Annotated in this window: 102 protein-coding genes, 2 tRNA genes and 9 pseudogenes (2 of these 113 running past the window's edge); 38 read left to right on the forward strand and 75 right to left on the reverse strand. The window is 51.7% G+C overall.

The genetic code is table 11. The features are described from left to right. From H9L05_RS02355 to H9L05_RS02405, 11 genes and pseudogenes are all read right to left on the reverse strand, one after another. Nucleotides 1–3, reverse strand: the start of a protein-coding gene (locus H9L05_RS02355) for a glycosyltransferase family 61 protein (RefSeq protein ID WP_187732875.1). 1,152 nt of this gene lie to the left of the window's left edge; only the first 3 of its 1,155 coding nucleotides appear in the window; its start codon is at nt 1–3; its stop codon lies off the left edge, out of view. Between the two features lie 89 nt (nt 4–92). Beyond that, a pseudogene (gene gmd, locus H9L05_RS02360) lies at nt 93–1,204 on the reverse strand (GDP-mannose 4,6-dehydratase). A gap of 202 nt (nt 1,205–1,406) precedes the next feature. Next, on the reverse strand, nt 1,407–2,411 hold the full coding sequence (locus H9L05_RS02365) for a glycosyltransferase family A protein (RefSeq protein ID WP_187732876.1): 1,005 nt from the start codon (nt 2,409–2,411) through the stop codon (nt 1,407–1,409). A 71-nt stretch (nt 2,412–2,482) separates the two neighbouring features. Then, a complete protein-coding gene (locus H9L05_RS02370; RefSeq protein WP_187732877.1) occupies nt 2,483–3,055 on the reverse strand; it encodes an acyltransferase in 573 nt (190 codons plus the stop codon). Nucleotides 3,056–3,075: 20 nt separating this feature from the next. Then, entirely contained in the window at nt 3,076–4,008 is a 933-nt protein-coding gene (locus tag H9L05_RS02375; protein ID WP_187732878.1) for an NAD-dependent epimerase/dehydratase family protein, read from the reverse strand. 2 nt (nt 4,009–4,010) lie between these two features. Further along, nucleotides 4,011–5,132 carry a DegT/DnrJ/EryC1/StrS family aminotransferase gene (locus tag H9L05_RS02380; RefSeq protein ID WP_187732879.1) on the reverse strand — a complete coding sequence of 374 codons (1,122 nt, stop codon included), beginning with the start codon at nt 5,130–5,132 and terminating at the stop codon, nt 4,011–4,013. Between the two features lie 56 nt (nt 5,133–5,188). Continuing rightward, nucleotides 5,189–6,262, reverse strand: coding sequence for a glycosyltransferase family 10 domain-containing protein (locus tag H9L05_RS02385; RefSeq protein ID WP_187732880.1), 1,074 nt, complete (start codon nt 6,260–6,262; stop codon nt 5,189–5,191). A 364-nt stretch (nt 6,263–6,626) separates the two neighbouring features. Further along, entirely contained in the window at nt 6,627–7,697 is a 1,071-nt protein-coding gene (locus H9L05_RS02390) for a glycosyltransferase family 61 protein (RefSeq protein WP_187732881.1), read from the reverse strand. 148 nt (nt 7,698–7,845) lie between these two features. After that, the gene (locus H9L05_RS02395; RefSeq protein ID WP_187732882.1) at nt 7,846–8,934 is read right to left on the reverse strand and encodes a glycosyltransferase; all 1,089 of its coding nucleotides are present in this window, start codon (nt 8,932–8,934) and stop codon (nt 7,846–7,848) included. Between the two features lie 181 nt (nt 8,935–9,115). Beyond that, nucleotides 9,116–10,024: an alpha-1,2-fucosyltransferase gene (locus H9L05_RS02400; RefSeq protein WP_187732883.1), complete on the reverse strand. Its 909-nt coding sequence runs from the start codon at nt 10,022–10,024 to the stop codon at nt 9,116–9,118. Nucleotides 10,025–10,098: 74 nt separating this feature from the next. Beyond that, complete coding sequence (locus H9L05_RS02405) at nt 10,099–11,178, reverse strand: acyltransferase family protein (protein ID WP_187732884.1); 1,080 nt, start codon at nt 11,176–11,178, stop codon at nt 10,099–10,101. A gap of 260 nt (nt 11,179–11,438) precedes the next feature. Between H9L05_RS02405 and H9L05_RS02410 the strand changes: the two genes are divergently transcribed. After that, nucleotides 11,439–11,876: a hypothetical protein gene (locus H9L05_RS02410; RefSeq protein ID WP_187732885.1), complete on the forward strand. Its 438-nt coding sequence runs from the start codon at nt 11,439–11,441 to the stop codon at nt 11,874–11,876. A 91-nt stretch (nt 11,877–11,967) separates the two neighbouring features. Here H9L05_RS02410 and H9L05_RS02415 read toward each other — a convergent pair whose 3' ends face one another. The 19 genes and pseudogenes from H9L05_RS02415 to asnB form a co-directional block, all read right to left on the reverse strand. Then, nucleotides 11,968–12,414 (reverse strand): hypothetical protein, encoded by a 447-nt coding sequence (locus H9L05_RS02415; protein ID WP_187732886.1) that lies wholly within the window; start codon nt 12,412–12,414, stop codon nt 11,968–11,970. A 763-nt stretch (nt 12,415–13,177) separates the two neighbouring features. After that, the gene (locus H9L05_RS02420) at nt 13,178–14,002 is read right to left on the reverse strand and encodes a DUF5672 family protein (protein ID WP_187732887.1); all 825 of its coding nucleotides are present in this window, start codon (nt 14,000–14,002) and stop codon (nt 13,178–13,180) included. 18 nt (nt 14,003–14,020) lie between these two features. After that, a complete protein-coding gene (locus H9L05_RS02425) occupies nt 14,021–14,899 on the reverse strand; it encodes a glycosyltransferase (protein WP_187732888.1) in 879 nt (292 codons plus the stop codon). A gap of 206 nt (nt 14,900–15,105) precedes the next feature. Further along, nucleotides 15,106–16,068 carry a glycosyltransferase family 4 protein gene (locus H9L05_RS02430; protein WP_187732889.1) on the reverse strand — a complete coding sequence of 321 codons (963 nt, stop codon included), beginning with the start codon at nt 16,066–16,068 and terminating at the stop codon, nt 15,106–15,108. A 20-nt stretch (nt 16,069–16,088) separates the two neighbouring features. Continuing rightward, nucleotides 16,089–17,129 (reverse strand): glycosyltransferase family 2 protein, encoded by a 1,041-nt coding sequence (locus tag H9L05_RS02435; RefSeq protein ID WP_187732890.1) that lies wholly within the window; start codon nt 17,127–17,129, stop codon nt 16,089–16,091. Between the two features lie 23 nt (nt 17,130–17,152). After that, nucleotides 17,153–18,004, reverse strand: a complete 852-nt coding sequence (locus H9L05_RS02440) for an FkbM family methyltransferase (protein WP_187732891.1) — start codon at nt 18,002–18,004, stop codon at nt 17,153–17,155. 24 nt (nt 18,005–18,028) lie between these two features. Then, a complete protein-coding gene (locus H9L05_RS02445; protein ID WP_187732892.1) occupies nt 18,029–19,267 on the reverse strand; it encodes an ABC transporter ATP-binding protein in 1,239 nt (412 codons plus the stop codon). A gap of 50 nt (nt 19,268–19,317) precedes the next feature. Further along, nucleotides 19,318–20,148, reverse strand: a complete 831-nt coding sequence (locus H9L05_RS02450; protein ID WP_187732893.1) for an ABC transporter permease — start codon at nt 20,146–20,148, stop codon at nt 19,318–19,320. Between the two features lie 151 nt (nt 20,149–20,299). Next, nucleotides 20,300–21,252 (reverse strand): annotated as a pseudogene (locus H9L05_RS02455) (GDP-L-fucose synthase family protein). Nucleotides 21,253–21,333: 81 nt separating this feature from the next. Further along, complete coding sequence (locus tag H9L05_RS02460) at nt 21,334–22,311, reverse strand: glycosyltransferase (RefSeq protein ID WP_187732894.1); 978 nt, start codon at nt 22,309–22,311, stop codon at nt 21,334–21,336. Between the two features lie 13 nt (nt 22,312–22,324). Further along, entirely contained in the window at nt 22,325–23,326 is a 1,002-nt protein-coding gene (locus H9L05_RS02465) for an STELLO glycosyltransferase family protein (RefSeq protein WP_187732895.1), read from the reverse strand. Nucleotides 23,327–23,538: 212 nt separating this feature from the next. Continuing rightward, nucleotides 23,539–24,647, reverse strand: a pseudogene (locus tag H9L05_RS26655) (DegT/DnrJ/EryC1/StrS family aminotransferase). Nucleotides 24,648–24,779: 132 nt separating this feature from the next. Beyond that, nucleotides 24,780–25,724: a glycosyltransferase family 2 protein gene (locus H9L05_RS02475; protein WP_187732896.1), complete on the reverse strand. Its 945-nt coding sequence runs from the start codon at nt 25,722–25,724 to the stop codon at nt 24,780–24,782. Nucleotides 25,725–25,757: 33 nt separating this feature from the next. Then, nucleotides 25,758–26,381 carry a GNAT family protein gene (locus H9L05_RS02480; RefSeq protein ID WP_187732897.1) on the reverse strand — a complete coding sequence of 208 codons (624 nt, stop codon included), beginning with the start codon at nt 26,379–26,381 and terminating at the stop codon, nt 25,758–25,760. A 26-nt stretch (nt 26,382–26,407) separates the two neighbouring features. Beyond that, nucleotides 26,408–26,698, reverse strand: a complete 291-nt coding sequence (locus H9L05_RS02485; RefSeq protein WP_187732898.1) for a hypothetical protein — start codon at nt 26,696–26,698, stop codon at nt 26,408–26,410. Next, entirely contained in the window at nt 26,686–27,090 is a 405-nt protein-coding gene (locus H9L05_RS02490; RefSeq protein ID WP_187732899.1) for a sugar 3,4-ketoisomerase, read from the reverse strand. The genes H9L05_RS02485 and H9L05_RS02490 overlap by 13 nt, the downstream gene beginning before the upstream one ends. A gap of 9 nt (nt 27,091–27,099) precedes the next feature. Continuing rightward, the gene (locus H9L05_RS02495; protein ID WP_187732900.1) at nt 27,100–28,041 is read right to left on the reverse strand and encodes a UDP-glucuronic acid decarboxylase family protein; all 942 of its coding nucleotides are present in this window, start codon (nt 28,039–28,041) and stop codon (nt 27,100–27,102) included. 44 nt (nt 28,042–28,085) lie between these two features. Further along, nucleotides 28,086–29,431 (reverse strand): annotated as a pseudogene (locus tag H9L05_RS02500) (UDP-glucose dehydrogenase family protein). A gap of 60 nt (nt 29,432–29,491) precedes the next feature. Further along, nucleotides 29,492–31,399, reverse strand: a complete 1,908-nt coding sequence (gene asnB, locus H9L05_RS02505) for an asparagine synthase (glutamine-hydrolyzing) (RefSeq protein ID WP_187732901.1) — start codon at nt 31,397–31,399, stop codon at nt 29,492–29,494. 34 nt (nt 31,400–31,433) lie between these two features. Between asnB and H9L05_RS02510 the strand changes: the two genes are divergently transcribed. Further along, on the forward strand, nt 31,434–32,027 hold the full coding sequence (locus H9L05_RS02510) for an acyl-CoA-binding protein (protein ID WP_187732902.1): 594 nt from the start codon (nt 31,434–31,436) through the stop codon (nt 32,025–32,027). A gap of 105 nt (nt 32,028–32,132) precedes the next feature. Here the strand turns inward: H9L05_RS02510 and H9L05_RS26660 are convergent. After that, nucleotides 32,133–33,553 (reverse strand): annotated as a pseudogene (locus H9L05_RS26660) (FAD-binding oxidoreductase). Nucleotides 33,554–33,653: 100 nt separating this feature from the next. Here H9L05_RS26660 and H9L05_RS02520 point away from each other — a divergent pair. From H9L05_RS02520 to H9L05_RS02530, 3 genes are all read left to right on the forward strand, one after another. Continuing rightward, a complete protein-coding gene (locus tag H9L05_RS02520) occupies nt 33,654–34,265 on the forward strand; it encodes a C40 family peptidase (protein ID WP_223284689.1) in 612 nt (203 codons plus the stop codon). Between the two features lie 147 nt (nt 34,266–34,412). Then, nucleotides 34,413–37,808 (forward strand): TonB-dependent receptor, encoded by a 3,396-nt coding sequence (locus H9L05_RS02525; RefSeq protein ID WP_187732903.1) that lies wholly within the window; start codon nt 34,413–34,415, stop codon nt 37,806–37,808. 166 nt (nt 37,809–37,974) lie between these two features. After that, a tRNA-Ala gene (locus H9L05_RS02530) sits at nt 37,975–38,048 on the forward strand. A gap of 198 nt (nt 38,049–38,246) precedes the next feature. Here H9L05_RS02530 and cysK read toward each other — a convergent pair. The 3 genes from cysK to H9L05_RS02540 all read right to left on the reverse strand — a co-directional run bounded on the left by cysK (nt 38,247) and on the right by H9L05_RS02540 (nt 40,142). Next, nucleotides 38,247–39,167, reverse strand: coding sequence for a cysteine synthase A (gene cysK / locus H9L05_RS02535; protein WP_187732904.1), 921 nt, complete (start codon nt 39,165–39,167; stop codon nt 38,247–38,249). A gap of 148 nt (nt 39,168–39,315) precedes the next feature. Next, nucleotides 39,316–39,549: a hypothetical protein gene (locus H9L05_RS25730; RefSeq protein WP_317175078.1), complete on the reverse strand. Its 234-nt coding sequence runs from the start codon at nt 39,547–39,549 to the stop codon at nt 39,316–39,318. A gap of 2 nt (nt 39,550–39,551) precedes the next feature. Next, entirely contained in the window at nt 39,552–40,142 is a 591-nt protein-coding gene (locus H9L05_RS02540; RefSeq protein WP_317175079.1) for a serine O-acetyltransferase, read from the reverse strand. Between the two features lie 200 nt (nt 40,143–40,342). Here H9L05_RS02540 and H9L05_RS02545 point away from each other — a divergent pair, with 200 nt between their 5' ends. Next, complete coding sequence (locus tag H9L05_RS02545) at nt 40,343–40,690, forward strand: cupin domain-containing protein (RefSeq protein ID WP_187310643.1); 348 nt, start codon at nt 40,343–40,345, stop codon at nt 40,688–40,690. Nucleotides 40,691–40,770: 80 nt separating this feature from the next. On the opposite strand, the gene H9L05_RS02550 is transcribed toward H9L05_RS02545, so the two are convergent. The 5 genes and pseudogenes from H9L05_RS02550 to H9L05_RS02575 all read right to left on the reverse strand — a co-directional run bounded on the left by H9L05_RS02550 (nt 40,771) and on the right by H9L05_RS02575 (nt 45,291). After that, the gene (locus H9L05_RS02550; protein WP_187732905.1) at nt 40,771–42,771 is read right to left on the reverse strand and encodes a peptidylprolyl isomerase; all 2,001 of its coding nucleotides are present in this window, start codon (nt 42,769–42,771) and stop codon (nt 40,771–40,773) included. Between the two features lie 120 nt (nt 42,772–42,891). After that, entirely contained in the window at nt 42,892–43,392 is a 501-nt protein-coding gene (locus H9L05_RS02555) for a redoxin domain-containing protein (RefSeq protein WP_187732906.1), read from the reverse strand. A 165-nt stretch (nt 43,393–43,557) separates the two neighbouring features. Next, the gene (locus H9L05_RS02560; RefSeq protein ID WP_187732907.1) at nt 43,558–43,923 is read right to left on the reverse strand and encodes a hypothetical protein; all 366 of its coding nucleotides are present in this window, start codon (nt 43,921–43,923) and stop codon (nt 43,558–43,560) included. Nucleotides 43,924–43,943: 20 nt separating this feature from the next. Further along, nucleotides 43,944–45,169 (reverse strand): annotated as a pseudogene (locus H9L05_RS26665) (LIC_10190 family membrane protein). After that, on the reverse strand, nt 45,112–45,291 hold the full coding sequence (locus tag H9L05_RS02575) for a hypothetical protein (protein ID WP_187732910.1): 180 nt from the start codon (nt 45,289–45,291) through the stop codon (nt 45,112–45,114). The pseudogene H9L05_RS26665 and the gene H9L05_RS02575 overlap by 58 nt, the downstream one beginning before the upstream one ends. Before the next feature lie 164 nt (nt 45,292–45,455). Here H9L05_RS02575 and H9L05_RS02580 point away from each other — a divergent pair, with 164 nt between their 5' ends. Next, nucleotides 45,456–46,370: a hypothetical protein gene (locus H9L05_RS02580; protein WP_187732911.1), complete on the forward strand. Its 915-nt coding sequence runs from the start codon at nt 45,456–45,458 to the stop codon at nt 46,368–46,370. Between the two features lie 270 nt (nt 46,371–46,640). Continuing rightward, nucleotides 46,641–46,931 carry a DUF983 domain-containing protein gene (locus H9L05_RS02585; protein ID WP_223284690.1) on the forward strand — a complete coding sequence of 97 codons (291 nt, stop codon included), beginning with the start codon at nt 46,641–46,643 and terminating at the stop codon, nt 46,929–46,931. Nucleotides 46,932–46,961: 30 nt separating this feature from the next. Here the strand turns inward: H9L05_RS02585 and H9L05_RS02590 are convergent, their stop codons facing one another. After that, nucleotides 46,962–47,552, reverse strand: a complete 591-nt coding sequence (locus H9L05_RS02590) for a DUF4136 domain-containing protein (protein ID WP_187732912.1) — start codon at nt 47,550–47,552, stop codon at nt 46,962–46,964. A gap of 162 nt (nt 47,553–47,714) precedes the next feature. Continuing rightward, nucleotides 47,715–49,595: an ABC transporter ATP-binding protein gene (locus tag H9L05_RS02595; RefSeq protein ID WP_187732913.1), complete on the reverse strand. Its 1,881-nt coding sequence runs from the start codon at nt 49,593–49,595 to the stop codon at nt 47,715–47,717. Nucleotides 49,596–49,798: 203 nt separating this feature from the next. On the opposite strand from H9L05_RS02595, the gene H9L05_RS02600 reads away from it, so the two are divergent. From H9L05_RS02600 to H9L05_RS02635, 8 genes are all read left to right on the forward strand, one after another. Further along, nucleotides 49,799–50,242: a cupin domain-containing protein gene (locus H9L05_RS02600; RefSeq protein ID WP_187732914.1), complete on the forward strand. Its 444-nt coding sequence runs from the start codon at nt 49,799–49,801 to the stop codon at nt 50,240–50,242. A 120-nt stretch (nt 50,243–50,362) separates the two neighbouring features. Continuing rightward, the gene (locus tag H9L05_RS02605) at nt 50,363–51,553 is read left to right on the forward strand and encodes an MFS transporter (protein WP_187310635.1); all 1,191 of its coding nucleotides are present in this window, start codon (nt 50,363–50,365) and stop codon (nt 51,551–51,553) included. Between the two features lie 122 nt (nt 51,554–51,675). Next, complete coding sequence (locus H9L05_RS02610; RefSeq protein ID WP_187732915.1) at nt 51,676–53,751, forward strand: DUF3857 domain-containing protein; 2,076 nt, start codon at nt 51,676–51,678, stop codon at nt 53,749–53,751. A gap of 173 nt (nt 53,752–53,924) precedes the next feature. Next, nucleotides 53,925–55,994: a DUF3857 domain-containing protein gene (locus H9L05_RS02615; RefSeq protein ID WP_187732916.1), complete on the forward strand. Its 2,070-nt coding sequence runs from the start codon at nt 53,925–53,927 to the stop codon at nt 55,992–55,994. After that, nucleotides 55,991–57,946: a DUF3857 domain-containing protein gene (locus H9L05_RS02620; protein WP_187732917.1), complete on the forward strand. Its 1,956-nt coding sequence runs from the start codon at nt 55,991–55,993 to the stop codon at nt 57,944–57,946. The genes H9L05_RS02615 and H9L05_RS02620 overlap by 4 nt, the downstream gene beginning before the upstream one ends. 517 nt (nt 57,947–58,463) lie before the next feature. Next, the gene (locus H9L05_RS02625; RefSeq protein WP_187732918.1) at nt 58,464–59,777 is read left to right on the forward strand and encodes a reprolysin-like metallopeptidase; all 1,314 of its coding nucleotides are present in this window, start codon (nt 58,464–58,466) and stop codon (nt 59,775–59,777) included. Between the two features lie 2 nt (nt 59,778–59,779). Further along, the gene (locus H9L05_RS02630; RefSeq protein ID WP_187732919.1) at nt 59,780–60,175 is read left to right on the forward strand and encodes a hypothetical protein; all 396 of its coding nucleotides are present in this window, start codon (nt 59,780–59,782) and stop codon (nt 60,173–60,175) included. Further along, complete coding sequence (locus H9L05_RS02635) at nt 60,142–61,407, forward strand: T9SS type A sorting domain-containing protein (RefSeq protein WP_187732920.1); 1,266 nt, start codon at nt 60,142–60,144, stop codon at nt 61,405–61,407. Before H9L05_RS02630 ends, H9L05_RS02635 begins: the two co-directional genes overlap by 34 nt. Before the next feature lie 23 nt (nt 61,408–61,430). On the opposite strand, the gene H9L05_RS22985 is transcribed toward H9L05_RS02635, so the two are convergent. The 5 genes and pseudogenes from H9L05_RS22985 to H9L05_RS02655 all read right to left on the reverse strand — a co-directional run bounded on the left by H9L05_RS22985 (nt 61,431) and on the right by H9L05_RS02655 (nt 67,022). Next, a complete protein-coding gene (locus tag H9L05_RS22985; RefSeq protein WP_223284691.1) occupies nt 61,431–62,255 on the reverse strand; it encodes a hypothetical protein in 825 nt (274 codons plus the stop codon). Beyond that, nucleotides 62,243–63,604, reverse strand: a complete 1,362-nt coding sequence (locus H9L05_RS22990; protein ID WP_223284692.1) for a helix-hairpin-helix domain-containing protein — start codon at nt 63,602–63,604, stop codon at nt 62,243–62,245. Before H9L05_RS22990 ends, H9L05_RS22985 begins: the two co-directional genes overlap by 13 nt. A gap of 35 nt (nt 63,605–63,639) precedes the next feature. Further along, complete coding sequence (locus H9L05_RS02645) at nt 63,640–64,134, reverse strand: hypothetical protein (protein WP_187732921.1); 495 nt, start codon at nt 64,132–64,134, stop codon at nt 63,640–63,642. 56 nt (nt 64,135–64,190) lie between these two features. Beyond that, entirely contained in the window at nt 64,191–64,493 is a 303-nt protein-coding gene (locus tag H9L05_RS02650) for a hypothetical protein (RefSeq protein WP_187732922.1), read from the reverse strand. Nucleotides 64,494–64,698: 205 nt separating this feature from the next. After that, nucleotides 64,699–67,022 (reverse strand): annotated as a pseudogene (locus H9L05_RS02655) (S46 family peptidase). Between the two features lie 249 nt (nt 67,023–67,271). Here H9L05_RS02655 and yidD point away from each other — a divergent pair. Together yidD and H9L05_RS02665 are read left to right on the forward strand one after the other, a co-directional pair. Beyond that, complete coding sequence (gene yidD / locus H9L05_RS02660; RefSeq protein ID WP_187310626.1) at nt 67,272–67,493, forward strand: membrane protein insertion efficiency factor YidD; 222 nt, start codon at nt 67,272–67,274, stop codon at nt 67,491–67,493. Nucleotides 67,494–67,578: 85 nt separating this feature from the next. Next, nucleotides 67,579–68,511, forward strand: a complete 933-nt coding sequence (locus H9L05_RS02665) for a hypothetical protein (protein WP_187732923.1) — start codon at nt 67,579–67,581, stop codon at nt 68,509–68,511. A gap of 52 nt (nt 68,512–68,563) precedes the next feature. On the opposite strand, the gene lgt is transcribed toward H9L05_RS02665, so the two are convergent. The 8 genes from lgt to H9L05_RS02690 all read right to left on the reverse strand — a co-directional run bounded on the left by lgt (nt 68,564) and on the right by H9L05_RS02690 (nt 73,933). Then, complete coding sequence (gene lgt / locus H9L05_RS02670) at nt 68,564–69,472, reverse strand: prolipoprotein diacylglyceryl transferase (RefSeq protein WP_187732924.1); 909 nt, start codon at nt 69,470–69,472, stop codon at nt 68,564–68,566. Between the two features lie 112 nt (nt 69,473–69,584). Then, nucleotides 69,585–70,226, reverse strand: coding sequence for an NAD(+) synthase (gene nadE, locus H9L05_RS26670; protein WP_394368455.1), 642 nt, complete (start codon nt 70,224–70,226; stop codon nt 69,585–69,587). Nucleotides 70,227–70,234: 8 nt separating this feature from the next. Continuing rightward, nucleotides 70,235–70,705, reverse strand: a complete 471-nt coding sequence (locus H9L05_RS26675; RefSeq protein ID WP_394368456.1) for a hypothetical protein — start codon at nt 70,703–70,705, stop codon at nt 70,235–70,237. Then, nucleotides 70,669–71,517, reverse strand: coding sequence for a nitrilase-related carbon-nitrogen hydrolase (locus H9L05_RS26680; protein WP_394368457.1), 849 nt, complete (start codon nt 71,515–71,517; stop codon nt 70,669–70,671). Before H9L05_RS26680 ends, H9L05_RS26675 begins: the two co-directional genes overlap by 37 nt. Nucleotides 71,518–71,608: 91 nt before the next feature. Further along, nucleotides 71,609–71,728, reverse strand: coding sequence for a putative dsRNA-binding protein (locus H9L05_RS25735; protein WP_317175080.1), 120 nt, complete (start codon nt 71,726–71,728; stop codon nt 71,609–71,611). Continuing rightward, a complete protein-coding gene (locus H9L05_RS02680) occupies nt 71,728–72,357 on the reverse strand; it encodes a ribonuclease III family protein (RefSeq protein ID WP_223284694.1) in 630 nt (209 codons plus the stop codon). The genes H9L05_RS25735 and H9L05_RS02680 overlap by 1 nt, the downstream gene beginning before the upstream one ends. Further along, nucleotides 72,357–73,607, reverse strand: a complete 1,251-nt coding sequence (fabF, locus tag H9L05_RS02685; RefSeq protein WP_187732925.1) for a beta-ketoacyl-ACP synthase II — start codon at nt 73,605–73,607, stop codon at nt 72,357–72,359. Before fabF ends, H9L05_RS02680 begins: the two co-directional genes overlap by 1 nt. An 89-nt stretch (nt 73,608–73,696) precedes the next feature. Further along, nucleotides 73,697–73,933 (reverse strand): acyl carrier protein, encoded by a 237-nt coding sequence (locus H9L05_RS02690; protein WP_073109216.1) that lies wholly within the window; start codon nt 73,931–73,933, stop codon nt 73,697–73,699. 162 nt (nt 73,934–74,095) lie between these two features. On the opposite strand from H9L05_RS02690, the gene H9L05_RS02695 reads away from it, so the two are divergent. After that, a complete protein-coding gene (locus tag H9L05_RS02695) occupies nt 74,096–74,524 on the forward strand; it encodes an IPExxxVDY family protein (RefSeq protein WP_187310620.1) in 429 nt (142 codons plus the stop codon). A gap of 109 nt (nt 74,525–74,633) precedes the next feature. Further along, nucleotides 74,634–76,073, forward strand: a complete 1,440-nt coding sequence (gene pyk / locus H9L05_RS02700; protein WP_187732926.1) for a pyruvate kinase — start codon at nt 74,634–74,636, stop codon at nt 76,071–76,073. A gap of 136 nt (nt 76,074–76,209) precedes the next feature. Here the strand turns inward: pyk and rpsT are convergent, their stop codons facing one another. Further along, the gene (gene rpsT, locus H9L05_RS02705; RefSeq protein ID WP_084444338.1) at nt 76,210–76,470 is read right to left on the reverse strand and encodes a 30S ribosomal protein S20; all 261 of its coding nucleotides are present in this window, start codon (nt 76,468–76,470) and stop codon (nt 76,210–76,212) included. 254 nt (nt 76,471–76,724) lie between these two features. Here rpsT and H9L05_RS02710 point away from each other — a divergent pair, with 254 nt between their 5' ends. Beyond that, nucleotides 76,725–77,627, forward strand: a complete 903-nt coding sequence (locus H9L05_RS02710) for a YheT family hydrolase (protein ID WP_317175081.1) — start codon at nt 76,725–76,727, stop codon at nt 77,625–77,627. A 104-nt stretch (nt 77,628–77,731) separates the two neighbouring features. On the opposite strand, the gene rsmG is transcribed toward H9L05_RS02710, so the two are convergent. The 3 genes from rsmG to H9L05_RS02725 all read right to left on the reverse strand — a co-directional run bounded on the left by rsmG (nt 77,732) and on the right by H9L05_RS02725 (nt 80,276). Next, nucleotides 77,732–78,355, reverse strand: coding sequence for a 16S rRNA (guanine(527)-N(7))-methyltransferase RsmG (gene rsmG, locus H9L05_RS02715; protein WP_187732927.1), 624 nt, complete (start codon nt 78,353–78,355; stop codon nt 77,732–77,734). Nucleotides 78,356–78,540: 185 nt separating this feature from the next. Further along, nucleotides 78,541–79,164, reverse strand: coding sequence for an RNA polymerase sigma factor (locus tag H9L05_RS02720; protein WP_084444334.1), 624 nt, complete (start codon nt 79,162–79,164; stop codon nt 78,541–78,543). Next, the gene (locus H9L05_RS02725; protein ID WP_187732928.1) at nt 79,155–80,276 is read right to left on the reverse strand and encodes a glycosyltransferase; all 1,122 of its coding nucleotides are present in this window, start codon (nt 80,274–80,276) and stop codon (nt 79,155–79,157) included. Before H9L05_RS02725 ends, H9L05_RS02720 begins: the two co-directional genes overlap by 10 nt. A 167-nt stretch (nt 80,277–80,443) precedes the next feature. Here H9L05_RS02725 and tgt point away from each other — a divergent pair, with 167 nt between their 5' ends. From tgt to H9L05_RS02740, 3 genes are all read left to right on the forward strand, one after another. After that, entirely contained in the window at nt 80,444–81,574 is a 1,131-nt protein-coding gene (gene tgt, locus H9L05_RS02730) for a tRNA guanosine(34) transglycosylase Tgt (RefSeq protein ID WP_187732929.1), read from the forward strand. Between the two features lie 82 nt (nt 81,575–81,656). After that, nucleotides 81,657–82,733, forward strand: a complete 1,077-nt coding sequence (locus H9L05_RS02735) for an LptF/LptG family permease (RefSeq protein WP_187732930.1) — start codon at nt 81,657–81,659, stop codon at nt 82,731–82,733. Between the two features lie 44 nt (nt 82,734–82,777). Then, on the forward strand, nt 82,778–83,680 hold the full coding sequence (locus tag H9L05_RS02740) for a DMT family transporter (RefSeq protein WP_187732931.1): 903 nt from the start codon (nt 82,778–82,780) through the stop codon (nt 83,678–83,680). 10 nt (nt 83,681–83,690) lie between these two features. Here H9L05_RS02740 and H9L05_RS25740 read toward each other — a convergent pair whose 3' ends face one another. Beyond that, nucleotides 83,691–84,023, reverse strand: a complete 333-nt coding sequence (locus H9L05_RS25740; RefSeq protein ID WP_317175082.1) for a 4-(cytidine 5'-diphospho)-2-C-methyl-D-erythritol kinase — start codon at nt 84,021–84,023, stop codon at nt 83,691–83,693. A gap of 17 nt (nt 84,024–84,040) precedes the next feature. Next, complete coding sequence (locus tag H9L05_RS25745) at nt 84,041–84,502, reverse strand: 4-(cytidine 5'-diphospho)-2-C-methyl-D-erythritol kinase (RefSeq protein WP_317175083.1); 462 nt, start codon at nt 84,500–84,502, stop codon at nt 84,041–84,043. A 174-nt stretch (nt 84,503–84,676) separates the two neighbouring features. On the opposite strand from H9L05_RS25745, the gene H9L05_RS02750 reads away from it, so the two are divergent. From H9L05_RS02750 to H9L05_RS02760, 3 genes are all read left to right on the forward strand, one after another. Further along, nucleotides 84,677–85,336 (forward strand): sugar transferase, encoded by a 660-nt coding sequence (locus H9L05_RS02750; RefSeq protein WP_187732932.1) that lies wholly within the window; start codon nt 84,677–84,679, stop codon nt 85,334–85,336. Then, nucleotides 85,333–86,034: an acetyltransferase gene (locus tag H9L05_RS02755; RefSeq protein ID WP_187732933.1), complete on the forward strand. Its 702-nt coding sequence runs from the start codon at nt 85,333–85,335 to the stop codon at nt 86,032–86,034. The genes H9L05_RS02750 and H9L05_RS02755 overlap by 4 nt, the downstream gene beginning before the upstream one ends. Nucleotides 86,035–86,223: 189 nt before the next feature. Beyond that, entirely contained in the window at nt 86,224–87,315 is a 1,092-nt protein-coding gene (locus H9L05_RS02760; protein ID WP_317175084.1) for a DegT/DnrJ/EryC1/StrS family aminotransferase, read from the forward strand. A 343-nt stretch (nt 87,316–87,658) separates the two neighbouring features. Here the strand turns inward: H9L05_RS02760 and H9L05_RS02765 are convergent, their stop codons facing one another. The 8 genes and pseudogenes from H9L05_RS02765 to H9L05_RS02800 all read right to left on the reverse strand — a co-directional run bounded on the left by H9L05_RS02765 (nt 87,659) and on the right by H9L05_RS02800 (nt 96,878). After that, on the reverse strand, nt 87,659–89,260 hold the full coding sequence (locus H9L05_RS02765; protein WP_187732934.1) for an amidohydrolase family protein: 1,602 nt from the start codon (nt 89,258–89,260) through the stop codon (nt 87,659–87,661). Nucleotides 89,261–89,386: 126 nt separating this feature from the next. Further along, on the reverse strand, nt 89,387–90,922 hold the full coding sequence (locus H9L05_RS02770; RefSeq protein ID WP_187732935.1) for a S10 family peptidase: 1,536 nt from the start codon (nt 90,920–90,922) through the stop codon (nt 89,387–89,389). 371 nt (nt 90,923–91,293) lie between these two features. Further along, nucleotides 91,294–91,779 carry a SusD/RagB family nutrient-binding outer membrane lipoprotein gene (locus H9L05_RS24680; RefSeq protein WP_262892613.1) on the reverse strand — a complete coding sequence of 162 codons (486 nt, stop codon included), beginning with the start codon at nt 91,777–91,779 and terminating at the stop codon, nt 91,294–91,296. Between the two features lie 155 nt (nt 91,780–91,934). After that, a pseudogene (locus H9L05_RS24685) lies at nt 91,935–92,639 on the reverse strand (SusD/RagB family nutrient-binding outer membrane lipoprotein); the annotation flags it as partial. An 8-nt stretch (nt 92,640–92,647) separates the two neighbouring features. Beyond that, nucleotides 92,648–92,812 (reverse strand): hypothetical protein, encoded by a 165-nt coding sequence (locus tag H9L05_RS02785; RefSeq protein WP_187732938.1) that lies wholly within the window; start codon nt 92,810–92,812, stop codon nt 92,648–92,650. A 30-nt stretch (nt 92,813–92,842) separates the two neighbouring features. Then, nucleotides 92,843–95,410: a SusC/RagA family TonB-linked outer membrane protein gene (locus tag H9L05_RS02790; RefSeq protein WP_262892676.1), complete on the reverse strand. Its 2,568-nt coding sequence runs from the start codon at nt 95,408–95,410 to the stop codon at nt 92,843–92,845. After that, nucleotides 95,388–95,732, reverse strand: coding sequence for a TonB-dependent receptor plug domain-containing protein (locus tag H9L05_RS24690; RefSeq protein ID WP_187732940.1), 345 nt, complete (start codon nt 95,730–95,732; stop codon nt 95,388–95,390). Before H9L05_RS24690 ends, H9L05_RS02790 begins: the two co-directional genes overlap by 23 nt. Nucleotides 95,733–96,554: 822 nt before the next feature. Beyond that, nucleotides 96,555–96,878, reverse strand: coding sequence for a hypothetical protein (locus H9L05_RS02800; protein WP_187732941.1), 324 nt, complete (start codon nt 96,876–96,878; stop codon nt 96,555–96,557). Between the two features lie 281 nt (nt 96,879–97,159). On the opposite strand from H9L05_RS02800, the gene H9L05_RS02805 reads away from it, so the two are divergent. Then, nucleotides 97,160–97,645, forward strand: coding sequence for a transposase (locus tag H9L05_RS02805; RefSeq protein WP_187732942.1), 486 nt, complete (start codon nt 97,160–97,162; stop codon nt 97,643–97,645). A gap of 41 nt (nt 97,646–97,686) precedes the next feature. After that, nucleotides 97,687–98,784 carry a transposase gene (locus tag H9L05_RS02810; RefSeq protein WP_187732943.1) on the forward strand — a complete coding sequence of 366 codons (1,098 nt, stop codon included), beginning with the start codon at nt 97,687–97,689 and terminating at the stop codon, nt 98,782–98,784. A 279-nt stretch (nt 98,785–99,063) separates the two neighbouring features. On the opposite strand, the gene H9L05_RS02815 is transcribed toward H9L05_RS02810, so the two are convergent. From H9L05_RS02815 to atpD, 3 genes are all read right to left on the reverse strand, one after another. Continuing rightward, nucleotides 99,064–100,191, reverse strand: coding sequence for a trans-sulfuration enzyme family protein (locus tag H9L05_RS02815; RefSeq protein WP_187732944.1), 1,128 nt, complete (start codon nt 100,189–100,191; stop codon nt 99,064–99,066). 169 nt (nt 100,192–100,360) lie between these two features. Further along, nucleotides 100,361–100,606, reverse strand: coding sequence for an ATP synthase F1 subunit epsilon (atpC, locus tag H9L05_RS02820; protein ID WP_084444313.1), 246 nt, complete (start codon nt 100,604–100,606; stop codon nt 100,361–100,363). Between the two features lie 91 nt (nt 100,607–100,697). Further along, entirely contained in the window at nt 100,698–102,203 is a 1,506-nt protein-coding gene (atpD, locus tag H9L05_RS02825; RefSeq protein ID WP_187732945.1) for a F0F1 ATP synthase subunit beta, read from the reverse strand. 256 nt (nt 102,204–102,459) lie between these two features. Between atpD and H9L05_RS02830 the strand changes: the two genes are divergently transcribed. From H9L05_RS02830 to pth, 4 genes are all read left to right on the forward strand, one after another. Further along, nucleotides 102,460–102,532, forward strand: a tRNA-Gln gene (locus tag H9L05_RS02830). A gap of 194 nt (nt 102,533–102,726) precedes the next feature. Continuing rightward, nucleotides 102,727–103,656, forward strand: a complete 930-nt coding sequence (locus tag H9L05_RS02835) for a ribose-phosphate pyrophosphokinase (protein ID WP_187310601.1) — start codon at nt 102,727–102,729, stop codon at nt 103,654–103,656. Nucleotides 103,657–103,807: 151 nt separating this feature from the next. Beyond that, complete coding sequence (locus H9L05_RS02840) at nt 103,808–104,383, forward strand: 50S ribosomal protein L25/general stress protein Ctc (RefSeq protein WP_187732946.1); 576 nt, start codon at nt 103,808–103,810, stop codon at nt 104,381–104,383. Nucleotides 104,384–104,529: 146 nt separating this feature from the next. After that, nucleotides 104,530–105,093, forward strand: coding sequence for an aminoacyl-tRNA hydrolase (gene pth / locus H9L05_RS02845; protein ID WP_187732947.1), 564 nt, complete (start codon nt 104,530–104,532; stop codon nt 105,091–105,093). Between the two features lie 130 nt (nt 105,094–105,223). Here the strand turns inward: pth and metG are convergent. Then, nucleotides 105,224–107,265, reverse strand: a pseudogene (metG, locus tag H9L05_RS02850) (methionine--tRNA ligase). Nucleotides 107,266–107,484: 219 nt separating this feature from the next. On the opposite strand from metG, the gene H9L05_RS02855 reads away from it, so the two are divergent. Next, the gene (locus H9L05_RS02855) at nt 107,485–108,120 is read left to right on the forward strand and encodes a hypothetical protein (protein WP_187732948.1); all 636 of its coding nucleotides are present in this window, start codon (nt 107,485–107,487) and stop codon (nt 108,118–108,120) included. Between the two features lie 88 nt (nt 108,121–108,208). Here H9L05_RS02855 and H9L05_RS02860 read toward each other — a convergent pair whose 3' ends face one another. Both H9L05_RS02860 and msrB read right to left on the reverse strand, forming a co-directional pair. Further along, on the reverse strand, nt 108,209–108,571 hold the full coding sequence (locus tag H9L05_RS02860) for a hypothetical protein (RefSeq protein WP_187732949.1): 363 nt from the start codon (nt 108,569–108,571) through the stop codon (nt 108,209–108,211). Between the two features lie 134 nt (nt 108,572–108,705). Next, a complete protein-coding gene (gene msrB, locus H9L05_RS02865; protein WP_187732950.1) occupies nt 108,706–109,263 on the reverse strand; it encodes a peptide-methionine (R)-S-oxide reductase MsrB in 558 nt (185 codons plus the stop codon). 199 nt (nt 109,264–109,462) lie between these two features. Here msrB and typA point away from each other — a divergent pair, with 199 nt between their 5' ends. Both typA and H9L05_RS02875 read left to right on the forward strand, forming a co-directional pair. Continuing rightward, complete coding sequence (gene typA, locus H9L05_RS02870) at nt 109,463–111,271, forward strand: translational GTPase TypA (RefSeq protein WP_187732951.1); 1,809 nt, start codon at nt 109,463–109,465, stop codon at nt 111,269–111,271. Nucleotides 111,272–111,439: 168 nt separating this feature from the next. Then, nucleotides 111,440–112,150 carry a YqjF family protein gene (locus H9L05_RS02875; protein ID WP_394368480.1) on the forward strand — a complete coding sequence of 237 codons (711 nt, stop codon included), beginning with the start codon at nt 111,440–111,442 and terminating at the stop codon, nt 112,148–112,150. A gap of 120 nt (nt 112,151–112,270) precedes the next feature. Here H9L05_RS02875 and H9L05_RS02880 read toward each other — a convergent pair whose 3' ends face one another. Beyond that, a complete protein-coding gene (locus H9L05_RS02880; protein ID WP_187732953.1) occupies nt 112,271–113,503 on the reverse strand; it encodes a DUF5046 domain-containing protein in 1,233 nt (410 codons plus the stop codon). Nucleotides 113,504–114,068: 565 nt separating this feature from the next. On the opposite strand from H9L05_RS02880, the gene H9L05_RS02885 reads away from it, so the two are divergent. Continuing rightward, entirely contained in the window at nt 114,069–114,578 is a 510-nt protein-coding gene (locus tag H9L05_RS02885) for a hypothetical protein (protein ID WP_187732954.1), read from the forward strand. A gap of 248 nt (nt 114,579–114,826) precedes the next feature. After that, nucleotides 114,827–115,343 carry the 5' portion of a DUF7948 domain-containing protein gene (locus H9L05_RS02890; RefSeq protein WP_187732955.1) on the forward strand. 2,861 nt of this gene lie beyond the right edge of the window, so the window shows 517 of its 3,378 coding nt (coding positions 1–517); the start codon lies at nt 114,827–114,829; its stop codon lies beyond the right edge, outside the window.

The raw sequence follows: 115,343 nt of genomic DNA on the forward strand, positions 1-115,343 counted from the left end.
CATTATAGTAGAAGCCTATAAAGCATATGCCCCCGACTTACCAGTCAGAGGCATATAGGTGACAACGTTAAGAGACTAAAGCATTCAACTACTTATTCGTGGTAGTTAAATACTTTATGGCCACCCTTCATTAGATAAGCATCTCGCTTAAATAAATTCAAATCTGCCTGCATCATGTCTTGAACAAGAGCTGGCAAATCGTAAGTGGGGTCCATCCTAGCTTCTGCTGGGATTTTGTAGGGTCGCCAATTAGCAATTCAACTTCTGTTGGGCGGAAGTACTTCGGGTCTACCTCTACCACTACTGTACCTTCAGCTACTTGATAATCAGGGTTGCCGCAACGTACTACGCGAGCTTTTTCATTTGCTCCTTCACCTTCGAAAGCTAGCTCTATTCCAACTTCTTCGAAAGCCATCTTGACAAAATCCCGTACGGTCGTAGTAACACCTGTTGCAATAACGAAATCTTCAGGCTCGTCTTGCTGCAATATTCGCCACATAGCCTCTACATAGTCCTTCGCGTGTCCCCAGTCACGTCGTGCATCCAAATTGCCTAGATAGATTTTCTGTTGTAATCCCATAGCAATACGGGCAGTACCACGAGTAATCTTACGTGTTACAAAAGTTTCACCACGTAAGGGGCTTTCATGGTTGAATAAAATGCCATTACAAGCGAACATACCATATGCTTCCCGATAGTTTACCGTGATCCAATAGCCATAGAGTTTGGCCACAGCGTAAGGAGAGCGAGGATAAAAGGGGGTAGTTTCCGATTGCGGTACAGCTTGCACCAAGCCATATAATTCGGAGGTAGATGCTTGGTAAATTCGCGTTTTCTTGGTGAGACCGAGCAAACGTACAGCTTCTAAGATGCGTAACGTACCGATACCATCTGCATTTGCCGTGTATTCAGGTGTGTCAAACGAAACCTTCACGTGAGACATGGCACCGAGATTATATATCTCGTCTGGCTGTACTTCCTGAATTATACGGATCAGATTAGTTGAATCAGACAGGTCACCATAATGAAGCTTAAAGCGAACATTTTGGTCATGTGGATCTTGATAGAGATGGTCGATCCGATCCGTATTGAATAGCGATGAACGTCGCTTGATTCCATGAACCATATAGCCTTTCTCTAGCAGAAGTTCAGCCAAGTAAGCACCATCTTGTCCGGTAATACCAGTTACTAAGGCTACTTTCATATGAGCAGTTGTTGAATTAGATACCAAAATTTGTTGTTGCAATTTGTAATGCGAAGTCAAACCAAAGCTATAAGAAGCAGCAAAAGTACTCTCTCTCAGCTTTGTAAGCAAAGTAGCATGTTAGATTCTCTATTCTGCACCTAGTTGTGCCAGCCGAATACGCTTATCTACCACTTTATGTTATGGTTGTTAGGTCTCCTGTTTACAAAACTTTGTTCACCTCTGCCTTGCGATAGAAATATTCTATTGTATGCGTTTTGTTATAATTAGCCATAAATGTATCGGCTACCTCAAATGCCTGAGGTATCATTGCCTCCATGCTTTCGATAGGCTTTATGGCAGTGCTGTCATAGCCGGTGGGCAGTTTCTGGTTCCCGTTATACTGTTCCCACTTTAATACTTCAAACAGTTTGCGCTTTATTGGTCGTATTGGTGCTTTTAGCATCTCAATCCAGCCTGATTTATATCGCACGAAATCCTGAAAACTATTACTGATAGACTTGTCATAGTAGAAACGCATACGATCAGCTTCCAAGTCACTAGTACTACGCCCTTCTTGTTGATTCATCACCCGATAGTTACTCTGGGGGTTTTCAATGCGAACACTAAGCATAGCCGTGCTCCAAGCAAGATTCACATTCAGACTAGTAATTCGGTATGTAAACTCCGTATCTACCTGTACAACGCCTGTATGAAATAAACCAGTAATGGCTAACGATTTACGTCTTATCAAAAATGGTAAGCCAATCATCCATACTACTTCTTTATTGTCTAGCCAGCGGCGAAAATTATTGGCCACATCTTCATATATAGTGGCTTGGGCTAAATTCTCCAGATGAATCAAACCTGTGTTACCCGATAGTACATCTATTTCAGGATGCTCTAACATAAACTGTTTACTTTCCCGGATAGCTGGGTAGTAGAAGGCATCATCATCGGTGATGAGTTTGATGATCTCCCCGCGCGCCATTAGCATGCATTTATTAAACCCGTGCGCCTCGCCCTTGTCCCGCTCGGAGATGAATTGCTGGATCCGACCGGCGGCATACAGGCCCTGCAGATACTCGACCGTCCCATCCTTGCTGCCCCCGTCCGCCACGACGATCTCTTCATCCTCCTGACGCGCCGCCATCAGCCGCTCCAGCACCTGCTTCAGGTAAGGCAGCTTGTTGTACGTGGTCAGTATGTAGGAAAGGGCGTATGCCATAATGCGAGAAGAAAAGTGACTACAGGCTAAGAAAGTTCTATGTGTGGCTTCCGATTCAACCTCATTGCCAACTAGTAACCCAGCTGCTTTGCATATTCCAGCATCTTCGCACGAGGTCTAATCTTGATAGGCCGTGCTGGCACTCCCACATATATAGTCCAAGGCTCTGTATCCTTAGTCACAAGTGAGCAAGCTCCTACAACACTACCTTCAGCAATCGTTACGTTGGGCATAACTACCACATTGGTGCCAATACCGGAGAATCGAGCACAACGAATTGTTCCGAAGTCAACCGTATCCCGGTATTGTTCGGGCGCGGTTACACTTGTAAAGCCATCGCCCATAAACTGATCTGACCCGCAAATAAGACGACTACCAGCAGCTATAGTCACGAAATCTTCTACGATAAGTGTACTCTGCGCGCCACCTATGACAGTAATATAAGGTGACAGATGTGTGTAGTCGCCGATCTGTGCAGCAGTTGTTATATAAACTCCTGAATCTATCGCAACATGGCTACCTAATGTTACCAGGTGAGGCCGGCGTATTTCAACGTTAGCACTTACAAACACATCTTCACCACAGCCTTTTAACAAGGTAGTATCATACTGCGCGGATTTAATTGGTTTACTCTGATCACTCATACTTGATGAAGGGGAATTTCTTAATAAGGGAATACTGACTCGTAATAGGCAATCGTATTGGCAATACCCTGCTCAAAGTCGGTAAATTTAAAGTCAGGGAACACTTGCCGAAAGCGGGTATCATCCATTACTTTCTTTGGTGCGCCATCTGGCTTGCTATGATCCCACACTACTTTGCCTTGGTAATCAAACTTTGACTGAATGATATCTACCAACTCATTTACACTAAGACCATCATTCTGAGCTAAATTCAAAGGCTTTTCTAAACCCGCCCTATCAGGAAGCAGCATAATTTCCCATACCAAGCGGGCAAAATCACGAGCATATAACCACTCTCGAATAGCTATACCAGTACCCCAAATAGGTAATTCAGGCTGCTTTATTTTTTCAGCCTTTACAAACTTCGATACCAGAGCATTTAGCGCATGAGCCTTATTAGGGTCAGTTGAATCGTGGGGACCATACATATTGGGAGTAAGCAGGTTGATGCTACGTACCGCGTATTGCATCTGAAAGCTTTCAGCAACTGTCCATAGTAGGCGACGCGTAGAGCCATAGGCCAACACCGATCGATGTATATGACCATTCCACCACTCCTCCTCGCGGTATATCTCAGCACTACCTGGGTAAGCGCAGTTTGCAATGGGGTTGATAACAATGGCTAGTGGACAGGCAGCAGCCACAGCCTCATACATACCCATAATCATGCGTGTGTTGTCAGCAATAACAGTTGCAGCCTGCTCTGTCACATAATTAAGACTGCCTACATGCGCAGCGCAATTAATAATGAACTTAGGTCGATGCTTGCTTAAAAACTCCGTTACCTGCTGTGTATCACGCAGATCTAAACCAGTACTTCTGGAGGCCTCAATTGGCTCTACTCCATTTTCCCGCAATACTTCTACAATATTGCTACCCGCAAATCCACTCGCGCCAAATACTACTACTTTCATCTCTACCAGCCTTGCTTAATTGTATTAATAATATAATCTACCTGCTCTATGGTCAATGCGTCATGCAATGGCACATGAATCTGCGTTTCGTCGAAACGACGCTGATTAGTTAGATCCATTCTTTTACCGCCAAAGAGTGTATTTTTATCAATACCGTCGTGTACTACAGAACTGGCTATACCTTTCGCTTTTAAAGTTCGGATGAAGTCTAATCGGTTCTCAACGTGGAAGCCGAATAGCCAGTGCGCGCTTTCTCGGTCAGCTTTGTGATCAAAGAGAGTTACCCCTTGCACATCGCGTAGCCCATCCCGATACTGACGCACTAATTGACGCCGGTAGTCCATGCGTTGCTGGAAACCCTCCAGATTTGCTATACCTAATGCTGCGGCATAGTCACTCAAATGATACTTATATCCAACGTCAGTTAAATCATAAACCCGCTCACCTATTTCGGATACCGGCGAGTGAGCACGGTCAATACCAAACCAGCGACGACGAAATACTTCACGTGTATGAGTTGGGTCAAGCGAGCATAAAGCACCACCATCACCGGTGGTCAGATGCTTAATTGCTTGAAATGAGAAACAGGTAAAATCCGAAATCGATCCAATGGCCCGACCCTTATAGGTGGCACCGGGAGCATGGGCAGCATCTTCGATCACCAGCAAATTGTGCTGCTTAGCTAACGCGTGGATTTCATCCATATCACATGGATATCCTCCCCAGTGCACAGCCATAATAGCTTTCGTACGCACTGTAATTGCCCCTTTTATTGAAGCTGGATCAATGTTGCCATTCTCATACTGAATATCAGCGAAGACGGGAGTAGCTCCTTCCTGTACAACTGCTATAGCAGAAGCAATAAAAGTCTGGGGAGACATTATTACCTCATCACCAGGGCCAATACCCGCTACTGCCATGGCTAAGTGAAGGGCACTGGTGCCACTGTTTAGAGCCGCTGGGCTTACCATGCCTAGCTCAGTCGCCAATAGTGCCTCGAACTCTTTCACTAATTTTCCTTCACTGAGGAAAGTAGTACTCAAAACTTCCGAAACCCTTGACTGAGCTGAGGGATGAACGAAAGTGTTAAACATTGAAATCGAACTTAAAGAAACTGATGCCATAAAATAAGGAACATTGCATTAAGTCTAGTAAACTTAATGTCTATTAAAACAAGTTGTTAAACAGGCATGAGTAATACCTCAGCCATAGATCGGGCATTTACGTGCTTAGAAAACATTTTAATCTGCGATCCATTTAAAAAGGACTCTATACAATCTAAGTATTTTGTGTATTGTTGATAGGTCATTGTTTTCGTGTACTGGTATAATTCCTCATGGTTTTTAAAGTCGCGACGATTAATAAAACAATCTGATGGTACCAGTCTATCTACCTCTTGATGACCCAAATAAATTGGAACGCATCCTGCGGCGAACGAGTCGAATATTTTCTCAGACAAACAGCCAGGAGTATCACCGGTATTTTCATAAGAAATGGAAAAACGATAGCGTTGCAAGGTTTGAATTTTTTGATCTGGTGCAGCACTCCCACGATCAACCCTAGCAAATATTTTCTTGCGTTGGGCCGCTATCAAATTCATGATACCTTGTGGCATCACCTTTCCTAATAGCCCTGCTCCTCGAAAGCTTGAATATACGCTAGAAGAGATGCCACGAGTGTAAAGATCGAACTCGTCAGGGTGGTGCTTAGAGAACCATCTCAGTGTCAGATATCTTTCGTGTAATAAAGATCCTGATCCTTTTGGTGGCTTTGCTACGCCGAATGCAGCAGCCATTAACACACATAGCCTACGATCATTAAAGTCTTGTTCGCTAGGCCGTTTATAAGGAGGGAAATCCTCAAAATCGATAGAAAAATAGAAGTGAAAATAACGTTTATTATCTACACGACTATAATCATATGTGAGAATTTTATCAAAGGACGCGTGATTTTGGGATAACCAATTGTCAGGATAGTAAGTCGCTGGCTCTGTTAATATCAGATGTAATTTCTGACTAGGTCGAGTACGGGTAAAGTTTTGAAAATACAGAGGTTGATCTAAACTTATAATAAGATCAGAATCCTCAGGGGGGTGTATATCTTGTGTAGCGAGATCAACTCCTTTCTTGGCTAACTCATCCCTTAAAGCGACATATAAATACGTATCGCTTTTCATGCCATACAGAGACTCGCCCGAAAAAATCCTATTTTCAAGAAGAACTGGATCCTCTCGAACGTATAAGGTTGCTTTCAAATAAGTTAATTTAGGGAAGGATTCTCTACGAGAAGAAAGCAATTTTTTCACTCTCTAGAGCCCCTCAACGTACAAAAATCTCAAATACTCTCCTTTAAACGACTACTTCCCATTTGACAAGTAAAAGTTTAAAACATTACTACAATTTAGCATATCGCTTTGCTGGAGGAGCCAAAACAAAGTGAATGCAGTGTTCAGAAGAATTGCTGAAGCTGATGCAAATTTAGCATATTTTATCTAGCCTCTACTCAGCGAAGCTAGATTAACCATCAATCATTTAGTATCTAACAGAACAGATCGCCTTCATAATCACTATTTTATCTAGGCGTATTCTCATTAAACATCCTGATAAATATTAGATTAATTATAAATCAGTCAGGATGTTATTCAGTAATGATATATCCGCTACTAAATCAGCTTTATTTGTTACATCACCTTCCATTGCTTGTTTGCAAGGCACATTATAGTAGTGAAGCTGCATATTAGAAGCCATACGATAATAGATAAGGTTCTCAAAGTCGCGATTATCAAGTGACACTAGTTTATCCTCATTAATTAACTCTATTACAGTGGTATTTGGCTGCATAAACAGGATATTGGTCAGGTTTGCGCCATGCATGCCCATAATTACTGAGGCTTCCTGCATAAGCCAAACTTGCTCAGAGAAAGACATTCCTTCGAAATAGATTATCTCAAAATTATATTGTTCCAACAATGGAAGAATAGCTACCTCATTTGCTAAACGCCGATTGCGCTGGCGTGCGCGCGATACATACAAACGTCGGGTTGGAACTGGCGATGGCTGCTGGCCTATGGCCTCAACCACCTCTGTTCTGATTTGGCGCATCAAAGAAGCATCTTGAAAACCTGGAGGTGCTGCGTATTCAGGGAGCAGTAACAGTGGTACTTTAATGATCTGTTTTTCCTTGATTGGCAACAAGCGCTTAAAGCCTACTATATCAGCGGTAATTTTCACATATTCTGGAGTGGGCTCCGGGGTTATTAATAAGCAATTGGGATACAGCTGACGCAAAATCAATAGACGCGGCAATGAATCTGCCATCCAGTGATAGTAATTGTCAACTGACCAAAGATCATGTACTAATGCTGCCTGAGTATCGGTTGAGGGCAGCTGAATATGCGGAACCAACCATTGCTTAAGCAGATAAGAATCCGTGTAATGCTGTTCTTCTCTTATGTGCGGAAGGCCTTTCAAAAAAATCTTTAGGTTTTTGAAAATGATGGTTTGCCAAGAGACACTGACGTTTTTGAGTTTATAAATACTGCGTGCTGGCAGGCCCGTACTTTCTTGAAAATACCTAGCTAGGTTGAGAGGCATATCATTAAAGTTAACTGGCAATTCAGGGGATGATGGGGAAACGGCTGGTAATACTTCGACTCCTTTTTCTTTCCATGCGGGCAGAAACTTATACATTCTCTTTACAGAGGAATCAGCAGACCGCTTAAAAAAAGAATAAATGAAATTAAAAGCCATTATGAGAGTGATACAAAAAATTAGTAATTACTATTTATTATCCATGTACAATTAAATAAATTACAAAATCCTAACACTTTAATAAACACTATTTACGCAAGATGTATTTTACTTTGCTTTTAAATTCTTCCACTATTTTATAGTAATCTATTATATCAGCAAAATTCATTACATAATTAATCACGGTCATTATCTGCTGTTTGCTACTCATCAAGATCATTATATCATTTGTAAGAAGAGCCTTCGCATAACGCAATGAAAGTATCTGCCGAAAAGCCCCCCAGCTCATATATAGAAAGTCTTTAATCAAATTTAGAGTTGGGGTAGATTGTTCTGCGTCGCGTTTCATTAGGGCGCTACGATAAGCGCCCAGTCGGGATGCAGCCCAGACAGGTGAATAGTAAAGCCGGTTCCTATAGTCGGTGGTTAATCGATTAGCTGTCATGTAATGCTCTAGCTTCAGGCTAGAGCAATACCACACTTCATAGCCCAAAAGCTGCGCAACATAGCACAGTTCGTCATCCTCCCCAGCTGTTAGCGTCTTGGTTCCCTGACGACCAGCAAACAGGCTTTTAAAGTTCAGATGCTCCAACTCACGCCATAGCTTCAAGCGAACAAACATCCCTGCTCCCCACAAAATGTTGGCCCCAATGTTTCCGTCGGGTAATGGCTGAACATTCTTTCCAGCCTTGTATATCGGTACTCCAACCGCATAATTGGCCTGAAAAAGCGGGAACCAGCTAGGGGGAGGCACCTCGAACGAGCCTACATTTTGCCCCCCAACTATCGCTACCCGCGGATTAGACTCCAATAAATCGAATCCGATTTGCAAATAGTCGGGCGCCAAGCGGTTATCATCGTCTACAATACAAGCGTATTGGTAGCGTGCTTGGCTAAAAGCAAGCTTAACGGCAAAGTTCTTACCCGGACGTGGTTCCTTGTAAAGGCGCAGTGGAATAGTGGTACCTAGCTGCTTCCAATGCGCTTCGGCCTGTTCGCTGGTACCGTCTGTACAGGCATTATCTACTAAGATAACCTCCCATGGGATACCCGGTTTAACTACCTGCTGGGCCAAACGATTCAGGGTTTCCCCTATGCGTGAAACACTATTATAGGTGCATATCAAAAACGAGACACCAGCCGGCAGTATTTCTACACTTTTATCCTCCGGCTGCATAGGCAACTATTTTGTTTTTATATGGTCAGCATAACATAAGCACTGCACGAAGATAAGCGGGAGAAACAAGTTTATGCTGTAAGTCAGGGATTAAACAAACCTCTTCTTCATCGTATACAACTTATTATTAAATAGTTGTCGAAATAAATTCACCCAAATGCATCTGTAGTTGAGCTTACTATCAGAGCTTCACCCAGGACGTTGGTACAATCATCTCTGATGTGACATTGATCTTGGGAAACCACATATGTGGGGCCACTACCACCTTTTCGGGATTGCGGCCCAGCCAGGCCCCCCACCAGCTATAGGTGCTGTTAGCAATTATATGGTGCTGGCACAGGCTCATCAGGTGCATATCCTCGTGACTGGGCTGCTGGGGGGCATTTTTTACAAATACGCATGGGTATGGAACCTTCAGGTGTTGCTCTGCCCATGCGATATCGTCGGAAAACACATATAGTGTAATACCTTTTCCAACTTTTGCAACTACTTCATTCACAGCGCGCTCATAATACTCGAGCGAGCATACGCTGGCGTACTTCGCAGCTTCGGCTTCGGTCAGATAGTCACCGCGCCTGATGTGCAGAGAAACTGAATCGGTAGCGCGAAGCTGGAGGGCAATTTCCTGCGCAGTTGCGCTAACAAAAGCCGGAAAAACGAAGTCGTTGCGGATAGACTGCCCAATCTCATCAAACCACTTTTCACTTTGCCACAAGCCGTCTATATACACCAGATGCCCCTGAGTTTGCAAAAACTCCGGCTTATAGGCCAGCGAATAATAATCGGTAGTCAGGGAAAAAGCCGGCACCATACCCAGCAATTTCCGGCCTCGGTTGTAGGCTTTGTAGAGGCTCGACTCAAGGTATTGATCACACTGACGCAGCTGTGGCGAGGAGGCAGCTACCATGTGAGGCCCAACAGCCGGGAATATATTCAACTCCAGGGCACGGGGGGTGCTGGTAATCTGGCTACGCTCCAGAAAGCGGAAATCAAACCGCAGCTCCTCTTGCTTCTCCAGTGCCAGTTTTCGGCCTAAAGCATACTGAAACATTTGGTTACCTAGACCACCAACCAACTTTACTATAATCATTTGACTCGTATTATTAGAAGAAGCAGCTAAAATGTTACAGAACTTACTCCTCTGCCAATCCTATTATAGACTCTTCAGACTAATACTTTTATTGGTACAGTTACGCTTTTCTTACTGCGTAAGAATGGCTTTTCAACCAAGTTCCAACTTATATATCCTAATAGGCTAGCGAAGAGCAGGGCTAGTGGAATTAATAGCCATAATGAAACACTAGGTAAATACCAATCTAAAAGCTTCTGTATGGGCCACCCATATAAGTAGAGGCCATAAGAAATATCGTCTATCTTCTGAAATGAGATAAGTGATGGAATGCTTGCAAAAGCGAACCAAAACAGGGCATATGCACCAACAGTCGCTAAACCTAGCAAAGCTAGATCGTGTTGTGTTGTCAATAAAAACAATAAGACTACTGCGGCAATTACTGCCCATCTACCTCGAGCTACTACACCAAACAATTTAAAACAGGCTCCTGCGCTAAAGAAGGCTACAAAATTTATAAATTCTGGAGGGCTGACCAAATACCACTTTTGACCAGGCAGGTTCAGTGTTCTTACTTGATCAGACATTAGCATCAGGCCTAATGCTACAATATATACTATCAGCCAGACACCTTTCTGACGGCTAACCCCAGCTAAACCAAAGAGTAGAGCCAATGCGTAGCATCGCACCTCAAACTCGATGGTCCACATTGCACCGTTCACATAGGGGTAAGCAGTTCCTACAAAGTTAGGAGGAAGCTCCAATGGGTGTTTAAGCTGCACAGCCATGCTGAAGAGCGCTCGATAATTCAATTCATGAAAATATGCCGCTACATCCTGTGCCCCCAGTGGAGCTGCAACAAAAACTGAGACAGCAAACGCAATTACAAACCCTGGAACAATGCGTCGGATACGCTTTTCTATAAAATCTGCTATTTGGGGTCGACGTTGCCAACTCCCTACAATCAGATAGCCACTCAAAATAAAGAATCCTGCTACTGCGAACTCACCAAAACTAATTGTACCAAAAACGCGAGTTAGGAGTTCTCGGGAACGGTCACCATACCGGAGTTCTGGCCCGTGTGCTACTAGTACTAACGAAGCAAAAAGTAGGCGCAGAAAGTTTAAGTTATTGCTATGCGACGCTGTAGGGATCGTATTAGTAGCAGTTTCCATTAATTAAACACCAAAAAATAAAGGCAATAAAAAAAGCGAAGATAAGTAGCGCGTTGCTATTCATGTTCGCTTAATGGTAATACATTGGTAATGCATTACAGAAAGGCTAGCCCATCGTTTTAATCAGTTCCTTGGTGTAAACCTACTTTTGTCTCTCGTCTATACTACTCTACTGTAGCTTAACTATTGGTGCACTATTTGTTAATCTGCCAATAAGTATATCACTTTCGTTCAATCGTATCATTTAAACACACAATCTCATGAATACTATCAAGCACAAACTAGCAAGTGTTGCTTTCCTAGTTAGCTTATGCCTAACGGGAAGCTCAGTACTCGCTCAAAATGCCGTACGAACAGCTGTGCAACAAGGTCATGGTGCTTTCGTTAGCAAAACAGACAAAGAGTACGCAATAGGTAATGCTAGCCTTGGGATTCCAACTTTAGCTCCAGATGCAGTGGTAATGCTCAAACAAGTAAAGTTTGTAATTACACCATCAGGCAATTCCACTTCTGTATTGACTGGTATGTTACCAGCGAATCAGCGCCCAGCGCAACGTATTGTTTTTAATTCTACTCATACAGAAACAGTAGATGGACCAACAAAAGGACGTGTGTATGATACCGTAGCGGTTACAGAAACGGATGGTAGCATTACCTATACTGGTACCCTGAAAGGTAAAGGCAAGGGCAAAAAGTAAGTTACTTGCTAGCCTACTAAATAAAGAAGCCCTGACATATGTCAGGGCTTCTTTATTTAGTAGGCTAGCAAAAAGGTGTACTCAGACAAACTTATATGTCATCTGAACGGTCAGTACTTAGATTCCAGTTCGTCCGCATGCTGACGTTTCCATTTGTTTCAGCTACTGTATGAATTTGATAGGTGTAGCTTTCACCATCTATGACAAGTGTAAATGATTTATTTGACATATGTTTTGTGGTAGGTCTGCAACCAGTAGCTGGGATTGTTCCTGCCCATGTATCGATTTCCCCTTTGGGTGTTACTTTGTGAGTAAGCAATGTCATAGTCACATTGCACCCCAAGTTAGTGGCGTCTGGTCCCTGTTCCCATGTACCACCTATCGCTACCGGATTTAAAGTACCAGGGATATACAGGTTCGACGACTGCACAGTTTGTAATTTAGGAGACACATTTTCTGACTCTTTAGCACAAGCACTAGCCAGAATTCCGCTACCAAAAAGCATAGCAATGCGAAGTAATTGTAGAGCTTTTTTCATTCTAGTAAAATTTTAAGATTTTTTTGAATTATTTATAAATCGAAAGTACAGTACAATTGCTTAATTTAAAATAGATCTTTAAACATTTATATAAAAAAACAGCTATACTAGTTGCATTAGCAATATGAACTATAAAAGATCAAATTGTCCATTTACAACTTACCAAAAAGATTTGTCCTCTACCAGCTATTATACTATCTCTCCACTCACACTCACTGAGGTATAACTTACGGGACCTGAAAAGATCGTCAGCTATAAAAGATGGACTAGTAGTAGCCTACTATTATGGTGATGTATGCTCTACAACGCACCAAGATGAGGTTTCCGCACGCTCCAGACTTTAAAAAGACTTGACTTTCAAAAGTCGGCCAGATACTTATAGGAACCTATAAAACGCTGATTATGTCCAACGTGTCTCATAAGCAAGAGCAAGAAGCCACTCACACAAAGTGTAAAGGCTAATAAGCCTTTAGTAAGTCTGGCTTGGTTGTCTGGGGCCTCTAACCTTTATCCAGCATAGTCTATTAGTACAGCCTTTACTATACCCTAACTATACAGGCGCTTGCACTTTATAGTACATAATATTCTATTCTCCAGAATCTTACGTATTCTTTCTAATTGACAAATTGAAAAAAAGGTCTGCTAATTCAACTAGCTTATTGTGTATGGCCACTTAGCCAGCTGCTATCTTCTGCTTACAAGCGCAGGATTGGATTAAGCTCTTATTAGCTTTCTAACAGTCAGGCTACAGTAAGCACACTTGCTACTGTATATGTTGCTTCCAGAACTCAGGATCGTACTTCTCCCAGGCATGTGATGCCATAGGCAATTGCTTCTTATTAAGCATATATAACACCCTCGGATTAACCTCAAACGCAAAAGCTGTGGCATCCTCCACAGTTGCGATAGTAAACCAAGGGAAAAACGTCTTGACTATAGTTGCCCAATAACCATCTTCATACAGGGGTGTTTCCCACGGCAAAGCGGCATCGTAAGCTCTGGTGCGCCGTTGATACTCATGTTTGGCCACCCGCAATACAGACACCCAATGTTGCGCAACAGTTTTAACGGTTTGAAAAGTCGGCTTACGACCACTAAATATCTCCAGAGCATACAGAACCGTCAGAAAAGACTTTACTTTCCTTAAGGAAAAGCCACCATTACCAACTCCAAGGATGGGGCTTTCAGGGATAGCAGCGTGATAGCCCTCAAACCACGGGGCCCCAATATAATCGTACCCCTTCCTGATGAAGTAATCGAGCTTGTCAGCAAAAACAAAAACGTCGAGCTGGCAAACCAGCATATACTCATAGTTGGCAAAGCATTTATAGAACTCCAGACTTAATAACAGCTGGCTATAGCTTACAAGACCAGTAAAATAGCTTGGGGCAAAATTGAGCGTTCTTATTGAATAACTTTGCTCCAGTTTCGGATAATAGGCTGCCGTGTCGATGCCTTTATGGGCGACCAAAACAATATCATAAGCTCCTAAAACCTTGTACGTTGTCTGTAAGGATTTTATTTCACCAACGCTTAGCTCTGCGTATTGCTTATATACCGGAATAACAACGACAACATTACGTTTCATTTGAGAAAGAGGATCAACTTATTCCAATGACTTCTTAAGTAATAACAAATTCATACGGGTAAACATCTTAATTCCTACCCGAGCTATCACATTAGATTTCCATATCACCTTTAACGCATCTAGGCAGAGTTGCCGCTTACCAGCTAGCTTAGGTAGAATAGCATAAAAAGCTTTCGTTTCTTCAAGAGCTATAGCATCAGCAGATAAATTATTGAGATTAACAGGCAATACATTCTTCCACTTATTATGAAGTTTAATAGTATCGCTGAGCCAGCCATCATTAAAACTACCTTCAGAAAAGTGATTTAATAAGACTTCGTATGTAACAGCTACATCATATTTCTGAAGTACGCTCAACGAGAAGTCAACATCGTAGCAATGGAAACCATTAAAGACGGTATCATCAAACTTTATTTGATTAACAACTTCTCTGGTAGTGCAAAACCAAACACCGTCAACCGCTGCTACTTTAGATAATGATTCGTTTCGTGGATTACTATAATCGTGAATGCTGGAGCCATCCGCTTTATAATGCTGAACAACATTCATATATAAGGTCTTATCTGTAGCCGTAGAAAAGGACCATCCAGAAGGTAATAAAGATTTATAGCTACTACCTGCTACTCCTAGTAATCCTAATTTAGGATTATTTTGAAAAGCATTTACTACCTTCTCTCCCCACCCATTCGTAATAAAGCCAACGTCTTCATGCATAAAACATAAAACATTGAATTGGCTTTTTGAAATTCCTAAATTATAAGCTTGGAATATTGAATATGTGCCTTTGCTATTATCGATATCAATTATCTGGTATGGTAAACCAATAGTTGCTTCTATGCTTTGAGCAGCGCTACTTAGCATTTCTGCGCTACGAGAGCAAATAATAATTGATATCATATCAATTTCGCTGTTGTAATATTCTATGAATGCTACAGAACATTAAGCAAAATCCCTGCTTAGCATCATATCCTGCCAGTATTGTGCCTGAATCTCCGCATCAAACTCATTGGCCCTTGCAATTGATATCTCCTTATTAAAATTGATTTCATTATTACTAACCTTGTGCATAGCCTGGACCAAATCTAAAGTATCAAATGAATCTATTACGATACCCATACCATCTTTAACGAATTCTTTAACTCCCCCGAATTAAAAGAAACAATTGGCAAGCCCAGTGCGGCAGCTTCTATCATAACTAATGGGAAAGGGTCTTCTCTGGAAGTCAACACTAACCCGTCTGCTAATGCTAAATAATCATAATAATCATCGGACTTAGAACCAAGCATAAATACATTTTCAATTCCATAGTATTTTAGTTCTTTTTCTATATAATAGGAATAACCTGATGAACCAAGTCCAAGCCACAATATAGATACTGACTTACCAAGTGATCTAGCAATTAAAGGTATAAGGTCTGTTCCTTTACGATACTCAACAGAGCCTGACATGACCCAAATGAAAGAGCTATTTATATTTAATTTTTTCTTTAATTTTTCTGTATTTTTTTTATCTAAGGCTATTTTACTTGTATCTATACATTCATAATGTAACGCGATATTTGTTCCTCCCATTATCCTAAGTTTATCACAGACTACTTCTGAACAACCTACTAGTAATTTAGCACCTTCTACTGCATTTTTTAAATTATTATACGTAATATGCTGATATACGAAAAGCATGTCGTGAAAGTGAACCACATAAGGCACACCTAATTCTAAAGCTAATGATACTGCCTCAGGACAAAGAACTGTATTTATATACCAAACATCAGGCTTGAACTTATTATGTGCATCGATTACAGATTTTTTATAAGGATCATCAACTTTATTCTTTCCAAATATTCTATTTTTTGCTTTTATAATTACTCTTTGTCCTAGAGTTTGCTTTAAAGGAACATGCGGCAGAAAAAAGGGAACTGACTTAGGCAATTCATCAATAAGAGGGCCTTTCTGCCCACTAAATAATGCACACGAAAATTTATCCTTATTAATGTGCTTAATAGTATACCAGAGCATCATTTCAGCACCATTCCGACCAGCAAAGGGAGTGAAGAATAAAATTCTCATTTAAAATATTTTAAGCAAAACTATTTCTTAATACCAAAATCATTTCCTTTTAAGCGCCTCAGGAAAGGATAAACTATTCCATCTCCCATTACTTGCCTTAGGCCACTAAAGTTGTTGGAAAATAAAAATCTATTAAGTTGAAACTTAGTTTTTCTCTTAATCTCCGGGCTCAAACCAATCATATTTTTATAAATCATATAATGCCTACTTAATGGTATATCGTACTCTATCATGCTTTTTAACCACATTTCTAAAATACTATCTACCATTATACCAGAGAAAAACCTATCAGGCTCTCCATATTTTTTTATTATCCCTAGTAGCTTACTTAGCTCCAAATAATACACACCATTAACGAGAGTTCTACTACGCACATTATTATGATGATGTCTATAAAAATTTAACGGCTCAACAACAAACGCTACTTTTGACACAGCCATAATGCTTGCCCAAAACAACCAGTCGCCCACTAATCTCATTTTCTCATTAGCTGGTTCTACTTGTTGAATAATACTTCGCCGAATTAATACTGCACTAGCATTAGGAATTATATTACGATAAGACATAAATTTTTTTACTAAATAAATGCCATCAATCACAAAATTTGCAGCCCACAAATTGGAATCTAGTTCCGAATACAACTCAGTATTTCTTTTAATCGAATTTTTCTCTTCAAACACATGCCATGAATCACAATAAGCAAGCCCTACGTGAGCATCGGCATCAAGTAGGGCTATTAATTTTTCTAAAAAATATAAGTCAGCGTAATCATCGCTTTCTGCTATCCAAATGTATTCTCCTTTAGCTAGATTAAAACCCTTGTTCCATTGTTTAAAAGTAGTACCACTGTTCTGATCGTTATATACAACACGTATACGCTCATCATTTTTTTTATAGCGTTCAATTACCTCACGACTATTATCAGTAGAATAATCATCCAGAATTATTACCTCAAAATCACTATAGCTTTGATTTAACACAGTTTCAATCCGCTGCGGCAAGTACCTAGCGTGATTGTAATTAGGAATGATTACTGTAACCTTTGGCGCCACTTGATTCATTATAAAATTTACCAAAGATTTTTTTAGTAATGGCTTCTATATGCGAAAATATTCAGCTGCAGATCATTTACAATATTACTACTATTATATTTTTTATAATCGATGAATGGAAATTCCATATAATCCCATGCATGTTTTATATAATAGCGAAATCCAGAGTCAGTCATTATTTTCAACAACTTATCTAACTCTTGTTCTTGCGAAATCGAACTATGATATTCAACAAACATAAGTTCGACATTCTTCAATTCGCTCTGGCAATCAGCTAATACTTCTAACTCAGCTCCTTCAATATCGATTTTTAAAAAATCAACTTTCTCACGCAGCAGATTCTTCAAACGAACTGCTTTGACCTTTTTAATCTCACCTATCAACGTGTCATCACTCACTACCATACCTCCAAGAGAATTATTTGGCAAGAAGCTCAACTCACCATCAGTATTCCATACTGCTGCATTATGCATAACCACATCTGTAAAGCCGAAGGATTTAAGATTACCCTTGCACACTTCATAGATTTTATCATCCGGTTCAAAACCAACTATCTTTGCATTAGGATACAATCTTTTGAAATATATTACACTTAAACCTATATTAACTCCACAATCGATAATATAAGGGTTTTGCTTATCTGCCTTAAATTTATATACCTCGTCAATTAAAACCTCTTCAACATTCTGTATAAAAGAATACGTCCCAATACGATTAATTTCTACCCCGAATATTTTTGATTTAGTAAATCCACTTCTATTCTCACTCAAACCTTTATAGATATAATCGCTGTACTCCTCAAAAGTAATTCCAATAGGCTTGAAGTTTTTGACGTAGTTATATCTACCAATGGTAGTGCGATGCAATAAACTTTTTAAATTCATGGACCTTAAGATTTACTTTCTCAACTACAACCAGTTGTAGCGACCAAATACTACTCCGTAATCATGTTCTCCATGCTTTGACATTATTGAGCCAGCATCGATAACTTTAAAATTACATACATCTTCAACTACATCAAGTTGAGCTATTTTAGGAAGGTTTACAAAAGCATAAAGTGAATAATCTCCCCTAACTAATGTATTTGCTTCAATAACGAGGGAGTAATGCGACTTTTCAATTCTGGTTTCACAGGAGAAGACTGGTCTTTTTCTTCCGTCAAGAATTGTCACAAATATATCACGCCCTTTATTTATGCTTGTTTCACTGGCGTGAAACTTAAAATCAATAATTATCGCCTCATCGTATTGGAAGCTTGCTGAAACTTCTCCCTTAGTATTTCGAACGTGTATTTCGTCAATATAAATCTCACTAGAGTCTTTCTCTATTGAATTTACATATGATGGCGATACTTGGTCATGATTCAAATACCTAGCTACTGTTTCCTTCATAGCACCATCATATTCAACGGTTCCATGTTTCATTATTATGCCATGTGTGCATAACTGAGAAACTGCGTTTAAATCATGGCTAACAAAAAGCACAGTTCGACCATCATTGACACTTACATCCTTCATTCGTCCCAAGCACTTTTTCTGGAAATCGGCATCGCCCACAGCAAGCACCTCGTCTATAATTAGGATTTCGGGTTCGAGAAACGCAGCTACAGCAAATGCTAAGCGCACATACATGCCACTGCTATAGCGCTTCACGGGCGTATCGATATAGCGCTCAACACCGGAGAAGTCTACAATCTCATCGAATTTACTATGAATCTCGGGCTTGCTCATCCCTAAGATTGCCCCATTTAGGTAGATGTTCTCGCGGCCAGTAAGCTCTGGATGAAACCCGGTACCTACTTCGAGTAGAGAAGCAATGCGTCCTTTGATCTTTATGCGCCCGGTGGTAGGAGCAGTTACTTTAGAAAGGATTTTGAGCAACGTGGATTTACCAGCTCCATTACGTCCAATTATGCCTAGCACCTCGCCCTGTTTGACCTCAAAATTCACATCTTTCAGTGACCAAACGTAGTCGCTTTGTCCTTTTACCGTGCGATCGTTGCTTTCGCCTATTTTGGCAAAAGGATCTTCCTGACCACGTAAGCGCGCCCACCAACGATTTAGGTCGTGGGTGAGGGTACCTGTGCCAATTTCGCCCAGACGGTAAAGCTTCCCTAGCTCCTCTATTTTAATGGCAATATCACTCATGAACAGCGAAGCAATCATTACCAGGAAGCTAATTTGCCCCCCAGCCTTGTTTATACAGTGTCAGTAAAGCTCTTTTGAACCTTGTTGAAGATGATAGTGCCTAATAAGAGCACGAGCAAGGATATGAGCAGACTATAACCCAGGCCACCCCAGCTAAATGTACCAGAACCCAAAAACGCATACCGGAATGTTTCGACGATAGATGTCATTGGGTTGGCTAGAATCAGCCAACGGTACGCTATAGGAAGGCTTGACAAAGGATATATTACAGGAGTAGCATACATGAGCAACTGCACTCCGAAAGTAAGTAGAATAGCTAAATCGCGGTATTTGGTAGTCAGGGCGCTAAACGTCATACCAAGCCCTAATGATAGTAGCGCCATGATTACCACGAGTAACGGGGTAAGCACTATCAACCAGTTAGGCTGAACCTTATCACTAAAGATTAAATAATATCCCCAGACAACGATAAACAAAGTAAACTGCGTACCAAAGCGAACGAGGTTGGAGATAACAATGGCTAGCGGCATTGTAAGGCGTGGAAAATACACCTTACCGAAAATGTGGGCATTGTCGCGAAAGACCGTAGAAGTAGCCGTTAGACTTTGCGCAAAGTAATTCCAGATAGTAATACCAGAAAGATAAAACACTAACATTGGCAGCCCATCAGTAGATAGCTTGGCTACGTTGCCAAAGATGATGATGAAGGTGAGCGTAGTAAGTAAGGGCTGAACAAAAAACCAGATAGGCCCCAGGATAGTCTGCTTATAGGTTGACACAAAATCCCGGCGCACAAACAGCAGCACCAAGTCGCGGTAGCGCCAGAGATCTTTAAGTCCCAGATCGAGCAGACGAGTCTGGGGGCAATTATTTCCGTCCACTCCTCTGCCTCCGTTTTGGTTACGGAGTTCGGCGCTTTCATCACTTCTGCTGTTTCCATCGCGCTGATTAAATCACGGAACGTTTACGGTGTATTGATGGCCTTATTTTACCTAAGGCTGACTATTTCCTTGTTAGGAGTTTGGCCAAGACTTAAGCAGATACTGCGGTCATGTTCTTTTGCTCATGCTGCATAAAGTCTTGATATACAGCCTGAATCCCTTCTTCCAACCCAATAGTGTAGCGCCACCCCTTGGAGGCTAGCTTGCTCACATCCATAAGCTTGCGGGGCGTGCCATCGGGGTAGTCAGTATTGAAGCGAATGGTTCCCTGGTAGCCAACAGTGCGTTGAACGAGCTCGGCTAGCTCACGAATGCTAAGATCTTCCCCTGTACCAATGTTCACGAGGCCTGGCTCATCATAGGTTTGCAGCAGGTGGAAGCAGGCATCCGCCAGATCATCCACATGCAGAAACTCGCGGCGTGGGGTACCGGTTCCCCACACTTCTACCTCGGGAGTGTTCTGGAGCTTGGCTTCGTGAAACTTACGAATCAGGGCTGGCAGTACGTGTGATTTTTGCAGATCGTAGTTGTCGTGCGGGCCGTAGAGGTTAGTAGGCATAGCCGAGATAAAATGGCTGCCATACTGGCTGCGGTATGCATCACACATTTTGATACCTGCGATTTTGGCAATCGCGTAGGGCTCATTCGTGCTTTCCAGCTCCCCGGTCAATAAAGACTCTTCTTTTAAAGGCTGGGGGCTAATTTAGGATAGATACAAGATGAGCCCAGGAACAACAGCTTCTTTACCCCAAATACATGACTTTGATGAATTACATTCACCTGAATCATCAAGTTACTGTATATAAAGTCGGCGCGGTAGGTATTATTTGCATGAATGCCTCCTACCATAGCGGCGGCAAGGACAACATACTCTGGCTTCTCAGCTGCAAAAAAAGCTTCCACAGCGGCCTGGTTACGCAGGTCCAGCTCAGCTGATGTACGTACCAGCAAGTTGTTATAGCCAGCCTTTTCAAGGCGACGGACGAGAGCAGAACCAACCATACCGCGATGGCCAGCTATATATATTTTGGCGTTTTGGTCCATTTAAGATTTCGTGCAGTAATGCAGTTATAAAGAACGAGGAAGGCAGGATGTGCTAAGTCTAGATGAGCAGGAAGTGACAAGCTATTTGCGCCACCAATCAAGATCGGGTAGCCGCCCGTTGCTTAGCGGGGCCATTTCGGGTTGCAGGCGCTTAACCATACTGCCAGGCAACAGCTTTTTGATGAGGGGATTGACAGTAGCCCCCAGAATTACCCGTCGAGTGCGGGGGCTATAGCTGAGCAGTCGGGGCAGCTTGCGCATTGCCAATGGTCTGGCTAAGGCCGGATCAACCTTGCCGGCCCAGTTTACTTCCCAATAGGCATATAAGTTTCGTCGCTCAACGCTGGTGAGATGAAACCGTTGGCCATACACCGCATCAGCTTCGCAGCTTTCCACCATTTTCACCAAGTTGGGGTACCATTTTGGCGAGGTAGATGTGCGCTGCTCGGGGTGAAGCTGGTATACTGCCAGCATAGCAGGAATGGACTGCCCAGCAGAATGATGTGCTAGCCGATACCACAAATCAATATCGGCGCACATATCTACTTCTCGGCGCATAGCTCCTACTTTTTCCAGCATATCACGCCTTACAAACGTAGCGTGCTGCGGAGGTATGAACTGAAAGAGTATGCTGTGCGGAGTAATAGAGCCCGTAAAAGAGTTGGCGTATGTTACCTGATTGTCCAGATCAATGGCATATTCGCCCCCCGAGATAAATCCTGCTTCCGGGTGCTGTTCAAAGCCAGTTGCCATGTGGCGAAATGCATTCGGCAAATAATAGTCGTCACTGCTCTGAATAGCAATGACTTCACCCGTAGCCTTGGCCAAGCCTTTTGTTACAGCGTCAACGTACCCTTCATCCCGGGCCGACCACCATATAATCTGATTATCGTATTTCTGGAGCACATTAACGGTAGAATCAGTGGATCCACCATCCGAAACAATAATCTGCACTTGGCCGGGGTAATCCTGCCGGAGAATGCTCAGTAAAGTCCGCTCAATAAAATGCCCCTGGTTCCAGGATGGAATAATGACGGAGATGGAGGGGAACTGCTGCATCCAGATTACATTTCTAGGTCAGGGACTTTACATCTGCCAGCCACAGACTAAGCAGTTCGAGTTCATCGGGCAGCACGATGCCTTCTTTCTCCAAAGCAGTATATGCGTTATAGAGATTATCGGCTACGGAAACGGCAGGGTCCAGCGCGGCCTGTACAGTAGCAATTACGCGATTAGGATGCAGGTAGCATGGAATCTCCGATTCAAAGTCCTTCACATAATCATGAGGATTACGCTCCTGAAGCACAGTGGCTTTAGTAAAACCTAAGCGGTAGCCGTGAAGCCACATGATGGGCTGCGCTACCAGACCGCGCAGGATATCGGTAAAGCGAAAGGTGACGTAAGCCGGCAAGTAGAGCAAGGGGAAAAGCTCTTGCCGAAAGGCTGTATTTTGAGAGTTAAAGGGGCAAAGCGTGCCTTCTGCCAACACCACCGGCTCGTGGTTATCAAAAAAACATTCGGTGTTGTCTACTAAGCGGTAAATAGCATCCACATCCGGATCGCCATCAGCGAGACCTTGCCATACTCCGATCTTACTGGACTGGCTTTGAAGATCTTCCTCTTGTAATACGTGTGCTTTAGAGTTAATCAGATCCAAGGGCAAACCCCGCGGCCAGATATGCTGTTTGGTGAAGGTCTTGTATATATTAACAAACCCTTTTTCACTCTTCGAAGTCAGAAAATTGCCTTCCATTGCTGGAAAGTCCCAGCCTTCATAAGGAATGTTATCATCGTCTGTGTCGATAATAACCTGGGCACCCTGCTGCATAGCATGCAGATAGCCCATCATTTTACGCCCGTAGTGGTTGTAGGGCAACTTAGCCGACATCTGCATACCCATTGCCTCCTGATCGGCTACGGATAAATAGGTTACATTATCAGTGCTCCAATGCGCGGGAGACTTTTTGTCGCCGGCAACTACCAGTTGATAGTCGGCCAGAGTAGCGAATTTTTTTACTGCCTTCGTTGGGGCGAAAATAGAAGTGATGACAATTGAAGACTTCAACGAAGACATAAGCAGGTATAAGATTATACAAAAGAAGTTTACGATTTAAGACCTTACGGGTATTGCTCGCAACTCATATTAAATGCTGGTTTTGAGGCGCAAAGGTACAATGTTTTTATTTACGCATTATTTTGTACTGCTAGGGGCAACCTACGCGTAACAGAAACACAACAGGCTTTTGCCCGCCGGATAAGCCTGTAAGATAGGTTCTCGCTTTGATTTTACAAGTGTTCGAAAAAGCTTCGGATACCTTCTACTACAGCTGTTACCTCTTCCTGCCGCATACCCGGCCACATGGGCAAGCTCAACGACGTTTTAGCTAACTCCTCTGCAATGGGGTAGGCTCCCTCCTGAATGCCTAAGTGGGTATAAGCTCGTTGGAGATGAGGCGGTACTGGATAATGAATCAACGTACCTATACCCTGTTCCTGCAGATAATGCTGTAGCCTGTCGCGGTGGGTAGTACGCACCACGTATAGATGATACACGTGTGTTGCTCCTACTGCAGTAACCGGCAGAATAAGGTCTCCTACTCCAGCTAAGTGCTGGTTGTAAAGTGCCGCCACTGTACGGCGCTGCTGTGTCCAATCCTGTAGATAAGGCAGCTTCACATTTAATACTGCTGCCTGCAGCTCATCGAGGCGAGAATTATAGCCTATAACCTCGTTGTAGTACTTTTGCTGAGAGCCGTAATTGCGCAGCGTGCGAATTTTGCCCCCAGAATCTCGTCATTCGTTGTCACGGCACCCGCGTCGCCGAGGGCCCCCAGGTTTTTTCCTGGATAGAAGCTGGTACCGTTTACATGGCCGAAGCTGCCCGTCATCTGTCCTTGCCAGGCAGCTCCCTGCGCCTGCGCATTGTCTTCGACCACCCATAGACCATATCGCTGTGCCACTTCCATAATGGCAGTCATCTCACATGCCTGACCGTACAGATGGACTGACATAATGCCTTTTGTTTTGGGAGTGATGGCCGCTTCCATGCGCCTAGGATCTATGTTATAAGTCGCGGTATTAGGCTCTACCGCAACTGGTGTTGCGCCAACAAAAGAAATGGCCAGCCAAGTAGCGATGTAGGTGTTGCTGGGCACCAGTACTTCGTCACCTGGCCCAACATTCAAGGCCAATAGTGCCAGATGCAGGGCATCAAGACCGTTCGCTACCCCTACACAGTGGTTCACCTCATTAAACGCGGCGTAGGCGGCCTCAAAAGCTTTTACCTGGTCCCCTAGAACATACCATTGCTTATCATAAACGCCTGCAATTGCAGCAAGTACTTCCTCACGAATGGGGTCATGCTGAGGCGCAAAAGATAGAAACGGAATATTCATTATAAGTTGAAGTTAGCAATGAGAAAAGCCGAATAGCTGCAGAATAAGATGAAAACTTTGGAAATCTGTAAGGCAATTACCAGAACCAAAGGCTGCTCCCAAGTAAAGTACCCTCTGATATTGAATTACTTCCTAACGCGATACCTCATTCCCATAGGTATTTTTTACTACGTATAATGGTCGGCTGCGAGAGGCATCCAGCCCGCGCCAAACGTATTCCCCTATTATTCCAAGCGCAATCATCTGAAAAGCCGAAACAAATAGTACGACTACCATTAAGGTTGTCCAACCAGTAGGCGCCTGGGGGGCAAAAATGTTCAGACCGATAACGTACAATCCGTATAGCATGGCAACTATACCTAATAAAAGGCCTACGACTGAAATAGCCCGAATTGGGAAGTAGGAAAAAGAGAGCAGTGAATCGATAAACAATTTTATCTTTTTCTGTAACGTCCAGCGCGACTTGCCCACTTCACGCTTACGGCGCACATACGGGATATTCACATACGGATATCCCAGCCACACCATGAGGTAGAATACATTGCTATTGCGCTCATGCATCTTCAATACCTCCTCGGCTACCTGACGATCAAAAAAGACGAAATCGAAGCCTCCATCCGGGATATTGCTCAGGGCCAGATGCTTCATTAACCAGTGGAATGTTTGGGCAAACGTCTTTGCTAAACCAGTTTCCTGTCGGTCCTGTCTATTACCAATAATTAACTTAAAGCCCTTCAGCCAGTGGTCATACATCTGCACCATTAGCTCCGGTGGGTCCTGCATATCGGCGGTAATAACGGCCATACAGTCACCAGTCGCGTGGGCCATGCCGGCCACAATAGCATTATACGATCCTACATTTCCCGCTAGCTCCACGACACGAACTCGATCGGGGTATTGGGCGCGGGCTTCCAATAATACCTCCAGTGTCCGGTCACCAGAGCCATCATCTACAAAAACGTACTCAAATTCGACTTCAGTGGGAAACCGGGCTTCGTTGGCAACCAATTCTCGCACTGTAATCGGAATATTGTCCTCATTATAGTAACAAGGAACGATGACAGATAGCCTGGGCATTAAAAGACGGGGAAACGGTAATTGTCGTACAATTTAATCACCGTGGAAAGATAATATGTGACTACTGCCTCCCAGCTTGAAGCCTAATTTCTCACACGTGCGGAATACGGCCCGGTTGGTTGCTTGCGTAGTCATCAAAACAGCCTTATCTCCTTTTTCACGAGCTCGGTGCACTGTTTCAGATACTAGCTTCAAATGCCACCCCCGATTTTGAGGGCCTACAGCTGTGAGTACCACTCTGGACAACCCTACTCCTATTAAAGCGGCATCATCCTTCAAGTCACTGATGGCTAGGAAAGATTGAAGTGGTAAGCCGGGTTCATCGGGTACAAGAACATCATCGCAGTAACCGCGTACCGCAGCGCCTGCATAACGCGCCAGGAAAGCGTCGGCACGTTCAGTACCAAACCATGGATCGGCATGAAACCGATCAAAATCATTTCGATTCTCCGCAGCTATCTGCGCTATTTGCGCCTCTTCCTCTGCCTTAGCCAAGCGCACCGGGTAGCGCTCTTGGTCGAACGATTCCAGATTATCATGATAAAACAGCAAACGTGTCTCTACTAGCCGCCAGCCGCTGGCTGTTAATGTCTGAAGCAGCACAGTATCCTCACTGGGTACTTCACTAAAACAGTAGTAAGCACCTGAAGCTGCCAATTGAGTCTCAAATGCTTTTACAGCGGCTAACCGATCAGCTGGGGGCTTTTCTCATGAAAAAGCCCCGTTAGCAAACGATAAGTGGGGATAGCAAAGAATTGTGTATCCCAAGGCAAATCAGAAAATAAGAGCTGACTTGATTTGTGGTTAAATACCTTATTATGAGCAGATTCGTTGATAAACCGTGACGCTTTGCCTACTCCAAATAGCTCTTGCTGGCGCTCAGGGGAAATTATATTGTGAAGAGAAATATACGGGGAATAAAATATTAGTGCTGATGCTCGTTGCGTAAGTAATGTTGGATTTACTTCTTCCATATCCTGCGAAATTGCTCATACTCGCGTATGTAGTCTTTCTCGTCGTAAGGCTGAGAAGCGAAGATCAATTGCACAGCTGAATGCGAATACTGCATTGTATGCCAAGCATTTGGTGGCACATACAAGCCAATGTATGGATCTTCTAAACGATATACGTCAATCGTACCATCCGACATCTCAGTCGTCACGGTGATGCGGCCTGCCGCCGCCACGAGCACTTGTTCAGTCAGGTGATGCGCGTGGCGGCCACGGACGATGCTTTCTGGAGTGTAATATGTCCAAAACGTCCGTTTTACCTCAAAGGGAATGGGACGTAGCTCCTCTGTTACAGATATAAACCCAATAGTAGAGTCTCCTATTTTAGGAAACTCTATTAAATAAGGCTTCATCATGTGCAACGCCTAAACTTTATCTTTGAAATACTCCAGCGTCCGCCGCAAGCCCTCAGCCCGGTCAATTTTAGGCTCCCAGCCCAAAATCTCTTTGGCTTTTGTGATGTCAGGCCGACGCTTCATTGGGTCATTCTCAGGCAGGGCCTGATACGTTGGCTTAAACTCTACACCTGTCAGCTTTGCGATTTCCTCACCGAATTCCTTGATCGTAATTTCTGATGGGTTGCCAATATTCACGGGCAGTGGATAGTCAGAGAGTAGCAGACGGTAGATGCCTTCTACTAAGTCATCGACGTAGCAGAAAGAGCGCGTCTGGGAGCCATCGCCAAATACAGTCAGGTTTTCGCCCCTTAGCGCTTGCGAGAGGAATGCTGGCAGTACGCGGCCATCATTGAGTCGCATGCGCGGGCCATAGGTATTGAAGATGCGGATGATACGTGTTTCCAGCCCGTGATGCGTGTGATACGCCATGGTAATGGCTTCCTGAAAACGCTTGGCTTCATCGTAGCAACCGCGCGGACCTACAGGGTTTACATTGCCGAAGTATTCTTCCACCTGCGGATGAACCTCTGGGTCACCGTATACTTCCGAAGTGCTGGCAATCAGGATACGTGCATTTTTAACACGCGCCAACCCTAACAGATTATGCGTGCCCAATGACCCAACCTTCAAAGTTTGGATCGGAATCTTTAGGTAGTCGATTGGCGAAGCGGGTGAAGCAAAATGCAGAATGTAATCCAGCTTGCCTGGTACAAACACATACTTGGACACATCGTGATGATGAAACTCGAAAGCTTCCTGGCCAAACAAATGCTCGATGTTGGATAAGTCACCTGTGATGAGATTATCCATGGCAATAACATGGTAACCTTCTGCCAAAAACCGGTCACAAAGGTGAGAACCCAAAAAGCCGGCACCACCGGTAATGAGTATGCGTTTCTTATCGGACATGCGCGCTAACTGATAAAGTGCTTGTGAATGTATTTGGATAGGTATTAGGCCTGAACTACTGGTTCCTTATGATTAGCCCGAATACCGATGCAATGGTAAGTGAAGCCTACCTCGCTAAGTTCTTTCGCATCGTAAATGTTACGACCATCGAATATGGCTTTCTGCTTCATCAAGCGGCCGAGAACTTCAAAGTTTGGTGAGCGGAACTCAGGCCATTCCGTTACGATAAGCAATGCATCAGCATCAATCAAAGCCTCGAACTGATCCTTGGCATAAGTGATCCGGTCGCCCAGCGTATGCTTCGCTTCTTTGATAGCAACCGGGTCGTAGGCCGATACAGTGCAGCCAGCCTCCAGTAAGCGCTCAATAATAACCAAAGAAGGTGCCTCACGCATATCATCAGTCTTGGGCTTAAAGGAAAGGCCCCAGATTGCCATCTTCTTGCCTTGCAGGTCGCCACCGAAGTGCTTATTCACTTTGTCGAATAGCACCGACTTCTGCGCCTCATTAACATTCTCAACTGCTTTGAGCACCTGCATATCATAGCCATTTTCAGCGGCCGTTTTGATAAGTGCTTTTACATCTTTGGGAAAGCAGGAGCCCCCGTAGCCAATACCGGGATAAATAAATTTAGTACCGATGCGAGCGTCGGAGCCAATGCCTTGGCGGACCTTGTTCACGTCGGCACCCATTATCTCACATAGGTTGGCGATATCATTCATGAACGAAATTTTGGTCGCTAGCATGGAGTTAGCGGCGTATTTCGTCATCTCAGCCGAAGGGATATCCATGAAGATAATAGGATGACCATTGAGCAGGAAAGGCTTATACAGCTTGGTCATTACCTCTTCGGCACGCTCTGATGCCACACCGACTACAATACGATCCGGCTTGAGAAAGTCATCAATGGCGGCACCTTCCTTCAGGAACTCAGGGTTGGAGGCAACATCAAAATCGATGTTCTCACCGCGCTTCTCAAGGGCTTTTTCGATCTCGGCACGCACTTTTGCAGCTGTACCTACGGGCACGGTGCTTTTGGTAACGATAACACCGTAGCTGTTCATGTGCTCACCAATACCGCGGGCTACCGCCAGCACATACTTCAGGTCAGCAGAGCCATCTTCGCCGGGGGCGTTCCTACCGCAATAAATGCCACATCAGCATCGTGAATGCTTTCGGCAAGACTAGTGGAAAAGTGCAAACGGCCCTTCTCTACGTTTCGCGAGACCATTTCCTCCAAGCCAGGCTCGTAGATTGGTAAAATACCTTGCTTGAGGTTATCAATCTTTTTCTGATCGATATCAATGCAGGTTACATCAATACCAACTTCGGCGAAGCATGTGCCTGTAACCAGACCAACGTAACCGGTGCCTACTACTGCGATTTTCATAGTCTATTGAAAGCGTAAGAAACTACTGAGTTTATGTTTTAAATTGTTGCTGGGGGCAAATTAACCCATCATCCATTTTTTCCACCAATGCTGGAATACAATAAGCGCCCAGATACGAGCATGAATATCACCAGGGTTACGAGAAAACAGTTGTGCCTTGAGCGCACGCACGGCTTCTACGTCAAAAACGCCTTGGGATTCAATAAAATCGTCAGAAAGTAGATCGTCGGTAATTAAGGGGCGCAGCTCATTGCGAAACCATTTGAGCAGCGGGACCTCAAAGCCATGCTTCGGACGCTTATACAGCTCTTCCGGCAGCATCGGGCGGAAGGTATCCTGTACAATGCGCTTTTTCATGTTCGCATTGATTTTACTTTCTACTGGTAGTGAGAAAGCAAAATTGACGACGTTATAATCCAGAAACGGCGTCCGCACTTCCAGGGAGTTCGCCATGCTCATCATGTCCACTTTAGTGAGCATGTCGTTGGGAAGCACCAAGTTCATGTCGGTGAGCAGCACTTCGTTCAGGTCGCCATCTGCATGCAAGTGCTGTAAGATGTCGCGCCGACGTTTTTCGGCCAGCTTCTTCCCTACTTTACGCCGGGAGGCTGGACTCAGCAAGTTGCGGGCGTCACGCTCGCTTACAAAGGAAGCCCAGTCCCAGTAACGGTCTTTCGGACCGCTGAGCATGCCCCGGGAAAACCGCTGAAACTGACGAATACGATTGCCAAAAAACGAGTTGCGCGATTTGGGCAGAATGTCCCACAGGAAATCCAGACCAGCCACAGCTTCGGCCTTGAAGCCGCCCTGCCGTATCTGAAACTCGCCCATGTGCTTGTTGTAGCCGGCAAACAGCTCATCAGCCCCATCGCCAGATAGCGCAACGGTCACTTTTTCGCGCGTGCGCTTGCTCAGAATATATACTGCCAGCGCCGAGGAGTCAGCGAAGGGCTCGTCGATGTATTCCAGCACATCAAAGATGTGATCGTATAGGTCCTGATTCGTGAGAGAAAAGACCGTATGGTTCGTCTGGTGCATTTTGGCTACCAGATTGGCATATTTCGTCTCATCGAAAAAGGGCTCGTCCCGAAAACCTATGCTGAAAGTATTCAGGTGGGGAGTATGACGAGCTGCAAGAGCAGTAATAGCGGAAGAATCGATGCCACCACTGAGGAAAGAGCCCAATGGTACGTCAGCAACTAGGCGCCGTGCTACGGCATCATCCATCAATTCCAGCAGCTTCTTTTGCTGCTGTTCGTAGCTGAGCTTATTCTTTTGCGTCTTTTTTGGATCGTAGGGAATACGATACCACGCCTTGCCAACTACCTTTTGGCCCTTGACATAGAGGTAATGGCCGGGCAGTAATTTCTTAACTCCTTTAAAGATAGTGGCAGGGCCAGGAATGTAATTGAGCTGCAAATAGTGGCTCAGGGCTACATAATCCATCTTGCGAGGCACTCCTAAAGCCAGCAACGACTTCATTTCGGAGGCAAAGAATAGCTTGTCCTCGTCGCGGTAGACCAGCAAAGGCTTCACTCCCATTCGGTCGCGGGCGATGAACAGCGAATCCTCCTCCTTATCGTAAATAGCCAGGGCGAAAAAGCCGTTGAGCTTTTTCAGGCAGCTGCGGCCTTCCGTGATGTAGAGACGCAGAATAACCTCGGTATCAGTTTGAGAGTGAAACTGATGGCCCTTACGAACAAGCCGTTGCCGCAGCTCGCGAAAGTTGAATATCTCACCATTGAAGACAATCGTGTACCGCCCCGACTCATCGGTCATAGGCTGATTGCCGTCGCAGGAAAGGTCAAGAATAGCCAGGCGGCGGAAGCCGAGGCCTACATTGTCATACACATAATGCCCTTGAGAATCAGGCCCACGGCTGATAATGGCATCGGTTGAAGCGGGCAATGCGGCGAGCGAATTGCGACCAGCGTCAGAGAAAGCGAATATTCCAGTAATTCCACACATAATTGGCGGGCAAAAGTACAAACTATAAAGACGTGTGCCCAAAAAAGTAGCCGCAAGCATCTGCAACCAAAGCCGTGCCACGGTAGTACACAGCTTAGCTTACCGCTTTTTTCCACTCATTTTTGTCATGAATCTTCAGCAGCAAATGGACTTACAGCAACAATTCGAAGCCGCCGTCGCGCGTGTAGACAACCTGCCGGGCGATAAGGCCGCCGCACATATGACAGAACTCTATGGCCTATATAAGCAAGCAACCGAGGGCGACCACGATACCAAAGGTGAAGTTGTTGGCGACGACAGTCCCGACAATCCTAGCGGTACGCCTGGCATGTCGCAGGCTCAGTGGGACTCTTGGAGCAAGTTCAAAGGCGTTAGCGAGGACGATGCGAAACGTCAATATATCGACAAGGTGAATGAAATTGCCGGTCCGGTTGGCGAGCAAGCCTCCGTTATTACGGGCACTGGTCAGCCAGCAACTGGTTCGCAGGTGAACCCGGAGAATACTACCGTCTCTCAGCAGCCTGGCACTGGCCCAGGCGTTACTACGGGTGGCTTGCGCGGTGATATCACAGCAGGCGCACCATACGGCGGCGAGGATAAGCTAAAGGGCGACCAAGAATCTATTTAGGAATTTCAGAAATAGGAGAGCCTTGAGATTGGTTGACTCCACCTTCTAAAACACGCACGAAAAAAGCCCCCCAGATTCGTTCTGGGGGCTTTTTTTGTGCGTGTTTTAAAAAATCTTGCCGGGGTTCATGATACCGTGCGGATCAAATACGCTTTTGATGCCACGCATCATATTCAGTTGCACCTCCCCCAGCGCAATGCCGATGTATGGTTTTTGTACCAGCCCGATACCGTGCTCACCGGAAATAGTACCTCCCAGCTTTACACAAAGCTGAAATATCTCCCGGATTGGCGCGGCCAGTCCTTCGTGCCACATCGTATCATCCAGGTCGCCCCGAATGATATTTACGTGTAGATTGCCATCGCCGGCGTGGCCGTAACACACGGAAGTAAATCCGTAGCGCTGACCAATTTCTTTGACGCCTTTTAATAAGGTCGGCAATTCGGCACGGGGCACGACGGTATCTTCCTCCTTATATACAGAGTTGTAGCGAACGGCATTACCCACGTTGCGCCGTATTTTCCACAGTTCCTCCTTTTGAGCGGCCGTGTCGGCGAGCAGGATTTCGCCGATGTCATACTTTTCCAGCACGCCATACACCAGCTCAGCATCTTTATACAGCTGCTCCAGCTCATTGCCATCCAGCTCAATAAGTAGGTGAGCGGTGATGTCGGGGGCAAATTGAGCGGAATATTCAGGTAGCGCGCCGACCACTCAATAGCTTCCCGCTCCATGAACTCCATTCCGGAAGGCACAATGCCAGCCCGAAATATCTCTGATACTGCCGCTGCCGCCTGCGTTTGGTCGCGGAAAGGCACAAGCAGCACGATATCCTGCTTTGGATGCGGAATCAGCCGAAAGACGACGCGCGTGATAATGCCCAGCGTCCCTTCCGACCCCACCATCAGCTGAGTCAGGTTATAGCCAGTGGCGTTTTTCAGAACATTGGCGCCGGTCCAGATGATATCGCCCGTGGGCAGCACTACCTGCAAATTGAGCACGTAGTCTTTGGTTACGCCATACTTGACGGCCTTCGGACCACCACTGCTCTGGCTCAAATTGCCCCCCAGAAAGCAACTGCCCTTGCTGGCCGGGTCCGGCGGATAGAATAAGCCCTTCGCCTGCACCGCCTCCTGAAACACTTGGTTGATGACGCCCGGCTCGACGGTGGCCTGCAGGTTGCGCTCGTCAATCTCAATGATTTTGTTGAGCCGCTCCGTGCTGAGCACTACGCCGTGGTGTATCGGCAAGGCGCCCCCACTCAATCCAGTGCCTGCACCTCGAGGCGTGACCGGAATGTGGTGCTGGTGGCACAAACGAACAATTTGGCTGATCTCTTCAGCGTTAGCCGGACGTAAGACGACATCAGGGGCAAAATGCAGATCCTCCGTGTGGTCGCGGCCATAGTCGGCGTAGGCATCAGCAGTAGCGGCGGCTTCAGCGCGTTGAGCCGTGAAAAGGTGTGCAGGGCCCACGATGGCCTCAAAAGCCACCAGTAATTCGGGGGTGAGCGGTTGAAAATTCATCGAAATTTGAAAGCAAATGACTGATTCGAGTATCTTTGCGCCAATGCAGAAACACCCTACGAAGGTACATGTTTCGAGACAGTATAGCCGTCTGATTGCTATGCTGCTACTAATAACGCTGGCGTGGCTGGCAAGCTGCGGCGGCGCAAAAAAAGTGAACTATCGCAACGGGCGCTATTATTCGGCCCGGGAAATGGCCCGCATGAAAGCCGCTGACCGGCGCAAAGGCGGATCCAAAACGAAAGGCAAGTACGCTTCATCACGAGGTAAAACCAAGATAGTTTCAAAGCGTGGGGCTCGCCGGCCGCTGCCTGCCAATATCAGCCGGGAGTTAGCCACTGTTATTCAAACGGCGCGCTCGTACGAAGGCACACCTTACAAATGGGGTGGCACCACCCGCCTGGGCATGGATTGCTCAGGGCTTCTTGCCACTTCGTTTAGTGCTATTAACGTAGATATCCCGCGTTCCTCTAATGAGCAAGCAGAATGGGGCACTCCAGTTCGCTCCCAGGAGTTGCAGGTAGGTGATCTGGTATTTTTTGGTGCTTCTCCGGGTAGCAACCGCATTACACATGTAGGCATGGTAACTGAAGCCACGGCCGAAAGCGTCCAGTTTATTCACGCTTCCAGCTCTTTAGGGGTCACTGAGAACAGCCTGGATACTGATTACTACCTCAGCAGATTTATTAAGGCTGTACGACCTAAGTTGTGAAATTGCCTTCTACCTTTGCGGCCGCAAATTGGATCTATCAACTTTTAGTAGAATAGTTAATGATTCGGTAATGCACAGCTACAAAGTCATCAGTACTTTTGCAGCGCCGTCGTCTGGCTTCTTCTTTTTTCACCTTTTTTTCTCTCTATGAAACAGTTACGTTTACGCTACTTGCTGTTGTTTCTGCTTAGCGTCTGTACGGCGCGGCTGGGATGGGCACAGGGCACTACTACATCAGCCATGACCGGTATTATTACCGATCAGACTGGTGCCGGACTACCTGGAGCTACAGTTATTGCCGTTCATACTCCGACCAACACGCAGTATGTAGCTCCTACTAACGCTGAAGGACGCTTCAACCTCCAGAATATGCGCGTAGGTGGTCCTTACAACGTGCGTGTCACGTTTATTGGCTATCAAGAAGCTGTACGGGAGAACATTACCCTGACTTTGGGCCAGGTTTTGCGCTTAGACGTAAACCTGAGTGAAGCTACCACTCAGCTTGCTGGTGTAGTTGTTACGGGCGAAGATTCCCGTTCTGTGCTCAGCGCTGGCCGTGCTGGTTCTACTACGAACGTAAGCACCCAGGAAATTGAGCGTCTGCCTACTATCAGCCGTAACCTAAACGACTTCACGCGTCTGACGCCGCAAGCCTCATCGACTTCGCAAGGGGCTATTGGAGGCGGTAACTACCGTCAGAATAACATTACTATCGACGGCTCCGACTTCAACAACAACTTCGGTATTGGTGGCAACCTTCCCGCCGGTGGTAACCCCATCTCCCTGGACGCTGTGTCTGAAATTACTGTAAACGTAACTCCCTTTGACGTTCGCCAGTCAAACTTCATTGGTAGCGCCGTGAATGCGGTAACTCGCTCAGGTACCAACGACTTTTCTGGTTCGGTTTATACTTACTGGAGAGGTGATAAGCAACAGGGCAATAAAGTAGGCGACGAAACCTTCCCAAAGCAGGAGCTAGATGAAAAGCAATATGGCTTTCGCTTAGGTGGTCCGGTCATCAAAGACAAGTTGTTCTTCTTTGTGAACGCAGAGCAAAGAAAAGCTACTACTCCTGGCCAGCAGGATCTACCCTCTACCCCAGAGTTGCCGTTTGGCGCACCAGGTACTCCTTCTAACATTGTACGGCCTACCGCTGCGTTCTTGGACGAGGTCGGCACGTACCTGCGCGACACCTACAACTACGAAACCGGTGGCTACGGAGCCTATCCTTTCGAGAGAGAGCGCACGACTCTGCTGGGCCGCTTAGACTGGAACATCAGCAACAATCATACTTTTAGCATTCGCTACAACCAGGTAGAGAGCAAAGATCCAATCTCGGTTAGTACCTCCCGTAGCCCGTTGACAGCTTTCCCAAACACGCGGACGAGTAATTTCGCTCTTCCTTTCAAAAATTCGAACTACTATCAGGAGGCTAACTTCTACTCGCTGGCCGCTGAATGGAATGGCACCTTCGCCAGTAAGTTCTATAACACCCTACGTGCTACCTACACTAATCAGAATGACCCACGTAGTTCCGACAGCGATGCTTTTCCGTTCGTAGACATTTTGGATGGCAGTGTTAACCCAACTACCGGTGCTATCACCCCAGGTGTAAATCCAATTACTTCATTTGGCTACGAGCCCTTCACCTTCGGTAACCTGCGCGATGTAGAAACTTACTCGGTTGTCGACTATGTGAACTTCTCAACTGGAATTCACAATCTCACAGGTGGTTTCCAATTTGACTTGCAAAATACCAGAAACGGTTTCCAGCGTTTTGCAACCAGCTATTATACGTTTAACTCTTGGGATGAATTCAAGAGCGGAGCAAAGCCACGTGATTTTGCCCTTACCTATTCTCTCCTTCCCGGTTTTGAGCAGGCTTTCCCTCGCTTCAAAACTGCACAGGGCTCCTTGTATGCCCAAGATGAAATCAACGTGACCGATAAGCTGCGGGTAACCCTTGGCTTGCGGGCTGAATTGAACTCCTATTTGGATGTACAAGAGATTCAAACGCACCCGATAGTAGCTGGGCTGGCATTTGCTAACGGCGAACAAATTGATACGGGTGTGCTGCCTAAGAACCGCGTACTATGGTCACCACGTTTGGGCTTCAACTATGACGTTAAAGGTGATCGCACGCTGCAGGTTCGCGGTGGTAGCGGCCTCTTCGCTGGTCGTGTTCCTACCGTATGGATTGTGTCCCAGTCCGGCGATGCTGGCTTGATTCAGTTCACTACTACTTCGTCTGGCGCAAGCACTCCTGGTCCGTTTAATCCAGATCCAGCAGCTTACCGCCCTGATACTCCTCCAGCAGGGGGTACTCAAGTGCCAGGTACGCTCAGTGCTACGGATCGTAATTTCAAGAATCCACAGACTTGGAAGAGCACCTTAGCTGTTGATGCTCAGTTGCCTTTCGGCATCGTAGGCACCTTGGAAGGTATTTACAACAAAGACCTTACAATCGCATATGGCCGCAACCCTAACTTAGTGGAAGCGCAGCCACTTAACGTAGCTGGCTACCCTGACAATCGTCCGATCTACCCAAGTGCCGTTCGTGACAAATTTATTAACCCATTGACGCCAGCCAGTGCTGTTCCTAGCGCTACTAACCCTGGTCCTAATCAGCCAGTACCTAATGGTAGTGCTTTAGGCACACAGGCTTTTAATACGGTTGTTCTTGATAATGGTACCGAAGGTTACTACTGGTCAGTAGCTGGTAAGCTGGAGAAGCGCTTTGAGGGAGGCTTATTTGCTACAGTAGCTTACGTACGTAGCAATGCGAAAGTCCTTTTCGACGGCGTTGGCGACCAATTATTGAACACTTGGTCAATTACCCAAATTGTTAACAACGCTAACAGCCCAGAGCTTAGCTACGCTAACTACGTAGTTCCAGATCGTTTAATTGCTTCTTTGTCTTACCGCAAGGAATATTTTGGTCACCTAGGCACTACTATTTCGCTGTTCTACGAGGGTTCCAGACAAGGTCGTTTCTCGTACATCTATGGTGGTGACTTCAACCGTGACGGACAGAGCAATGATTTGATTTACGTGCCAAAAGACGGGTCGGAAATCGACTTCACTGATTTCAACTATGGTGGCAGTGTTGGTACTGTTAGCGGAGCTCGTCAGGAAGACTTGTTCTTCCAGTACATTGAGCAGGATGACTACTTGAGAGACCGTAAAGGTCAGTACGCTGAGCGGAATGGTGCTCTGCAGCCATGGCGTCATCAGGTAGACGTGAAGCTTACGCAGGACCTGTTCCTGAATATTGGTGAGAAGCGCAACACGCTACAGTTCAGCCTTGACATTTTCAATGCTGGCAACCTGCTCAACGAAAACTGGGGCATCGTGAGATCGATTAATAACTCCTCTCTCCTGGTTCCAACGAACACGGCTGCTCTTAACCCAGACGGTGCTGTTCGCCCAACTTTCCGTTTGGCTACGGACCGCGGTCAGCCTATTACTTCTACTTTCAGAAATAATAACGCTCTGGCTTCGACTTACTACATGCAGTTTGGCTTGCGCTACATCTTCAACTAAACCAAGCTATTACTAGATTCTAAAAGCGGCCGGAGAAATTCTCCGGCCGCTTTTTTTGGGTGGCAATGGAAAAGATTTCCCAAAAAAAGCCCCCCAGCCTTGCAGAATCCGAAACGCGCCGTACTTTTGTCCCACCAAACACGAAAGGTGGCTGGTAAAATAAAATGGGGGATTAGCTCAGCTGGCTAGAGCGCTTGCATGGCATGCAAGAGGTCATCGGTTCGACTCCGATATTCTCCACTCATTTGAAAGGCCCGGCTGAATAAGCCGGGCCTTTTGTCTGAACCACGGATTTGTCGGATTCCACGGATTTTGTGAACGGCGTTTGTTTGAACGTAAGTTTTATACCATAAAAAAGCCCCTAGAAATGATCTGGGGGCTTTTTAGTATCACAATAAAGTCGTCTGCGAAATCCGTGGAATCCGACAAATCCGTGGTTCAGACAAACAAACCTTCCACAGACAGATATCGCTCGCCGGTGTCGTAGCAGAAGGTGAGCACGCGGCTTCCGTGGGGCATTTCGGGTAGCTTTTGAGCTACAGCGGCCAGAGAGGCCCCAGATGAAACGCCCACAAAGATTCCTTCCTCGCGGGCTGCCCGCCGGGCCATATCGAAGGCGGCTTGCTGGCTTACCTGAATGGTACCGTCCAGAATATCAGTATGTAGATTATTAGGGATGAAGCCCGCGCCGATGCCTTGAATAGGGTGCGGACCAGGCGCGCCGCCACTGATAACCGGCGACAATTCGGGCTCCACGGCGAAGGTCAGCATCTTTGGGAATAAGGGCTTGAGCACCTCCGTTACGGCGGTAATATGCCCCCCAGTGCCCACGCCGGTGATATGGTAGTCGAAGCCCTCGGGTGCGTCGCGCAGAATTTCCTGGGCGGTTGTTTCGGCATGCACCTTAATGTTTGCGGGGTTGTCGAACTGCATGGGAATCCAGGCGCCGGGCGTGCTTTGCCGGATTTCGTTTGCTTTCTCAATAGCCCCTTTCATACCTTTCTCCCGTGGCGTCAGCTCCAGATTGGCGCCATACGCTGCCATCAGACGGCGGCGCTCAATCGACATTGATTCGGGCATTACCAAAGTGAGCTTGTAGCCTTTTACGGCAGCCACCATGGCCAGACCAACGCCGGTATTGCCGGAAGTTGGCTCCACAATCAGACTATCGGGGCCAAGTAATCCGTCTTTTTCGGCCTGCTCAATCATGGAAAGGGCAATGCGGTCTTTGATGCTGCCACCTGGATTAGCGCGCTCCGCTTTCATCCAGACTTCCACGTCGGGCCGGTCGGCAAAAAGTCGATTGATGCGCAGCAAAGGAGTATTACCGATGGTGTCGAGAATGGTATTCGCTTTCATTAGGGTATGTGGTTAAATGGTTTTACAAGAAAGGCGGTCATGCAGAGCGGCAGCGAAGCATCTCGCGTGTTCACCAAGGTTACTAATCTCTCGTCAGCACGCGAGATGCTTCGCTTTGCTCTGCATGACGTTCTGGATAACCATGTAACTAAATTGAAAAGGAAATATCTGCGCTGGGATCTTCGGTGCGCGTAACGTGGAGCTGCGCTTTGTGGTAAATGCGGGAATGGGACGGGACGCTATCCGTCAGCCAGACGTTGCCCCCGATAATGCTGTGGCTGCCCACTACCGTACTACCGCCTAAGATGGTCGCGTTGGCATAAATGACTACGTTATCCTCAATAGTTGGATGGCGCTTGATGCCTTGCAGCTGCTTAGCCACGCTTAAGGCCCAAGCGTAACACCCTGAAATAGTTTGACATGGGCTCCAATGACGGCCGTTTCGCCTATCACAATGCCGGTGCCGTGGTCAATGCAGAAGGAAGAACCAATGCGGGCTCCGGGGTGAATATCGATGCCGGTGCGGGCGTGTGCATACTCACTGAGCAGGCGAGGCACACGAGGAACCGCTAGCTGGTGCAGCGCGTGGGCCAGCCGGTGCAGCGCAATAGCGTAAAAGCCCGGATACGTGGATATTACCTCAGCTACACCCTGAGCGGCGGGGTCGGCGGCGACAATAGCATTCGCGTCGAGCAGCAACAGCTGGCGCAGGTGTGGAAGCTGCGCAGCCAAGGCGGCCACTACGGCCTCGGAGGACTCCCGCAACGGAACCGGGCGAAGCAAGGCCGTCAGCTCAGCCCGCAGGTGGCTCAGGGTGGCGGCAACGGCATCGGCGCTGGATAACTGCCGATCGGCACGCTCGGGGAATAGTAAGGACAGTAACTGGTCGGCCAAATGGCAAAATGCGTGCGCCGGCAACGGAACGGTGGCTTGCTGATGCGCTAAAGCCAGCGTCTGAACAAATTCTTCGGACATAAAGGGTATGCGTAAAGGCGCTACATGCCGGTTTCTGGTGCAGCCTACGGGCCTCCTGGGCCTAAGATAACGTCATTCGAAGTAGCAGCAACAATCGGCGGCGGTGAAGGTTTGGGGCAGCACTGCGCAGGCAACCGCAGCGCTGCCTTGCTCGTTATGAAAGCACAATCCCTGACATTTCACTCCAAAACGCCCCTTTTATGTCCGATTCCACTGTTATCAAAGTCGACTCTCATCACTCGCCCAAGGGCAATGATGGAGAAAAATATCTCGCTTCCGGCAAAAACATATCGATGCGCCTCTGGGAAAATGAGCAGCCCAGCGACGATAAAGAGCCCGTATCGCGGCCCTACGAAACGGTAGGCTACGTAATCAGCGGGCGCGCCGAGCTGCACTCCGAAGGCCAAGTGGTCATATTGGAGCCCGGCAACTCGTGGGTAGTGCCCAAAGGTGCTTCGCACACCTATAAAATTCTGGAAGCTTTTACTGCCGTAGAAGCAACTACTCCCCCCTACCAGGTGCACGGCCGCGAAGACAAGCAGGCGTAAACCCGCGCTTTCTTGGCCACAAAAAAGCCCCCAGTCAGCCTACAGATTATTGTAAGCTGACTGGGGGGCTTTTTTATAGGCTAGCGAACCAGCTCAATGCGGTCAATTTTGTCGCCGATGTCCAAGCCGCTTACTACATCGAGCCCACTGACCACCTGTGCAAAGATGGTGTAGCGGCCATCGAGGTGGGGCGTGGGGGCGTGCGTGATAAACCACTGACAACTTTCGGTGTCTTTGCCAGCCGAGGCCAGCCCGACGGCCCCCACGCCATAGCGCAGGTCGGCAAATTCGGAGCGCAGGTTATAATCGGTGCTGCCCCAGCCATCGCCGCGCGGGCACCCACCCTGCGCCACAAAGTTGGGCACTACCCGATGGAAGTTCTTACCATTATAAAAACCTTGCTCAACCAGCTCCACAAAATTGGCCACCGAGCCCGGCGCGGCTTCCACCAGCAACTGAAAGACGATATCGCCTTTACTCGTGTGCACCGTTGCCCGCTGTCCGGCTGGAATTTTATTTACCGTTGCCCAATTGATTGGATGTGATACGATAGAGGAGGTTACCAGCGGCGTGGGGGGCTTTTTATTCAGGTAATCAATAGTCTGCTGCAAGGATTGCCAGGCTTCGAGGTCGCGGGGCATTGCGAGCTTATCGCGGGCTTGCGTCAGGAAATCGGTGGAGGTTAGCAGGGGTTGCACGTTTAGCTTGGGGTCGCGAATGGCTTCGGCGGCAATACCCATAATCGCCACGTCGCCGCTGCCCACGGCTCGCTGCAACAGCAAGGCAAAGGCCGGATATTGGGATTCCGGAAAGTCGGGCAAGCGCCGCATAGCTACCAGCGCCTCCATGCCATACGTCCCGATTACAACTGACTGCTGGGGGGCAAATGTGGCCGTAGAAACAAATTCATACGCATTCGGGTCTTCGCCTAAAGCCTTCAGCAAGTAGCCCTTTTCATATGGATCGGTAGCGGCGGTATAGCGCTCCTGCACGGCCCCGCGAATCGCTTCCCGGCCTTCGGCCCGCTGCTTGAGGGCCGCAGCCAGCAACGTTGCCCGCACCCGCCACTGTGGTAGCTTGTTGGCTTTCTCCAGAAATAAGGTGCCCGGCTCCTCGGCGGCATGAGTCAGAAAAAACTCTGCGGCGGTAAGCGCTACCTGATCATTCTTGTCGGTTAAGGCCGCCCAGGCTGCCTCTTTTACGGGCACATACATGGCCGCATTCATAGCCCGCAACGCACTCACGCGCACCTGATACTCGGGGTCGCGGCGCGTAATGGCGGCCAACACGCCGGGCACAGATGGCGCTTCGGATGCCTTGCCTAATGCAGAAGTAGCGGCGCTGCGCACGGCATAAGCCGGATCGGCCTGGGCTACTTTGGCGAGAGCAACAGCATACGTAGTCAGATCGAGGCCGCGGGTACGTGCTAAGGCATTGGCAGCGGCCATGCGCGCACCACGCGGATTCGGAAGCTCCAGCAGCTGCATGAGCCGCGCTACAGCCGCGTCAGATGTTACGCCACGCAAGCCAGCCCGGTATAATCCCCAGGCTTGACCTGTAAGAGTAGCCGTATCGGAGGCAAGGCTGGAGGGCAAACGCAGCAGGTTGCTCAACTCGCCTTGGGTGAGACAGCGGCCGAGTGCTTCGAGGATGGCGCGTCGCGCAGCTGGGTCGGCCTCCGCACCCATGCGTTGATGCAGTACCGGAGCGGCGGTGCTGTCGGCGGTCTGGCCAAGGGCGTAGGCTGCGGCCCGGCGCACACCTGGGTCAGTGTCGCTGAGGCAAGTAATTAAGGCTGATGTGGCGGCTTTGTCCTGCACGGAGGCGAAGGCCAAAGCCGCCTCGCGCCGATAGATAGCTTCGGGTCGCTGCAGATACGGCAGCAGCAACCGTGTTTGGCGGGCATCCTGGGCAGTGGCAATTCGCCGCAGAGCTGAGTCAGCCGCAAACTTATTGGTGGAAGTAGCGGATTTAGCTTCTACGACACTGGTACGCGGCGTAGTGCAAGCTCCCAACCAACAGCTCAGGCAGCTAAAAGCGAGCAGTTTGGTAAGGTGGGAAAGGAAGAGTGAGTGGGTCATCGTTGGCCAAAATAGCCAAAATATGACGCTGACGCTAGTGTGCGCACTAAGCTATTGCTACTGAAGGCTCTACAGTTCTAAATAAGGCTTTCCACTGCGTTAGCGCCACCCTTCATTTCTTTATTCTGCAATAAAGCACCCCACGGCTTCGGTGCGAGCCTTGGCCACCGGCTTACCGGTGGTAATAGCAGCTAGTGCATCGCGCAACTCATGTTGGGTAACGACGGTGCGGCGCTGGCCAAGGCGCTCATAGCTATTATCTATGCGGCCTTGGTAGAGTACGGTACGGCCATCGGCGGCTGCCACTACTACCTCCGGGGTAATACTGGCCTGGAAACGACGTGCAAGGTGCTTTTTGCTGTCCAGCTTCAGTGGGAAAGGCACTTTAAACGTTCGGCCAAACGCGGCAATATCGGCTGCAGCTGTTTGCTGATCGGGAAACAAGCCAACAAACTGCACGCCGCGGGAAGCGTAGGTGGTGTAAAGGTTGCGCAGCGCCAGCGTGGCCTGTTGGCTGATTGGGCAGGTTTCGGCCAGAAATATATACACCGTGGCCACCTGATTCGGGCGCCTGTCTGGGCTCTGACTAAATGCTGGCAGCGTAGCTAAAACCAAGCACACATAAGCAAGCATTTGTATGAGCCTCCATGTAATACGAATCATCCGGCGTTAGCTTAAGTGTGTATTTGGAAACTGAGCCATCGGACTCACTGCTAGTAATAGTCCGTTGGCAAACGGAAGGTTCGCCGGCAGCAGTTTATTTCTGACCGCCAGATGTTGCTGTAACTACTCAGGTGCTTCCAGACAGCACATGAGGCCAGACGGGACAGGTGGCGGCCGAAAGCCCTGAGTTAATGTGGGCCCGCGCATTTCTACCTCAATCTCCGGGCAGGTGGCACATGGCAGCGGAGCATTCCAGCACTGAATACCAACCTGCGGCACGCGGACCACGAAGTTCTTGCCTGGCTTTAGGGGCAGCGTAGGCACAGTCGGGGCCGGAGCGGGCCACAGCAGGCGGTGCGCGAAAGTCTGCGGCTGCGTACGGAGTTGGTACCATGGATCACGCAGGGAATGAAGCCCCCACGCCAATGTGAGCAATACCGGCAACCATGCTACGACTCCGCTGCGCGGCCGCGTCGGAGCAAGATTCAACCAGGGCCATAAGCCCGCTATCAGCAGAAATCCAACCCCAAAGCGGTAGTCAGGCGCGGCCCAGAACCAAAAAAAGCCCCCAGCCAGGCGGTTAGCCAGCCAATTGCCCAGCCTATTTCGGGGCAAGTAAATTTGCGCCAGCGTACTATTGCCGGCACCACCGAACCGGCGGCCAGCAGCATAACGCCCCGCATGAAGTTGCTTTGCGTAAGCCACCAGTGCGGCACCCACTGGCCCAACGTCTGGTGGGGCGGCAAACAGGTAGAATGCGTTGTCCATTGCCCCACGTTGGTAATCATGTATTGCTCTTTTTGAACCGAGGCCAGCGGAATTTTCCAGTCTACATTAATCCAGTCGAGGGCGGCGACGGGATAGATGAGGTAGCCCGATAAGAGGATGCCGCGCACCAGCCAGGGCGTGAGCATACAGAATACGAGCCCCGCTACCAGTAGCCAGTGGCGACGGGCCATGGCGCGTCGGCTGGCCCACAGGCTGTGCAAGGGCAGCAGCAACGCCGGCAGCGCCGAAAGCTTTATCGTAACGGCCAGCAGAATGACCAGCCCAACAAGGACAGTATCAGCGTCGAAGCGTCGGCCGTAGCCTAGCTCCCACTTGCGGGCATAGCGCAGGAAAGCAAAAATCAACAGCAGGGGCAGCACGTAGTCGGGAGTTGGCGACGACAGCCAGATCTGAAAGCTCCAGAGCAGTAGAAAGAACAGCAGCGGCAGCGCCCAGGCCGCGCGCGAGCCGCGCCCCGCTCCTACCGCTGCCCGCACCAATGCTACCAGCAGCATCACATACAAAAAGCCCCCAGCCCATACATAGGCCCCGCCGGACTGCCATAGCGAAACAAGGACAGCAGCGGAAACCAGCTGGAATTGAAGGCCAGCCGCCCGTGCAGATTGCCCAGGCCCGGCACTGTTGGGTATTCATTCAGCCACTTTAAGGTCTGGAAATGATACAGCCCTGAGTCGAAATTGGCGGGAGCCAACGTGCTTTGATGGAGCAGCCGAATGCCGAGCACGGCCAGTATAGAAAGGCTGGCAAGCAGTAAATAGCGGTTGCGCGGGTGCCTAAACGCTTGCCAGCTTCGTCGGAAATCGGCGGCAATTTCTTTTCGCTGCGTTAGCATCAGCGCCAGAGCACTGCCGGCAATTACCAGTTGAATACTCGAACTGATAGCCCAACTCAGCGAAATGCCCCCACGATAGGCGCCAGCACACACAAGCCCAGCAAACTGAGCCACTCTAGCGGCAATGTCGCTTCAGTGCCAGCCAAACCCTTGCTCCGCAGCCAACTCCACACAGCCCGGCCCACCGTCGTCGTTACGGCAGCCATTATCAACCAGGATAGCAATAGAGTCAGCATGGGAGGCAAATATGCCAGGATGCGGTGATAAACCAGCAAGTACTCCCAAATCAGATGAATGCGGAATCATTATGGTACTCTGATTCGATTAGTTAGGCTTCCGGCCTGATTTTGGCGCTGGGGGCTTTTTCACCAACTTCGCCCCGCTCTTTACTTCTCCTTCCATGACTATTCACCGCCTGCCCCTCCTTCGTTATCTACCCCTGCTGGCGCTGCTAGCTACGGCTTGCACCGCGCCGCGCACCTTCACCAGCTCGGGCAAGGTTACGCCCCGCGGCGAGTTTCGGGTGGGCGGCAACACGGCCTTCAACGTGGCCACCTCAACCCTCGACCAGGCTGGCTCAACACTGAAGGACGCTGCTTCGGCTGCCGCCCGCAAAGACACCGTGCAGTATAGTGCCGCCGTCGACCGACTACAAGCGGCGGCGCTGGCTTACGTGCTCGACCCAGTGCAGCCCACCGCCGACCTGTACGTGCGCTACGGCGTCACCGACCGTGTAGATGCCGGCTACAAGTACGCTTTCGGCTCGCACGTTTTCGACGCCATGTATCAGTTTATGGGACCAACGGGTACACCAGAAAGCCCTGGTGGCCAGGCGGGTGCCATGTACGGCAGCATCGGACTGCAGTTTGCCACGCAACGCGCCAAGCTGCCTAACCTCCCCTTCCTCGACAACATTGCGGATGTGCTCAGCTTCCGGGCTAACCGCAACGACCTGATTGTGCCGCTGGTTTTCAGCAAATCGTTTGGCCCCGAAGAGGAAATTGGCGCGTTATCGTTTGGCGTGGTGTACACGCACACTTTCGTACGCTATGGCTTCGATTCCAATAAGGTATATCAGATCGGCACCAATAATCTGTTGGCTGGCTTAAGCCAGAAGCAGGATTTTGGCTCCTATGGTGGTTTTATCAATGCCAAAATCGGCTACCGCTACGCCTATATTATTCCGGCCGTGTCGGTGTTTTACCAAAACTACGGCACGTATCAGTTGCTGAATAATCGCTCCACGACCTTGAAGGGAGTAACTATTGTGCCTTCTATCGGCCTGCAATTTCGCATACCTGGCAGCCGCCGCTAACTCCTTAGCGGAGCAGCAATACGCTTCCAGACGCAGCTTCTTTGTCTCTTAAGCCGTAAGCGTACGTAAGCCAGCACCGTATGCTTACGGCTTGCCGTTCCCAACCCGCAATCAAACCAGTCTTGGGGGGCAATTTTTAGCTTAACCAATGAAGCCAATTCGTTCTTCTTTCCTCGCAATGCTGGCCCTTCGCTGTCCGCGCTGCCATCAGGGCCCATTGTTTAAGTACCCCACGTATCGCGTCACCAAGTTCTCCCAAATGCTGGATTCATGTCCGGTTTGCGGACAAGCCTACGAGCCGGAGCCTGGCTTTTACTGGGGGCAATGTTTGTAAGCTACGGCTTCTCAGTCGCGATTTTTGCGCTCAGCGGCGTGGGTCTCTACTACTTAGCTGGCGACCCAGCGGTGTGGGTGTACGTGCTGACCGTAGCCGTAGCCACGGTACTGACTATGCCGCTGGTATTCCGCTATTCGCGAGCGCTGATGCTGTATTTGTTCGGCTTTGTTCGCTATAACCCACGGTGGGCCGAGCCCGCGGAACAACAGCCTCGCAAGGCATAACGACAGACCAGATAACTCTCTAGAAGTTGGTTATTGCCGGTTATTCTCCAGATAACCTTCGGTGAAGATCTGGTAGCGGTCGAAAATGGAACGCACCGAGCGCTTTAACACCTGTTCGCCTTGCGCGCCGGGGGGTACCGTCACGCCTGAAGCGTAGCCGTTCCAAACGGCGCGGTTGGTTTTATTGTCGATGAGCGTAACCAGCAACGTACCTTCGGTAAGCAGCAGCTTCACTGGCTTGTAGCCCTGCCGCTCCTCTTTCGGAGTCTCGTCGTCCTCTACAATGCCGGTCGTTACCCAGCGCGTGAGGTCTTCCTGGGCATAGCCACGGAAGCGCATGTCGCCTTCAAACACACGAAAATTTACCAGCAGGTCGGCGCGGCTGCGCGCGGGCCGGTAGCCCTGCACCCGCATACGGGTCCGAATAGCCTCGCGCAGCACTTCGCCCAAGCGACTGGTATCGGCGGCTAAGCCTTGGCCGGTAATGAAATCATAGGTCCGATAGCGGCGAAAATTGCCAGTATAGCTATAGTCCGATTCAACTCGGGCCTCACGTGAGGCAAAGCAGCCTGACATGGCTAGAGCCATCAAGCTCAGGAGAAGCGTAAACGATAGTTTCATGGGTGTTAGCTATTGGTGATACCTATACCCAAGATACGAAATGGAATTTGTTTACGGTTTGATAATCAATTGAAAAGGAGCAAAAAAGTTGATAATCGCCACTGATGCGGCTGTTGCTTGCTTTCCAGTTGCTCTATCCGACTTTGAGCCTAAACTGTGGCCTTATCTGTACCCCGCAGCCTGCAAGGCAAACAGCTCGGCATAACGCCCCCCACGGGCCAGCAGCTCCGGGTGCGAACCAATTTCGACGAACTCGCCATTCTCAATAACCAGGATGCGGTCGGCCATACGCACGGTGCTGAAGCGGTGCGAAATAAGCACTGCGGTTTTGCCCTTGGTCAAATCAGCGAAACGCTGGAACACCTCGTGCTCGGCACGGGCATCGAGGGCGGCGGTGGGCTCATCCAGAATCAGGAGCTGGGCATCGCGCATGTAGGCCCGGCCCAACGCAATTTTCTGCCATTCGCCCCCGCTTAGGTCTACGCCGCCAGCAAACCGGCGACCGATAATCTGGTCGTAGCCGCCGGGCAGCTTTTGTACCACCGTATCGGCCAGACTTTGGGCAGCCGCGGCCTGAATCCGGTCCTGATTTCCTTTCTCCTCAATGCGGCCCACCGCCAGGTTCTGACCCGCCGACAGCTGGAAGCGCACAAAATCCTGAAAGATGACGCCGATTTCCTGGCGCAGCTCGGCCGGATCGTACTCGCGCAAATCGTGGCCGTCGAGCAGAATGCGTCCTTCCGTAGGGTCGTAGAGGCGGGCCAGCAGCTTGACCAAGGTCGTTTTGCCGGCCCCGTTTTCGCCCACCAGCGCCAGCTTTTCGCCGGCTTGCAGGGTAAAGCTCAGATTGCGAATGGCCCATTTGCCGGCATTACGGTATTTGAAGCCCACATTTTCAAACTGAAAACCCACCTGAATTGGCCGAGGGAATGGCCGCACAACGTGCGCTTCGTCGCGAATAATGCGCGGCTGAATGCGGAAGAAATCAAAGAAGTCCTGCAGATACAGCGCACCTTCGGCCACGCTGCTAAAGCGGCTCAGAATACCTTCCAGCAAGCCGCGCATCCGGGCAAACGAACCCGCCAAAAATGTAAGTTGACCAATGGAAATTTGCCCCCTGACGGCTTGCGAAATGATATACACATAGGCTGCGTAGTAACCGGCTGCGCCCACTGCCGCGAAAAAAGCCCCCCAGCCCGCCCGCCGTAGCACCAGCGCTTTATTCTGCTGATAAAATTGATCCGACAGTAACTTGAACCGATCAATCAGGAAGCCCGACAAGCCGAAAATCTTAACTTCTTTGGCCGTGTCGTCGCTGGCGCCGGTTTGGCGCAGGTAGTCCAGTTCGCGGCGCTCCGGCGTCCAGCCGTGCACCAGCGAGTAGCTGCGCTCATTGAAGTGCGACTCGCCCAGAAAAGCCGGAATTACGGCCACCAGCAGCAACAGCAGCAGCCACGGATTGAAGGCCACCAGCCCGATGGCCAAAAACGCCATCGTAATAGCGTCCTGGGCCTGGCTGAGCACCTGGGCCATCAGCACGGTGCGCGAAAGCGTTTGGCGGCGCGCGCGTTCGAGTTTATCGTAAAATGTGCTGTCTTCGAACTGGTCCAGATCGAGCTCGGCGGCGTGTTCCATCAGGCGCACGGAGGAGCGGTTGGCGAACAAATCGCCCAGCAGACTATCTAGTAAGGCCACGCCGCGCCCGAGCGTATCCGACAAAATGGCCAATACGAACTCCAGCGCCACCAAGCTCAGCAGCGGCCCTAAGGAAGCGTCAGAATTGCCCCCCGACCGCGCCAAACTCACCACGGAGTCCAGAATAAGCTGGCCCACATACAGCATGGCCACCGGCAAAGCCGCCCGCAACAAGCGCAGACCAATGTTACCAAGCGTGAGGCTGGGGCTGGTTTCCCAAATGAGCTTCAGGAAAGCCGGAATGTTTTTTAGCGCCGAAAACCGCTCGCGCACTGTGAGGGCTGGCTTACCATCGGGGCGGGGGCGTTTAGCGGAAATTTTATCGAAAAGATCAGAGAACCAAGGCATAGGAAATGGCACCGACACACTTCGCGCCGAACTATAGAGACAGCCTTTTTGGCATACATACTTTCAAGGCATAGGCAGCAGCAACTTCCTGGACTTTAAGCAACGCTGAGAAAAGCAGGCGGCCGCTGGGGAGAACGAGCTCAGCCATGGTATATATCTGATAGATTTAATATCTTCCTTAACACGATAACAACTTGATAAATATGAAGGCAGAAGCTAAAATTTTGAAGCAGGAAGAGGGAACTCGGCTCACTGTACTAGGTGATCATCAGTGTATTAAGCTAAGCGGGAAGGATACCAATAATCAGTTTACGCTGATTGAACAATGGAACGACCCCGGGATAGGCGTTCCGAAGCACGTACATGCCAATGAAGACGAGGTGTTTCACGTGCTGGAAGGCACGGTTGAGTTTCAGATAGAGGATACGGTTCAAACCCTGAAGGCCGGCGAGCTGACGTACGTGCCGCGCGGTGTGGCGCACCGCTTCACGGTAGTTGGCGATACAAAAGCCAAGGTTCATTTATCCATCTTCCCGGCTGGAATAGAGCGCATGTTTGAGGAATTGAATCAACTTCCGGCCGGCCCGCCAGATTTTGCCGCCGTGACGGCAATCTGCGCGAAGCATGGCGTGACGATTCTACCTTAAAGCTCGGCTACTGAAGCTGTCTAAGTAAGTAAAAGCGATATTGTAGAGCTTTGCAGCTCTGCTTGCCCGTGGGGGCAAAAACTTAAACCAACTGGCGTTAGCAGGCGTACCTTTGCCCCTATGCGCTTCTTCAAGAACAGTATTTACTCGGCTGGCTTTTGGCTGATGTGCCTGAGTTCATTCCTGTTTTTTATCAGCTTCAATATGCTCCTGCCGGAGCTACCCGATTATCTCACGCGGCTGGGCGGGGCCGACTACAAAGGCTTTATTATCGCGCTTTTCACGCTTACGGCGGGCATTTCGCGGCCGTTCAGCGGCAAGCTGGCCGACACCGTGGGGCGCATTCCGGTGATGGTGTTTGGGTCGCTGGTGTGCTTTCTGTGCGGGTTCTTTTATCCCTGGGTCACCACGGTTGCGGGGTTTCTGCTACTGCGTTTGCTGCACGGGTTCAGCACAGGCTTCAAGCCCACGGGCACAGCCGCGTTTATTGCGGATATCATTCCGCTGCAGCGGCGGGGCGAGGCGATGGGCCTTCTGGGCGTGGCGGGCAGTTTGGGCATGGCGGCGGGGCCAGTGGTTGGCAGCCTGATTACCAACCAGTTTTCGCTCGAAACCATGTTCTATTGCTCGTCGGGGGCGGCGCTGCTATCGTTGGCGGTGCAGGGCACCATGACCGAAACCTTACCCCAAGCCCAGCGCGAGCGGTTTAGCTGGCGTCTGCTGCGTCTGGAGTGGAATGAGGTACTGGAGCCTCAGGTGCGGGCGCCCGCCATTGTTACGCTGCTGTGCCTGTTTCCTTTCGGCATTGTGCTCACCGTTATTCCCGACCAAAGTCAGCTGCTGGGTATTGCTAACAAAGGGCTGTTTTTTACTTTTTTCACTACCGCCTCCTTGCTGGTTCGTCTGGTAGCGGGCCGCGCCTCCGACACTTACGGCCGCGTACCGATTCTGCGGGCGTCGGCGGCGCTGCTGGCTTTCTCCATGATCCTGCTGATTGTGGCCAACTCAGTACCCATATTCTTGGCCGCCGCCGTGATCTTTGGATTGGCAGCCGGTCTTAATTCCCCCACGCTCTATGCCTGGACCATCGACCTGAGCCACGAGCAGCGGCGCGGGCGGGCTGTGGCTACCATGTACATCGCGCTGGAGGCCGGCATTGGGTTGGGCGCGCTTCTTTCTGGCTGGCTGTACGGCAATATTGCCAGCCATTTGCCTTACGTACACGCGCTTGGAGCCATTGCTACGCTTGCCGCCTTGGCTTATTTGCTATGGGGTGTGCGGGCGGAGGAGCGCGTGCGCGCCACTGCTTAATGTAGGTACAAATCTATATAGCAGAAAAACTTGGAAGAGATGCGCCAATCTTGCACTTTTGGTTGCCGGATTACCGGCCTCTTTCCTACACGGTGATTTTGGCTTATTTTAAGGAGCTATGCATGAAGGAGCTTAGACTATTCTTATCTCCTTTATCGTTTCCTTATGCCTTCGCCGATAGGCCGCTCCTTAGCTCTGGCTATGTTACTTCTTGCTGGGGGCATTTTTGCCGGGCCCAGCAAGCTCCCATCCAGTTTGGCGATGTAAAGTCCGCTGATTTTGCCCCCCAGGCTAAAGCCGATACCACGGCTGCCGCCGAAATTCTCTGCGACTTCGGCCAGTCGAAGATCAAGGGTGGTGATGAAGGGTTTGAGCTGGTATTCGAGCGCACTACCCGCTTGCGGATTCATCGCAAAGCTGGCTACGCCTGGGCTACGGTGCAAGTGCCGCTGTACCACAAAGACGGGCGCAAGGAAGAACTCAATGGTCTGAAAGGCTTTACCTACAACCTGGTGAATGGCCAGGTAGTGAAGGAAAAGCTGAACAAGGATGCCATATTCGAAGAAAAGATAGACGCGAACCATCTTCGCCGTTCTTTCACCTTGCCCAATGTGCGCGAAGGGTCGATTATAGAATACACGTATACCATCAAATCGGACTTCCTGTTCAACCTCCAGGACTGGCAGTTTCAGTACACGATTCCGGTGCGCTGGAGTGAGTACCGAACTTTAGTACCACAGTTTTTCATCTACAAATCTACTGTTCACAGCTATTTGCCATTTGCAGTAAAGGAAAGCCAGGCTGTGGCCTACGCCACCAGCATTCGCATGGCCAAGAAAGACTCTTATGGCTACCAGGTGGCAAATAGCGCCACCAATACCATGCAGATCAGCGCGCAGGCGCTGAGCTCACGTTGGGTAATGAAGGACGTAGCGGCTTTCCGCGACGAGCCCTACATGACAACAGCGCGGGACTACATCAGCAGCCTGGATTTTGAATTGGATGGTATTCAATACCCTGAGCAGAAATACCAGCAGATAACCAGCACTTGGGAGAAGATAGCCTCTGAGCTGCTGAATGACGAGCAATTTGGCTTAGGGCTGAGCAAGAATACGCCGCTCACGAACCCTGCAACAGCCCTAGTCGCGCAATATCCCGATCCCACGGAGCGCTTGAATGCGGCTGTGGCGCTGGTGCAGCGGACGGTGCGTTACAACGGACAAAACCGTTTGTACACTACCGCACCCCTGAAGCGCATATGCGAGCAAGGCGCCGGGAATGCGGCTGAGCTAAATCTGCTGCTCATCAACACGCTGCGCGCGGCTGGGTTCACAGCAGAGCCGCTGCTGATCAGCACCCGCAGTCACGGCCGCATTCAGACTGATTTGCCCGTACTCAGTCAGTTCAACTATGTGGCGGCCCTCGTTACCATGCCCAATAAGCAGGAGGTGCTAGTGGATGCTACCGATCCTCTGACTACCGCTGGCCTCTTGCCCGAGCGCTGCCTTAATGGACAAGGTCGGCTTATAGATAAAACGGGCGGACGCTGGGTGTCATTGGTGCCAGCCCAGCGATATATGCGCTATACCACGGCGCAGTTGGCGCTGGATGAACAGGGCGCGCTGGGGGGCAAAATTAAGCTGGAGCACACAGGCTATGCCGGCCTAGAGGCCCGCGAGCAGCTGGCCGGCAGCACCGAACAACAGTTTATCAAGAATCTGCAGCAGCGCTGGCCCGAGTGGACGCTTACAGGCCCAATATTTAATAACGTTGCCGCCTCGCAGCAACCGTTTAGCGTAGAGGTTGGCGTAAAAATTCCGGGCGGAGAGGCAGCAGCTACTACGCTGTACGTACAGCCGTTGCGCCACCTGGGCGAAGCTCAGAACCCGTTCCGTCTGGAAGACCGGCAGTTTCCGGTTGATTTTGGAATGCCCCACGAGCATAGCCAAACGATAGTACTGACTTTACCGGACAGCTATGAAGTGCAGGAATTGCCCGCCAACCTACTGCTGACTCTGCCCAACGACGGGGGGCGTTTTCAATTCAATATCACGCCGCAGCAGAATACCCTGCACATCATCAGCCGCCTTCAGTTGCGCAAAGCCGAGTATTCAGCCCAGGAATACGCCTCCCTGCGCGAGCTGTATAGTCGGGTGGTAGCTAAGCATGCTGAGGCAATTGTGGTAAAGCATAAGTAACTAAGCATTTATATTATACAGCCCTTAATCAACGGTTGAGCTTATTGCATTTTTTGATGACCCGAGTCAAGAAAAAGCATTCAATTCTCTAGTTGTAAAATTTGACTTTGCCCAGTATTCTCCCGAAGCATTTTCTCCTGAATAATCTTAATCTAACTCAATAGCAATACTTTATGCCGAAAACATTACTCCATCGTAGCGCTCTAACTTTATTGCTACTGACGGGCGCATCCCAACTTCCCGCTCTTGGCCAAGCCGATCCGATCAAGTTTGGTAAACCAGACTTGGCTGACTTTGACGCCAAAAATTTTGTGGCCGATAGTGCTGCTGAGGCCGTCGTGCTCTGCGACTTCGGCCGCACGCGCTTCGAAACCGGCAGCGGCGACTTTAAGCTAATATTTGAGCGCGTAACCCGTATCAAAATCCTAAAAAAATCGGGGTACGACTGGGCCACGGTGAAGGTGCCTTTGTATAAAAAGGGAGCCAACGAGGAAAAGATTTCGGCGTTGCGCGGCTTCACTTATAACATGGTGAACGGGCAAGTGGTGAAGGAGAAAATGGCCTCCGACGCTACGTTCATGGAGCAGCAGACTACCAATAACTTCATTCGCAAGTTTACGCTGCCCAACGTGCGGGAGGGCTCTGTAATCGAGTACACCTACACCGTCAACTCCGATTTTCTGTTCAACTTCCAGGACTGGCAGTTTCAGTATTACATCCCCGTACGCTGGAGCGAGTACCGGGCTGCTATTCCGGAATATTTCGATTATAAGCAGCTATTTCAGGGCTATGAGCCTTTGGCTGTGCAGGAGCGCAACGAGGGCATAACGCAGTTCACCTTTAGTCAGGGTGGCTCTTTCAATAATGACGGAGGAAGTGGTATGCGGGCAGGTAGCGGACGTACTGGCCCTAGCTCCACCACTGTTACGCCTCGGGTTACCAATTACCGTTGGGCAATGAAGCAGGTTCCCGGCTTTCGCGATGAGCCTTTTATGACCACTTCCAAGGACTACGTTGCCCGCGTAAATTTTGAGTTGGCTGGGGTACAATGGCCAGGGCAAGCCTACGAAAGTGTGGCCGGTTCCTGGCAAAAAATTGACGATGAACTGCTTAATCACGAAAGCCTGGGGTCTCAACTCAAGCGCGGCGGGTTTCTGAAAGCGGAGTTGGCGGCCATCACGGCCCAGCACCCCGACCCGGCGGCCCGTGCGGCGGCGGTACACGCAATGGTGCGCAAAGCCGTGAAGCACAACGGCACCGACTGGGTGCTCAGCACTGGCTCACTCAAGCACACCTACGACCAGCACACAGGCAATTCGGCCGACGTGAATCTGCTGCTCATTGCGGCTTTGCGCGATGCTGGCCTGGAGGCAAACCCCGTTGTGCTCAGCACCCGTAGCCACGGCCGCCTGACGGAAACGCTGCCTTTGATGTCGAGCTTCAACTACGTGGTAGCCCATGTAGCCTTGCCCGGCAACCAGGAGCTGCTGGCCGACGCGACGGATGCCTTACTCCCTTTTGGAATGCTCCCGACGCGCTGCCTAAGCGGTACAGGTCGCCTACTGATGCCCGGCGCTGGCAAGTCGCGCTGGGTCAGTCTGACGCCCACGCAACGCTACGTAAACTATCATCAGGTGCATCTCACGATGGATGACCGTGGAGGCATGAAGGGCAAAGTACACCAGGAAAATGGTGGCTATGCGGCTTTGGACCAACGCGAAAACCTGGTAAAAAAGGGCGAGAAGAAGTTTATTGAAGACATGGCCAAAACGCACGAAGGCTGGAGCATTCCTACTTATGCCTTTAAAGAGCGCGAGACTTTGCACAAGCCTCTAATACTTGATTACGAGTTTGCCGCCCCCGGCGCTGATGCCCCTGCTCCTACCCTTTATCTGAACCTGCTTCGGCATTTCAGTGCGAAGCGCAATCCTTTCGTGCACGAAGAGCGTCGCTTCCCGGTCGATTTCGCGGCTCCTTTTGACGAAACAGTACAGCTAAACATCAGCCTACCAGCCGGCTATGAGCCAGAGGAAATGCCCAAGCCAGCGGCTGTAAAGCTCCCCGAAGATGGCGGCGTATTCACCTATCAGGTGGCTGCCTCTCCGGGCACTATCCAGATTATGAGCCGCATGACGCTGCGGCGGGCTGTGTACTCGGCAGAGGAATACTCTTATCTGCGCGAATTTTATAGCCGCATGCTAGCCAAGCACGCCGAGCAGATTGTGTTGAAGAAGAAATCATGAGCTACTTTCTACACATCCTGCGCCGGGCAGGCCTCGGTTTTGCGTTGAGCGGTTTGGTTGCCTCTTCGGCTATGGCCGGAGGGCAGCCCCCGAAATATGCGCTGTCAGATTTGCCCCCCAACTTGCTCGAAAATGCTCACGCCGTGGTACGCGAGTATGAGGAAACCCTGCTGGTAAAGTCGGTAGGGCGCACGGTGCAGACGGTGCGCCGGGCGGCTACCATCCTCGACGACAACGGTAAGCATTGGGCTGGCGAGCTGGTATCATATGATCAGCTAAACACGGTGAATTACCTGCGGGGCGCGGTGTATGATGCAAACGGCCGCCTCATTCGGCAACTGAAAGCTTCGGATGTAAAAGATTACAGCCTCGCCGATGGCTTTAGCTTGGCTACTGATACTCGTGGCCGACTAGCGGATTTGCGCCAAGCCAGTTATCCGTACACGGTTGAGTTTGAATACGAAGTTACTTCGGACAATCCGCTGTTTTATTCTTCCTGGCACCCGCAGGCCGGTGAGCACGTAGCGGTGGAGCACGCTTCATTTCGGGTAATAACGCCGGCTGATTTGCCCTTACGCTATCAGGAGCGCCACTTGCCCGGCAACTCGGCTGTTGCCCGCAGCAAGCAGGGTGCGCTGGATGTATACCAGTGGCAAATAGCCAATTTGGTGGCGCTGGAACAGGAGCCAGCTGGTCCGCCCCTCGAAGAACTGATGCCCGCCGTCCTGACGGCCCCCACCGCCTTTGAGGTGCAGGGTCATCGGGGCGCACTCACTTCCTGGCAGACGCTGGGCCAGTGGAATTACGATCTGAACGCGGGCCGCGATATGCTGCCCGCCGATGTTAAAGCGCGCATCGCGGCGCTGGTGAAGGATATCCCCGACGAGCGGGCGCGTATCCGGAAGGTGTATGAGTATTTGCAGGCCAATACGCGCTATATTTCTATTCAACTAGGATTAGGGGGTTGGCAGACGTTTCCGGCCAGCGCCGTGAGTGCAACCGGCTACGGCGACTGCAAGGCCCTGACGAACTATTGTATGGCTCTGCTCAAGGCCGCCGACATAACGGCCTACTGCGCCCTAGTCCGCGCCGATGAAGCGGATATTCGGACGGAGTTTCCGAGCAATCAGTTCAACCACGTTGTGCTGTGCGTACCGCTCAAAGCGGCTAAGGCAGATACAGTGTGGCTGGAATGCACGAGCCAGAACGAAGCATTCGGATATATGGGCAGCTTTACCGGCAACCGTCATGCATTGCTGCTGACGCCCACGGGGGGCAAAATTGTGCGCACGCCTCGTTATGGCGCCATTGAAAACCGACGCGAGCGGCGTGCTGACCTCTACCTGGATGCCCAAGGTACGGCCACGGTCAGCGTTCGGACGGTGCGCACGGGGCAGGAACAAGATGCCCAGAGCCAGCTGCTTCACGGCTTCTCCCCTGCCGATCAGAAAAAGCGAGTTGCTGAGTCGTTGCCTTTGCCCAACTTCAGCATCACGAAGTTTAACCTCGTCACTGACCGACGCACAGCATTGCCGGCTGTAGTAGAAACGCTCGGTCTTACTTTACCCAATTTTGCCCCCCCGAGCGGTAAGCGTGCCTTTCTGACGCCCAACCTACTCAGCCGCCTACCGGCCCTGGCAGCGCCCGTGGGTGAGCGCCGTGCCGATATCTGGCTCGATCACGCCTTTTCGCACGCCGATACAGTGCGCATTCACGTGCCAGCCGGCTTCCAGGCAGAAACTTTGCCAACTCCGGTGCAGCTTACAACCGCCTTCGGAACATATTCCAGCCAAATTCAAACCTTACCCGACGGCACCCTGCAATACGTGCGGCGTTTGCACATGCCGCGCACTCGCTTTCCCCACACCGACTATCCGGCCTACGTCGAGTTTCGTCGCAAAATCAACGCCGCTGATAAGGCGCAGCTGGTGTTGTTGAAGAATGACGCGTAAAAGACTTTGTATTAGAGAAAAGCCGGCCTCAAGCCGGCTTTTTTTATGCCTGGGGGGCAAATTATGCGCTAGATACTATGGCCAGAAGCCTATGATTCGCGTTCCGTAAAGCGGCACTTAAAGTACGCCCGCTACTCATGGAATATCTTTCGTAAATGACAGCGTAACTTGTTTGCCGATAATTGCTTCCGGATACGATATGCCCTCAACATTTCCCTGGGCTGGCCGCCCTGCGGGGCGCTGGCTGCTTTTATTTTTGCTGTTATGTACGGTTGCGGCAGTTGCGCAGGCGCCTAAAACTACATGGGTAGATGCTGCACCAACCTCTGGCGCTACTCGGGTTTCGGTTTCCGGGCTAACGCAATTTCGAGCCGTTCGCTTCCAAACGTTGGCCATGCGCGCGGCGCTGCAAGCTGCTTCGGTTCCTCGTAAAGGCGCGAAGGCCAGTCAAGGCATAGTGCTTTCACTTCCTCTACCAGATGGCTCCAGCCAGCGCTTTCAAGTAACAGAAACTGCTGTGCTGCCCCCTCGGCTGGCCGCTCTTTATCCGCGCATCAAAACGTACTCCGCCCAAAGCCTGGACGACCCGAAGACTACGGCCCAACTCGACCTTACTCCGGCTGGATTTCACGCACAGATACTGATGGGTGCGACTACTGTTTACATTGACCCTGCTGCGCCGGGTGACACCGTAAACCATCGGGTGTTTTATCGGTCGGCTATGCGCCGTGGCGGGGAGGCCTGTCTTACCACCGATGTGAAGCGAAAATTGCCCCCCACAAATCAGCTTCGGGCCAATGGCGCACAGCTTCGAACCTACCGCCTGGCCGTGGCTTGTACGGGCGAATATGCGATTACCAAGGGCGGAACGAAGGCTGATGCTCTGGCCGGCATTGTAACGACTATAAACCGGGTGAACGGAATTTATGAGCAGGAGCTGGCCATTCAGCTGCAACTGGTGCCGACCAACGATGCCCTGATTTTCCTCGATCCGGCCACCGACCCTTATACGAACACCAACGCATCGGATTTGCTCACCGAGAACCAGCGCACTACGGATGCGTTGATTGGCTCAGCTAACTACGACCTGGGGCATGTATTTGGTACGCGAGTTGGCGGTTTGGCTTACGTAGGGACGGTATGCGATGCCTCCTTTAAAGCGGGCGGCACCACGGGTCAGGCCGACCCCAGCGGCGATGCTTTTGCTGTAGACTTTGTGGCGCATGAGCTAGGCCACCAGTTTGGGGCTGACCACACTTTCAACGGCACGACCGGGTTTTGCACCAGCAGCCGCGCGGCCAGCTGGGCGTATGAGCCGGGCAGCGGGGGCTCAATTATGAGTTATGCGGGCCTTTGCGCGCCCCAGAATATCCAGCCGAGCAGCTTTCCTTATTTTCACTCCCGCAGCCGTGATCAGATTCTCGATTATGTTACGGCGTTCGGTACCTGCGCCCAAGCAACGGGCAGCGGCAATCAGCCACCGGTAGTAGATGCGGGGGGCAATTTTCGCATTCCAGCCCGCACACCTTTTACTCTTTCTGGCAAAAGCTCTGACCCCGACGGTGACGCGGTGTCCTATACCTGGGAGCAGAACGACCTCGGCCCCGCCGGCAACCCAGCTGCTCCGGTCGGCGATGCGCCGTTGTTCCGCTTTTTGCCTCCCAGTGCCTCTGCCAGCCGCACTTTCCCGGACCTCGCTGGTTTGCTTTCGGGTAACGCACTTCCGCCCGGCGAGTTGCTGCCTGCCTACGCCCGACGTCTGCACTTTCGCCTGGTGGCCCGCGACCAGCGCCGGCCGGCCGGGGCACCGATTACGATACGACCAGCGTAGCTGTGGTAAGCACCGCTGGTCCATTCACGGTCGCCCCCGAGGGCACTGGTTGGCAACCTGGCAACGACCAGCAAGTCAGCTGGGCTGTGGCCGCTACCGATCAGGCTCCTATCAATGCTACCCAGGTAGATATTCTGCTTTCCACAGACGGCGGCCTTACATTTCCCACTACTCTTGCCGCCGCCACTCCTAACGATGGGTGCCAGATTGTAAGGATTCCGGCCGGCCTGAATACCACCACGGCCCGCATTAAAATACAGGCCACGGAAAACATATTTTTTGCGATTTCTCCACAGAATTTCTCCATTCAAGCCCTTAGCGCACCAACCTTTTATTTAACGCCTGCTTGCTTACCGGGGGCTTTTTGGCGCTCTGCCCAGGCACCTCCACCACGCTGAGCCTCAATGTGGGTCAGACAGGCGGATTTGCGGGTGACGTTGCGCTAAGCGCTGCTGATGTGCCAGCAGGTGTTACAGTCGATTTTGCGCCTAGCCCAGTGGCGGTCGGTGGCACTGCGGCGGTGAGAATAGCAGTGGGCACAGCGGCACTGCCAGGTACTTATTCGCTGTTGCTAAAAGGCACAAGCGGCAGTCTGGTTCAGGAGCAGCGGGTGAGTCTGGTGATAGAGCAGGTCGTAACCCAGGCGCCCCAGCCTACAAGTCCGGATGCTACGCTTCAAACCAGCCAGCGGCCTCGCTTTGGGTGGAATAGTTTGCCTGGTGCTATAGCCTACGAGGTGCAAGTCGCCACTGATGTTAGCTTCCTGAATATCGTAGCTTCTCAAACCAGCCTGTCTGAGCTTGCTTTCACGCCAACGCAGGAGCTAGCGGCCGGGGCCCGGTATTTTTGGCGGGTGCGGGGCCGCAGCGTCTGTGGCGCGGGCCCTTATTCCACACCGATTCTGTTTCAGACCAGCCCTAGCGTGTGCCAAAGCATTGTGGCTACCCGAATACCGGTTTCTATTGCGGCTGGCCCAAATGCGGAAGCGACGGCCGTTATTACGGTGGCCAGCACGGAGCGGGTAAGTAATGTTCGGGTTCGCAACGTGGCTGTTACCGCTCCTAATGCAGACGGTTTGATACTCACTTTAACCAGCCCAAGTGGTCGGGAGGCGACGTTATTGGCGCGGGCCTGCGCTGGTACTTCCAACCTGAATATCAGCTTCGACGACCAAGCTGCCGCGCTGATTTGCCCCCCAGCGTCAGGCTCAACAGTCCGGCCAGTGTCGCCGTTGGCAAACCTGATAAACGACCCGGCCGCCGGCGACTGGACTCTCGCCATTCGCAATCAAAGCACCGGCCAGGCAACTCTGACAGGCTGGACGCTAGAGCTTTGCACCATTCCTACCGTGCTAAGCAGCACAGTAGTCAGCACCGCTTTTGCTAATCTTGAAGTATTTCCGAATCCCAGCGAGGGCGTTTTTGAGGTAAATCTGAACAATGATCAGAGAGGCCCGGTCATGATGCTTGTCACGGATGCCATTGGCCGCACCATTCGCTCCGAGACGCTCCTCAAAATGGCTGACCAGCTCTCCTACCGTCTCGATTTGAGCACTGTTAGCCGGGGCATTTACCACCTACGCCTTACCAGTGCCCAAGGTACCAGCATGAGAAGGTTGGTGAGGAAATAGCGTATTGAGGCAGATTGGCGCGGCTAAAAAGTGTATCGGGCCTGCGCTTTTATATCAGATCGGAGCGAGCCTTCGATTTCTTCCAAACCGGAGCTGATTACTCGCTGGTGGCGGTATTGGGTGGCAGCATAGCGTAGCCAGAAGGTAAGATGACGGGTACATTTGACCTCCGCCAAAGCATAGGTGCGGGTGCCGCGGCCAAAGAGCGCGGGCACCGAAAACGCGTAAAGCACATCCTGCTCAAAGGCATACTGGCGGGTATCGTAGTCGTCGGTATCGAAGAGGGCGTAGCGGGCACTCAGGCGCAGGTAGCGGTTGAGGCGCACGGTAGCATCCTGGACCAGTAAAAAACCCGTGTGCGGAGTGGCGCCGTCTTCGCGGTAATGCGTGCCTTGCAGGCGCGTGCGCAAGCTGATGATGGATGAGGGCGCGGCATCGTAAAAAAGCAGCAAACTTCGGCGCTCGGTGGGTACTGGCTGGGGCACCGGACGTGAGGGCGCAAGGTCGGCGTTCTGGTCTTTGGTGCGAGAGCGAACCTGCACGTAGAGCTGGCTGGTTTTGTTGGGCGCGAATGACAAGCGCAGCAAGTAATCGTGGCCGCGTGAGGGCGCATCAACGCGGTATTTCAACCATGGAAACCAGAATTGATCGTAATAGCCCGTGATTTCCCAGCGCGCCGCCGGTCGCACTTTCAGGCCGATATACACGCCGCTTTCGTTGATGTTGCGTGTGTTTTCGCCGAAGGCCTGCCCGTAAAAGGTGTGAAAGTTTCGGTCGTAACGACGGTACAGGATGGAAGCCTCCACATTGGTAGCCAAGCTGGCCAGCAGGCCGTTTACAGTGCCCAAGCCACCGCTGCTGGAGCGCGCTGTTTCACCGAAAAAGAGCGCATTGCCAAGCACATAGCTATAGTGAACTCCCAGAGCCACATTGGCTTTACCCCGAAACTCAAACTGATTATATGGCTCGGGCCGGCGCTGCAAGGCCATGTCGTAGCGGGTGTCCACCACCGTGGCGCCGGCCGCAAAATTGCCCCCAGACTCGTATATGTCACGTTGCCGCCAGCTATAGCTTCGTGCAGACGCTTGCGGTTAGTCAGTTCGGTAGCGGTACGGTGCAAGCCGCTGGTGCTGATACCAGATGAAAACGTATCAAACCGGGCCAGAGAATCGGTGGCAAACTGTTGATTTGCGTCCACTTTTTTGGCCGAGAAAAAAGCCGTCGCGCGCACGGTCTTGTGTAAGCTCACCGTTGCCGCTGCTCCGCGAAAAAAGGACGTTTCCAGCACCGAGGAATAGGGCCTGACGCCTAAGCTGCTGCGCCGCAGGGTAGTTATGGTTTCAGCGCCCTTGCCCACCTGCAAGCCCGATGAGAGCAATAAGCCCTGGCCGAATTGCAGCTGATAATCGCCTAAGGCCAATGTTTTGAGCCGGCCTCGCTCCTGCACCACAAAGTGCGCGGAGTAAAAATCGGCCCCTAGCCGTCCCTTGTCAGGTTGCCAAACCAGGGGCTCGCCTGCATCTTTCTCAGCAGTGAAACCCAGGCTGAAGTCGCGCGTGTGGCTGACGCGGTAGCGCAACAAGAGCTTATCGGGCGAGCCGAGGTAGCGGCTGAGCGGCCGGCCGGTGCTGGTGGTATCGGCAGAGGCATAGCCACGCCGAGCCTGCAAACCGCGCTCGTAGCGTAGAAACAAAGCATTATTGTCTTCGTGCAGTATGCGCTGCCAGAGCGGGCCCCGAGCAGCATTCTGGTTTCCAGGCTGTACCGTTACGAAGGGCGCCACCCGATAAATACTACGCGCTTGCTCAAAGCCAGCAATACTTTGCAGCTCATACAAGCTCAGCAGGGGCCCGAGTTGCTGCCGATGATCCAGCAAGGCCGAAATCTGCGTTTCTGAGAGCAACAGCAAGCCCCGCAGCTCCTCGCGGCTGGCTGTATTCAGGTTTAGTGGCGTCTGATAATAAAGCAGCAGCGTTTCATATACATCTTCAAAAGCTACCTCATCGCTCTGTATTTCGGCAAACAGCTCCTGCACCAGCCGGTCCAGATCGGCGGTGGGGCGCACGTAGTCCTGCGCCTGGAGGTTGAGAGGTAAAAGCAAGCACAGGAGCCCGCAGGTGAGCACTATCGCGCGCCACCAGCTCTGCTTGCTGGCTGTTGTGTGCGTAAAGGTTTGGGGGTGTGCGCCATGCAGCATTGGGATATACCGGGGGGCTTTTTTGTAAGCTATTCTCACTTTTTCGCCCACTGCAAGCTCACTCCTACATGCTGACTCAAGCCCAGCGCTGATTGCCAGGCCGCCGCGTAGTCAATCTGAAAGCGGCCGGCTTTAAAGCCTACTCCGGCGGTAGTCTGCTCCACGAGCGAGGCAAACCCTGCCCGAAGCGCCAGCGCCTCCAGCAGCTGATACTCGATACCGGCCTTAAAATCAGCATCCTGCTCCACATCTTTCTCCGTTTCCACGTTCAGCATCAGCTTACTGGTGGGGCGGTATGAGAGGCCGGCTTTGAGCACGGTGGGCACACGCTCATTTTCATAGGCAGCTAAGCGCGCCTGGTTCAGGTTATATAAATATCCCCCGAAAACCAGCCGGTCTGGGATCAGTTCAGCTTGTCCTCCTAGTGAAGCCGCCACCACTCTTTTACTACCTAAACCCTGAATACTGACCTGCAGCATATCCACGCGCCCACCCACGCTGATCTGTCCGCCTCGGTATCCGTAGCCCAAGCCCAGACGCTGTTCAGCGTACAGATTATTGCCAAAACGCTGCGCTTCAAAGCCTATTACACCACGACTGGGGGCTTTTCTGAGCTTACAGAACCGATCGGCATAGCCGCCACAAGCGCCACCGTATTGAATGCGGAGCTTAAATAGCGGTTTTCAGCATAAAAGCCGACATTGGTTTGACTTACCTGACCGAGTCCGGCCACGTTGTTGCCAACCGCCCAAACATCAGCAGTTGTGACAGACGCGTTGCCCAGCGCCGCTGCCCGCGCCCCACGCACTCCGGGGCCGTTTCCAGCACTTACAGTCGCAATAGTAACGGAAAGAAATAAGGCTACTAACGCTAAGTACCCGTTTAGCATAATAAGGGGATAAGAGGCTAATTCATGCCTCGCACGCCCAAAGCAAATTTCGCGGCAAATCTGTGGCTACGTCTGTTTATTGCAAGCCGAATGTAAAGCCAGTTCATCACGGCCTCATTACGGTCATTCCGCTGGATACTATTTACCCATAAAAAAGCCCCCAGACGAATCTGGGGGCTTTTTACATTAAACCAAAATCCTGGACCTACATCTCTGCGGTGGCCTCGGCTTTCTCTTTGTTCTTTTTCTTCTTGATTTTAACCTTACCAGCCGCAGGCGACTTCGTTTTCATTTTTCCGGCTTCACCAGCACCATCTACCTGGCTGGACGTGGCGGCAGCCGTAGCGCCTACGCCCGGATTAGGGCCTTTATTGACCACCGTCATTTCATCAACGAGGTGCTTGGCGCCGCCGAGCTTATCCACGCAGAACAGCACATAGCGGATGTCCACGTTGATGCAGCGCTTCAGATCGGGGTCGTAGGCCAGGTCGCCGGTCATGGCTTCCCAGTTGCCATCAAAGGCCAGCCCGATCAGTTCACCACGGCCGTTGATGACGGGCGAGCCGGAATTGCCCCCGTAATGTCGTTATCCGTGATAAAGGCTACGGGCAGCTGTCCGTCCTTATTGGCATAAGGCCCGAAGTCTTTGGATTTCAGGAGCGCTACCTGCTTGGCCGGCACCACAAATTCCGGGTTTGTTGGATCTTCTTTCTCCAAAATCCCCTTTCCCGTAGTCTGATAGTCATAGCTCACCGCGTCGCGGCCCTCGTAGGAGCGCACGGTGCCGTAGCTCAGGCGCAGCGTGGAGTTCGCATCGGGCGAGTACACTTTATCGGTGTTCTTGGCCCGCAGACCGGCCACGTACTGGCGATTAGCCCGGCTCATAGTGGCCTGGCTGGCCTGAAGCTGGGGGGCAATTTTCTGCACATAGTTCGTGTACACCGAGTTCATCGTCTTGAACGCCGGATCTGCTTCCAGCTTAGCCAAGGTAGGCGCCGCCAGAAAAGCGTTCAGCTTCGTGGGAGAAGTCAGGAAGGTGTTGCCAAACACGTAGTCAGCGTACTTTTTCATGGAGCCGCCATACTGTTTGGCCACCGTCTGAAACACCTCCGGATGCTGGGCTTTGGGCACGTCGGTGTAATAAAGGCCCATTAAGGCGGCAAACACCTTCTTATCCGTGGTGGCACTGTAATCTTTAAAGAACTCGGCGGCCGGCTCCTTCAAATCGGCTGTAGCTTTCTGAATGGCAGCTTTGTCGGCGTTGGGATCTTTCAGCAACGAATACAAAGGCAGCATCCGAGCCGCAAACGTCATGATTTCAGTGCCAAACGCGGCTTCATTCAGGTACACATTACTGAGGTTGAACTCCCGCAGAGCCGTATAGTTCTGATTGATATCCTGCAACGCACTGCCGTAGAGCTGCTGGCGGGCCGGATCGGCCGCAATCCACTGAGCAAACTGCACCTCTTCAGCCTTCTTCTTGTCCACCGTTTTCAGGCGCTTCATGCCCTCATTCTGCCCGATGAAGTACTTCCAATAGTTGGCAATGCTGGCATATTTGGAGGCGTATTTCAGGCGCAGGGCCGGGTCAGCATCCATGTCTTCTTTCCACAGTTTCAGGCGGGTATCGCGCAGCTTGATGCGGGCTGGGTTGCTTTGGTCGAGGGTTAGCTGAAGGCCGGCGGCGGGCAAAAAGCGCTGTGTGCGGCCCGGAAAGCCGAACACCATGGCGAAGTCGCCTTCACTCACGCCTTGCAGGCTCACGGGCAGGTGCTTTTTGGGCACGTACGGCACATTGTCGGCCACGTAGCCGGTGGTGGGCTTGTTGTCTTTGCTGGCGTACACCCGAAACATGGAGAAGTCGCCGGTGTGGCGGGGCCACATCCAGTTATCGGTGTCGCCGCCAAACTTACCCACCGACTCAGGCGGAGCGCCTACCAACCGCACATCGCCAAAGCGCTGATACACGAACATATAGTACTCATTGCCGGCAAAGAAATCGCGCACGTAGGCTACGTATTGGCCATTCTCTTTGGCTGCGTCGGCCAGCTGCTTCTGCCGCTGCTGTACCAGCGCGGTGCGCTCCTGCTCCGGGGTTTGGGGCGTAATTCCTTCCAGCACCTTGCCCGTTACGTCTTCCATCCGCACCAGAATATCCACGAACAAACCCGGATTGGGCTTTTCCTCGCTTTTATTAGCAGCAAAAAAGCCGTCGGCAAGCAGATTTTTTTCGGGCGTACTGTGGCTCTGAATGGCATCATAGCCGCAGTGATGGTTGGTGAGCAGCAAACCTTGGCTGCTCACAAATTCGCCCGTACAAAAGCCCCCCAGCTGCACCACGGCATCTTTGAGGCTGGCATTATTGATATCATATATTTCTTCGGCCGTCAGTTGCAGGCCTTTCTTCTGCATGTCTGCGTAGTTGAGGCGCTTCACATACATCGGCAGCCACATTCCTTCATCGGCACGAGCGGCTATTGGTAGCAAGAGCGCCAGAAGCAGCGCATTTGCCCATATTTTTTTCAGCATAAGGGGTGGGTAATGGGAATGAAAAAGAGGAATGAGCGTGTAAGAAAAGTGCTTGTGTAAAGCAAAGGTTAAACTTACTCAGGCGAGGCGAGTAGTGGGCAGTTTTTATGAAAGCATTGCCCTATAATTCTCAATCGGTAAACTACATCCGGCTTCTCTACGCACTAAACCAATTCTTCCTTTTGGTTTGTTGCTCAAGAGAATAAACACAAAAAGTAACTTGCCGTTGCTTTTTGCTTAACCTCAGCCATGGCCTACCTGTTTCGGCGCTTTTTTCTTGCTCTAATTTGGGTGTATCGGCACTTTATCTCGCCACTCACCCCAGCCAGTTGCCGATATCAGCCTACCTGCTCGGCCTATGCCGCCGAAGCTATCGGCAAATTTGGCCCTTGGCGAGGTGGCTGGCTGGCGCTGCGCCGTATTGGGCGCTGCCATCCGTGGGGCGGACATGGCTACGACCCCGTACCCTGAGCCGCATCTTGCGTATAGCTGACCACAATCGTTGCTTGTGCCCACTGGGTCAGGCAGCGCTTTTCAGTTTTTTATACTCCCGACCATGCGTTTAATTCCCATAATCACACTGTCAATCAGCGCTTTGCTCAGCTGTGGCTGTTCGCAGGCGCAGTCCGATGAAGCGTCGGGGGGCAAAAAGGGCAAAAAGAATAACAAGAAAGAAAGCCTGGAGAATCGTCTTATTGAGAGCTCAGTGCCTGGCTTGCGCCGCATGGGCTCGCTCAACAAAGCAGTGCCCGAAAGCTCAGGCCTGGCCCGCGCCGACAAATCTGGCACCTTCTACACGCATGGCGACGCCGGCAACTCCCCTATCATTTACAAGATTGACGAGACGGGCAAGCTCCTGACCGAAATGCGGCTTACAGTACCGAACCAAGACTGGGAAAGCCTGGCGCAGGATAACCGCGGCAACATATTCGTGATAGATGCGGGCAACAACAACAACAGCCGCCAGGACCTGGCTATTTACCGCCTCAACCCGGCCAGCCCCAAGCAAATAGGCGCCATCCGCTTCACTTATGCGGATCAGCGCGAATTTCCACCTGCTAAAGATGCGCGTAACTTCGACTGCGAGGCCGCGCTATGGCACAACGGCACGGTTTACCTCTTCACCCGCGACCGCGCCAACCAAACAACAAGCAAGGTTTATGCTGTACCGGATAAGCCCGGTCAGCAGACCGCCCGCCTCCTTACCAGCCTGTCTGTCAGTGGTGAAGTAACTGATGCTGACCTGAGCCCTGATGGCAAGCGTCTGGTGTTAATGGGCAAGGAGGAGTTGTTTTTGTATGAAGGCAACTCGTTTGAGTCTTTGCTTAAATCAACGCCCCGGCGCATCGCATTGACGGGCGCGGGCCAAACGGAAGGCGTGGTTTTCACCGACAACCAAACCTTGGTTATCAGCACAGAAGAAGGCTCTATCTACCAGTACTCGCTGCAAGGTCAGTCGAACTCTGGAGCAAATGTCGGAGCCCAGTAATCTGCATACCTAAGCTCATAAAAAAGCCCCCAGAGCAACTCTGGGGGCTTTTTTATGGGTGTAAGAACGGGTTACTTTGATTTGACCATTTTTTGGGCTTGCTCGGCGGCAGCTCTTGCTTCCAGATCTCGGGGGCAAATCCGAAGGGGTTATTAGGCCATTTGCCGGCGCGCAGCAAAACCCATAAGCCCATAAAAATCAGCGGAATACTGAGGATCTGGCCCATGTTCAGCACCATTCCGCTTTCAAAGTCAGACTGGTCTTCCTTGAGAAACTCCACCAGAAAGCGGAAGGTGAACAGCAGCACCACAAATAAGCCGAACAATTGCCCCCTGGGGGTCTTTTCCTTCGTGCGGTTCCACATCAGGTACAGCAGCACCAGCAGAAACACGCAGAACAGCGACTCATAAATCTGGGTTGGATGGCGCGGAACGGCTACGCCGTTCACCAGGTGCTCCGTGTCGCGCACGAACTTAAAGGCCCAAGGCACCGTGGTTTCGTGGCCGAAAATTTCGGAGTTGAACAGGTTGCCTAAACGGATGAGCGCCCCGCCCAGCGCCACCACAATCACAATCCGGTCGAGGGTCCAGAGGTAGTCGAACTTATTATTGCGACTAAACAGCCACACCGCCAATAAGATACCGAGCGTAGCGCCGTGGCTGGCCAGTCCGCCTTCCCATATCTTGAGAATATCGAGCGGGTGCGCCAGGTAATAGCCCGGATCATAAAACAAGCAATGTCCGAGGCGGGCGCCCACGATGGTGCCTACCAGCATATAAATCGTGATTACGTCGACCCACTGCGGCGATACGCGCTCGGAGCGGTAGATATGCGACAGCACGAAGGTGCCCAGCACGAAGCCAGACATAAACAGCAGGCCGTACCAGCGCAACGTGAGCGGTCCGATCTTAACAATTTCGGGCGCAACGTCCCAGGTAATGTAAGCGAGCAGCGAGGTCATGCGAAGGCGGAAGAGAGGTACACAGGCAAAGGTAGGAATTCAGCGTTGGCAAGAAAGCAACTCGAAATTGCGCTTCATTCGGAGCAAAACAAACGGTAGCGCCACTTAGAAATTATAGCGAAGCCAATTCCTGCGTGAAGCCACCGCTCAGAATAGGAAAGCGCAGCCAGGAACGCGGATCGACATTATAGTCGTCGAGGTGAAAAGCGGGCGCGTAGCGTTCGCGCTTCCATTGGTTGCGCGCCCACAGCGAGTAGAAGCGCTTAACGTAGGTTTTCAGCTGCTCAGGATCAGTTGTGGTTTCTTCGTGCACCAAGGTTGCCAACACCTGACGCGGACTGAGGCGGTCGTAAAAAGCCAGCCGCTCGATGCGGTTGAGCAACACGTACGGCATGAGGTCGCGCTCGTCGGTTTGCTTGTCTTCCAAGGGCCGCAGCTCAGCCGTGGGCTGCAAAGCATTCACGTGGCGTAAAGCCTGGTAGCCGAGTTCTTTTTCAGCCCAGCGCAGCCATTTCTTCACAAAATCTTTGTCGACGCCGGCAATGGGCGAAATGCTGCCGGCCGTGTCGCCATCCATGGTGCAATAGCCCACGGAAGCTTCGGAGCGGTTGGACGTGGTGAGCAGCAGGCAGTTTTGCACGTTAGCCAATAGCCAGATGCCGGGCGCCCGTACCCGCGCCTGAATGTTCTGCAAAGCCAAATCGTCGGTTTGCCACGTCAGCGGCCGCTTCAGAGCATGCTCAATTTTGGCCACATAGCCTTCTACTTCCCCATCGATAGTCCAATCAAAGAAAATGCCCCCAGCTCGTCGGCCAGCTCCTTCGCCGACTGAAATGTATCATCGGAGGAGTTGACCGTACCTTGATAAGCGGTAGTAAGTAAGCGGCCTGTCAGCTTTTGATTGATTGATTTTTGCTCCTGATTCAGGAGGCTAAGGGAGGCATCTTTTGGACCGGGTGCATTCTGGTCGGGTACAGGCGCAACAGGGCCAGCTAGTGTCGCTATTTCTTCAGCAGTAAAACAACCAGCGCGGCGCATAAACTCGGCCGTGCCCAGCTCCGCGGTACCCAAACGCACCATTTCGGCCACGGCTACAGCGCACATACAGGAGTCGGCGCCGCCACTGAGGGAAAGCACAAACCCACGGCTGCGCGCCTTCCGCATATAATCAAACAGGGCTAAGCTCAGAGCCTGATTCAGCTCGCGGTACTCATCGGGCGCCGGCAGGGGCACAACATCCGTGGGGGCAAATCAGCACCAAAATCAACATCTGTGCACTCCAGATCTACTTCTTTGAAACTCAGCAGCTGGTTACGGAGCAGCAAATGCCCATTGCGCGCCACCAGTATTTCGCCATCGTAAATGATACGACCGGCTTCATTACCGAGCAGATTAGCGTAGAGGTACGTGCAATTATACTTGCGCGAAGCCTGTAGTACGAGCTGGTAGCGTACATCGGTCTTACTCATCGCAAAATGGCTGGCCGATGGATTCACAATGAGCTGCACGCCTCGCTCCATCAACCGGCCAGCGGGCCGATCAGCAGCCGGGCGCCACGCATCCTCGCATATCTCGAAGCCAAAACGTACGCCTTGGTGCTCGAAAACCAAATCTCCCAAAGGCCATTGCTCGCCTTGCCACTCAATGGTGGTGGTTTCGCCGGCTCGCCAGGAGTTGAAAAAGCGCGGCTCATAATGCACGCCGTCGTTGGCCAGAAACTGCTTGGCTGCAAAACCCAGAATTTCGCCGTCGCGCAGCACGGCGGCGGTGTTATATGTGCGCCCATCAATGCGCACGGGCAAGCCTACACAAACCAAAATGCCCGTCGTCCAAGGCCGGATTTGCTGTAGATATTCTAGTGCCGAGGCCGAAAGCCAGTCGCTCAGAAACAAGTCTTCGCACCCGTAGCCCGTCAGGCTTAGCTCCGGCAGGCATAGTAAATCGACACCGGCTGCCTTCGCTTGCTCAATAGCTTCGCGAATGGTACGCAGGTTATGGTGCCAGTCAAATGGAATCTGGTTGAGGGCAGCGCCAGCTAATCGCATGGAAAGAGAGAATAGTTTAGCCAACAACTACTTTTTGCCCCCCAGAGTTGTCTTAGCTGCCTAAAAGCGCTGATGTTGACAGCTATAGAAGCTACACGCCCAGGGCTGTAAGCGCGCGCTCAGCAGCTGTTTGCTCGGCCTGCTTCTTTGAGAGGCCCATGCCAGTTGCTACGGCTTCGTCGTCCACAAATACGGTAGCTGAAAACTCCATTACACCCCCGTTTGGGGTTCGCCGGCTAGCTCGTAGCGAAGATGCTTCCCCTGACGCTGCGCCCACTCAATTAGCTTACTCTTGAAGTTAGCGGTCGTTGTGGTGAGCGACTTTACATCTACAAAAGGCTTAATCAAGCGCGCCAGCACGAATTTGCGAGCTGCCTTATAGCCCTGATCCAGATAAACGGCCCCCACTAAAGCCTCCAGGGCATTACCGTTTACGGAGCGGGAGCGCGCAGCCCGGCCCTGCGTTGGGTCGAGTTGGACTAGCTTATCCAACCCTATCTTCAGAGCCAGCACATTCAGGCTTTCACGATTTACAATACGGGAGCGCATTTCCGTGAGAAAGCCCTCCTGCTCGTAAGGATACTTGCGAAACAGGTACTCAGCCACAACGGTACCCAGCACGGCATCGCCCAGAAACTCCAGACGCTCATTGCTTTGAGTACGGCTCTTATCATTCTGCTGGCGCACCAATGAAGAGTGCGTGAACGCCAGCTGATACAGCCGAATATTATCCGGCGCTCGGCCTGTTACCGTGGCAATGGCCTGGCGAAAAGCCCTATCCTGCCCCAGCAACCGCCGGAAAAATCCGAACAGTGGAAGTGGCTGCCCCGGCCGCGTCATTAGCCTTGAAATTTGCGAAACAGAACCGAGGTATTGTGTCCACCAAAGCCAAAGGTATTGCTTAGTGTCACGTTTATATCCCGCTTTTGAGCTTCATTAAAAGTAAAATTCAAGCGCGGATCTAATTCTGGATCGGCAGTAAAATGGTTGATGGTGGGCGGAATCACACCATGCTGCAAAGCCAGAATACACGCAATTGCTTCAATACCACCAGCGCCGCCCAGTAAGTGGCCGGTCATGCTTTTGGTAGAGCTAATATTCAGGTTGTAAGCATGCTCACCGAATACCTTTTCAATGGCTTTCACCTCGGCACCATCGCCTAGAGGCGTGCTGGTACCATGGGTATTGATGTAATCTACATCCTCCGGGCCAATGCCAGCGTCACGCAGGGCATTTTGCATTACCAACACTACGCCGTTGCCTTCAGGGTCGGGAGCCGTGATGTGGTAAGCATCCGAAGACATACCGCCGCCGATAATCTCAGCATAGATTTTTGCCCCCCGAGCTACTGCGTGCTCATACGCTTCCAGAATGATAGCGCCACCACCTTCGCCCAGCACAAAGCCGTCGCGCTCCTTATCGTAGGGGCGAGAAGCCTGCTCGGGCGCGTCGTTGCGCTCACTCATAGCCTTTAGAGCGTTAAATCCACCTACGCCAGCTTCCGTAATAGCTGCTTCCGAGCCACCTGTTACCATTACATCGGCCAGATTGAGGCGGATGTAGTTGTAAGCAGCGACAATAGAATCGGACGACGACGCGCAAGCGGAAGTCGTTACGAAATTTGGCCCCCGGAACTTGTGGCGAATGGAAATATTGCCCGACGAGCTGTCGGCAATCATCTTCGGAATGAAGAAGGGATTGTAACGGGGTGTGCCGTCGCCCTTAGCGAAGCTGAAACACTCCTCTTGGAATGTCTTGAGGCCACCAATACCGGAACCCCAAATCACACCTACCCGGTCGCGGTCAACACCGTCCAGCAAGCCGGCATCCTTGATAGCTTCGTCGCTGGCAATGATGGCGAACTGCGTGAAGAAGTCCATTTTGCGGCCTTCCTTACGCTCGAAATAATCGTCCGGATTATATCCCTTGATTTCGCAGGCGAAATGGGTTTTGAACTTGCTGGCGTCAAAGCGGGTGATGGGCGCGGCACCACTTACGCCCCTCGACAAACCATCCCAATACTCGGTGACGGTTTTGCCAAGAGGCGTAAGGGCACCAAGGCCGGTCACAACAACTCTCCGAAGAGACATAGGCTAACGGGAGAAATTAAAAAGCAAAACGGCCGGCGGCGGGCCGGCCGGTAAGCAATAGAACGGGTAACAGCTACAAAGCCGTCAGGTTATTTGGCGTGCTCCTCGAGGTAGCTGATAGCTTGACCCACGGTGGCGATGTTCTCGGCCTGATCGTCGGGGATAGACACGTTGAATTCTTTTTCGAACTCCATAATCAATTCGACAGTATCGAGCGAATCAGCGCCCAGATCGTTGGTGAAGCTAGCTTCTGGAGTTACTTCCGAGGCTTCAACGCCAAGCTTGTCAATGATAATGGCTTTTACTTTTTCTGCAATTTCAGACATTTCCGTGGGGGTTTAGAGAAAACTCGGCACAAATAACACTAACTTCCCTAACATTGTCAAACCAACCACCCCTAATCTTGCAGGTACAAGATTACGGCCGAGCCAGTTCCCATTGGCCTCTGCAGTCCGTTGTTTTGTTCTGCTTAAGCCCGCAAGCACCCTATGAAAATGCTAACGCTGGACGTTGAGTATGACTGTGATTTTGAACTGTTTGGCCTCGTTTCATCGAGCCGGGAACATACCTTGGCCTGGACGCTGAATCAGGCCCTACGGTTGCGCTTGGTGAAGCAGCAAGACCTGATATATGACCTGCTAACAAAGGGCCGTTTAGTTATCAGCAATTATTTGTACGCCACTGAAACGCTTACTTTGCGCCTGCTGCGCAACCGCTCCGTGGACCCATCGCCATTGAAAAAGCCTTTTCTTGCTCCCGATATTAAGGAGTACGATTATCTGCTGCAGGTTAGCAATGGTTCGGGCGCCTTGGCAGCCAGCGAATTGATAGAGCAGCTTACGGCCTTACCTGCTGTTCAGTACGTATGTCAGTTCGATCCTAATGAATTGAAGTTTAAAGAAAACCTGCTGTTTTGAATAAGTAACACCAAGCTCCAGCTTGGTGTCTTGCTCACAAACATCATTCAAATTGCCCCCAACTTACTGTTTAACGATTCACCAAGCTGGAGCTTGGTGCTACCTGCTTATGGAACCTCGTCCGCATTTCAATAAAACCAAAATTGTGGCCACTGTTGGCCCCGCCTCTAGCTCTTACGAACGCTTGGGTACGCTCATCCGTGAGGGTGTGGACGTGTTTCGCCTCAACTTCTCGCACGGCGCTTACGAGGATCATCTGGCGGTAATCAACAATGTGCGTCGCCTGAACAAGGATATACGCACAAATGTGGGCTTACTGCAAGACTTACAGGGCCCCAAAATTCGTCTTGGCGACGTAGAAGGTGGCGGTGTTGAGATAAAGCCTGGCGATAAGATTAAGCTGGTGTGCGGAGAAAAAGAAATCAGCACAGCTACGCGCTTAAGCACTATTTATATGGGTCTGGCTCGCGATGTGAAGCCTGGCGATATGATTCTGATTGACGACGGCAAAATTGAACTGCGCGTGCTAGCTACCGACCGTGAGCAGGAGGTAGATGTGGAAGTAGTATACGGAGGCCTTGTGAAGCCGCGCAAAGGGATTAACCTGCCTGACTCGGACGTATCAGCGCCTTCGATGACTGAGAAGGACATCGAGGACTTGAAATTCGGGCTGGAGCACGATGTGGATTGGGTTGCCCTTTCATTCGCACGTCGGGCCGAGGATATCCGCTTTATTAAGTCGTTGATTGCAGAAAGTGGTAAGCAGACGCGCGTGGTTGCGAAAATCGAAACACCGGAGGCCCTACGCAACATCGACGAGATCATTGCGCTGACAGATGCTGTTATGGTAGCCCGTGGTGACCTTGGTGTGGAAATCAATGGTGGCGAGGTGCCGCTGGCGCAGAAGATGATTATTGAGAAGTGCAATAAGCTCGGTAAGCCAGTCATCGTAGCTACTCAGATGATGGAGAGTATGATTACTAACCCTCGCCCAACGCGTGCGGAAACCAATGACGTGGCCAACGCTGTGCTCGATGGAGCTGATGCCCTTATGCTATCCGCTGAAACAGCTGTTGGTGAATATCCGGTGGAGGTTATCCGATCGATGGTGAATACCGTTCGGAGTGTTGAAACTCATGCTCACAATATTTTCCACCGCTTCCATCCTATCGACCCAGCCGCACCGTCCTTTATGGTTGACAGCGTCCTGTCAGCGGCTGTTCACCTGGCCCGCAATACGAAAGCCAGTGCCATCACCGGTCTGACCCACCGCGGCTACACGGCTTTCCAAATCGCCAAATACCGTCCTAAAGCCGATATTTTCGTCTTCACCGACACACGCGACCTGCTGACGGTCTTAAGTCTGGTGTGGGGCGTACGCGCTTTCTACTACGACCGTATGGTGAGCACCGATAATACCGTTTCTGACATTAAGTACGTCCTCACCACTACTGGTAACCTTAAGCCAGGGGATGTATTTATTAATACTGCTTCTATGCCTATCAACGAGAAAGGCAAAACAAACATGGTGAAGGTGAGCGTGGCCTAAACTAGGAAAGCAAAAACGGAAGCTGAGCGCACCATCTCAGCTTCCGTTTATAGCTTAGCTTAATAGAAACATGAAAAGGCCCTGCACTTGCGCGCAGGGCCTTTTCTATAAAAGAGCAGAAAGCCTCTTAACTAAATTAAGCGGCAGCCAGCGAGTTCACGAACTTGGTCAGGCTCGACTTGTTGTTAGCCGCCTTGTTCTTGTGAATGATGTTCTTCTTGGCCAGACGATCCAGCATCGACGATACTTTCTTCAGCAGCTCTTGTGCTTCGGTAGCATCGGTGGCAGCGCGCAGCTTCTTGATAGCGGTGCGGGTAGATTTGGCCTGGTAACGGTTCAACACGCGCTTGGCTTCGTTGGAACGGATGCGCTTGAGGGCCGATTTATGATTCGCCATGGTATGGAAATAGTGACGTTCTGCTCGATTTAAATTTCAGTTCGGGTGGCAAAGGTAAGGCTTTTGATATAAATACCAAATACCCCCTCTCACTTTCTCTGTGTATTGGAGTATCCGCAATACACAAAACGTGCCCTGCCGGATCATAATGGTATGCATGACGAACTTTTTCTTTCAATTATATTTTAAGAAGTGGATTTTGTCTATTTTAGAGTAACACCGCCGGGCAAACGCCATTCTATAACTTTTTGGTCATGCCGCTTATTCAACACTCGCGCTATCAGCCGCCGTTTTACATGTTTAACGGCCATTTGCAGACCATTGTGCCCAGTCTGTGGCGCACGGTGCCCGATGTACGCTATCAGCGCGAACGGGTGGAAACCGACGATGGTGACTTCTTGGACCTTGACTGGTCGAGAGTAGCGGAAGGGAAAGCGGCTGACACGTTGACTATCGTCTCGCATGGGCTCGAGGGCGACGCTGGCCGGCCTTATGTGCGTGGAATGGTGCGTGCTCTCAACCGTGCTGGTTTCGATGCCTTAGCGTGGAATTACCGTAGCTGTAGCGGCGAGATGAACCGACTGCTCCGCTCCTACCACCTCGGCGACACCGACGATCTTGATTTTGTGGTGCGCTATGCCTTGGGCGTTGGCCATTACAGCCGGGTGTATCTCACGGGCTTCTCTGCTGGCGGCAATGTAACCCTAAAATATCTTGGAGAAAAGGCTGATCGTGTACCTGCTCAGGTACAGCGCGCTGCTGTGTTTTCGGTGCCAACTGATCTAAAGTCTAGCTCTCAGCATATCGCCCGCCCCGAAAACCGAGTGTATCTAAACCGATTTTTAAAAACGTTGCGAGCTAAGATGCGCCAAAAGGCTGAATTACTGCCGGGACAAGTGGATATTGAAAACTTGGAGGAGTTACGCGACTTTGTGCAGTTTGATGACCGCTTCACGGCTCCTATGCATGGATTCAAATCGGCCGACGATTACTATGAGCACTCCAGTTCAGGCCGCTATATCGAGCATATTCGAGTGCCTACCCTTATTGTGAACGCCGAAAACGACCCATTTTTGCCCCCGCCTGCTTCCCCCGCGACGCGGCCGCAAATAGTCAATTCGTGTTTTTGGAAACGCCCCGCGAGGGTGGCCACGTAGGGTTCCCCGAGGGTACTCCGGATGGCAACTACTATTCGGAGCGACGCGCTATTGAATTTTTGACTGCGGAAGTGCCAGCTTAAGCAAGATGAAGTGCCATACACCTATACAGTAGTTGCGGGCACGAAAACAACTTTCTTCGTCTCGAAAAACTCTTCCGCGAAATAGTCGCTCAGATCAAATAATGTGGCAGGCAGGCCTGCTTCGGCTATTTCTTCTGTCAAATCGCCGCCTTTTAGATAGTACAGGCCACTGGTAGCGTCGCCGGTGCGCTTGTAGCGCTGCGCAATCCAGGTGTGAAAGGTGGAGAGGCGAGCTACGGCCCGGCTCACCACGTGGTCAAATTTATGGCGTACCTGTTCAGCGCGGGTTTGCTCTGCTGTGACGTTGTTCAGATGCAAAGCCAGCGCCATTTCCTGCACGGCGTGAATCTTCTTGCCAATGCTATCAACGAGGTGAAATTTCACTTCAGGAAATAAGATGGCTAGCGGCAAGCCCGGCAGACCACCACCAGTGCCCACGTCCAGAACTGAGCTACCAGGCGCAAACTCTACCACTTTCGCAATACCCAAGGAGTGCAGCAAGTGTCGCTCTTCTAAGTTCGCTACATCCGTGCGCGCTACCAGATTCAGGCGCTCATTCCAGCTCCTGAACTCGACTTCGAGTTGCTGAAAACGCTGCCGCTGCTGGTCGGTAAGGTGCGGAAAATAATGGTTAATCAGGTCCATAGGGGGCAAAACTACAATGATGGCACGTGTGGTACTACGACTTTTTTGGTCGTAGTACCACTATTGTTAAACGACGCACACTTAAGCAAACAGCAACAACGATAGTGGTATTACAACTTTAGAGTCGTAGGATCACCCGGATACAATAAAAAAGCCCCCAGAATTACTCTGGGGGCTTTTTTTTACTAAATGATGTGCTTCTTGTTCTTCACCATGTCATACAGCAGCTCGCGGGCGCGGTGTAGCTGGGCTTTCACGGTGCCGAGCGGGGCTTTTAGCTCGGTGGCAATTTCTTCGTAGCTCAGCTCATCGAAGTAGCGCAACGTTACGAGGCGCTGATATTTATCGGGCAGCCGTGACACCACGTGCTGCATGATTTCGATTTTCTGGTTCTTAATGGCCGACTCCTGCGGGTTCAGGTTCTGGTCGCGGAAGTCGATGGTGATTTCGTCGCCGTTGTCAATCTTGATGGCCGAGTCGATGGACATCGTCTTGATCTTATTCTTGCGAATAAAGTCGATGCAGTTGTTGGTGGCTATGCGGAACAGCCAGGTACTGAAGGCGTACTCCGGGTTAAACTTGTGCAGGTTGCGGAATGCTTTGGCGAATGCCTCGATGGTTAAGTCCTCGGCGTCGTCGGGGTTGCGTACCATCTTTAGCACTACGTGGTACACAGGCTTCTTGTAAATCTGCATCAGCTCGGCGTAGGCTTTTTCGTCGCCCTGCTCAACGGCGGCTCGAATTAGCTTGAAGTCATGCTTGGCTTTGGCGGAGAATTGTTTCTGTATTTCCTGGTTGTTTACTTCCATCGGAGGGTGCGGTAGAGGAACAGTGAAATTCCCAGAGCGAGATAATTTAAAAAATAAACTGCGTCCAGAACTGGTAACAGCCAAAAAGGCAGACGGTCGGCTAAATGACGGCCGAGCTGAGCGTAGGTTGCGCTCATCGCCCCCGTGCGCACTGCCCATATGACGGCCAAAGGTATCCAATCGGGCCGGGAAAATACGAGCAAAGTTGCTGTGAAATAAAAAAGTAGATTAGTACCAATAAACGTTCCAATTCGGACCTTATCTTTCCATGAGTAGCGTGGCCCGGCCGACAAATGACGCCGCTTTTGCCGCCACCACGCCGCCCATGTCTGGGCCGGCCAACTCACGGTTTGGGCTTCTGGCCGCGTCTGCACGGCCACTCGCTGCCCTTGAGCCACGGCGTCCTGCACCAGCAAGTCGTCGTCACCGCCCAGGCGCCGCAAGTGCGACGCAAATCCTTTGGTAGCCTGAAAACAGCTTTTGGTGTAAGCCAGATTTCGCCCTACTCCCATATAGGGATTCCCTCGCCACGCGAACGACAGATACTGTGCGCCGGTCAGCAAGGTTTCAAACCGAATCAGCTTATTCAGAAAGCCCGGCGCCGGCGCATACGCTGAATAGCCGAGTACTAGGTCGGCGGGCTCAGCAAAGCCTTGTTGCATAGCGCTAATCCAATGATTTGTAGCCGGCCAGCAGTCAGCGTCGGTAAAAAGCAGGTGTTCGTAGCGGGCAACTTTAATACCCAGTGTAAGAGCATATTTCTTCGGCGACAGGTCGGCAGGCGTGGTCAGTACCGACACGAGTCGTATGTGCGGATAAAGCTGGGTGAATTGCTGAATTAAGCCGGCGGTACCGTCGTTGGAGCGGTCGTCAACTACGATTATCTCGAAGCCTGCCGGATATTCTTGCTGTACTAAAAGCGGCAGCAGATGGCGTAGGTTTTTCAGCTCATTGTGAGCACATACCACCACCGAAACCGGCTCGGCATCCTCGGCCGGTCCACTTGCAATAGGGCGGCGGGTGAAAGGCAGAAAATAATAGCCGGCGTAATAGAGCTGAACCAGCGCGCATGCCAGCAGCAGCCAAACCGCGGGCGAAAAAGGCAGTGACAAGGCGCGGGGGTCAGTGGGGGGCAAAATTAGGTATTAATCACGGGCAGCGGGCTACCTTTGTAGTCAGGAGTTAGGAGCTGGAAGCGAGGAGTTAGGAGCCAGAAAGAATACTGGCGACCAATCTCCGGCTTCTACCTCCTAACTCCTCGCTTCTAGCTCCTTTCTAAATGACCTTCGATTTAGTAGCCCACGATCCGCAGACCAAAGCCCGCGCCGGCGTGGTACATACTGCCCACGGCGCCATCGAGACGCCCATCTTTATGCCCGTTGGCACGGCTGGCACCGTGAAAGCCGTGCAGCAGCGTGACCTCACCAACGACGTGCAAGCCCAGATTATCCTCGGCAATACCTACCATCTGTACCTGCGACCCGGCCTCGACATCCTGCGCCAAGCTGGTGGCCTGCACAAGTTCAACGGCTGGGACCGGCCCATCCTCACCGATAGCGGCGGCTACCAAGTGTATTCCCTGAGCAACACACGCAAGATCAAGGAAGAGGGCGTCAAGTTTCGCTCCCATATTGATGGCTCCCAGCATTTGTTTTCGCCAGAGGGCGTGATGGACATTCAGCGTACGATTGGGGCCGATATTATCATGGCCTTCGACGAGTGCACGCCGTGGCCCTGCGAGTACGACTACGCTCGCCGCTCCCTGGATATGACGCACCGCTGGCTCACGCGCTGCATTCAGCGCTTCGACAGCACCGAGGGCCACTACGGCTACGAGCAGACGCTTTTTCCCATTGTGCAGGGCAGCACCTTCAAAGATTTGCGCATCAAGTCAGCGGAGTTTATAGCTGAGCAGCAGCGCGAAGGCAACGCCATCGGCGGCCTGAGCGTGGGCGAGCCGGCCGAGCTGATGTATGAGATGACCGAGCTGGTCTGCGATATTTTGCCCCCCGACAAGCCGCGCTACCTGATGGGCGTAGGTACGCCGGCCAATATTCTGGAGAACATTGCGCTGGGCGTGGATATGTTTGACTGTGTGATGCCTACGCGCAACGCCCGCAACGGCATGCTGTTTACCACGCAGGGCATCATCAACATCACCAATAAGAAGTGGGCCACCGACTTTGAGCCGATTGATGCCGAACTTGGGGGCTACGTAAGTACGTTTTATACGCGCGCTTACGTTCGGCATTTATTCCAAAGCCAGGAAATGCTGGGTCCGCAGATTGCGTCTATTCACAACCTTACGTTCTACCTCTGGCTGGTGAAGCAGGCGCGAGCCCATATCATCGCCGGCACCTTCCGGGAGTGGAAAGAGAAGATGGTGAAACAAGTAATGACCCGCCTCTAATTCAATTAGCATTTAACAGTGAGCAATACCGTTCTAATTCATCACTGTTCCTGTTCATTGCTAAATGTTAATTGATTGATCCGTGAAACTCCTCGATAAGTACATCCTCAAAAAATTCCTGACCGCGTTTCTGTTCACGGTGGTGATGTTGGTGGCTGTAATTTGTGTGATTGACTTCACCGAGAAGAACGACGATTTTATCAAGCATAATCTGCCGGCCAAGACGATTATCCTGGATTACTACGTCAATCTGTTTCCTTATTTCGCCAATCTTCTTTCGCCCATTACGGTCTTTATTGCCGTCGTTTTTGTGACGGCGCAGCTCGCGTCGCGCACCGAGATTGTGGCGATTCTGGCCAGTGGTATCAGTTTTCCTCGCCTGCTGGTGCCCTACGTGATGGGGGGCATTATTATCGGCGTGGCCACGTTTGGGCTGATCGGCTGGGTGATTCCGATTACCAGCAAGACGCGGGTAGAATTTGAGCGCAAGTACACGAAGCGGCAATTTCGCTTCGACCAGCGCAACGTGCATATCAAAGTAGGGCCGCGCAGCTACGCCTACATGGAAAGCTACGACAACACCAATAATATCGGCTACCGCTTCGCCTTGGAGGATATTGAGGGCACCACGCTCAAGCGCCGCCTCACCGCCGACGCCATTACCTGGGACTCGGTGAAACGCGCCTGGCGCCTCTCGCCCCAATTGGTGCGCACCTTCAGCGGGCAGAATGAAAGTCTCAAGTCTTATCCCGCCCGCGACACCACGCTCAACCTGTATCCCAAGGATTTTGCCAGCACCTACCGTCTGGCCGAAACGCTTACGCTGCCCGAGTTGAATCGCTTTATTCAGCAGAAAATAGACCGCGGCGCCAGCGACACCCAGACCTATCTGAGCGAGAAATACGAGCGTTACGCGTATCCTTTTGCCATTCTCATACTTACCGTTATCGGCGTTATTCTGAGCGCGGGCAAGTCGCGCAGCGGCGTGGGGGGCAAAATTGCGCTGGGCTTTGTGCTGGCTTTCATCTTTATCATCTTCGTGATTCTGAGCCGCAATCTGGCGGCGGTAGGCTCGTTATCGCCGTTACTGGCCGCCTGGATTCCCAGCATGGTGTTCACCGTAATCGGCTTTGTTTTGTATCGATTGGTGCCCAAATAAACAGGCGTTTATTACCGCCTCCCGATAAAAAAGCCCCCCAACCTATGCTCAAAGATTACCTGCGCCTACACTTTATTGTTTTGCTGTGGGGCTTCACGGCTATTCTGGGGAAGCTTATATCAGTGCCGCCGGTGGAGTTGGTTTTCTGGCGTACGCTGCTGGCTACCACGGGCTTAGGGCTGTTGCTTACCCTTAAAAAGCAAAGCGTGCGCATACCACTCGGTCAGGTCGTACGGCTGCTTAGTGTGGGCTCGTTGGTGGCCGTGCACTGGATTACCTTTTTCCTCGCCGCCCGCCTTTCGTCTGTGAGCGTGTGCCTGGCGGGCATGGCTACGCTGGCGCTCTGGACCTCGCTGCTGGAGCCCCTATTGCTGTGGCGCCGCATACGTGGCTACGAGGTTTTTCTGGGTTTGCTGACGATGGTGGGCCTGTATCTGGTGTCGCAGGCCGAGTTCGATCAGCTTCTGGGGTTGGCTGTTGCTATTCTCTCGGCGGGCTTGTCGGCGTTGTTTAGTGTGCTTAATGTCAAGCTGGTAAAGCAGCACTCGCCCCTGCGCCTGACGTTTTATGAGATGATGGGCGCCTGCTTATCCATCGTGCTGTTCTTCCCGATTTACAGTTTGTACTTTACCGAAGGCGCTGGCTTGCAGCTGGCCCTGGTTTCCTGGGATTGGCTGTGGCTGCTGGTGCTGGCTGGCGTATGCACCGTGTATGCTTTCTCGGCTTCAATTGAGCTGATGAAGCGCCTATCGGCTTTCGTTATCAACCTGACTACCAACCTGGAGCCCGTGTACGGCATCGTGCTGGCCGTTATCATTTTTGGGTCGGAAGAAAGGATGTCGGGGGGCTTTTATCTGGGTACGCTCGTCATTCTGTTCAGCGTCCTGATTCATCCCGTGCTCGACCAGTGGAATCAGCGGCGCCAGCGACCAGTTACCGTCGTGTAGATCCAGGTTTTTACAACACCCCGCTCCACACCAGATAATCGGACGCAACGGGCATGCTGGGGGGCATTTCTTTACCCGGAAACAGCCCATACACCGCCGAGCCCGAGCCTGACAGGCTAGCGTAAGCAGCACCGGCCTCGTACAATGCCGCCTTCAGCTCGCCCAATACCGGATAATGCGGGGTTAGGGCATCCTCAAAATCGTTGCTAACGGTATCGCGCCACGTTTCCATGGGCCGCGCCAGACTCGTGCGCAAATCGTGGCGCGGCGTTCGGGGGGTTACACGGGCGTAAGCTTCGGCCGTGCTGATGTGCAGATTTGGGTAGATAACCTTGCAGGCCACACCCGCCAAGCTTAGACTTATCGGCGCGAATACGTCGCCTTTTTCGTGGGCAAATACGGGTTTGTTTTGAATGAAGAAAGCACAGTCGCTGCCGAGGCGCCGGGCGTAATCTTCCAGCTTTGCGGGGGCATTTTCAACTCAAACAACTCGTTCAGCGCCCGCAGCGCGAAGGCTGCATCGGCCGAGCCGCCACCTAAACCAGCGCCAATGGGCACTATTTTATGCAAATGCATCTGCACGGGGGACAAATTGAAATCGGCCCGCAGCAACTCGTAAGCCCGCCAGCACAGGTTGGTGTGAGGCTCGCCCGGAATGGGAATGCCAGTCAGCGCCAGCGAATCCGATTCGGCAGGCAGCACTTCCAACGCGTCGCTCCATGGCAGCGGCACGAATACCGATTCGAGGTCGCGAAAGCCGTCGGGGCGCAGGCCAGTGATGTATAGGCCAAGGTTGAGCTTAGCATTCGGAAAAACGAGCATAGAGAGTAGCGTTGGCGTTGACTGCCGGGTTCATCAGTTTGTTGGAAAAGCTTTAGCGCTTTCGAATCGTTGGCAGGAAATAAGCCAAGGCCCAAACCTACTTTAAACCACGAAAGCTTACGCTACGAACGCCCCAGAAAACAATAAATTTGCCTTAGCTCAACTCCTTCTTCTATGCCTCACCCGCCGCCCACCGATTGGTACCAAGCCTGGGGCAAGCGCCTGCTCGATGTGGTGCTGGCCGCGCCGCTGCTGCTGACCGCGCTGCCGCTGCTGCTGCTGGCGGGGGGCTTTTTGGCCGTGCAGAACGGGGGGCCATTTCTCTTCCGGCAGCAGCGCCCCGGCTTGGGTGGGGGGCTTTTTTGGCTGTATAAACTCCAGACCATGACCAGCCAGCGCGACGCTCACGGCCAGCTTCTGCCCGATGCCGCTCGGCTGCCGCGCCTAGGCCGCTGGCTGCGCGCTACTTCCATGGATGAGCTGCCCCAGCTTTGGAATGTGCTGCGCGGCGACCTGAGCCTGGTTGGCCCGCGGCCGCTGCTGCCGGATTATCTGCCGTTGTACTCACCCGAGCAGGCCCGGCGCCACAGCGTGCGCCCCGGCCTGACGGGCTGGGCCCAAGTAAACGGGCGCAACACGATCAGCTGGGAGCAGAAATTCGTTTACGACGTATGGTACGTTGAACGCGTATCTTGGCGCTTGGACCTGCTTATTTTAGCGCGCACTGTGCGTCGGGTGCTTGGTGCTCAAGGCATTAATGCTCCCGGTCAAGCCACCACCGAAGCCTTCCGTGGCTCCCCCGCTCCCACCGTTGCCGACAATTCAGCCTCATGACCAAGCTTTTTTTCTCTGAATACGAAGAAACTGACCAGCATCCCATTACGCGTCCTTTGGCTATTTTCGGTGCCGGTGGGCTAGGCCGCGAAGTGCTGATGCTGATTCATCAGATCAACGCATACGAGCCCACCTGGCACATTACCGGGTTCTACGACGACGTGCGCCCTCCGGCAAATTCCATTCATGGAGTACCGTACTTAGGTACCGCCACCGACCTGAATGCCGTAACCGAGCCGCTGCACGTGACGATAGCTGTTGGAAACAGCCGGAGCCGGGCCAACGTGGTAGAAAGGCTTACATCGTCACAACTCTCCTTCGCTACGCTCGTTCACCCGGCGGTCGCCCGTGAGCCTTACCAACAGGTTGAGGTAGGCGTAGGCTGCATTATCAGCCAGGGCTGCATTCTCACTTGTGATATTGTGTTGGGCAAGCACGTGCTTCTCAATCTCGGCTGCACCATTGGCCACGATGCCGTATTAGGCGATTTTTGTTCGCTCATGCCGCACGCTAACATTGGCGGGGCAACTTACCTGGAAACGGGCGTTTATTTGGGTACCAATGCCACCGTTATCGACCGGGTGCGTGTGGGTGCCCACGCCATAATCGGGGCTGGAGCAGTAGCTGTCCGCGATTTGCCCCCCAGCTGCACTGCCGTTGGTGTTCCGGCCTCCGTGATTAAGAGGCACTCTGTTTGAGTGCTTACTAAATAACTCGGCCCGCATACAGAAACGAACGTCATGCAGAGCGGCAGCGAAGCATCTCGCGTGTTTACTAGGTTGCAAATCCTGGGTCAGTACGCGACATGCTTCGCGGTGCTCGGCATGACTGTCGTTTGAACTTCAGCTGAGCTCTATCATTACATTAATTTCCGCCGTTGTCACCCTATGCGCAGCCAAGATCACGACCGTATTTTTCTTTCCCCGCCCCACCTTGGTCGTCACGAGCTGAACTATGTGCACAAGGCTATTGAGGATAACTGGGTAGCCCCAACGGGGCCCAATATCACTGGTTTTGAGGCTGATATCTGCCAGCATACCGGCGCATCGCATTGCGTAGCGCTCAACTCAGGCACGGCCGCAATTCACCTCGGCCTGATATTGTTGGGTGTAGGCACCGGCGACGAAGTGCTTTGCTCCTCTTTCACCTTCGTAGCCACCGCCAACCCCATTGTATACTCGGGGGCCACTCCAATATTCATTGACAGTGAGCCGCAAACCTGGAATATGTGCCCGGTGCACTTGCGCGAAGCTATTGAAGACCGCCTGCGACTAGGCAAAAAGCCCCCCAAAGCGCTGCTGCTGGTTCACTTATACGGCATGCCGGCCCAGCTGCGTGAGATTCTGGCCATAGCCGACGAGTTCAACATCCCGGTACTCGAAGACGCTGCCGAAGCATTGGGTTCCTGCTACGACAAGCGGCCGCTGGGTACGTTTGGGGCAGTGGGTGTTTTCTCGTTTAACGGAAACAAGATTCTGACTACCAGCGGCGGCGGCGCGCTTGTTACCAATAACGCCGACTTAGCCCAGCAAGCCCGGTTTTTGGCTACCCAAGCCAAAGATCCGGCTCCCCACTACCAACATTCCGCCACTGGCTACAACTACCGCCTGAGTAATATTCTGGCGGGCATCGGGCGGGGCCAGATGGAGCTGCTGGACGACCGCGTGAAAAAGCGGCGCGAGATTTACGCTTGGTATCAGCGCCACCTCGCCGACTTGCCGGCCCTGCAATTTGCCCCCCAGGAGCCCGCCGGCAGCCGCTCCAACCGCTGGCTCACTACCGTCCTCCTCAATCCCACTCACACCAGCGTTACGCCCGAGCAGGTCCGCCTACACCTCGAAACGCGCAACATCGAAGCCCGCCCCCTCTGGAAACCCCTGCATCTGCAGCCCCTCTTCCAAAATGCCCCCAATACGGCGGCAGTGTCTGCGAGGATCTGTTTGACCGCGGCCTATGCCTACCCTCCGGCTCCGCCATGACGGACGAGGATTTGCGGCGTGTAGCAGGAGCCGTGCGGGAGGCGGTTGGTATTGATTAGCCTATCTTAATGATTGGTAACCAACCTAATAGAGTTATAAAAAGCAGGGGCAATTACAGAGGGAAAATCATTTATCTTTTATAGTTAGCAGCTATAGATTCGATTACGTTAAGCAATTTTTCCGGGGAGAGCGCCTAGCGTATGAGTAGCCGCCGCCCCTAGCTTTTACCTACTTTCCACCCGACCGCCTGGCTCGGGCAAAGAGTGCGAGCGAATGGAAGTAGCTGCTGGCGGGTAACGTGCGACATTTAGCAGGGCCATACCCCGATAAGGCTTGATTCAGGTTAATGTTTGTGAGGCGCTACACCGGGTTGAGTAATCTGAAAGCCTGTTTTAGCTTTCTCTTCTTCAACCATTTTTTTCACCTGGGCAAGCAGATCTTTTGCATCGTAGATAATGCCATCCTTGATGGTGTACTTTACTCCCCCTACCCTACTCACCTGGTTGTTTTCTGCCAGTCTGATGGTCCCGGTACCATATAAAACTTTGAAGTCCTTGAGCGGATTCTCCTCCACAATTACAAAATCAGCCAGCTTCCCGATCTCTACACTCCCAATTTCCTTTTCCATGCCTAACAGCTCCGCTCCGTTCAGGGTGGCAGCTTTTATAACCTCCAGCGGGTGAAATCCTGCCTCACGTAGCAGCTCCATCTCGCGAGGATATGCAAACCCAAACAGCTCATAAATAAAACCCGAATCGGTACCTACTGTAACCCTGCCACCACGGTTTTTATACTCATTGATAAAAGCCATCCACAACCTGAAGTTTTCTCTCCACTGCACCTCCTGCTCCGTGCCCCAAGAGTGCCAGTAAGAGCCGTGCGCATTCCAGCTGGGGGTGTAAAACTTCCAGAGTTCGGGCATGGTGTAGTCCTGGTGCCACTCGGCGGTGCGGGCCCTCATCAGGTCTCGGTTGGCCTCATAAATATTAAAGGTTGGGCAAAGGGTAAAGTTCAACGCAATCAGCTCATTCATCACCTTATTCCATTTCGCGGAGAAAGGCGCGGCAGTTTGTTTCCACAAGGTGCCGGCTTCCTCGAAACGGTTCTGCTCGTTGGTATAGTTGTAGTCCAGGGAGTAATGCTGCACCGTACGGTCCGTGAACATGGCTTCGGGCAGGCCATACCAGTGCTCCAACGAGCTGATGCCAGCTTTGGCACTGTGCATCGCATTCCAGCGACCTACATCCGTCTGCGAATGGTGGATAGCCGATTTCAGGCCCAGCTTCTTGTTTTCCTCGGCGGCAGCCTGCATGATTTCCGGGGCGGCCCCAAAGAACTTAATCCCATCTGCGCCGGCTTTGGCGTTCTGCCTTACCCATTCGCGGGCCTGCTGGGGCGTGGCAATGGGTTGTTTGCTGCCCATGCCAAACCGGGTATAGGCCCGTATGCGCGGGGCAGTAATCGCGTTCTGGGCGCTTTTCTTTTTCTGCTCCAGCGTCCAAGCCAGGCCATTACCCGCCGATGGCTCCCGAATGGTAGTTACGCCGTGCGCCATCCAAAGCTTATAGACATAGCTGGCATCGGAGCCATTGTTGTTGCCAATATGGGCATGGGTATCCACGAAGCCCGGCATCAGGTACATACCCGATGCGTCCAGTTCCTTGCCGCCTAGCTTCAGTGGGGGGCGTTTTGTGGCATCTATGGGCAGGGCCGTGGTGCCCACCACCCGGACATCAGTAATGCGGTTGTTTTCCACCACAATATCTACCGGGCCCAGGGGCGGCGAACCCGTGCTGTTAATCAGAATAACACCCCTGATGATAAGCTGCGGCCACGGACCTTCCCCCTCCTGCCGGTTGGGCACCGCTGCGGGCTGCGGCTGCGCGGCTAGGCGTAATTGAGCCAGCAGGCACAGCAGCAGAAAAAGTGTTTTGTGCGACTTCATGCGGATGTTGCTTTTAATACAAAGCTCTGCCTCCTAGCGGAAACAGAGCTTTGAATGGGGCGATAATGCGGCTAAGGTTCTGGCTAGCGTAAATCAAAACGGATAGGTAGCGCAATGTGCAGCCGGTTATCTGTTTGTTTGCCCTGTTGGCTTTCCTCCCTCCACTTTCTTGCGGGTATACTGGGCCGGCTGGCCGGGCTTCGGTAAAGAAGCCCGGATAAACTCCCGGATATCCTCGTTGGAGGTGGCCAGATCTTCGCTGCGCAGGTACATCATGTGCCCGCTGCGGTAGCCTTTGAAGCTCATGCGGTCCTTCATTTTACCGCTGGGGTCCAGTTGCCACATGTTGTATTTGGCATTGAAGTAGTCGCAGGCTCCATCGTAGTAGCCCGACTGTACCATCAGATGCAGGTTCGGATTCTGAGCCATGGCCTGCCGCAGGTTGTCACCGGTGTTATCGTCGCTGTTGTCCCAGGGGCGCACCGGCCCGAACATATTGTATTTTATGTCGGTCTTGTATTTCAACTCCTCGCTTATGTACATGTTGATGGCTGGGGTAAAGGAGTGCAGCCACGAAGTAAGCTCCGGCGCATAATCCGGCTGCAAGCCTATCTCCTGCTTATCAATTCCGATGTAGCGGGAGTCGAGTCGGCCAATGGTGTAGCCTTCCTTACGCAGCAGCTCTTTCCAGAAAAAAGCTGGCGGCACGTTCAGATTTTGCTGTAGAATTACCTCTGCTGATAAGCCGGAGTAGTGGGCCATTTTGCCGGCAATTTCTTTTTTCTTCTGGTCTCCGAGGCTCCATCCTCTGGTAATAGCCGGAATCAGCTCGTTAATCGTGAATTCCTCTACTTCAGGCAGCATAGCCGTCAAATCTTTCTGTTGCAGATCGGACGCCAGTACCTTATGATGCCAGGCAGTTGCGGCATAATACGGCAACATGTTGGCGGCGGCTACCGGGCCTTCGCGCTTGATGCCCAACTCGGTGGGCGACACCAGAATCACCCCGTTCAGATACATCCAGTGGGCATTCTGCAGTTCCAGGGCCAGCCCCGAGACCCGGGTGGTACCATAGCTCTCGCCAATCAGATACTTTGGCGAAGCCCACCGTTTTTTGCGGCTAACAAAGGTGTTGATCCAGCCGGCCAGGTACTTAATGTCGGCATTGACGCCAAAAAACCGCTTGGCAACCGCCTCTGCCTTCAGCGTATCGACCGCTCGGGAGAGCCCGGTGTTTACCGGGTTTACATACACGATGTCGGCTACATCCAGAATGGAGTGTGGGTTCTCCTTTATCCCGTACGGCTGCAAGGGGTATCCTTCCTTATCAATGTTAAGCAGCCGGGGCCCGGTATAGGCAATGTGCATCCACACCGAGGCGGAACCAGGGCCGCCGTTGAAGGAAATAACCAGTGGCCGGTTCGCCTTGTCCTTCACATCAGAGCGCTCGTAGTAGGTGTAGAATAGCCCAGCTACCGGCTTGCCCTTCTCATCCCAAACGGGTTGGGTGCCGGCGGTGGTGGTGTACGGAATACGTTTGCCTTTTACCGTCACCTCGTGTTTGGTGACTACAGTCGAGTCCAGTTTCAGGGCCAGCTTCTGTGCCGCTACGGGGGTCAAAGCAACTGATAGTAGAAGGAATAAGGATAAGAGTCGTTTCATTTTTTAGTCTTTGAGCCAGAACTAGTTATTATGTTCAGGTTAGCTTTCTGTTTTCGTTTACAACGTCAGCATGTTAGTTTCCAGCGCGAACTTCCACCCTATTGCAATTCCTGACTCGGGTAGCGCCGCGCCACGGCGGCTCGTTGAACAACCGACTGGGGGGCAAATTCTACCCCTGGGTTAAATTATACTGGCTGGGGGCAAATTCTGCCACATCAGCAAGGAGCTGCCGCGTGTGGCCACATACCCTAGCCAATGGCTTGAGGAAATATCGGCAGATACTTACTGTGAAGAACTAGAAAGCGGTGCGTTTGCGGTGGGCGGTCATCAGAAGCGCATAACCGCTTGCAGCGTGATGCGCTCCTGAATTTCTATGGCCGCGTGTCCCAGAATACTCTTTCCAGCAAGGTTGCTTTTTGCTTGATATTGGGATTGCTGCTTACCTCGTTGAACGGATAGAACAGCGACCTGGGTACGCCATTCCAAACGGCCACGGGTGTCGGGATGGGTTTAATATTGGGGTAACCTGTTCTTCTCCAGTCGGTCCAGTTTTCCATCACCACGCCGAAATTGGCAATGTATTTCTGGTTGATGATCTGCTCCAGCCTCGCCGCCTGCGTGCCGGCCAGGGTGCCATTCGCAGCCAGATAAGCCGTAATGGCGGCCGGTGTTGTTCCGGCACTACTCATGGAAGCCCGGATTCCTTCGCGGAAGAATGTTTCGGCGTCGCCGGGAGCCCCGAAGCGTAACGCGGCTTCGGCTCTGATAAAGTTGTACTCGGAGTAGAGCAGCAGCCGGGAGGGCGCGTCGCCGCCGTAGGTGATGGCCGTGCCCTGTATGCTTCCGTTCGCGAGCACGCCCGCGGGGTTGACGGCCGAGGCAGTGCCCTTGAGGTAGCTGTGCAGCCGCGAATATAGCGCTGACGGCGTGGCGTCCAGAATGGAAGAGCCCTTATACGAGGTGGAGTTGAACGGGAAGGGGATGAAATAGGCCGTCCGCCGGGGTCTTCCTTGGTATTCATCAGGTCCACCAGAAAGCGGTTGGGGAAAAACTGATCCCTGAACTGTCCCCCCTCTATGCTCGCCAGTGGGTTTTGCCGCTGCGCCTGGTTCAGGAACATCATCTGGAAGTTGTCGTCATTGGCCTTCATAAACTCTGCGCCACTGCTGATGAGAGCCCTGATCTGCTGGGAGGCAAAGGCCGGATCAGACTCACTGTAGTGCAAAAACATCCGCAGCTTCAGCGTATTGGCCAGCCGCTCCCATTTTACTTTGGAGGCCGCCCAAGTTGGGGCGGCATAGATGGTAGTAAAGCTGTTGGGCTCCAGCAGCGAGGTCGGCGCATTCAGATCCGCGATGCCTTCATCGAGGAGAGCAATCAGCTGGGGGTAAATGACGGCGTCGTCATCGTACTTCGGGTATTGGACCTCCCCAAATTTAAGCCCTTCGGTGTACGGCACATCGCCCCAAGCATCCACCGTTACCTGGTAGGTATAGGCTTTCAGGATTTTAGCGACCCCGGTGTAGTGGGGGCTGCCATTCTCCGTGGATACTTTAATCAGCTGCTCCAGATCGGCGAGAATACCCGCAAAAATAGAGTTCCATGTATTGTTTACATCTGAGTCGCTGATGGAGTAGCGCTCGTAGTTGGTGAAGGTGTTATTCAATACCGGCCCCTGCGCAGAAAACTGCTGCATGATCAGGTTGCTGTAGCGCATCAAATCGCTTACCCCATGAAGCCAATATTGGTAGTGGCGGCCGGAAGTATCTCGGTAGCACGGGCTACTGTGATGTTGTTCGGGTCATCGTTTACGTCGAAAAAGCTGTCACACGAGGGGAAAATCAACCCGGCCGACACCAGCGCGATGGATAGGATTTTAGGGTATTTCATGAGTGTGCGGTAACTGCAGGAAAGGAAAAGTTAGAAGGTAGCCCGTAAGCTGGCCCCGACTGTCCGGGCTACTGGCTGAATACCAAACTCCAGCCCGCGGGAGTTGCTCACTCCTTGCAAGTTCTGCTCCGGATCGAGGTGCGGATAGTTCGGCGCATGCACAAACAGGTTGCGGCCGTACAGCGATACCTGAAGCGCATCGATAAAGCCTACTTTGGACAGCAGCGGCTGGGGCAGGCTATAGCTCAGGTTCGCCTCGCGCAGCTTCACAAACGAGGCATCGTGTACGTAGCCGGCCCAGGCGACATACTTGCCGCGCAGGCCCCAGTAGTCCTGAGCCGTCACGTACACATCGTTGGGGCGGCCATCAGCCAACACCCCTTCGAACAGATAGGGCTTGTTCGGGGTGCCATCGGCGTTAAAGCGGGGGGACTCGGCCGTTTCCGCCGCCACCCCCTGAATCCGTAAATCACCCACCGTGCGGGACAGGATATCGCCTTTGTATTTCCAGTCGAGCAGGAAGGACAGGCTCAAGCCTTTGTAGCTGAAGGTATTGGTCAGGCCCATGGTAAACCGCGGATTCGGGTTACCAATTGCCGATACGCCGGGCGCCGTCAGCGGCAGCCCATTGGCCCCAATCCGGAGTCTTCCCTGCTCGTCCTTAAGGTAGTCGGTCGAGTAGATCAGGCCGTACTGCTGGCCGGCCACGGCCTGGGTGTTCGGGGACGTAAAGCCCCCAATGGTCAGTCTTTCCACGCCCGGGGCCAGCTCCTCGACCACGGTGCGGAAGGTGGTGAAGTTGAGAATAGACTCCCACTGGAAATTCGCCATTTTAATCGGGCTGCCCGACAGCAGCACCTCCAGCCCTTTGGTCGACAGCTTGCCGGCGTTGGTGATGGAGCTGGTAAAGCCAGAGGTCGCCGGCACGGGCACGGCGAAGATTAGGTTGCGGGTGTCTCTCTGGTACACCGAGGCATCGAGGTACAAGCGCTCCTTGAAGAAGCTCAACTCCGTGCCGAGTTCAATCTCCCGCGTAAACTCCGGCTTAATGTTCGGATTGCCGGCGGAATTGTTGTAGGTATAACCAGCTAAGCCATTAAAAGGAAAGTTAACCGTGGTGGAGCCCCAGCCATCGGCGGCGCTGGCCTGGCCCCAGTAGGTGCTGGTGCTGTACACGGCGGCCCCCTTGCCCACTTCGCCCACGTTGGCCCGAATCTTCGCGGAGGACAGGATGTTTCCTTTCAACTGGGGAAAGGCATCGGTCGGCACAAAGCTCACCGCTACCGCCGGATAGAAGATAGAGCGGTTGTCCTTGGTTAGGGTCGAGGAAAAGTCGTTTCTGCCTTTGATGTTCAGGGTGAGGAAGTTTTTGTAATCCAGAATAAAGTCACCGAAGAAACCCATCAGCCTCCGTTCCGTGATGCTGCCGGAAGGGTTATAAGACAGGAAGTTCTTTAGGTTATCAAACCCCGGCACCACGATACCCAGACCAACGGCGTTTATCGTGCTGCTGTAGTTGGATATCACCTCGTTGCCCAAGGTGGCTGTGAGGCGGAAGTTTTCCCCGAGGTTGCGGTTGCCCGTTACCGTGAGGTAGGAGTTAATGTCGCGGGAAAAGAGTTCGGCGTCCCGTATGCCTCCGGCGCCGGCCGAGTTGGTGTTGCCGTTGCTTCGGATGCCTTTGTCGTCAAAGCCTTTGCTACGCGTAGAAAACACGTCGCCTCCAATGCGGAAGTCGGCCCGCAGCCAGTCCGTAAAGTCATAAGCCAGGTTCACGTTACCGAATACCCTGTTCGTCTCGTCCGAGTAGGTCACGTGCTCGATGGCCCAGTAGGGTTGATCCTCGGCAGCAAACCAGCGTTGGTTGCCCAGCTCATCCTGGTAGGGCAAACCCGACAGGTTATAGCTGCGGGGCGTATAGATGCCGCGCCAGAGGGGATTGGAGCCTTGGTTGCCGGCCTGGGTGCGCTCCGAGCGGTTGTTGATGTAGTTGATGGAGGTGTTGACTGTCAGCTTGTCCGTTAAGCTCGTGCCCAGGTTGATGTTGAAGGAGTTTCGCTTCAGCTCATTGCCCGGGACCAGCCCCGTTTCATAGGTGTTGCCGTAGGAGATGCGGTAGTTGCTTTTGTCGCTCGCCCCGGAGAAGCTCAGGTTATTCTGCAGAAAGGCCGAGGTCTGCAGAATGTCGCGCACATTATTCGGGTAGGCTTGCAGCACCTCTTCCTCCCCAAACCAGTTGGTGACGGTCTGCCCGGTGATGCGCGGCCCCCACGAGCCGGGGACATTGTTAGCGTAGGTGCCGTTGTTGCCCTGGGCGTACTCATTCTGAAAGTCAGGAAACCGGTTTATCCGCCCGGCGCCGTAGTTGGAGGAAAAGGTAATCAGGTTCTTGGTACCCGCCTTCCCTTTTTTGGTGGTAATAAGGATAACACCGGACGCCGCCCGCGACCCGTAGAGCACGGTGGCTGCGGCGCCTTTCAGCACGCTGATGCTTTCGATATCGTCCGGGTTGATATCCGCCGCCCGGTTGGAGGTCGCTACCCCGGAGTTCACACTGTTGGCGCCCCCGCTGTTATCAATGGGCACGCCATCGATCACGAACAAGGGCTGATTGCTGCCCGTAATACTGGAAAAGCCCGAATGGTGATGTTGGAGCTGGCCAGCCCCCCCCGGTACCGGAGATCTGCACCCCGGCCACTTTGCCCGCCAGCGCATTGGTCACATCGGCTACGGGGGCCTTGGTGATCTGCTCGGCGCTGACCCCACTCACCCCGTACCCCAGCGATTTCTTGTCCCGTTCAATGCCGAAGGAAGTAACCACCACTTCCGAGAGCAGCTTCGAATCCTGGGCAATGGCGATATTGTACATGCTCTGCTGCGTGACGGGTATTTTCTGCGTCAAAAAGCCAATAAAGGACACAACCAGCGTGGCGCCCTCGGGGCCTGCAAGCTGAATTTGCCCCCACGTCGGTTTGAGTGCCTCTCGTGGTGCCTTCGATCACCAGCGTGACACCCGGCATGGGGAGTTGTCTTCCTTGGAAACAACGGTGCCGGTAATTTCTTTGTCTTGGGCTAGTGCCAGACGGCAAACGCTGAAGAACAGAAAAACCAAGAGTAGATGTCTTCTCATCATAAAATTCAGGTTAGGTTCTTGGAGGGAAGATATAGGATTAAGGGATATAAATGAGAAAATACGCTATATAAATAAGATCTATGCTTCCAGCCTGCTGCCCTGAACCTCTAGCTGTTTGCCCTCCGGGCTGAGGCGTGAGCGATTCTAAGAGAGCGTGGGGCAGTCAGGTGAAGCGACTAGTGAGGGGTAGCGCCGGATAGGCGTTCGGGGCATACTGAGCCCCACTGGTTCATGCTTTTTGATGCGCTATCCCTAGTTCGATCTGAAGTGGGCCGGCATTTGAGGCCATTCCGGCAGCTCAGCCTATTTACATGCTCCTTGTCGTCGAGGTGATCTAGTAGGTTCCCTGCAGGGAGTTCTGCAACAACCACAGAAGCTTATCGGACCCTACCGCAAAAGGTAATTTTACACCTCATCCGCTCGCGCGAAGTAGTCAACAGTCGTCCTTCCCTAGTCCGTCAGAATGAGCCCTGGCTGTAGAGTGGCCGTTCAGCGCAGGGAATCCTTCGGCGTTTTATTATAGAGAGCCTCTTGCTGCTCCCTGTTTAAGCCTTGATACGCCATCAGCTCTCGAGGGGTGGCTCTGGGCACAAACAAGATATGATTCCCCTACTGGGCATATCCCACCAGGGCCGTGTCGAGCACCACTTCATCGGCTTTGGTAATACGCACCTGCACGGTAAAGGTATCCGTATACGCTAGACAGAATCGCTCCAGTAAGAGCCGCGGCTTTTCCGGAAAGGAGTCAGTATAAATGATCGTCGAGTTAAACGCTACCCGGACCCGTTCGCCTTGGAAGAAGACACCCCCCACCTGAAAGTTTTCACATGCCTCCTCGGGCTGTTCTTGTCGGTGGCAGCTAGCGGCCAGCAAAGTTAGCAGCACGAGTCGGGGAAGGGCGTTGCGCATGAGCACTTTTTCTGGTTGTTTCATTAGGGTTTCTCAGTCGACAAGATAGACAGCCGTGTGGGTACTTGGCTCCGGGTATAAGCCCGTCAACGACGGTTCTATGTCTGTTGGTCTGAGTGGCCGAGGCATTATCCTATTCCCTCAGCTCCTCACTAGGCGATAGGGCCCAATAAGCGAAGGCTATCGGTAAATGGAATAAACGGAGTTTATAAGATTGGTAGCGGAGCTATTACTCCTTTTACGTGTTGTAAACGACCGTGGCTGTTGCAGAAGTATCTGAGGAATAGGGTGCTCGTATACAGTGGATGCAGGGCCAGAAACAGTTCCACGATAAAGTCAGCACGCACTTTCGCCTTTCGGAACGGGTGCCGACGCAGAATTTATATCGTCGCTTACGCGACAGGGTAAACTGGGATTTTCTGCGCCTGCAGATCCGGCCCGTCTACAGCCACACGGGCCAGCCCTCGCTCGACCCGGTCGTGTTCTTCAAGCTCGTGCTGGTCGGACGCCTGGAAAATATCCTTAGCGACCGACGCTTAATCGAGCAGTGCGCGCCGCGCCTGGATATTCTCTACTTTCTGGGCTACGAAGTCGACGAAGAATTACCCTGGCACTCGACGATTAGCCGCACCCGTCAGCTGTACCCCGCGGCCGTATTCGAGCACCTCTTTGACCACGTATTTGCCCAGTGCGTGGCCGCCGATACGCAGGTCGTGGACTCGGCCCGGTCAAAGCTGCCGCTTCCCTCGATAGCCTGCGCGAGAAGCCCGCAAGCGCCGTCCCTCCGTTGAGGGTAGCGGATGAGCAAGTGGATCCGGCGCCAGCAGTTGCCGTGCGCTCGGCCCCCGCTCACCAGCTGCGCCGCGAGGTGACCCGGCGGGCGAAGCGGCAAGCCGCACCAGGTGGGCTCGGGGCCCGCCACCCCAAAGCCCAGTTGCTGAGCAATAAAACCCACTACAGTCCCACCGACCCTGAAGCGCGTATTTCGGTCAAGCCGGGCAAAGCGCGCGCCCTGAATTACCTCTGTAGTGTGGCCGTGGATACGGCCAGGGGCAGCATTAGCCACATCCAAGCGGACTTTGGCGACCGTCGCGACAGCACGCACTTGCCTGAGTTGGTGCCACGGCTGCAAACCCGGCTAGTGGCCAACGAGTTAACGCTGCGCGACTTCGTAGCCGATACGGGCTACTCCAACGGCTTTAACTATGCCTTCCTCGAACAGCGGGCTATTACGCCCTGGATTCCGGTTTTTGGTCACTATAAGCCAGCCCCAGAAGGCTTTAGCTATGAGGCGGCAGTAGATGCCTTTCGCTGTCCAGCGGGCAAGTCACTCCCTTTTCGCAACTACGCGACTAGCCAAGATGGAAACTGGGTCAAGAATTACCGGGCGGCTTATCAGGACTGCCAGCAGTGCCCCTTAAAGATGCGTTGTACGCCGGCAGCGCCCCAACAGAAGTTTGTGCGCTCGGCCTTTGACGCGGCTTATCGTCGCGCCTGGCATCGGCAGCAGAGTCGGGCAGTTCAACGGATGCGTCGGGTCCGGCAGCGCACGGTCGAACCCGTTTTTGGGAGCCTGCTGCAGCACTACGGGCTGCGACGGGTCGGCACCAAGAGCCGGGCAGCGGCGCATAAGACTATGTTGCTGAGTGCTATCGCCTACAACCTGAAGAAGCTGCTCAAGCACCGGCCTACCCAGTGCCTGAGCCTGGCAGTAGCCCTGCCCAAACCGCCTCCCCCACCGGGTGCCCTCCCGTTGCAGCGGCGAACACGTAGGTATTACCGTAAATGCCAGCCAGCTAAACACGAGGACAACGGAAAAAGCAGAGTTCTGCAACAGCCACGACCTTCCACCACTTGTAAAAGCTTGGTGAGGTCCGATAAGGTTGGGTACTTGGTGCCAAACGTTGGCAGTATGCTGAGAGCGGGTTAGTTAAGCTTCCATCCGTGGCCAACGAGGGGCCGGCCATTTGCCTGTTGAACGCTCATCCTTGTCACTACAACTTAGTAGGTTCCCCGCTGAGCATTTTGCAACAGCCACAGCAGCTATATAAACCTTTATTATTTATTCTTATCCGCTAAGGCCTCCATCTAAATATTCGTTAAAGAGCTGCTGACGTGCATTCCAAACTCCCCAGGTTTAGCCACCTAGTTCGTAATTAGTATCCGGCAGCTCAGAGACAGTTTTGACGCTTGAAAACGTGTAGATACTTTACCCTTGCTCCAATGCCTGCTCCAAATCAGCTAATAACTCTTCTTTCACCTCAATGCCCACTGATAAGCGCACCAAGCCCACAGTGATACCTAGTCGCTGCTGCTGCTCAGGGCGGAGGGACCGGTGCGAGGTACTGAGTGGATGTGAGAGTGACGAATCAACTCCTGCCAGCGATGGTGCAAACGGAAAGCGCAGTGAGCGACGCATAAATTGATTCACCAACTTCTCATCATCAGGCAAACGGAAGGAAAGCATACCTCCGAACTGAGTCCCGCCTTGACGAGCGGCAAGTTGGTGCTCTGCATGGCTTGGTAAACCCGGATAATTGACTTCTTGTACGACTGGATGGCGGTCAAGCATCTCAGCTATAGCTTGCGCATTAGAGCTGTGCTCCTTCACACGCAGGCGCAGCGTTTTGAGCCCTCGCACTGCCAGCCAGCTCTCCATCGGACTTAGAGTTAAACCCAGAGTCATTCCAATCTGGCGGAGGCGAGCAGCTGTTTCGGTGGTGGCGGCAACTACTACCCCAGCCGTTACGTCGGAATGGCCAGCCAGGTATTTAGTTACGCTGTGCAACGTAATATCAGCACCATACTCGATAGGGCGAGTGAGTAGAGGCGTAGCAAACGTATTGTCAATAACCAGCTTTACGCTATGCTGATGGCACTCTTCGGCCAGAGCCTTCAGATTTACCACGCGCAACAACGGGTTACTCATAGTTTCGGCCAGCAACAGGCGGGTGCGGGGTTGCAGATGCGGCTTTAGATCGTAAAGCTCCTCGAAAGGCACATAGCTCACCGAAATTCCCAGGCGACTTAGTTCCAGATTCAGCAGGGCCGCTGATCCACCATAGATATCAGCCGCGCAAAGCACATGGTCGCCGGCTTCGCAGTAAGCTAAAATGGCTGCCAGGATAGCCGCCATGCCGGAGCCCGTTGCAATTGCCCCCTGCCCACCTTCCAGCCGGTTCACTGCCTCGGCCAGTTCATCGGAGTTAGGGTTACCATTCCGTGAATACATGTAGCGGCTGCCGGGCTCATCGAAATACTGTGCTATGCCATCCAGATCCTCAAATTTGAAAACCGACGTTTGATAGATGGGGGTGATTTTGGGATGGATATGCATACAGAATGATGTTGCCGAATCTCGGGATACAGGGACTGTGGGGGGCAAAATTAGACCGGTCTTGAGCTAGTAGCTCTTCCTCAAGAATGGTTAAAGGAAGCAGGATCAACCAAAAACAAAAAAGCCTTTCCTGGCAAAGGAAAGGCTTTTTACTACTACATAAACCAGCTTAGGCAACTACGCCTTCAGCCAGCACGATAACATTGTTGCGCAGCACTTCTACCACGCCACCTTCGATGCGGAAGGATTCGCGGCCCGTAGCGCTGTTCACGTTGATGCTACCCGCCTGTAAGGCACTGATAAGGGGAGCGTGGTTGTTAAGCACTTCAAAAAGTCCATCCGCCCCTGGAAACTGAGCCGAAGTGACCTCACCCGCAAATATTTTCCGGTCTGGCGTGATGATTTCTAAATGCATGTCAGTTGAATTGTTGAATAGCTGAATGGTTAATCGTTCGACGAGTAGTACCGAGCAATCAACCATTTAGCCATTCATCTCTTTAAAACAGTTATTTCGCTTCAGCAATTAGACGCTCACCTTTTACAACGGCATCCTCGATAGTACCAACGAGGTTGAAAGCTGCTTCAGGTAGGTGGTCGTGCTTGCCGTCGATGATTTCGTTGAAGCCGCGGATAGTGTCTTTGATATCAACCAACACACCCTTCAAACCAGTGAACTGTTCAGCTACGAAGAAAGGCTGCGACAGGAAGCGCTGCACACGACGAGCGCGGTTTACGACCTGCTTATCTTCCTCCGACAGCTCATCCATACCAAGGATGGCGATGATGTCCTGCAGTTCTTTGTAGCGCTGCAGAATCTCTTTCACGCGCTGGGCGGTGTTGTAGTGCTCCTCACCCAGAACTTCAACGGACAGAATGCGCGAGGTAGAGTCAAGTGGGTCAACGGCAGGATAAATGCCAAGCTCAGCAATCTTACGCGACAATACCGTCGTGGCATCCAAGTGAGCGAAGGTATTAGCCGGCGCTGGGTCAGTCAAGTCATCGGCAGGCACATATACGGCCTGTACCGACGTGATAGAACCACGCTTGGTAGAAGTAATGCGCTCCTGCATGGCACCCATTTCGGTGGCCAGCGTGGGCTGGTAACCTACGGCCGAAGGCATACGACCCAACAAAGCCGAAACTTCCGAACCAGCCTGGGTAAAGCGGAAGATGTTGTCAATAAAGAACAGGATATCGCGGCCTGAACCAGTACCGTCGCCATCGCGGAAGCTTTCAGCAATGGTAAGACCTGACAGGGCCACGCGAGCACGGGCTCCGGGCGGCTCGTTCATCTGACCGAATACGAGGGTAGCCTGCGACTTAGCCAGCTCCGTCTCGTCTACTTTCGACAAGTCCCAGCCACCTTCTTCCATGGAGTGCTTGAACTCGGCGCCGTAACGGATGATGTCCGACTCAATGAATTCGCGCAGCAAGTCATTTCCCTCACGAGTACGCTCGCCTACACCAGCAAACACCGACAGACCGGAATAAGCCTTCGCGATGTTGTTGATCAGCTCCTGAATCAGTACGGTTTTGCCTACGCCAGCACCACCGAACAAACCAATTTTGCCACCTTTTACATAAGGAGCCAACAGGTCGATTACCTTGATACCGGTGAAGAATACTTCCGACGTCGTAGCCAGATCCTCAAACGGAGGAGCCGAGCGGTGAATTGACATCGGTCCGTTGCTATCAGGCTGACGAATGCCGTCAATGGCTTGGCCAATTACATTGAACAAGCGGCCTTTTACGCCTTCACCAGTCGGCATCGAGATGGGCGAACCCAAGTCGCGCACAATGGCACCGCGGGTCAGACCCTCAGTCGAGTCCATGGCGATGGTGCGCACCCGGTCTTCGCCTAAGTGCTGCTGGCATTCGAGGATAACGACCTGGCCGTTGTCTTTTATGACTTCGAGCGCGTCGAGAATGTTGGGGAGGCGCGTGTCATCACCGGCGAAGCTTACGTCCACTACGGGACCAATTACTTGGGTGATTTTGCCGTTATTCGCCATTGGAGGTCTTTATATAGATGGGTGGCAACGTTTTCAGGCCGCAAAACTACGGCTTAATCCCCGCTTTGCCAAAGCTCGCGTGAGCGGAAAGTTTGTGCAGTGCTGGAGTATTGACAATCAGGCACTCAAGACGCTTTAAACCCAATATTTGCCCCCCAGCCCCAGAAAATATTTTAAAAAATATTCGATTAGAATTTGCCCCGAATTATTCGCCTCGTACATTTGCACACCCAAACGGCATTGCCACTGGGGACTTTGTCCGATGGTGTAACTGGCAACACGCTTGATTTTGATTCAAGAAAGTCCAGGTTCGAGCCCTGGTCGGACAACTACTTGTAACGCGAAAGGCGCTGATACTTCCCCCGGGAGGAATCAGCGCCTTTCGCTTTTTAGTTTAGCCTTTTCGGCCTTTTCGCTTTATAATCGGCTATTTTTACTTATCGCTCCCTTCTGCTTAGCTCAGCCATATAGCGTCTCCTGTTTACCTTTGCACACTCCGCTGATTCCCAACTGAATTAAACTCATGTCCCAGCAGGTTAAACTTTTCGCAGGCAACGCCTCGCACGAACTCGGTGAGAAAATTGCCGCCGCTTATGGCACCCAACTCGGTGATCTGAGCCTTCAGCGCTTCGCCGACACTGAACTGGGACCAAGCTTCAACGAAAGCGTCCGGGGATGTGCCGTGTTCCTGATTCAAAGCACGTTTCCGCCGGCTGAGAACCTGATGGAACTCATGCTGATGGTAGACGCCGCCAAACGTGCCTCTGCCGCCTCCGTTACCATCGTGATGCCCTACTATGGCTACGCCCGCCAAGATCGTAAGGATAAGCCGCGCGTGAGTATCGGGGCTAAAGTGGTAGCCGACTTCATCCAAAGCGTAGGCACCGACCGCCTGATGACGTGTGACCTGCACGCCGGCCAGATTCAAGGCTTTTTCGATATTCCCGTTGACCACCTTGATGGTTCGGCCATGTTTGTGCCTTATATCAAGTCGCTGAACTTAGAAAACCTCATTTTCGCCTCCCCTGACGTGGGTGGTGTGGTGCGTACCCGCGCTTTTGCCAAGCGCTTCGGGGCCGAAATAGTGGTGTGCGACAAAACGCGTTTGCGGGCCAATGAAATTGCCTCGATGCAGGTGATTGGCGACGTGACCGGGCAAGATGTCGTTCTGGTCGATGATATTGTAGATACGGCTGGCACCATCTGCAAAGCGGCTGAATTGCTGCTAGAGCGTGGTGCGCGCTCAGTGCGCGCTGTTATTACACACCCTGTGCTCAGCGGCCCGGCCCACGACCGCATTCGCAACTCCGTGCTGGAAGAACTGGTGGTATCCGACACGATTCCGTTGCGGCAGGAGAACCCAAAAATCCGGGTGATATCGTTGGCTGATTTGTTTGCCCACGCTATTCGCAACGTCGTGACGCACGAGTCGATCAGCTCGCTCTTTACCTGATAGTTGGGCCGTGGTGCTTTGTTTCTATTAGCGGCGCGGCCTTTTACACACTATATATCAAGTCCTTTTTAGTTAACGGACTTAAACCGTATCTTTGCGGCCCCATTAATTGATGGGAGCAAAAAATACTTTTTCCAAAAACACTCTTTTTATGAAAAGCTTAGAGATTGTAGGGTTTAAAAGAGCGAATCTCGGCAAGAAAGAGGCAAAGCAGCTGCGTCTTGATTCTTATGTTCCGTGCGTAATGTACGGTGCAGGAGAGCAGGTACACTTCTCGGCTCCTGCCATTCTCTTCCGCGAATTGCTGTACACGCCTGAAGTACACATCGTTGATTTGAACGTAGAAGGTACCATCTACCGTGCTATCGTGCAGGACGCTCAGTTTCACCCCGTGAACGAGATGCTGCTGCACGTTGACTTCCTGCAATTGCAGGATGGCAAAGAGGTAAAAATGGACATCCCTGTTAAGTACATCGGCACTTCGCCCGGCGTACAGCAAGGTGGTAAGCTGATCTCGAAGCTGCGTAAGGTAAAGGTGAAGGCGCTGCCCGAAAACCTGCCCGACTATGTAGAGGTGAACATCTCGGACCTCGAGCTAGGTAAGTCTATCAAAGTAAGCAAGGTGCAGCCTACCAACTACACTATTCTTACTAACCCCCTTGCTCCTATCGCTACCGTGGCTATCCCACGTGCGCTGAAAGGTGCAATGGCCGGCGGCGACAAGTAAGCCCCCGCCACAGATTTTATAATCCGTTCGATTATCTAAAGAAAAGCCCCCAGAAATATTCTGGGGGCTTTTCTTTAAATGATTTAAGCCCTAAAACAAGACTGAATATTCGTCAATCTTGTGTTACCGATTTAATTCATGATTCAATGAAATACCTGGTTTTATGCCTCGGCAATATTGGTCCGGAATACGCCGACACGCGTCATAATATCGGATTTATGGTGGCCGATTATCTGGCACAAAAACACGAGGCGCGGTTTGAAATAAATCGGTACGCGTTTGTGACGGAAATCAAGCATAAAGGCAAAACCTTCGTGCTGGTAAAGCCCACAACGTACATGAATCTGAGTGGTAAAGCGGCGGCGCATTATCTGACCAGCTTGAAGCTTGAGAAGGAGCAGATGCTGGTTGTGACGGACGATTTGGCGCTACCGTATGGCAAGCTGCGCCTGAAAGGAAAAGGCTCGGCTGGGGGGCATAATGGCTTGAAATCCATTCAGGAAACGCTGGGCACGGACGAATACGCCCGCCTGCGTTTTGGGGTTGATGCTAACTTTCCCAAAGGTCGGCAGGTGGATTATGTACTCAATCCATTTTCGGCCGATGAGCAAATCGACTTGCCGCTGCGCATTGAAAAAGCCGCTGAGGCTGTGCTGGCGTTCGGCACGCTAGGCATTGAGCGCGCTATGAACGTGGTCAATGTGAAATAACACCTTCGCAGACGCGACTGAAACCCTATAAGGCGGTTGACTTTAAGCATTTAAACCCAAAAAAGCCCCCAGCGCTAGTGCTGGGGGCTTTTTTGGGTTTAAGCTGAAAAGCTTGCTGAGAACAGCGTGTCTACATTACGCCGCTACCGGGCCGCACTTGCTGGCCGGGCTGCATGAGGGCCAATGAGCCGTCGGCGTTTTCGGCCAGCAGCAGCATGCCCTGCGACTGAATACCTTTTATCTCTCTGGGAGCCAAATTTAGCAACACCAACACCTGTTGTCCGACCAGTGCTTCCGGAATAAACGACTCGGCAATGCCGCTCACAATGGTGCGCTGCTCCAGCCCGGTATCCACCGTGAGTTTGAGGAGCTTTTTGGTCTTGGCAACTTTCTCAGCGGCCGTGATGGTGCCTACGCGCAAATCCATGCGGCTGAACTCATCAAACGACACGTTATCCTTGGCGGGAGCCGTTACAGCGTTTGCTAATTCGTTGGCTTTTTTGGTATCGAGCAGCTTTTGTACTTGCGCCTCTACCGTAGCATCTTCAATCTTTTCAAACAGCAGAAATGCCTCGTTCAGTTGATGTCCGACAGGCAGAGCATCGGCGTTGCCAGCAGCGGTCCAGGGGCTTTTTCGGTGTTCAACATACTCCCCAAACGTGCCGCTGTGCTGGGCAGAAAAGGCTCCATTAATGTTGTCAGGCTAGCTGTAATTTGCAGCCCAATATTTAGGATAGTTCCTACCCGCGCCTCATCCGTTTTGATGAGTTTCCACGGCTCCGTATCTGCCAGATATTTATTGCCCAAACGCGCCAAATTCATCAGCTCATTCAGCGCATCACGGAAGCGGTAATTTTCAATTAGCTGACCAATACGCGCCGGAAAATCGGCTAATTGCTGGAGCACTTCCTGGTCAAATTCAGTAAGCTCATTTCGCGCCGGAATTTGTCCCCCAAAGTACTTATGCGTGAGCACAACGGCACGATTTACGAAGTTGCCGAGCGTGGCTAACAGCTCGTTATTATTGCGCGCCTGAAAATCTTTCCAGGTGAAATCGTTGTCTTTATTTTCGGGAGCATTCGCGCACAATACGTAGCGCAAAACATCAGCACGACCGGGGAAATCCTGCAAATATTCGTGCAGCCACACGGCCCAGTTGCGTGAGGTAGAAATTTTGTCGCCTTCAAGATTCAGGAACTCATTGGCGGGCACGTTATCGGGCAAAATATAGTCGCCGTGCGCTTTGAGCATGGCCGGAAATATAATGCAGTGAAACACGATATTATCCTTGCCGATAAAGTGCACCAGCTTCGAGCCGCTGTCTTTCCAGTAAGTTTCCCAGGTGTCGGGCAGCAGGTCTTTAGTAGCGGAAATGTAGCCGATGGGTGCATCAAACCACACGTACAGCACCTTGCCTTCCGCGCCTTCTACCGGCACGGGCACGCCCCAATCGAGGTCGCGGGTAACGGCGCGCGGGTGCAGGCCCTGGTCGATCCAAGACTTGCATTGGCCGTACACGTTGGCTTTCCAGTCGTTTTTATGGCCTTCCACAATCCATTCACGCAGCCAGGGCTCATATTGATCGAGAGGCAAGTACCAGTGCTTGGTTTCGCGCAGCACCGGGTTGTTGCCACTTAGCATGCTGCGCGGATTGATTAGTTCAGTGGGGCTGAGCGAAGTGCCGCACCGCTCGCACTGGTCGCCGTAGGCGTTTTCGTTGCCGCAGTTGGGGCACGTACCCACGATATAACGGTCGGCCAAAAATTGGTTGGCCTGCTCATCATAATACTGCTGCGACGTTTGCTCGATGAATTTTCCTTCCTCGTAAAGCTTGCGAAAAAAACCGCTCGAAACTTCGCGGTGCGTAGCCGAGGAAGTGCGCGAATAGATATCGAACGACACACCAAAATCGAGGAAAGAATCTCGAATCAGCGCGTGATATTTATCCACCACCTGCTGCGGCGTAACACCCTCTTTTTGCGCCCGAATAGTAATAGGCACACCGTGTTCATCGGAGCCGCAAATAAACTTTACATCGCGGCCGGCACTGCGCAGGTAGCGCACATAAATATCGGCTGGCAAATAAACACCTGCCAAGTGACCAATATGCACCGGACCATTGGCATAAGGCAAAGCAGCAGTAACGGTATAACGTTGAAAGTCAGAAGACATAAGAAGAAGCTAAACCCAAAAAGGGATTCGAAAGAAAGAAGTGAAATGGCTGTACTCAGGTAGCATTTGGGTACAAAGAAAAGTTTAAATACAAGGATAAATCAGCTTAATAAAACAATAACGAATTGGACATAGTAAATACGGCTATATTTGATTGAATAGGTCGAATGATTTCAAGGAAATTACAGGCAATCTATCTAACCCTCACCTGCTTCCACCATGAAAAAATCAGAACAGGAGAAATCCGCTAAAAAGGCTAAAAAAGAGTCAGCTCCAAAAGCATCGAAGGCGGAGCGCAAAGCGGCAAAATCAACGATGCAAGCGACCAAGTCGCTGAACGACGACCGCACCGTGGAGAAAGCCAGTCAGAAAAAGGCACTCAAATCGGCGGCCAAGCAACTTCAGAAAGAACTGGATACGCGGGTAAGCGATGTAGTGAAACGCATTCGCAAAGAAACGAAAGCTAAGCTGAAAGAAGTAGTGAAGGAAGCTACGCGACGGCTGGATCAGGACACGGAGCGCATGTTTGAGGAAGCCCTGCACACGATAGTACGTCATTACGACTCAGCCGACACGACAACTGACACCCCAGTTGCTGCTGCGCCTACTCGTACGACGGACGTACGTAACCGCAAGCCAGCACCGAAGCCGTCCGTAACAACGAACAAGGATGGCAGTCCTCGTAAAAGCCGCGCCACTTTGCAAGCCACAGCAAGCACAGCGGCTTCGTCTAATGGCAGCTCACGCCGACCCAGCGCCAGCGCGCGCAAACCAGTAGCCACAACCGCTAAAACAAGCCGCAAGCCGGCCGCCGAAACGCCGGCTCCGGGCGCCGACACCAACGGTGCCAGCTAATTTTACTACCCCAATTAACAGGACGTAGAAAAGCCCCCAGCAAGTATTTCGCTTAGCTGGGGGGCTTTTTTTACGCTTTACCATTATTTTAGAAACCCGGCCGACGAATGGTATCGGCGGGGGCACCGCGCAAGCGGCGCAGTCGCGTTTCGGGCGTGCTGGTGTTAGGGTTGTTGGTGTTCACGTTTTCGATCCGCTGCCGGGAGTTGGTTCCGGCCGCCTGCTCACCCAGCTCCACCCGGCCGGGCGTTGCGTCGGGCACGGCAGCACGAGTGCCGATTCCGCTATTGTAAGCCGCCTGCCGGTCGGCATCCGTCCGAATTTCAGTGGGCAGCGGGGCGCGGTCAACTTCGGCTGCCTGCTCCTGGGTGGCAGTGCAAGCGACGCCCAGAAACAGCAAGCTACCCAGCCAAAAGGCGCGGTAAGGCAAGCCTAAACGATACGTAAACATAGATTTTGACTGAATGCTGGTTCGGCGGCGAGCCTGCATTCTTACAACGCAACCCAACAGCATTAAGTTGGACTTAGCCAGCGCCCGCTTCAGAAGAGTAATGCGGGGCGCGCTGGGGGCTTTTTTGAAAGGACTTACTGCTTCTTAAAATTCATCGCCGCCGAGTTCATGCAGTACCGAAGCCCCGTAGGGTTGGGGCCGTCGTCGAAGACGTGACCAATGTGGCCACCGCACTTGGCGCACACAATCTCGTCGCGCGACATGCCGTAGCTATTATCCTTCTGCACTTTCACGCTGGCCGCGGTGGCCGGAGCAAAGAAGCTGGGCCAACCCGTGCCCGACTCAAATTTGGTGGCTGAGTTGAATAATAAGTTGTTGCAGCCGGCGCAGTGATACACACCTTTTTCGTGGTTGTCGTTGTACTTATTAGCAAAAGGCCGCTCCGTACCTTGCTCGCGCAACACCTTAAATTGCTCAGGACTAAGCAGTTTTCTCCATTCCGCCTCCGTTTTGCGAACTGCAAATTCATCGGCTTTGTTGGTCATGGGCTGGGCCGTTGGATATGCTTTGGCAGCAGCGCCGGGATCGGTAGCTGCCTGAGCCTTAGCGGTTGCCAGCCCGTCTTTTTTCTGCGAGCAAGCAGTGCCCAACGTCAAAAAAGAAAAAGCCAGAATAAGGGCGGAGTTACGCATCAGGGGAAAGTGAGGGAAGTGTAAAACTGAAACAGATGAGTGGCGCGCCATTGCGGCAGCCACTGGCATAACATACGCTACCGGGCTTGGGTTCGGTTCGTGGGAGCGGGTGCTATTTCAGTTTCAAACAGTTAACATTTTCGTCACACTCATTTATCCGCTGACAATTGCGTACCTTTGCGCCCGCAAAAACCTTTGTATGCAGAACATTCGGAATATCGCAATTATTGCGCACGTTGACCACGGCAAGACGACGCTCGTGGACAAAATCATTCACGCCTCTAAGCTATTCGATGAGCACCAGCACTTCGACGACCTGATCCTGGACAACAACGATCTGGAGCGCGAGCGGGGCATTACCATCGTCTCCAAGAACGTATCGGTTCGTTATAAGGACGTCAAGATCAACATCATCGATACGCCTGGTCACGCCGACTTTGGTGGTGAGGTAGAGCGCGTACTGAAGATGGCCGACGGCGTGTTACTGCTCGTGGATGCCTTCGAAGGCGCCATGCCCCAGACCCGCTTCGTACTGGGCAAAGCCATTGATTTGGGCCTGAAGCCTATCGTGGTAGTAAACAAAGTGGACAAGGAAAACTGCCGCCCCGATGAGGTGCACGAGCAGGTTTTCGACCTCATGTTCAACCTCGGCGCTTCGGAAGATCAGCTTGACTTCGTGACCCTTTATGGTTCATCGAAGCAAGGCTGGATGAGCACCGACTGGAAAGTAAAGACCGACAACATCATTCCGCTGCTCGACGCGGTGGTTGCTTCTATTCCTCCCGCGCCTACTTTGGACGGCACGCCCCAGATGCAGGTGACTTCGCTCGACTATTCGTCGTTCGTGGGCCGCATCGCCATTGGTCGCGTACACCGCGGCACGCTGAAAGAAGGCGCCAACATGAGCCTGGTGAAGCGTGACGGCACTATCAAGAAAGTAAAAATCAAGGAGCTACATGTGTTCGAAGGCTTGGGCCGGAACAAGGTTGCGGAAGTTAGCTCGGGCGAAATCTGCGCCGTAACGGGCATTGAAGGTTTCGACATCGGTGATACGCTGGCGGATGCCGACAACCCCGAAGGCCTGACCGTTATCAGCATCGACGAGCCGACGATGAACATGTTGTTCACCATCAACAACTCGCCCTTCTTCGGTAAGGAAGGCAAGTTCGTGACCTCGCGCCATTTGCGTGACCGTCTGTTCAAAGAAACCGAGAAAAACCTTGCGCTGCGCGTAAAGGAAACCGATAAGGAAGATACATTTTTGGTGTACGGCCGCGGTATTCTTCACTTGTCGGTACTGATCGAGACGATGCGTCGTGAAGGCTTTGAATTGCAGGTGGGTCAGCCCCAGGTGCTGTTCAAAGAAGATGACAATGGCAACCGCCTGGAGCCAATCGAGCACTTGGTAGTTGATGTGCCAGAGGAAACTGCTGGTAAGGTTATCGAGCTGGTGACGATGCGTAAGGGCGACCTGACCATCATGGAGCCGAAAGGCGACTTGCAGCATTTGGAGTTCAACATTCCGGCCCGTGGCCTGATTGGCTTGCGTAACAACGTGCTGACGGCTACGGCTGGTGAGGCCATCATGAACCACCGCTTCCTGAGCTACGAGCCCTATAAAGGCGTAATTCCGGGTCGTATTGCTGGTTCGCTGATTTCGATGGATACGGGTGCCGGCACCGCGTATACCATCGATAAGATGCAGGACCGCGGCGAGTTTTTCGTTGATCCGGGCGAGGAAGTGTACGCTGGCCAGGTTATCGGTGAGCACACTCGTCCTAACGATTTGACCATCAACATCCAGAAAGGCAAGAAGCTCACCAACATGCGTGCTTCCGGCTCCGACGACAACGCCAAGATTATCCCGAAGCGTCAGTTTTCGCTGGAAGAGGCCATGGAATACATTCAGAAAGACGAGTATCTGGAAGTAACGCCTAAGTCGGTGCGGATGCGTAAGATTCTGCTGGACGAAAACGAGCGTTTGCGCTCAGCCAAGAAGGTAGACTAGTTTCTGCCAACATTATCTCTCCCTCAGAAGGGCGCAGCCAGTGGTTGCGCCCTTCTGTTGTTTCAAGGCCAGCGGCAGACATTTCGCTTAGTCCGGCTGTTATGAAGCAGTACGCGTTATTATGTCCTCTCCTATTTTGTTGAAATCAGCGCCAAAAAGCCCCCAAGCCTGCCCCTGATGCGGCAGCGGTGGAGCCAGTTGCTCTTTGCACACTGGCCCGTGGAGCCTGACTTGTTGCGGCCGTATCTGCCGGCACGGCTGGAGCTGGACTTGTTTGACGGGCAAGCGTGGCTGGGCGTGGTGCCATTTACCATGAGCCACATTCGGCCGCTGGGCTTGCCGGCTGTGCCGGGACTGCATCATTTGCATGAGCTGAATGTGCGCACCTATGCGCGCCTCGATGGTGTGCCGGGTGTCTGGTTTCTCTCGCTGGATGCCTCGTTGGCGCTGGGCGTGTGGGCGGCGCGCACGTTTTTCCATCTACCTTACCTGCACGCCCGCATGAGCCTGACGCAGACCGGCCCCACCCTGCGCGCCACCGCTGAGCGCACGCACCGGGACATTGCCCCCGCAACATTCGCGGCTACATGGACGCTGGGCGAAGCTTTGCCCGCGTCGCGGCCCGGCACGTTGCAGTATTTTCTCACCGAGCGCTACTACCTGTACACCGCCGGACCAGACTTGAAGGAAGAGGTGCACAACAACAACCTTTGGCGAGGCAAACTCTATCATGAACCGTGGATGCTGCGCGAGGCCAGCCTGTGCGAATGGGAATCTAACTTAGTAGAAAGTCATGGCTTGCCGACACCTAGTGGTGAGCCGCTCCTTCATGCCGCCGACCCCTTGGACGTGTGGGTGCAGGAGTTCAAACGGGTGTAATTTCCGGCTGATTTGCCCCCCAGTTGTGAAGTAACAAGCCGCTGATACGATATACACAAAGGGCTTACTTGCTTATACAAGCAAGTAAGCCCTTTGTGTATATCGTACGGTCAGGAGAAATTAGTGGCCCTGATCCGACTCATGACCCAGCACCGTCAGGCGCACCGGGCGCGAAGTTACTTTGTGCTTGGCTGCGGTGCTCAGGTCGCTGACCTTGATCTGGTGTACTTCGCCCAGGGAAGGCACGGCGATGTAAGCAAATTTCTCCGTGGCTTCCAGCATGGGCTTATAGGCGTCTGCGGCTGGGGTGGCTGGAATCACCGAGTTCTCTCTTTTGAGGGCGCCCGTAGCCAGATCGTACACGCGCAGCTTGCCGTCCAGGGTAAGCACGTGCAGGTTGTTGCCGGCGTAGTCGGGCTTGCACTGGAAGGCATCCGCGCCGGCGTAGATAGGCGTGATTTTGTCAGTTGTGATATCAATCAGGTAAGCGCCTTTCGTGGCCACGTAGCCGATGTATTTCTTGGCTCCTTTGGCGTAATAGATAGTTCCCAGGCGGAAAGCTCCGAAATCGGCCGGGTTCAAAATCAGGCGCTGCTCACCCGAGGCCTTTACGACCAATACGCTGCCGCTGGTGTTAGCCGTGGTGGTCCAGCAACCAAATACAGCGTTGCTACCATCGGTGGCATTGCCGTGGATATTACCTGTTTCCAGCTTGGCGGCCTGTACCTCAGCCCCGGCTTTGTTAATGATTTTGACGCTGGTGGGGCTTGCGCCACTAGCCTTGGCCATCGTAACGGCGTAGTTGCCATTGTCGAACTGGGCCATGGCGCCGTGGTGTGGCAGCAAGCCCACGTTTATTGCCTTGAATTTGGCCCCCGCCACATGAAATTCGACGTCATTGCCTACGCTCAGGGTTCCGTCGCCGTCGTTGAAAATCAGCGACTCCGTGCCTTTGCTCTTAAAGTGGGAAGGTCTCGCGCCCGTGGACGAAATGGCACCCCATTTAGGAGTTCCTTTCACATCTATATGGTCGTCGTGCGACTCCAGACCCGTATCGAACATCTCTACTAGGTTCTGATTGGCGTACATCACCGCCGCAAAGCGCCCTGAGGCGGTGGGGTAGAGGGTGGCTAGCGGAAACTTCGCGTTGAATGACTCAATGGCGGCCGTGGCGGGCGTAAGCTGAGTGAGAGTAGCCGCCTGTTCATCGGCTATCAGGACGCGCACAAAACGATATTCCTTACCAGGATCCGTGCTGGGCCTGGTGCTCAGTTCTTGATCATCATCGCAGGAAGTAAATACTGTTGCCGCCAAAATGGCTAAAGCAATTTTGGCAGAGAGAAAGTGGCGCATTGGTATTAGATAAAAGTGGCTTAATAAAATTGAATGGCTTTTATGCAACAATGCTGCAAGATGAGGCAAACTAAATATAATTGCAACATTGTTGCATAAAATATTCTGAGAATTCCATTACCCCCGCTTATCATCTATTTGACCACAAACGCTATTCTTACAGTGAACAATGACGATTAAGAAGATAAATACCAGTAGGACAGCTAAGAAATTACTAGGCTAATCCCTCACCATTATTCTTCTTACACAAGCTAATGACAGCCATAACTTGGCGCCTTACTACCCTGCTTGTAGCAGAATAACTGCTGAAGCCTTATCAGATGTGTGACTAGGTAAAATCAGTACAGGGTACAAGCAGCAGTTTTACCCCGATGGGCTATTCGCACTGCAGTGAAGTGGCAGGGAACAAACTTTTAAGTTAAGCCGAATAATATATAACCATCCAACAGTAGCTTGCAGTATGAACCATATACCTTTTGCTGCTAGCCTATTTTTACTTATTGTGTCGGGTTGTAGCTCCGCAGTGCAGGAGCAACGGGGAGAACCTCGCCAGAGCGAAACCGCGATGACTCCTCCGATATCGAGCCCGGTGGCACAACCTACCTTCAATAAGACGCTGAGTAAGAATAATTTTACGGCTGACATCACGTCATCCACCCCAAGCATTCTGAACCTCACCGCTCGTCGTGCAGAGAGGCAAATAGCCGCAATTCATGATTCGGTGGCGGGCGTAATTACCGAGGCTGTCATTACCGATTTGAATCTGAATGAGCTACCCGAAATCCTGATATTCGTGCGCGGCGTTGGTGCCAATCCTCTCGGACAAGTATACGGATTTGAGTTTGCGGAACAGGAGTGGGAGCGCTTTCAGTTACCTACTTTGCCTCCCGAAGCGGCAAGCGGCTATCAAGGCTTTGATCTGTTTAGGATAGCTGATAATTATTTGATGCGCACCTTTCCCGTTTTCCTACCCACCGATTCACCAACGCTACCTACCGGCGGTCAACGCACCATCCGCTATACCCTCGACCATACGCTTCGGCTAACGGAATTCAGCATCGAGGACCATCCTTAGCGAAGCTGGGGGCTTTTTTGTGGTGTAGCCAAGCGTTTATTTATCTACCATTATGGCAGCCTTCCGCTACGCGGCTTATACCCGGATGGGGCACGTTAATACCTAGTATATAAAAGTGACATATTTGCTTCGCTTGCGGCGCTAACTGTCTAAATTATAGCCTTATTTAGCACTAGATTTCCCAGGTCTGACGTCGGCTTACTGACGTGGCTGGAAGCCTATTCTCTACCTGTTGTTTATTCTAGTTTATGCGGCTGACTTTTACAGCTTTACTGAGCGTTTTTACCTTTCTGACCAGCTTTGCCAACGCTCCCGCAACATCGACCTTTCAATTTGTTGCCAACGCCGGTCAATGGCCTTCTCAGGTACAATTTGCTACGGCAGTGCCTGGGGGGCATTTATTTTTAGAAAACAACCAGTTTACTTACAACCTGCAGGCTCTGCCAGCCGAGTACAATCACTCAGCTAGTAGCGCGGCCAAAGCAATACAAGGCCACGCCTTTCGAATGCAGCTGGTAGGTGCTCAACTGAAGCCCAGGACGCTGGGCCAAGAGCGACAGTCGACCTATCACAATTACTTCCTGGGCTCCGATCCGAAGAAATGGGCCAGTAAGGTGCCGCTATTTGCCGTGGTGCGGTACGAGCAGGTGTACGCCGGCGTAGACATGGTGTGGCACTCCGTGGATGGGCATTTGAAATACGATTACGAAGTGGCCGCTGGCGCCGACCCCGGCCAGATTCGGATGCGCTACGAAGGGCTCGACA

It is taken from the genome of Hymenobacter qilianensis (genome assembly GCF_014489555.1).
Classification (GTDB): Bacteria; Bacteroidota; Bacteroidia; order Cytophagales; family Hymenobacteraceae; genus Hymenobacter; species Hymenobacter qilianensis.

Bases quoted from the DNA above. Each gene is read 5' to 3' on its own strand.
- H9L05_RS02365 (WP_187732876.1), bottom strand. From the start codon at position 2,411: ATGGCATACGCCCTTTCCTACATACTGACCACGTACAACAAGCTGCCT.
- H9L05_RS02370 (WP_187732877.1), bottom strand. From the start codon at position 3,055: ATGAGTGATCAGAGTAAACCAATTAAATCCGCGCAGTATGATACTACC.
- H9L05_RS02375 (WP_187732878.1), bottom strand. From the start codon at position 4,008: ATGAAAGTAGTAGTATTTGGCGCGAGTGGATTTGCGGGTAGCAATATT.
- H9L05_RS02380 (WP_187732879.1), bottom strand. From the start codon at position 5,132: ATGGCATCAGTTTCTTTAAGTTCGATTTCAATGTTTAACACTTTCGTT.
- H9L05_RS02390 (WP_187732881.1), bottom strand. From the start codon at position 7,697: ATGTATAAGTTTCTGCCCGCATGGAAAGAAAAAGGAGTCGAAGTATTA.
- H9L05_RS02395 (WP_187732882.1), bottom strand. From the start codon at position 8,934: ATGCAGCCGGAGGATAAAAGTGTAGAAATACTGCCGGCTGGTGTCTCG.
- H9L05_RS02400 (WP_187732883.1), bottom strand. From the start codon at position 10,024: ATGATTATAGTAAAGTTGGTTGGTGGTCTAGGTAACCAAATGTTTCAG.
- H9L05_RS02405 (WP_187732884.1), bottom strand. From the start codon at position 11,178: ATGGAAACTGCTACTAATACGATCCCTACAGCGTCGCATAGCAATAAC.
- H9L05_RS02410 (WP_187732885.1), top strand. From the start codon at position 11,439: ATGAATACTATCAAGCACAAACTAGCAAGTGTTGCTTTCCTAGTTAGC.
- H9L05_RS02415 (WP_187732886.1), bottom strand. From the start codon at position 12,414: ATGAAAAAAGCTCTACAATTACTTCGCATTGCTATGCTTTTTGGTAGC.
- H9L05_RS02420 (WP_187732887.1), bottom strand. From the start codon at position 14,002: ATGAAACGTAATGTTGTCGTTGTTATTCCGGTATATAAGCAATACGCA.
- H9L05_RS02425 (WP_187732888.1), bottom strand. From the start codon at position 14,899: ATGATATCAATTATTATTTGCTCTCGTAGCGCAGAAATGCTAAGTAGC.
- H9L05_RS02430 (WP_187732889.1), bottom strand. From the start codon at position 16,068: ATGAGAATTTTATTCTTCACTCCCTTTGCTGGTCGGAATGGTGCTGAA.
- H9L05_RS02435 (WP_187732890.1), bottom strand. From the start codon at position 17,129: ATGAATCAAGTGGCGCCAAAGGTTACAGTAATCATTCCTAATTACAAT.
- H9L05_RS02440 (WP_187732891.1), bottom strand. From the start codon at position 18,004: ATGAATTTAAAAAGTTTATTGCATCGCACTACCATTGGTAGATATAAC.
- H9L05_RS02445 (WP_187732892.1), bottom strand. From the start codon at position 19,267: ATGAGTGATATTGCCATTAAAATAGAGGAGCTAGGGAAGCTTTACCGT.
- H9L05_RS02460 (WP_187732894.1), bottom strand. From the start codon at position 22,311: ATGCAGCAGTTCCCCTCCATCTCCGTCATTATTCCATCCTGGAACCAG.
- H9L05_RS02465 (WP_187732895.1), bottom strand. From the start codon at position 23,326: ATGTCTTCGTTGAAGTCTTCAATTGTCATCACTTCTATTTTCGCCCCA.
- H9L05_RS02475 (WP_187732896.1), bottom strand. From the start codon at position 25,724: ATGCCCAGGCTATCTGTCATCGTTCCTTGTTACTATAATGAGGACAAT.
- H9L05_RS02485 (WP_187732898.1), bottom strand. From the start codon at position 26,698: ATGGAAGAAGTAAATCCAACATTACTTACGCAACGAGCATCAGCACTA.
- H9L05_RS02490 (WP_187732899.1), bottom strand. From the start codon at position 27,090: ATGATGAAGCCTTATTTAATAGAGTTTCCTAAAATAGGAGACTCTACT.
- H9L05_RS02495 (WP_187732900.1), bottom strand. From the start codon at position 28,041: ATGTCCGATAAGAAACGCATACTCATTACCGGTGGTGCCGGCTTTTTG.
- asnB (WP_187732901.1), bottom strand. From the start codon at position 31,399: ATGTGTGGAATTACTGGAATATTCGCTTTCTCTGACGCTGGTCGCAAT.
- H9L05_RS02520 (WP_223284689.1), top strand. From the start codon at position 33,654: ATGCTGCTACTAATAACGCTGGCGTGGCTGGCAAGCTGCGGCGGCGCA.
- H9L05_RS02525 (WP_187732903.1), top strand. From the start codon at position 34,413: ATGAAACAGTTACGTTTACGCTACTTGCTGTTGTTTCTGCTTAGCGTC.
- cysK (WP_187732904.1), bottom strand. From the start codon at position 39,167: ATGAAAGCGAATACCATTCTCGACACCATCGGTAATACTCCTTTGCTG.
- H9L05_RS02540 (WP_317175079.1), bottom strand. From the start codon at position 40,142: ATGTCCGAAGAATTTGTTCAGACGCTGGCTTTAGCGCATCAGCAAGCC.
- H9L05_RS02545 (WP_187310643.1), top strand. From the start codon at position 40,343: ATGTCCGATTCCACTGTTATCAAAGTCGACTCTCATCACTCGCCCAAG.
- H9L05_RS02550 (WP_187732905.1), bottom strand. From the start codon at position 42,771: ATGACCCACTCACTCTTCCTTTCCCACCTTACCAAACTGCTCGCTTTT.
- H9L05_RS02575 (WP_187732910.1), bottom strand. From the start codon at position 45,291: ATGCTGACTCTATTGCTATCCTGGTTGATAATGGCTGCCGTAACGACG.
- H9L05_RS02580 (WP_187732911.1), top strand. From the start codon at position 45,456: ATGACTATTCACCGCCTGCCCCTCCTTCGTTATCTACCCCTGCTGGCG.
- H9L05_RS02585 (WP_223284690.1), top strand. From the start codon at position 46,641: ATGTCCGGTTTGCGGACAAGCCTACGAGCCGGAGCCTGGCTTTTACTG.
- H9L05_RS02590 (WP_187732912.1), bottom strand. From the start codon at position 47,552: ATGAAACTATCGTTTACGCTTCTCCTGAGCTTGATGGCTCTAGCCATG.
- H9L05_RS02595 (WP_187732913.1), bottom strand. From the start codon at position 49,595: ATGCCTTGGTTCTCTGATCTTTTCGATAAAATTTCCGCTAAACGCCCC.
- H9L05_RS02600 (WP_187732914.1), top strand. From the start codon at position 49,799: ATGAAGGCAGAAGCTAAAATTTTGAAGCAGGAAGAGGGAACTCGGCTC.
- H9L05_RS02605 (WP_187310635.1), top strand. From the start codon at position 50,363: ATGCGCTTCTTCAAGAACAGTATTTACTCGGCTGGCTTTTGGCTGATG.
- H9L05_RS02610 (WP_187732915.1), top strand. From the start codon at position 51,676: ATGAAGGAGCTTAGACTATTCTTATCTCCTTTATCGTTTCCTTATGCC.
- H9L05_RS02615 (WP_187732916.1), top strand. From the start codon at position 53,925: ATGCCGAAAACATTACTCCATCGTAGCGCTCTAACTTTATTGCTACTG.
- H9L05_RS02620 (WP_187732917.1), top strand. From the start codon at position 55,991: ATGAGCTACTTTCTACACATCCTGCGCCGGGCAGGCCTCGGTTTTGCG.
- H9L05_RS22990 (WP_223284692.1), bottom strand. From the start codon at position 63,604: ATGCTGCATGGCGCACACCCCCAAACCTTTACGCACACAACAGCCAGC.
- H9L05_RS02650 (WP_187732922.1), bottom strand. From the start codon at position 64,493: ATGCTAAACGGGTACTTAGCGTTAGTAGCCTTATTTCTTTCCGTTACT.
- yidD (WP_187310626.1), top strand. From the start codon at position 67,272: ATGGCCTACCTGTTTCGGCGCTTTTTTCTTGCTCTAATTTGGGTGTAT.
- H9L05_RS02665 (WP_187732923.1), top strand. From the start codon at position 67,579: ATGCGTTTAATTCCCATAATCACACTGTCAATCAGCGCTTTGCTCAGC.
- lgt (WP_187732924.1), bottom strand. From the start codon at position 69,472: ATGACCTCGCTGCTCGCTTACATTACCTGGGACGTTGCGCCCGAAATT.
- H9L05_RS26680 (WP_394368457.1), bottom strand. From the start codon at position 71,517: ATGCGATTAGCTGGCGCTGCCCTCAACCAGATTCCATTTGACTGGCAC.
- H9L05_RS25735 (WP_317175080.1), bottom strand. From the start codon at position 71,728: ATGGAGTTTTCAGCTACCGTATTTGTGGACGACGAAGCCGTAGCAACT.
- H9L05_RS02680 (WP_223284694.1), bottom strand. From the start codon at position 72,357: ATGACGCGGCCGGGGCAGCCACTTCCACTGTTCGGATTTTTCCGGCGG.
- fabF (WP_187732925.1), bottom strand. From the start codon at position 73,607: ATGTCTCTTCGGAGAGTTGTTGTGACCGGCCTTGGTGCCCTTACGCCT.
- H9L05_RS02690 (WP_073109216.1), bottom strand. From the start codon at position 73,933: ATGTCTGAAATTGCAGAAAAAGTAAAAGCCATTATCATTGACAAGCTT.
- H9L05_RS02695 (WP_187310620.1), top strand. From the start codon at position 74,096: ATGAAAATGCTAACGCTGGACGTTGAGTATGACTGTGATTTTGAACTG.
- pyk (WP_187732926.1), top strand. From the start codon at position 74,634: ATGGAACCTCGTCCGCATTTCAATAAAACCAAAATTGTGGCCACTGTT.
- rpsT (WP_084444338.1), bottom strand. From the start codon at position 76,470: ATGGCGAATCATAAATCGGCCCTCAAGCGCATCCGTTCCAACGAAGCC.
- H9L05_RS02710 (WP_317175081.1), top strand. From the start codon at position 76,725: ATGCCGCTTATTCAACACTCGCGCTATCAGCCGCCGTTTTACATGTTT.
- rsmG (WP_187732927.1), bottom strand. From the start codon at position 78,355: ATGGACCTGATTAACCATTATTTTCCGCACCTTACCGACCAGCAGCGG.
- H9L05_RS02720 (WP_084444334.1), bottom strand. From the start codon at position 79,164: ATGGAAGTAAACAACCAGGAAATACAGAAACAATTCTCCGCCAAAGCC.
- tgt (WP_187732929.1), top strand. From the start codon at position 80,444: ATGACCTTCGATTTAGTAGCCCACGATCCGCAGACCAAAGCCCGCGCC.
- H9L05_RS02740 (WP_187732931.1), top strand. From the start codon at position 82,778: ATGCTCAAAGATTACCTGCGCCTACACTTTATTGTTTTGCTGTGGGGC.
- H9L05_RS25745 (WP_317175083.1), bottom strand. From the start codon at position 84,502: ATGCTCGTTTTTCCGAATGCTAAGCTCAACCTTGGCCTATACATCACT.
- H9L05_RS02750 (WP_187732932.1), top strand. From the start codon at position 84,677: ATGCCTCACCCGCCGCCCACCGATTGGTACCAAGCCTGGGGCAAGCGC.
- H9L05_RS02755 (WP_187732933.1), top strand. From the start codon at position 85,333: ATGACCAAGCTTTTTTTCTCTGAATACGAAGAAACTGACCAGCATCCC.
- H9L05_RS02760 (WP_317175084.1), top strand. From the start codon at position 86,224: ATGCGCAGCCAAGATCACGACCGTATTTTTCTTTCCCCGCCCCACCTT.
- H9L05_RS02765 (WP_187732934.1), bottom strand. From the start codon at position 89,260: ATGAAGTCGCACAAAACACTTTTTCTGCTGCTGTGCCTGCTGGCTCAA.
- H9L05_RS02770 (WP_187732935.1), bottom strand. From the start codon at position 90,922: ATGAAACGACTCTTATCCTTATTCCTTCTACTATCAGTTGCTTTGACC.
- H9L05_RS02785 (WP_187732938.1), bottom strand. From the start codon at position 92,812: ATGAAATACCCTAAAATCCTATCCATCGCGCTGGTGTCGGCCGGGTTG.
- H9L05_RS02800 (WP_187732941.1), bottom strand. From the start codon at position 96,878: ATGAAACAACCAGAAAAAGTGCTCATGCGCAACGCCCTTCCCCGACTC.
- H9L05_RS02805 (WP_187732942.1), top strand. From the start codon at position 97,160: ATGCAGGGCCAGAAACAGTTCCACGATAAAGTCAGCACGCACTTTCGC.
- H9L05_RS02815 (WP_187732944.1), bottom strand. From the start codon at position 100,191: ATGCATATCCATCCCAAAATCACCCCCATCTATCAAACGTCGGTTTTC.
- atpC (WP_084444313.1), bottom strand. From the start codon at position 100,606: ATGCATTTAGAAATCATCACGCCAGACCGGAAAATATTTGCGGGTGAG.
- atpD (WP_187732945.1), bottom strand. From the start codon at position 102,203: ATGGCGAATAACGGCAAAATCACCCAAGTAATTGGTCCCGTAGTGGAC.
- H9L05_RS02835 (WP_187310601.1), top strand. From the start codon at position 102,727: ATGTCCCAGCAGGTTAAACTTTTCGCAGGCAACGCCTCGCACGAACTC.
- H9L05_RS02840 (WP_187732946.1), top strand. From the start codon at position 103,808: ATGAAAAGCTTAGAGATTGTAGGGTTTAAAAGAGCGAATCTCGGCAAG.
- pth (WP_187732947.1), top strand. From the start codon at position 104,530: ATGAAATACCTGGTTTTATGCCTCGGCAATATTGGTCCGGAATACGCC.
- H9L05_RS02855 (WP_187732948.1), top strand. From the start codon at position 107,485: ATGAAAAAATCAGAACAGGAGAAATCCGCTAAAAAGGCTAAAAAAGAG.
- H9L05_RS02860 (WP_187732949.1), bottom strand. From the start codon at position 108,571: ATGTTTACGTATCGTTTAGGCTTGCCTTACCGCGCCTTTTGGCTGGGT.
- msrB (WP_187732950.1), bottom strand. From the start codon at position 109,263: ATGCGTAACTCCGCCCTTATTCTGGCTTTTTCTTTTTTGACGTTGGGC.
- typA (WP_187732951.1), top strand. From the start codon at position 109,463: ATGCAGAACATTCGGAATATCGCAATTATTGCGCACGTTGACCACGGC.
- H9L05_RS02880 (WP_187732953.1), bottom strand. From the start codon at position 113,503: ATGCGCCACTTTCTCTCTGCCAAAATTGCTTTAGCCATTTTGGCGGCA.
- H9L05_RS02885 (WP_187732954.1), top strand. From the start codon at position 114,069: ATGACTCCTCCGATATCGAGCCCGGTGGCACAACCTACCTTCAATAAG.